This is a genomic window from Microbacterium sp. 01T413_2 (assembly GCF_056398985.1).
This window is the reverse complement of record NZ_JBFTQL010000002.1, coordinates 1-112,275: the sequence shown is the minus strand read 5'-3', so window position 1 is coordinate 112,275 and position 112,275 is coordinate 1. Positions and strand designations below refer to the sequence as shown.

Below are 112,275 nucleotides of genomic sequence, written 5' to 3'. Positions count from 1 at the left end.
TCCGCGGGCAGATCGGCGTGCAGTATCCGGGCGAGACCGCCTGATACCCGAGAACCTCCGAACCGAAGGAGCCCCATGGCCGAGCCGCAGGACACCCGTGTCGCCGTCTATCTCGACTTCGACAACATCGTCATCTCCTGGTACGACCGCGTGCACGGACGCAACGCGTACAGCAAGGACCGTCAGCGGATCCAGGACAATCCGGCCGACGCCGAGGTCGCGGAGCGGCTCAAGGCCGCGATGATCGACGTCGGCGCGATCATCGACTACGCCTCCTCGTTCGGCACGCTGGTGCTCACGCGGGCATATGCCGACTGGTCTTCACCGGTCAACGCCGAGTACCGGTCGCAGCTGGTGGCCCGGGCCGTCGATCTCGTGCAGCTCTTCCCAGCCGCGGCCTACGCGAAGAACGGCGCCGACATCCGCCTGGCGGTCGACGCCGTGGAGGACATGTTCCGCCTCCCCGATCTCACCCACGTGGTCATCGTCGCCGGCGACAGCGACTACGTGCCGCTCGCACAGCGGTGCAAGCGCCTGGGCCGGTACGTGATCGGCGTCGGCGTCGCCGGCTCCACCGCCAAGTCGCTCGCCGCGGCCTGCGACGAGTTCGAGGCCTACGACTCGCTTCCCGGCGTCGAGCGCGCGGTGACGCCGGCACCGCCGGCCGAAGAGGCGGCGCCGAAGAAGACAGCCGCCAAGCAGACCCAGAGCGCACGCAAGCAGTCCCGCGCGACCACCGAGAAGGACGTGCCCAGCACGTCCGATCAGGAGCAGGCCACGGCGACCCTCGTGCGCGCGCTGCGCCTCGGGCACGACAAGAGCGACGGCGACGAATGGCTGCACAGCTCGGCGGTGAAGACGCAGATGCGGCGCATGGACCCCTCGTTCAGCGAGAAGGCGCTCGGCTACCGCTCGTTCAACGCCTTCGTGAAGTCGCGGGCCGACATCGCCGAGCTCGAGGAGTCCGGCCACGAGCGCCTCGTGCGCCTCAAGGACGCCTGAGGTTCAGCGCCACCGATCCCCTCCGCTCGCCGCGCTCGCTTCGGCGTTCAGGTCGCAACGTCTGCTTGCCGCGACCCCGCTCGTCGCGACCTCTTCTCGTCGCGACCCCTGCTCGTCGCGACCTCTGCTCGTTTAGGCGCAATATCTGCTCGTTCCGAGCGTCTGGAAGAGCAGTTTTTGCGACCTGAAGGGCCAGAGTTGTCCTCCCGAAGGGCCAGAGTTCTGTTCCTGAAGCCCTGTTTGCATAATTGAACATGTTCGATAATCTGAACCCATGACCATCGGATCCCCGTACGCGATCGCTCTCGGCGACCGCATCACCACGCTGCATCCGCGTCTGCAGGCGTACGTCCAGCCGATCCCCGCGGGGTGGGTCGGCGTCGGCGACGGCGTCTTCGACCAGGTCGGCTGCCGGAACCCGCTCCTGCGGACGCTGCTCGGCCCGCTGCTGCGGGTGCTGCAGCGGGGCGGCGCGGTCTACGCCGGCTGGGCGCAGGCAGTCCCGTTCACGGTGCGCAACCGCGACGAAGTGGGCCGATCCGCAGAGCGCACGCTGCACCTTCGCACCGACCCCTGGACCATGCGCGATCAGGTGCACCCGCTGCCGCACGGCCGGGTCGTGGATCGCCTGGGGCGGGGTGGAGTGGTCGCCGCGGTCTTCGAGGTGACGGCATCCGACGGCGCCCTCGAACTGCGGAGCACTCGGGTGGGCCTGCGACTGGGACGAGTGCGGATCCGGTTCCCGCAGTGGCTCGCTCCGCGGATTCGACTGCGGGAGAGCGCAGACGACGCGGTCGGCGCGCAGCGGGTCGCTCTGACCGTGGACATGCCGCTGCTCGGCCGCATCCACGAGTACGCCGGCACGTTCCAGTACCGGATCGAGGAGGACGCATGAACGGAGCGGACACCCGCCGCGGACGGGTGGTGCTCGGCGGATCCACGGGATTCATCGGCCAGGATCTCGCCCGGCGCTGGCGCGCCGCGGGACGCGAGGTCATCACGATCTCCCGTCACGGCGCCGACCTGACCTGGGGAGACCAGGCCGGGATCGATGCCGCCGTCGACGGCGCGGATCTCGTGGTCGGGCTCGCCGGCAAGAGCGTGAACTGCCGCTACACAGCGGCGAACCGTGCCGAGATCTTCCGTTCGCGCGAGGAGACGACCGCCGCCCTGCGCACCGCGATCGGACGTGCGGCGACCCCGCCCCCGTTGTGGGTGAACTCCTCGACGGCGACGATCTACCGGCATGCGGAGGACCGGGCTCAGACCGAATCGACCGGAGAGCTCGGCACCGGGTTCTCCGTCGAGGTCGCGAGGGCGTGGGAGCGCGCACTGTTCACGGGCGAACTGCCGGGAACGCGCCGCGTGGCGCTGCGCACCGCGATCGTGCTCGGTGACGGCGGCGTGCTCGCCACCCTGCGCACCCTCACCCGGCGGGGCCTCGGCGGCACGCAGCACGACGGACACTGGCCGATCGGCCGCGCCCGTCGTGCGGCGGGCACCGCACACGAGTTCCGCACCCGCGGAGGGCGGCAGCGATTCAGCTGGGCGCACCTCGACGACGTGGCGGGGATCATCGCCTTCCTCGAGGCTCACCCCGAGCTGGAGGGCCCCGTCAACGTGGTGTCCCCGGGGGCCGGCGACAACCGGACGCTCATGGCGACGATCCGCCGCGCCCTGGACGTGCCGTTCGGGCTGCCGCAGCCGCGCTGGATGCTCGAGCTCGGCGCGATCGGGATCCGCACCGAGACCGAACTGATCCTGAAGAGCCGCTGGGTCGCGCCGGAGAAGCTCCTCGCCGCGGGCTACGCGTTCGCGCACCCCGACCTCGACGAGGCCGTGCGCGCTTCGTTCACGACCGCCGCCCGCGCCCGCGCCTGACGCCCCCTGGCGCCGCGCTCAGTGGTCGCAGATTGCCGTCATCCGAGGGCCGAAGCCGCAATATGCGACCAGCGAGCAGCCGGGCTCAGCGTCCTTCGACCTGGCGCCGCGAGCAGCCGGGCTCAGCGCCCCTGGATCTGACGCACAGCCCCGGCCAGCTCCGGGAACCGGAACACGTATCCGGCATCCTCGAGCACCTGCGGCAGCACCCACCGGCTCTTCAGGATGAGCTCGGATTCGGTGCGCAGCACGGCCATCCCGGGCTCCAGCACGAAGCGCGGCGCAGGCAGTCCGAACGGCGCGCGCACGGCCCGGCGCAGCGTGCGCATGAGCTCGATGTTGGTCACGGCGTTCGGCGACGCCATGTTCACGGGCCCCGTGATCTCGTCGTGGTCGCGGAGGAATCGCACCGCCTGCACGAAGTCCTGCTCGTGCATCCAGCTCAGCCGTTGCCGGCCCCGCGAGTGCTCATAGTCGGGCCGCGCGGGCTCGGAGGGATGCGGGCCGATCCCCCGGTAACGCCGATGCGGGAACCACCAGCCGTCGTACTGCGGTCCGCCGAGACCCAGCCGAGCCAGGCGCAGCAGCATCGTCATGACCGGAGCACCGCGGCCCAGCACGAGCGACGTCCGCAGGGCGATCCGGCGGGTTCCCGGAAGCTCGCCGGCGAACAGCGCGGCCTCCCACTCCCGGGTGACGTCGGGCGAGAAGCCCCGCTCCTCGAGCGGATCCGCCTCCGTCCGCGGCGTGGCGAGCGAGTAACGGTAGGCGGTGGCGGAGCTGCCGTTCATCCACACCGCCGGTGGATTGGCGGCGGACGAGATCGCGCGGTGCAGGGCCGCCGTGGTGCGTACGCGCGAGCGCAGGATCTCGTCACGGTTGCGGTCGGTGTAGCGGCAGTCGATGCGCCGGCCGGCCAGGCCGATCACGAGCGCGGAGCCGTCGACCAGACGGAGGATCCCGTCCTCGTCATCCCAGCGCGCATCGGCATCGGCACCCCGCCCGATCGTGCGCACGTCGTAGCCATCCACGCGCAGCGCGTCGCGCAGTGCGGTGCCGAGATAGCCGCTGCCGCCGCCGATCACGGCGCGGGGACGCTGCGGTGCGGTGCTCATTCCGTGCCCTTTTCGCCCTGCTGCTTCTTGCGCTTCTCGATCTCGGCGCGCAGTCGCCACTCCTCGATCTCGCGATCCAGGTCGGCGATCTGTTCCTCGGTGCTGCGTGTGTCGCGGGGCTGGGACGGCGCGGCGGGCGCCGGCGGGCCGGAGCGGCGCTCGCGCGGACGCGGCAGCCGGATCCCCTCCCCGTCGTATTCGCGACCGACCAGGAACCAGATCAGGGATCCGGCGAGCGGCACGATGATCACGAGGATGATCCAGAAGACCTTGGGCAGGTGCTTCACCTGGTCGTCGCGGCGCGTGATGATGTCGATGAGCGCGCCGATCAACAGCAACAGCACGAGGATCGAGAACACCAGGCCCATGCCGACAGCCTAAGAGATCGCGGACGCGCTCCGGCCCAGCCCCTACGGCAGGGTGTGTCCGGCGGCGCGGAACAGTTCGTACCACTCGGCGCGGCTGAGCTCGACGTCGGCGCCCTCCGCCGCCTCCTGCACGCGCGACGGCGTGGTGGTGCCGAGCACGACCTGCATGCCGGCGGGGTGCCGGGTGATCCACGAGGTGGCGATGCCCGTGGGCGTGACGCCGTGCGCGGCCGCGATCCGGTCGATCACCGCGTTGAGCTCCGGGTAGGCCGGGTTGTCCAGGAACACTCCGGTGAAGAAGCCCGCCTGGTAGGGCGACCACGCCTGGATGGTGATGCCCTCGATACGGCAGTACTCCACGATCCCGCCGCCGTCGCGGACGATGCTCTGATCCAGGCCGGCCATGTTCGCCGCGAGCGGCTGCGCGATGATCGGCGCGTGCGTGATGGACAGCTGCAGCTGGTTGGCGATGAGCGGCTGCGTCACCGCGGTCTTCAGCAGATCGATCTGCCGCGGCGTGTGGTTGGAGACGCCGAAGGAGCGTACCTTGCCGGAGGTGTGCAGCTCGTCGAAGGCGCGCGCGACCTCGTCCGGCTCCACGAGGGCGTCGGGACGGTGCAGCAGCAGCACGTCGATGCGGTCGGTGCGCAGCGCCTTCAGGGAGCCCTCGACCTGTCCCATGATGTGCTCGTAGGAGAAGTCGAACATCCCCTCCGAGGGCACGATGCCGCACTTGGTCTGCAGGGTGATCTCGTCGCGTTCCGCAGCGGACAGCCCGAGTGCGGCGCCGAAACGGTCCTCACAGACGTGCATCGCACCGCCGTAGATGTCGGCATGATCGAAGAAGTCGATCCCGTTCGCTCGCGCGGTGTCGTACAGCTCACGGATCTGAGTGTGGGTGCGCCCGTCGATGCGCATCATCCCGGCGACGACCGCCGGAGCGGATCCGGATCCGAATCGGACCTGCTTCATGATCTGCTCTCCTCCCGCGCAGCGTGCTGCGCTGTGTCCGATGCGGCGTGCGTCGCACCCTGCTCGGCCGCCCGTGCCACGAACGACCGGTAGTCATCATCCGCCAACTCGGCATAGGCGTTGGCCCAGCTCACCAGGATATCGGCGAGCTGGGCGCCCTTGCCCGCGTATCCGGCGATCTGTGCGGCCGCGGGCGCCTGCGCGTGCGCGCGGGCGAGCGTGATCGCGCAGGCCACCGCGTACTCGCGATACCCCTCGTCCTCGACCTCGTCTGTGTCGATCGAGCCCTTCATGTCGTGGAACTGACGCACGTAGTAGTCATCACGGGAACCCTTGATGTGCCCCAGGAAGGGATCCGAGAAGGCTTGCAGCACACGCTGCACGCCGACGACGCGTGCCCCTTCGCCGCTCTCGCGGATCCGTTCCTGAAGGTCGGCGGGCTGCTCGATCCCGCCGTACTCCTCGAGCACGCTGCGCCCCGCCTGCTTCACCTGTAGAAGCAGCGGCTCGGCGTCAGCGGTGCCGAGCACGGCGAGGAAGCAGCGCGTGCCGACGCTGCCCACGCCGACCACACGGCGCGCCACGTCGCGCACCCGGTACTGGCGCAGCAGCAGCTGGATGTCGATGTTCGCGGTGACGGCGTACCGCTCGAAGGCGGTGTCGCTGACCTCGCGGATCTCGGGATCGGCGTGCGTCATGACCGGGGGCTGCTCGACGAACCGCAGGTGGCCGTCGTCGCCGCGGACCGTCAGCTTGCGTGCGGCGCGGGCCCCGGTCCGCTTCTCGGCGGCGGCGATCGCCTTTTGCAGGGTCTGTTGCGAGTCGACGTCGAGTCCGTCCCTTGCCGCGGTGGCATCGAAATGGGCGAAGTACCGCTGCAGCGGATCCGCGTCGACGGCGGCGCGCAGCGCTCTCGCGTACGCGAGGACGCATCGCCGCGCTGCATCGTCCGCCAATGCCTGTCCGCGGCTTTCGCGTGCTCCGATCACGACGCTCGCGACGAGCCGCTTGAGGTCCCATTCCCAGGGCGCCCACGCGGCCTCGTCGAAGTCGTTCAGGTCGAACATCAGCGTGCGCTGGGGAGACGCGAAGAAGCCGAAGTTGCCGATGTGGGCGTCGCCGCAGGACGGCACCAGTATCCCCGTGTGCGGCTCGCGCGCGAAGTCCGCGGCCATGATCGCGGCTGTGCCCCGGTAGAACGCGAACGGATCGGAGGCCATCCGCTCCGTGCGCAGCGGCACGAGATCCTGCAACCGCGTGCTGTTCTGGCGATCGAGGATCCCGAGCGGGTCGCGTCCGGTCGTGGTGATCGTCGCCAGGGCGGTGCGGGGCATGCGGTCACGAGCGGCTCTGCCCGCGGCCAGCCCTTCCGCCCGGGAGAGCATCGTGTCGCCGGCGAGGCTGGTTTCGGTCATGGCCCATTGTCCCCCGCGCCGGTTCGTTCGTTGCCCTGCGCACCGGATCCGAGGCATGATCTCCGATGCACGATGATCGGCTGTCGTCCCGGGGCGGCCCAGAGGAAAGGCATCGCAGATGAGCGATCAGAACCCCGGCCACGCGGTCGATCCCGAGGACGCCCTCGAGAACGAGCGCGAGCTCACCGGCGATCGCCTCATGGCGGTCGAAGACTTCTCCAGCGAGGACGCGGGCTACCACAAGGCACTCAAGCCCCGTCAGATCCAGATGATCGCGATCGGCGGCGCCATCGGCACCGGACTGTTCATGGGAGCGGGCGGGCGCCTGGCCTCGAGCGGGCCGGCGCTGATCATCGTCTACGCGGTGTGCGGCTTCTTCGCGTTCCTCATCCTGCGCGCGCTCGGCGAGCTCGTGCTGCATCGTCCGTCCTCCGGATCCTTCGTTTCGTACGCCCGCGAGTTCTACGGCGAGAAGGTCGCTTTCGTGAGCGGCTGGCTCTACTTCCTCAACTGGGCCATGACGTCCATCGTCGACGTGACCGCGGCGGCGCTTTATGTGAAGTTCTGGGCGCACTACTGGCCCCCGCTGCAGGCCGTGCCGCAGTGGCTCATCGCACTCGTCGCGCTCGTCGTGGTGCTGTCGCTGAACCTCGTCAGCGTGAAGCTCTTCGGCGAGATGGAGTTCTGGTTCGCGATGATCAAGGTCGTCGCGCTCGTGGCGTTCCTGATCATCGGGACGGTCATCCTCATCATGCAGGCCCCGACCGATGTCGGGCCCACCGGCTTCTCGATCATCGCGGAGCACGGCGGAGTCTTCCCGATGGGCCTGTTCGCCCCACTCATCGCGATCTCCGGCGTGGTGTTCGCGTACGCCTCGATCGAGCTCGTCGGCACGGCTGCGGGCGAGACGGCCGAGCCTGCGAAGATCATGCCCCGTGCGATCAACACCGTCGTGATCCGGATCGCGATCTTCTACGTCGGCTCGATCCTGCTGCTCTCGCTCCTGCTTCCGTTCAACACCTACAAGGCCGGGGAGTCGCCGTTCGTGACCTTCTTCACCCACCTCGGCGGCGCCGAGACGGGCGCCGTGGCCGGATCGGTGATGAACTTCGTCGTGCTCACCGCCGCCCTCTCCAGCCTGAACGCCGGGCTGTACTCGACCGGCCGCATCCTGCGGTCCATGTCGGTGAACGGGTCGGCGCCGCGCTTCACGGCACGGATGAGCCGCAACGGCGTGCCGTACGGCGGCATCCTGCTCACCTCGGTCATCACGCTCGCGGGCGTCGTCCTGAACGCGGTGGTGCCGTCGCAGGCCTTCGAGATCGTGCTCGAGGTCTCTGCGCTCGGCATCATCGGCGGGTGGGCCACCATCATCCTCTGCCAGCTGCGCCTGCACGCGCTGACGAAGAAGGGCCTGCTCGAGCGATCGTCATTCCGGATGTTCGGCGCCCCCTACACCGGATACCTCACCCTCGCGTTCCTGCTGTTCGTGCTCGTGACCATGGGCTTCACCGAGACCGGCCGCTGGGTGCTGCTCTCCCTCATCGTCATCGTCCCGGCCCTCATCGTGGGGTGGTTCGCCGCCCGCAAGGGGATCCTCGCAGCCGCCCAGGAGCGCGAGGGCTACACCGGCATGCACTCCGTGCTCCCGCACCGCCAGGCGACCGAGGCCCTGCGCGACGACAGCTGACCGCGCCTTCACGGTGCCCGCCGTCAGGCTCGCGGCCGAGTCCGAATGTCGGACGCCCGGCGTAGCGTCGGAACGACGGCGGATCCCCCCGCTACGGTTTCCCTCTCAAAGGAGCGTGCAGCATGGACTGGAAGATCGAGCTCATCTTCGTACCGGTCACAGACGTCGATCGTTCGAAGGAGTTCTACGAGCGCATCGGCTTCCACGCCGATCATGACCAGACGCCGTTCGAGGGGCTGCGCTTCGTGCAGATGACGCCTCCCGGATCCGCCTGCTCGATCGCGTTCGGAACCAACCTCGGGGTCGATCTCGAGCCGGGCACGCAGAACACGATCCAGGTCGTCGTGCCGAACGCCGACGAGGCTCTGGCGCATCTGCGCAGTGTGGGCGCAGAAGCGACCGATGTCGATGAGCAGGCCTGGGGCCGCTTCGTCACGTTCGCCGATCCCGACGGCAACCGCTGGACGCTGCAGGAGCTGCCGGACCGCAGCGCTCAGGCCTGATCCCCGCCCCGGAGCGGGGCGCGGCGCGCGCCCCGCTCCGGGTCACGCGGGGGCGGCGCGACTTCGTCCGCACGGCGTGCCCCGGGCGCGCTAGCGTGGGCTCCATGAGCTCCCCGATCGACGCCACCACGACGCCCGCCTGGACCGCACTCACCGCGCTGCGGGAGTCGTTCTCTCCCGATCTGCGCGGCTGGTTCGCCGCAGACCCGGAGCGCGTGGAGAGTCTGACCTTCGACCTTGCGGACCTCCGCGTCGATCTGTCGAAGAACCTCATCACGCCCGAGATCCGTGCGGCCCTGGTGCAGCTCGCCGAGCAGACCGGCGTCGCCGAGCGCTTCGCCGCGATGCTGGCCGGTGAGCATATCAACACGACCGAGGACCGCGCCGTGCTGCACACGGCGCTCCGGCGTCCCGCGGACGCCTCCCCCGCGCTCGTCGTCGATGGCCAGGACGTTGACCACGACGTGCACGCGGTGCTCGACGCGCTGAGTGCTTTCGCCGACCGGGTGCGCTCCGGCGAGTGGCGGGGCGTGACCGGCAAGAAGGTCACGCACGTCGTCAACATCGGTATCGGCGGATCCGATCTCGGCCCGGTCATGGTCTACGAGGCGCTGAGGCCCTACGCCGATGCCGGGGTTCAGGCTCGCTTCGTCTCCAACATCGATCCGACCGACATCGCGCAGAAGACCGCGGATCTGGATCCCGAGACGACGCTGTTCGTGGTCGCCTCGAAGACCTTCACGACTCTCGAGACGCTCACCAATGCGCGCCTCGCCCGCGACTGGCTCTGGGAGCACCTCGCCGCCGCCGGCGTCGACGTCGCGACCGACGAGGCCCGCAGCGACGCGGTCGCGCACCACTTCGTCGCCGTCTCCACGGCACTGGACAAGGTCGCCGCATTCGGCATCGACCCCGCCAACGCGTTCGGCTTCTGGGACTGGGTCGGCGGACGCTACTCCGTGGACAGCGCGATCGGCCTGTCGCTCGCGATCTCGCTCGGCCCTGACGTGTTCCGTGAGCTGCTCGCCGGCTTCCATGCCGTCGACGAGCACGTGAGCACCACTCCCCTGGAGCGCAACGTGCCGGTCCTGATGGGCCTGCTCAACGTCTGGTACTCGAACTTCCTCGGCGCGCAGTCGCACGCGGTGCTCCCCTACGCGCAGCAGCTGAGCCGCTTCCCCGCCTATCTGCAGCAGCTCACCATGGAGTCCAATGGCAAGTCGGTGCGCTGGGACGGCACGCCGGTGACGACCGACACCGGTGAGGTGTTCTGGGGTGAACCGGGCACGAACGGGCAGCACGCCTTCTACCAGCTCATCCATCAGGGCACGCGTCTCATCCCGGCTGACTTCATCGCCGTCGCGAACCCCGCCTACCCGCTCGCCGATGACGGCCGCGACGTGCACGGCCTGTTCCTCGCGAACTTCCTCGCGCAGACCAAGGCGCTCGCGTTCGGCAAGACCGCGGAGGAGGTCGAGGCCGAGGGCACGACGGGCGCGCTCGTCGCCGCGAGGACCTTCCCCGGCAACCGCCCGACGACCTCGATCTTCGCCCCTGCGCTGACGCCGGCCGTGCTCGGCCAGCTGATCGCCCTCTACGAGCACATCACGTTCACGCAGGGCGCGATCTGGGGCATCAACTCGTTCGATCAGTGGGGCGTCGAGCTCGGCAAGCAGCTCGCCCTGCAGATCGCCCCAGCGATCGAGGGCGATCAGGAGGCGATCGCCGCGCAGGATCCCTCCACCCGCGCGCTGCTCGCCTACTACCGGGAGCACCGCGACTGACGCCTCAGCGGCTCAGAGCAGGTCTTCGTCGGTCGTCGGCGGCACCGTGCGGCGGCCGCGCCGCACGAGCAGCAGGATCAGGCTGAGGAGAAAGACGACCGCACCGGCGATCATCAGGATGTAGCCGACGAGGTGCAGGTCGATCCACGAGACCTGGACATTGAGTGCGAACTCGAGGATCGCGCCGATCACGAAGAGGACGATGCCGGTTCCGATGCCCATGAGGAGTGCCTCCATTCGGTAGCTGGATGCCGTACGGGGTGAGAATAGGCCGGATCCCGCCGAGATCCATGGGGCTTGACAACCGGTCGCCGAGCCGATCGCGCTGCCGAGAGAGATCGCCGGCCCTCCGCCTAGAGTGGGCCGGGACCACCCCTATGACGATGCCCGCGCAGGTGAAGGAGCCGGATCGATGACGACACCGTTGCAGGAGATCCTCGACAGGCACGTCGCGAGCGGAACCGCGCCCGGGATCGTGGTCGCCGACGGGGACGCCGCAGGCCGGCTGGACATCCTCTCCTCGGGCGATCTCCCGCTCGACGCCATCGTGCGCATCCAGTCGATGACGAAGCCCGTGCTGGCGATCGCGACGCTCCAGCTGGTGCAGGAGGGCCGGCTCGAGCTCGACGCCCCCGTGCAACGGTGGATCCCGGAGCTCGCCGATCGCCGTGTTCTGCGCACTCCGCAGTCAGCGCTCGACGAGGTCGTGCCCGCCGAATCGCCCATCACCGTCCGGCACCTGCTCACCAACACCTCCGGATACGGCATGACGACCGCTCCCGGACCGCTGCGGGACGCGATGGTGCAGGGTCGCACCCACGCGAGCCAGGACCCGGTCGCGCTCGGCGCCCAGGACTGGCTGCATGCCCTCGCCGAGCTCCCGTTGATGTTCCAGCCCGGAACGGGATGGCGGTACCACCACTCCTTCGGGATTCTGGGCATCCTCCTCGGCCGCATCGTGGAGCGCCCCGTGCAGGATCACCTCGCCGACGAGATCTTCGATCCGCTCGGCATGGTCGACACCGGATACTCCGTTCCGCCGCAGCAGGCGCACCGCCTTCCCGCCGCCCACCGTCACGACGGTTCGGGCGGGCTGCTCGAGATCGAGCCCGCCGGTTCGGGCTTCTACGTCGCGCCGGCACCGTTCGATCTGAGTCACGCCGAGCTCGTCTCGACCGCGTCGGACTATGCGTCGTTCGCCCGGATGCTGGCTTCCGGCGGCCGCGCCGGTGACCGGACGATCGTGCACCCGGGTCTACTCGACGAGATGCGGACCGATCGCGTTCCGGCGCGGCTCAAGACGCCGGACAGCTTCTTCCCCGGCTTCTGGGACGGGGCGGGCTGGGGCTACGGCGTCGCCGTGCAGACGGACGGGCCGCACCGAGGCCGCTACGGGTGGTCCGGAGGCCTGGGCACCGACTTCTACATCGATCCCGACGGATCGTTCCGGGTGATCCTGACCCAGATCGAGATGGGTGCGGAGACGATGGCGCTCTTCGCGGATCTCGCCTGAGCGGCGTTGCGCCGGAGATCGAGGCCGCGCGTCACCCGTGGCCTGGCCACGACCAAGGGGCGACGAACGCCCTCGATCAGGCGCGCCGGTACTGCCCGACCATGGGGCAGTCGAACGGGTCACGAGCGGCGAGCCCCACCCGGTTGAGGTAGTCGATGACGATCGCGTAGGAGCGTCCCAGCGACGTCTCGGTGTAGGGGATGTCGTGGGTGACGCAGAACTCGCGGACGATCTCGCTGGCCCGGGCCAGGTGCTTCCGGGACATGCTCGGGAACAGGTGGTGCTCGACCTGGTAATTCAGCCCGCCCATGAGCCAGGTGGCCCACCAGCCGCCGCGGATGTTGCGTGAGGTGTAGACCTGCTTCGAGAAGAAATCGAGACGCGCGTCAGGAGCGATCACGGCCATGCCCTTGTGGTTGGGCGCGAAGGACGCCCCCATGTACACGCCGAAGACGGCGAGCATGACGCCGACGAACGCGGCGGCTTTGCCGAGCGGCAGCAGCAGGAACAGGGGCGTCAGCACGAGCGCGAAGCGAGCGGCGATCAGGCCGAGTTCCACCCAGCGGCCCTTCACCGGCTCGCGGCCCATGAGGTGCTTGATGCCGAGGTAGTGCAGGTTGAGCCCCTCGAGCGTCAGCAGGGGGAAGAACAGCCAGCCCTGCTTGCGCGTGATCATCCGGATCAGGCCCCGTGCCTGTGCGGCGTCCTCCTCGAGGAACGAGATCGTGTCGACCTCGATGTCGGGATCCTTCCCGACGCGGTTCGGGTTCGCGTGATGACGGCTGTGCTTGGAGTCCCACCAGGAATAACTGATGCCCACGACGCCGGCGGCCAGGACACGCGCGAGCCGATCGTTCGCCGGTCCGGTGGTGAGGATCTGCCTGTGCGCGGCCTCATGTGCGAGGAACGCGACCTGGGTGAAGAGGATCCCGAAGACGGCGGCCATGAGCAACTGGAACCAGCTGTCCCCCAAGAGCACGGATCCCGCGATCGCCGCACCGAACGCGCACGCGAGCGCGGCAGCCACGAGCACGTAGAACCTCGGCGTACGCTGCATCAGCCCGGTCTCCCGCACCACCCGTGACACCTCGACGAATGCGCGTGCGACGTGCGGGAAATCCTCCTGGCGGGCGTAGGTCTGGCGGACGGGCCCCAGACGCGAGGGGATCTCTGTGCGTACAGACGTCATCGATGAGCGCTTTCCCTGGGTCCGGCCGAGGGCCGGAGCTGGAGCCAAAGGCGGGCGCCGATCGCTGGTCCCACGCTACGCGCAGGCATATGCGGGGATGGGCATGCGACGCCTGTGCATCCGCCTCGAATGCGCTCGCGACGAACTCCCTGGAAGCGGGAGAAACACCGCTCAGGCGATGGACATCAGGCGGCCGTCGCGATGCGCGGCGTCCAGGGCTTCCTCGGCGGCCCGGCGTCCCTCGGCGACGAGTCGGGGGACGTCCTTCATGACCCACTGCGCCATGCGCTCCATCTCCGGCTGGATGAGGAGGACAGACGGGTCTGCGGCGAGGTCCGCCGCGGCGGTGACGGTGCGCATCATGCGGACGTTCTCCCACTTGGCGTGCAGTCGCACCACGATCGTGCGCTCCGCACCGAGTGCACGGGTCACGGAGTCGGGGACGTTGTCGACCATCCCGCCATCGGCGAGCAGCGCGCCGTCGCGGCGGACCGGTGGCAGCACCCCGGGGACGGCGACGGTGGCGCGCAGGGCGGTGCTGAGCGGCCCCCGGTCGAGGATCACGCCGCGCCGTGCGCGCAGATCCGTCGCATAGGCACCGAATCGGCGAGGCAGGTCCTCGATCAGAGGGTCGCGACCGAGGATGCGGTGGATCGCGTCCGTCACGGCGTGGGTGTCGAGCAGGCCCCACCGCGGACGCAACGACCAGCGGGCGATCTCGCCCCAGCGGAAGCCGCGGACCGCGCGTTCGATCGCATCGGCGTCGAAGCCTGCCGCGTACGCCGCGCCGAGGAGGGCGCCGGCGCTCGTCCCCGCGACGATCCCGGGACGGATGCCGCGCTCCGCGAGCACCTGCAGCACCCCGGCCTGGGCGGCCCCGTAGGCCCCGCCGCCGCTGAGGGTCAGACCGAGGGTCGGGTCGTCGGTCACGGGTTCTCCTGTCTCACGCCGTTCGAGCGACGTTATCAGCAGGCACCTGCGCACCGGCTGCGATCAGGACGGGGGTCGGGCGGTTCGCGCGGGGGATCCGTTGCGTCCCGTGCAGGCGCTGAGCGCGCCGACCGGGCACGCTCAGCGCCTGCGCCGTGCCGGGCGGCGCTCAATCCGCCTTTCGCTGCCAGACCCCGAATCGGTTGCCCGCCGGGTCGCTCAGATGCGCGAAGAGGATCGTGCCGTTGTCGACGAGCGGCAGCACGACGCCCGCTCCTGCCGACTGCGCCGCCTCCAGGGTCGTGTGGATGTCGGCGACCTCGACGTAGAACACGGCCCAGTGCCCGCCGCCCGCCTCCGTCGTGTCCCACAACCCGCCTGCGTTTCCGTTCACGAAGCCGTATCCCGCGGGGCTCGGCGAGCCGAACTCCCACCCGAAGACGCCGCCGTAGAACGCGCGCGCCGTCTCCGGATCCGGGGTTCCGACCTCGAAGTAGTTCACCAGATCCGTCATGTCCCTGCCCTTTCGTGTTCGGCGTCCGATTCGTCCGCCACGATCGAGCCTCGGGCCTGCCACCGTGTGAGGGTCAATATCGTGTGAGGTCAAGGGTCGACGCGAGACGACGTCAGCCGAGCGGGACGTTGACCTCCGTGATCCAGGCGTCGGGATTCGGCTCGGTCCCGGGGCCGACGACGTAGACGTTGAACATCGGTCCCGTCCGCACGAGTCCTCGGTCCGCGACCCAGGCGCCGATGGCCTCCGTCGTGGCCGCAATGGTGTCGAACCCGCCGCGATGCGTCGCCCAGGCGACGCGCTGCGCAGGCAGGAGAGCGACTTCGAAGCCTGTGCCCTTCGGCGCTTGTCCGGTGAACTCCCGCCAGATCGCCATCTCCACGTCTTCGTCGCGGAACTCCTCATCGAAATAGGTGGCGCCGATGGTCTCGCCGAGCTCCGTGCCGTCCACGCCGCCAGGTTGCGCGAGGATCCGTCGGAGGTCGGCCCAGAGCTCGCCTTCCGCAGGGTAGTCGGCGACGGTGCGCCGGGTGAGCAGGACCCGGAGGGACGGGAAGTCCCGTTCCTGCACGGCGATCGGCGCACCACGACTGCCTGCCGCCGCCACGAGCGACTCCGCGAGGGCGCGCTGCCGTCTCAGCCGGAGGGCTTCCTCGTCGAGCCGCTGCAGGTGACGCTCGATGCGGACCGAGAGCGCTGCCGGGTCGTCGAAAAGCGGCAGCAGCTCGGAGATCTCGGCGATGCCGCACCCCGCGTCGCGCAGGCTCCGGATCCGTCCGGCCCTGCTCAGCTGCGACGGCGCGTAGCGGCGGTAGCCCGTGACCGGATCCACTTCGGCGGGCTCGAGCAGTCCGCGCTCGTCGTAATGGCGCAGCATCCTGATGCTCAGCCCGGCGTAACGCGAGAAGTCCCCGATCGACAGCAACCCGCTCATCGGTCAACCCTGACACATCCATCGTTCCCGACCCAGCACCCTGCACGCACATCTGGGGCATCAGCGGCCGCCGCGAAGCAGGCTGATCCTCCCCCTGACGACAAGAGGCCCGGATCCGCGGTGAACGCGGATCCGGGCCATACTCACAAGCTGCGACTCAGAAGTCCCAGTCCTCGTCCTCGGTGGCCTCGGCCTTGCCGATGACGTAGGAGGATCCGGATCCCGAGAAGAAGTCGTGGTTCTCGTCCGCGTTGGGCGAGAGCGCCGACAGGATCGCCGGGTTCACGTTGGTCACGGTCGCGGGGAACATCGCCTCGTAGCCGAGGTTCATGAGCGCCTTGTTCGCGTTGTAGTGCAGGAAGCGCTTGACGTCCTCGGTGAGGCCGACGCCGTCGTACAGATCCTGCGTGTACTGCACCTCGTTGTCGTAGAGCTCGTACAGCAGCGAGAACGTGTAGTCCTTCAGTTCATCCCGCTTGGCCTGGTCGAGAGTCTCGAGGCCGCGCTGGAACTTGTAGCCGATGTAGTACCCGTGCACGGCCTCGTCGCGGATGATGAGGCGGATGAGGTCTGCCGTGTTGGTGAGCTTCGCCCGCGACGACCAGTGCATCGGCAGGTAGAAGCCCGAGTAGAACAGGAAGCTCTCCAGCAGGGTCGAGGCGACCTTGCGCTTGAGCGGCTCGTCCCCGCGGTAGTAGTCCATGACGATCTGAGCCTTCTTCTGAAGGTTCGGGTTCTCCACCGACCAGCGGAACGCCTCGTCGATCTCCTTCGTCGAGCACAGCGTCGAGAAGATCGAGGAGTAGCTCTTCGCGTGCACCGACTCCATGAACGCGATGTTCGTGTAGACGGCCTCCTCGTGCGGGGTGATCGCATCGGGGATGAGCGAGACGGCGCCGACGGTGCCCTGGATCGTGTCCAGCAGCGTGAGGCCGGTGAACACCCGCATGGTGAGGGTCTGCTCCTCGGCGGTGAGCGTGTTCCACGACTGGATGTCGTTGGACAGCGGCACCTTCTCGGGCAGCCAGAAGTTGTTCACCAGACGGTTCCAGACCTCGAGGTCCTTGTCGTCCTGGATGCGGTTCCAGTTGATCGCCTGGACACGGTCGACCAGCTTGAGCGGTTCGGGGGTCATGTCTCTTCCTTCAGAAATCCCAGATCGAACGACGGATCACAGCGTGCAGCTGACGCATTCGGCCATGTCGGTGCCCTCGAGGGCCATCTGACGCAGGCGGATGTAGTAGATCGTCTTGATGCCCTTGCGCCACGCGTAGATCTGCGCCTTGTTGATGTCGCGCGTGGTGGCGGTGTCCTTGAAGAACAGCGTCAGCGACAGGCCCTGGTCGACGTGCTGGGTGGCAGCGGCGTAGGTGTCGATGACCTTCTCGTAGCCGATCTCGTAGGCGTCTTCGTAGTACTCCAGGTTGTCGTTCGTCATGAACGCCGCCGGGTAGTAGACGCGGCCGAGCTTGCCTTCCTTGCGGATCTCCACCTTCGCCGCGATCGGGTGGATCGAGCTCGTCGAGTTGTTGATGTAGGAGATGGATCCGGTCGGCGGGACGGCCTGCAGGTTCTGGTTGTAGATGCCGTGCTCCTGGATCGACGCCTTGAGCGCCTTCCAGTCGTCCTGCGTCGGGATGTGGTGACCGGCGAACATGTCCTTGACCTTGTCGGTCGCGGGCCCCCACTCCTGATCGATGTACTTGTCGAAGAACTCACCGGACGCGTAGGTCGAGTCGGCGAATCCGTCGAAGGTCTCGCCGCGCTCGATCGCGATCCGGTTCGATGCGGTCAGCGCGTGGAACAGCACGGAGTAGAAGTAGATGTTCGTGAAGTCGACACCCTCTTCGGAACCGTAGAAGACGTGCTCGCGAGCGAGGTAGCCGTGCAGGTTCATCTGGCCCAGGCCGATCGCGTGCGAGCGGTCGTTGCCGTCCTCGATCGAACGGACCGAAGCGATGTGGCTCTGCTGGCTGACCGCGGTCAGGGCGCGGATGCTCATCTCGACGGTCTTGGCCAGGTCGCCGCCGTCCATCGCCAGGGCGATGTTGAGCGAGCCCAGGTTGCAGGAGATGTCCTTGCCGATCTGGTCGTACGAGAGGTCCTCGTTGAACGTCGTCGGCGTGTTCACCTGCAGGATCTCGCTGCACAGGTTGGACATGTTGATCCGGCCCTTGATCGGGTTGGCCTTGTTCACCGTGTCCTCGAACATGATGTACGGATAGCCCGACTCGAACTGGATCTCGGCGAGCGTCTGGAAGAACTCGCGCGCGTTGATCTTGGTCTTCTTGATGCGCGGGTCGTCGACCATCTCGCGGTACTTCTCGGTGACCGAGATGTCGCCGAACGGCACGCCGTAGACGCGCTCTACGTCGTACGGGGAGAACAGGTACATGTCCTCGCCGTTCTTTGCGAGCTCGAACGTGATGTCCGGCACGACGACGCCCAGCGACAGCGTCTTGATGCGGATCTTCTCGTCGGCGTTCTCGCGCTTGGTGTCGAGGAACCGCATGATGTCGGGGTGGTGCGCGTTCAGGTACACCGCGCCGGCGCCCTGACGCGCGCCGAGCTGGTTCGCGTACGAGAAGGAGTCTTCGAGGAGCTTCATCACGGGGATGATGCCCGAGGACTGGTTCTCGATCTGCTTGATCGGGGCACCCGACTCGCGGATGTTCGAGAGCAGGAGCGCCACGCCGCCGCCGCGCTTGGACAGCTGCAGGGCGGAGTTGATGCCGCGGGCGATCGACTCCATGTTGTCCTCGATGCGCAGCAGGAAGCAGCTGACGAGCTCGCCGCGCTGCGCCTTGCCGGCGTTGAGGAAGGTCGGGGTCGCCGGCTGGAAGCGGCCGGAGATGATCTCCTCGACCAGGCCCGTCGCGAGCTTCTCGTCGCCGTCGGCGAGGGCGAGGGCGGTCATCACGACGCGGTCCTCGAAGCGCTCCAGGTAGCGCTTGCCGTCGAAGGTCTTCAGCGTGTAGCTCGTGTAGTACTTGAACGCGCCCAGGAACGTCTCGAAGCGGAACTTCTTCGAGTATGCGAGGTCGTTGAGCTTCTGGATGAACTCGAACGAGTACTTCTCCAGGACGGCGCCCTCGTAGTACTCCTTCTCCACGAGGTAGTCCAGGCGCTCCTTGAGCGAGTGGAAGAACACCGTGTTCTGGTTGACGTGCTGCAGGAAGTACTCCCGCGCCGCGCGCTTGTCCGCGTCGAACTGGATCTTGCCGTCCGCGTCGTACAGGTTCAGCATCGCGTTGAGGGCGTGATAGTCGAGCCCCTCGTACGCTGCGTTGGCCTTGAACGCGATCTCGCCCTTCACCGGCGCTGCGTCCTTCACTGCGTCACGCTCTGCGTGCTCAACTGCGATACCCACCATCGTTCCAATCCGTCGCTCACGCGATCGACATCGTCCTGTGTGCCGTAGATCTCGAGCCGGTACAAGTGGGGCACGTGGCACTTGCGGCTGATGATGTCACCGGCGGCGCAGAACGCGTCGCCGAAGTTGGTGTTGCCTGCGGAGATCACTCCGCGGATGTGTCGCCGGTTGCGCTCGTCGTTGAGGAACCGGATGACCTGCTTGGGTACAGCGCCCTTCTCGACGCCGCGACCCTGCCCGCCGCCGTAGGTCGGCGTGACCAGCACGAAGGGCTCATCGATGACGAGCGGCTCCTCCGTGCTGTGCAGCGGGATCCGCCGCGCCTCCAGGCCCAGCTTCTCGACGAACCGGGCAGTGTTGCCCGAGATGCTCGAGAAGTAGACCAGCAGCGGCGCGGCGGTCGCGGTGGCGGCGTTCATGAGATCGCCTCCTCCGCGATTACGCCAGGCGAGCGGCGAGCTCGTCGATCTTGTCGGGACGGAAGCCCGACCAGTGGTCCTCGTCGGTGACGACGACGGGAGCCTGCAGGTAGCCGAGCGACTTCACGTGCTCGAGCGCCGCAGCGTCCTCCGAGACGTCGTGGATCTCGTACTCGATGCCCTTCGCGTCAAGCGCGCGGTAGGTCGCGTTGCACTGCACGCAGGAGGGCTTGGTGTAGACCGTGATGGACATGTATTGCGCCTCTTCTTTCCCCTCAGAACCCGGCTATCGGGCAGGTGGCCCCGCCGGGAGTTCAATACTACATATAGGTACGGACATTCAGGTCGACCACAAGGGCTAGTAGTTACAACCCTGTAGTTTTCCACCGTATTCCACCGCTTCGCCACAGGTTCTCCACGCTTTTGTCCACAGCCCCGGGCGGCCGCGGAGCACCCCCGAACCGCGATTTCCTGCGGGTCGCCGACACCCCGACCGGATCCCTCCACAGATCCGACGCTAGGACGAGCCGCGGACATTCCTCAGCCTGTGGAAATCGCCCTCCGGCGTGTCGTCGGCGTGTCGCGCCGAGCCCTCCCTTAGCCGCGCTCGATCGGCCGGGAGGCCTGCTCTCCGCACCGCGAGACCTGTAGCGTTGGTCCGTGGCCGGATCGGGATACAAGGAGCTTCTGCGCGTACCGGGAGTCGGGCGCATCATCGCCGCACAGCTGACGGCGCGATTCCCGAACGGCATGGCGAGTCTCGCGATCCTGCTTCACGTGCAGCACGCGACCGGATCCTATGGAGCGGCCGGGCTGGTGCTCGCGGCGTCGTCGATCGGACAGGCCGTGTCCGGGCCTGTCACCAGCCGCTGGATGGGCCGGTGGGGCATGCGCCCCGTGCTCACGCTGACCCTGTCGATCTGCGTGCTCGCCTTCCTCGGGCTGGCGTTCTTCTCGTTCCTGCCGCTCGCCGGCTACGTGGTGCTCGGCCTGATCGCGGGGCTCTCGACCCCGCCGATCCAGTCCGCCGCGCGCACCATCTACCCGAAGCTCGTGAACTCCTCACAGCTCACGCCGCTGTTCTCACTGGACGCATCGCTGCAGGAGATCATCTGGATCGTGGCCCCGGTCGTGATCACGATCGTCTCCACGCAGATCGGCACCGTACAGGGCCTGCTGCTCGTCGCCGCCGTGCTCGTGGGCGGCGGCGCCTGGTTCATCCTCTCCCCCGAGGTCGGGCGCGTGCGCATCCCGCGCAGCCGCCGCGGCTTCGGCGCCGTCGTGCTGAAGCCGCCGGTGCTGCTGGCCACGGTCGTCGGCTTCCTCCTCATCGGCGCCTGCGCGGCCGTCGAGGTGGGCGTGGTGAAGACCTTCGACCACGGGGGACTTTCGGCAGGTCTGGTGCTCGCGGTCTTCTCGGTGGGAAGCCTCGTCGGCGGTCTCGCCTCGGGCCACGTGCCGATGGGCCCCTGGGCCATGGCCCGCCGGCTCACCATCGTGACCGTCGGGCTCGCGCTCACGATGGTGTCCCTCAACGTGTTCTGGCTCGGCGGCACTCTGCTCGCCGCCGGCATCGGGGTCGCGCCGGCGCTCGCGGTGCTGTTCGCGATCACGTCGGCGAGCGTGAAGTTCTCCGAGACCGCCGAGGCGTACGGCTGGGTCGGCACCGGCCAGCTGATCGGCGCGGCCGCCGGATCAGCGATTGCCGGCTTCCTCATCGACAGCATGCACAGCCCCACCGGGGCCTACCTCGCAGCGACGTGCTTCGCCGCCGTCGCGCTGATCGTCTCGGTCGTGCTCGTGCGCTTCTTCCCCGACCTGCGCGGCCGCGACGCCGCGCCGATGCCGGACACCGAGGCCGTCTCCCTGCCCTGAGCGGTCGTCCGACCCACCACACGAGCCCTGCCGTCGGAGCCTCGACCTCGGAATCCGCAGGATCCGGGGATCTCAACCTTCGATATCTGTTGTCATTTCCGATTTCGAGTGACAAGATCGGAGCATGAGCGCCGATCTGCAACAGAAAGCACACGATCACCTCTGGATGCACTTCACCCGGCAGTCCACGATGGACCGCAACGGGGTGCCGATCATCGTCCGGGGTGAGGGACACCACATCTGGGACGACACCGGCAAGCAGTACATCGACGGGCTCTCGGGCCTGTTCGTCGTCAACGCGGGCCACGGCCGCAAGCGCCTCGCCGAGGCCGCGGCGAAGCAGGCCGAGCAGCTGGCCTTCTTCCCGCTGTGGTCGTACGCGCACCCCGCCGCGATCGAGCTGGCCGACCGCCTGGCCGGCTACGCCCCGGGCGACCTGAACCGGGTCTTCTTCACCTCGGGCGGCGGCGAGGCCGTCGAGACCGCCTTCAAGCTCGCCAAGCACTACTGGAAGCTGCAGGGCAAGCACACCAAGCACAAGGTGCTCTCCCGCGCGATCGCCTACCACGGCACCACGCAGGGCGCGCTTGCGATCACCGGCATCCCCGCGATGAAGGCCATGTTCGAGCCGGTCACCCCGGGCGGCTTCCGCGTGCCCAACACGAACATCTACCGCGCGGCGGAGATGGGCGCGCCGACGGACCCCGAAGCGTTCGGCGTCTGGGCCGCCGACCGGATCGAGGAGATGATCCAGTTCGAGGGCCCCGACACGGTCGCCGCAGTCTTCCTCGAGCCGGTGCAGAACTCGGGCGGCTGCTTCCCGCCGCCCCCCGGATACTTCCAGCGCGTGCGCGAGATCTGCGACCGCTACGACGTGCTGCTCGTCTCGGACGAGGTGATCTGCGCGTTCGGCCGGATCGGACACATGTTCGCCTGCGACGCCTACGGCTACGTGCCCGACATCATCACCTGCGCCAAGGGCATCACGAGCGGATACTCCCCCCTGGGCGCCGCGATCGTGAGCGACAAGATCTACGAGCCGTTCGCGCACGGCGACATGTCGTTCCCGCACGGCTACACCTTCGGCGGACACCCCGTGTCGGCCGCGGTCGCCCTGGAGAATCTGGACATCTTCGAGGAGGAGAAGCTCAACGAGCGCGTGCGCGAGAACTCGCCGCTGTTCCGCGCAGAGCTGGAGACCCTGCTCGATCTGCCGCTCGTCGGCGACGTGCGCGGCGATGGCTACTTCTTCGGGATCGAGCTGGTCAAGGACAAGACCACGCGGGAGACGTTCGACGACGACGAGTCGGAGCGCCTGCTGCGCGGGTTCCTCTCCGGCGCGCTGTTCGATGCCGGCCTGTACTGCCGCGCCGACGACCGCGGCGACCCCGTGATCCAGCTCGCGCCGCCGCTCACCATCGGGCCTGCGGAGTTCCGCGAGATCGCCGGGATCCTGCGCGGCGTGCTGACCGAGGCCGAGTCGGTTCTGTAGTCGCTGGGGACGCGACAGGGGGGAGGCCGGATCCTGGATCCGCCCTCCCCCCTTCTTCTGCGCTCGCGCCGCGCTCGGTCTTCTGCGCTCGCGCCGCGCTCGGCAGTCCGCGCTCGTGCCGCGCTCGGCAGTCTGTGCTCGTGCCGCGCGAGGCTCAGCGCGACGGCGTCGCGATCACCAGGCTCGTCGGGCCGACCTGCTCGACGCTCACGAGGTCGAGGGCCGCGCCGCCGGGGAAAAGCCGCCGGCCCGCCCCGGTCGCCGTGGGGAACACACGCAGCCGGTACTCGTCGACCGCGCCTGCCGCGACGAAGCGCTCGACGAGCGACCCGCTGCCGATGACGATGACGGCGCGCTCCGTGGCGGTCTCCCGCGCCCAGCCGACCGGATCCGTCTCGACCCGCCGGGAGTTCTGCCACCGGGCGAGGTCTATGTCGCCGCCCGTGACGACCGCCTTGTCCGCGGCGTTCAGCGCGCGGGCGAACGGATCCGTCTCGTCGCGCGGCGGCCACAGGGCCGAGAAGGCCTCCCAGGTGCGACGTCCGAACAGGAAGATCCCGGTCTGCAGGATCGGGCCGTAGTGGAACTTGTCCCCCGAGATCGCCTCGGGACCGTGCCGGAAGCACCACCCGCCGAACGGCGTACCGTCGGATCCGTCCGGATCCTCCACGACGCCGTCGAGAGTGATGAACTGCGCCACGATGATGCGTGCCATGTCGTGCTCCTCGCCTCGTGCCCCGATGCGGATCCTCCGCGGAGGGCTTCATGAGGGTGTACGGGCGAGAGCAGCCGAACTCATCGGTGCGGGCGGAATCCGTACGGGCGGGATCCGTTCGGACTCGTCAGACTGCGACGATGCCCTCGCGCTCGAACAGGGCGAACAGCGCCTCGTCGCGGTACACCAGCACGTGCCCGATCCGGGTTCCCGTCACGTCGGCTTCGAACAGCTGCACCGTGTGCGGGTGCGGGCCGTCGTCGTCGACGCGCAGGAGCAGGAAGCCGTGCTGCCCGTTGGCCGAGATCGGACGGGTCTGCCAGCCCGTCCCCTGCCAGTCGAACAGGTGCGCCATGAACGCGGCGTACGTCTCGCGCCCGATCGACCAGAACGGCACGGGCGGCATCTCGAACAGCACGTCATCGGCGACGAGCTCCGCGAGCGCGGCGACGTCGGCCTGCTCGATGGCGCGCGCATACCGCTCGACCGTCTCGCGCCGCAGCGGGGCGGGGCGGGAGGATCGCTCTGCGACAGCCGCCTTCGCGCGCTGCAATGCCGAGTTCACCGACGGCACGCTCGTCTCCAGGATCCGGGCCGTCTCCGCCGCGGAGTGCCCGAGCACTTCGCGCAAGATGAAGACCCCGCGCTGCTTCGGCGGCAGCGCCTGCAGCACGAGCGTCACCGCGAGCCGCACCCTGGAGGCTTCGGCGACCGCCCGCTCCGGCTCGGAGTCGGCCCACCAGCGGGTCGGCGCCGGCACCAGCCAGGGCACGTCCAGTGCCGGCACCAGGGGCGCGCCGACGTCGATGCCCGGGTCCGTGAGGTCGCGTGGGAGCGGGCGTCGCGGTGTCTCGCGGAGCCGATCCACGCACACGTTGCGCGCGATGCGGTACACCCACGTGGACAGCGCCGCCTTGTCCGGATCGTACGACGCCCGGCTGCGCCAGGCCCGCTCGAGCGCATCCTGCACCGCGTCCTCCGCATCGAACGGCGAACCCAGCATCTGATAGCAGAAGGCGAGCAGGCCGCCGCGGAGAGCGGCGAGGTCGGGGGCGTCCACGCAGCCGAGGCTAGCCGCCCCGATCAGCCTCCCGCCATCGTCCGAGCGATGTCGGCGGCGGAATCGCCCGCCTTCTTCAGGACCAGCGCCACCAGCGCGAGCGCCCCGAGCGTCAGCACGAGCATGATCGTGGACACTGCGGCGATCTCCGGGCGCAGGCCGCTGCGCAGCGCGCTCAGCACGTACACGGGCCAGGGCGTGGTGCCGGAGACCTGCACGAAGGCGGAGACGATCGTGTTGTCGAGCCCCAGCGTGAACGAGAGCAGGAAGCCCGCGAGGACGGCCGGCATCGCGAGCGGCAGCGTGACCTTCGCGAAGGTGGTGAACGGCTTGGCGTAGAGATCCGCCGACGCCTCCTCGAGCTTGGCGTCGAGGCCCACCAGGCGTGCCCGCACGATGTAGGACACGATCGCGATGGAGAACAGCGACTGGCCGATCACCAGGCGCACGGTGCCGTCGTTGAAGATCGACAACCCCAGATCCTGACCGAGGAACACGACCCAGGGCAGCAGCGCCACCGCGTCCACGATCTCGGGCGTGACCGAGATCAGCAGCAGCAGGCCGAGGAACCACGGCACCCACTTGCCGGGTGTGCGCGCCATCGCGATGCCGGCGAGGGTGCCCAGCGCCGTCGCCAGCACGGCGGCGATGAGGCCGGTGCGCAGCGAGACCAGCACCGCGTCGCGGACGGCCGGCTTGGTGACGATCGCGGCGAACGAGTCGAAGCCGAAGTGGTCCCACGAGATCAGCAGCCGGCCGACATTGAACGAGTAGACGATCACGACGGCGATCGGCAGGAACAGGAAGACGAACACCAGCGTCGCCCACAGCGGCAGCAGCCAGCGGCTGACGTTGCGCGGCGCCTTCGCACGGCGACCGGATCCCGCCCGGGTCGTGGACGGTGACGGATCCGCCTGCTCGGCGGGGCGTTCTGCGACGACGGTCATCGTGCGTCCTCCAGCGTCAGTCGGTAGCTGCGGCGGATGGGGATCGTGACGAGCCAGCCGATCGCCGCTATGACCCCGATCGACAGGGCGATCGTGAGGATGAGCAGCACGGCCATCGCGGATCCGAGCGCCCAGTTCTGCGCGGTCTGGAACTGGCTGGCGACGATCTGACCGACCATGTTGCCCTTCGCGCCGCCCAGGACGGTCGCCGTGATGTAGTCGCCCATGAGCGGGATGTAGACCAGCAGCACCCCGGCGATGATGCCGGGCTGCGCGAGCGGGATCGTCACGCGGAAGAACGTCTGCCAACTGCCGGCCCCGAGGTCCTTGCTCGCCTCGCGCAGCGGTCCGCTGACCCGGTCGAATGCCACGAACAGGGGCAGGATCATGAGCGGCAGATAGTTGTAGACGACGCCGAGCAGCACCGCACCGCGGGTGTTCAGGATCCCCAGGGGCCCCGGGATCACGCCGAGGAACTGCAGCGCGTGCGAGAGCCAGCCCTCGGGCGCCAGGATGATCTGCCAGCCGATCGTGCGCACCAGGAAGTTGGTCCAGAACGGCACCATCACGAGCGCGAGGAACATCCCGCGCCGGCTCGGCGCACACTTGACGGCGATCCAGTACGCGACGGGAGCGCCGATGATCAGGCACAGGGCGGTTCCGGCGATGCCGACCCAGAGCGTGTTCTGAAAGGTCGCGAAGAAGGTGGGCGAGAGGGCCTCGACGTAGCGATCGAAGGACAGCTTGTCGTTCGCGTTGGTCGAGAAGATGCTCGGCTTGTAGCCGAAGCTGTACCAGACCACGACGCCGATCGGGACGACGAAGAAGACGAGCAGCCACACCCAGGCGGGCAGGGCCAGGCCGAAGCGGATCCTGAGCTTACGCACCGGCGGCCGCCTTCGTCGCGTTCCAGATCGCCACGATCCGCTCCTGGGCCTTCGTGAACTTCCCCTCGTGCATCGTGGCGATCTGCTCCTCCGTGAAGAAGACCATGTCGAGGTTCTCCAATCCCGCCTCCTCGGCCCGCTGCTGATTGCCCTCGACGCCGGTGTCGTAGCCGATGTAGTCCATCTGCTTCACCTGCACGTCCGGCGCGATGATGAAGTTGATGAAAGCGTGCGCCGCCTCGGGGTGCGGCGCCCCCTTGGCGATCGACCAGTTGTCCATCCAGATCTCGGTCGCCGGGGCACCCAGCACCCACTGCCAGCGCTCCGGATTCTTCGACGCCGCGATCCCGGTGCGCGCGTCGCCGTTGTACACCTGCACGAGCGCCGCGGTCGCCTGCGGGATGATCTGTCCGCCGGGTGCGGAGTCGAAGGAGATCACATGCGGGGCGATCTCCTTCGTCATGAACGCTTCGCAGTCCGCGAGGTGCTTCTCGTCCGTCGTGTTCCAGTCGATCCCGTGGGACCAGAAGTAGATGCCGCACATGGGCGCCGGGTCATCGAGGAGGGAGGTCTTCCCGGAGGCCTCGTTCTGCGCCGCATCGATGAAGTCGGCCCACCCGGTCAGTTCCCGCTTGATCACGGTCTTGTCGTAGGCGAAGCCCGTCGTGCCCCATGCCTTGCAGATCGAGTACTCGTTCTTCGGATCGAACGTGCGGTGGATGAAGTGGGGGTTCATCGTCTGGAAGTTCGGGATCAGGTCGAGGTTCAGCCGCTCCAGGAGACCGTTCTCGGCCATGGGGAGGATGAACGGACCCGTCGGGACGACGATGTCGTAGCCCGACGTGCCGCGTGCGGCGACCAGCTTCGCGACGAGCTCCTCGTTCGAGTTGAACGCGTCGACGACGATCTTCGGCCCCTTCTTCTTCGTGAAGGCGCTCAGCAGATCCGGATCGTCGTAGTCGCTCCAGGTGTAGATCGAGAGCTTGTCCTCGAGCGGACCGCCGTTCGCCTGGGATGCCGCCGACGCCTTCTGCGGGGCGCAGGCGGTGAACAGCACGGCGCCGGAAGCCGCAAGCGCGGTCGCGAGGAAGCCGCGCCGGGTCAGCTCGGCACCGATCTTGCGTGCGGAGGGAGCGTTCGCGAGCACCCGCACCGGGGGCTGGCCGTGAGCGCCGCCGTGCGCCATTAGGCCGCTTCCTTGGGCAGAGCGATCACGTGGGTGGCCGTCTCGGGGATCCCGTCGCCGGCGAAGATGCGCACGTCGGCGTCGCTCCAGGTGCAGCGCACAGCGTCGCCGACGGCCACCGCCGGCGCGCCGGGAGCGGGGATCCGCACCAGGAAGGTCTGCTCGCGGCCCACGTCCACGGCGACCTGCAGGGTCTCGCCCAGATGCGAGACGCCCAGCACGGTGCCGTCGAGGCCGGGTTCGTCCGCACGTCCCGCAGGAGCGAGCCGCACGAACTCCGGGCGGATCGCGGCGACAGCGGAGGATCCCGGCGCGCTCTGCTCCCCGCCCCAGCGTCCGTACACGGTTCCTGCGAAGGTGTCGACGGCGTCGCCGCCGAGTACCGTCCCGTGCAGGAAGTTCTGCTGGCCGATGAACGATGCCACGTAGGCCGAGGCCGGCTCGGCGTAGATGTCGGCGGGGGCGGCGAGCTGCTCGATCCGCCCCGCACGCATCACCGCGATCCGGTCGCTCATCGACAGCGCTTCCGCCTGATCGTGCGTGACGAACACGAAGGTCGTGCCGAGCCGCGACTGCAGCAGCTTCAGCTCGAGCTGCATCTCCTCGCGCAACTGGCGGTCGAGGGCCGCAAGCGGCTCATCCAGCAGCAGCACGCTGGGACGATTGATCAGGGCACGGGACAGTGCGATGCGCTGCTGCTGCCCGCCACTCAGCTGGGTGGGCTTGCGGTCCGCGAAGCGGCGCAGTTGCACCATGTCGAGGGCCTCGGCCACGCGTTCGCGCTGCTCGGCCTTAGGCACTCCGCGCTGCTGCAGTCCGTAAGCGACGTTCTCCGCCACCGTCATGTGCGGGAACAGCGCGTACGCCTGGAAGACCGTGTTCACCTCCCGCTTGTGCGGGGGAAGGCCGAGGACGCTCCGGCCGCTCAGGCGGATGTCGCCCTCGTCGGGGTGCTCGAAGCCCGCGATCATGCGCAGGGTCGTGGTCTTGCCGCATCCCGAGGGACCGAGAAGGGAGAGGAACTCCCCCGGCCGGATCGACAGCGACAGCCGGTCGACGGCCGTCGCCTCACCGTAGTACTTGGTGACGCCAGAGATCTCGACGCCGCCGGTGGGCGCATCGGTCGTGCTCTGAGCAGGTACGGACATGGGACCGCTCATGGAACCTCCACAGTGAGTTCTTCGCTGCGGAGAGTCTGGCACAGGATCTGCGCTCAGTACAGAGGAAAACGTAGGTTCACTGGATTCCGACGACGATATTCGTTGTCTATTGGATGCCTATCAACGAATATGCGTGTTTCGGTGTCGTTTCGCGCGAGCTACTTCGCCTGGAAGTCGAACGCCTTCAGGAGCTCCTCGATGGCCTGCTCGCGCTGCTCGCCGCCCTCGTCGAACATGTGCGCCACGTGCGTGCGCAGGTGGTTCTCCAGCAGCAGCTTGTTGAGGGATTCGAGAGAGCGCTGGATGGCGCGGGACTGCGTGATGATGTCCATGCAGTACTCCTCGCCCTCGATCATCTTCGCGACGCCGCGGAGCTGCCCCTCGAGGATGCTGGTGCGGTGCAGGGCGCGCTTCTTGATGTCTTCGATCACGAGGTAGAGAGTACCGCCCGCCTCGCGGGTGGGGCTCTGCAAGGATGGGCGCATGGCGCGCGCCCGTGAAGCACTGCTGTCCCCGGCGGATCTGGAGCGCCTGCGCGCCCTACGGCAGATGAAGGCCGTCGCCCTCGCCGCTCTCGGCGTGATGGCGGTCGCGTTCGTCGTGGCCTTCTCGCTGCAGCAGCGCTATCCGTGGCTGGAGTATGTACGCGCGGCAGCGGAGGGCGGCATGGTCGGCGCCCTGGCCGACTGGTTCGCCGTGACAGCCCTGTTCCGCCGCCCGCTCGGACTGCCGATCCCGCACACCGCGATCATCCCCAGCCGCAAGGACGAGATCGGCCGCACGCTCGGCGAGTTCGTCGAGACCAACTTCCTCTCCGCGGAGGTCGTGCGTACGAAACTGTCCGAGACCTCCATCGCCGCGCGACTCGGATCCTGGCTGCGCGTACCCGCACATGCGGAACGGGTTGCGACAGAGGGATCCACCATCGCCTCCGCTGTGCTGCGCGCCCTCAGCGACGACGACGTGCAGAGCGTGATTGCGGAACTCGCGCGCGAGCATCTGGTCGAACCGGAGTGGGGCACGCCGGCGGGGGCCTGGCTGCAGCGCATCGTCGAAGCCGACGCCCATCGCGACGCCGTGGACCTCGCCGTCGACAGCATCGCGACCTGGCTGGATGGCAACGCCGCAGCGTTCCAGGGTCTCCTCTCGCGCCGGCTGCCGGGATGGGTGCCACGGCTGGCCCACCGCTTCGTGGACGAGGCCGCCTACAACGAGGCCGTGCGGTTCGTGCGAGCGGTGCAGGCCGATCCGCGCCATCCCGCCCGACGCGCGCTGGACGGATACCTCGCCCGCCTGGCGAACAACCTGCAGCACGACTCCGCCACGCGGGCGCGCCTGGAGAACGCCAAGGCGGCCCTGTTCGACAGCCCGCGTGTGGGCGCCTTGGCCGCCGAGGCGTGGAACGCGGCGAAGACCGGGCTGCTGTCGGCGCTCGCGGATCCGGAGAGCGGGCTGCGCCGTCGCGCCGCCGTGGCGATCGGCGAGCTCGGCGATCGCCTGGCCACCGAGGACCCGCTGCAGCACCGTGTGGACGGCTGGGTCACGGACGCCGCGGTGTTCCTCGTCGACCGCTACCGGCACGACATCGCCTCGATCATCACCGACACCGTGGAGCGATGGGATCCGGCCGAGACCACGGAGAAGATCGAGCTCATGGTCGGCCGCGATCTGCAGTACATCCGCCTGAACGGCACCGTGGTCGGAGCGCTCGCCGGGCTCGCGATCTTCGCGGTGGCGCACGCCGTCATCCCCGTGTAGCCCCGCTCGCGACGTATAGACCACTCGCCCTGTCTCGGTTCTCAGACACTACGCAGCCCGGCACGGCAGTGCGGATCCCGACGAGTGGCACTCTGGACAGCGGATGCGACCGCGCGTCCGGGAAGGGACTCCTCATGGCACTGTCGCACGATCCCCTCTGGCCCCGTGGAGGCGACTGGCCCGCGTTCGGCACGCACGCCGACGCCGTCCTGCTGGGCGTTCCGACCTGGCGGACCTCGCTCTCGCCGACCGGCGCGCACGCGACGCCCGCCGCGATCCGCGACGCGCTGCGCCGCTACAGCCCGACCCTGATGGGTCCGCCCGTGGTCGATCTCAACGCCGTACTGCAGATCGCCGACGCCGGGGACGTGCACGAGCCGGACGGTGACGAGGGCGTGGCTCGGGCGATCGCGCGCGTGTCCGAGCTGTCCGCGGCATCGCGCCTCGTGATCGCGCTCGGCGGGGACAACTCCCTCACGTACCCTGTCGCGCTCGGATCCGGGTCCACAGGCCTCATCACGATCGATGCGCACTTCGACCTGCGCGACGGGGTGTCCAACGGCTCGCCCGTGCGTCGGCTCGTCGAGGACGCTCCGGACGGATCCGCGATCGATCCGCACCGGATCGTCCAGATCGGGATCGCGGACTTCGCGAACTCCGCCGCCTACGCCCAGCGTGCCGCGGACTGGGGCATCCGCGTGATCACCCTGGACGAGGTGCGCCGCCGCGGGATCGACGACGTCGTGGCCGAGGCGGTGGAGATCGCCGGCGCCGGAGACGCCTCACGCGTGCACCTCGATATCGACGTGGACGCCTGCGACCGCGCAGCGACCCCGGGATGCCCGGCGAGCGTGCCCGGCGGATTCGCGGCCTGGGAGCTGCGGGCCCTGGTGCGGGGCATCGCCTCCGACCCGCGCGTGGTCAGCGCCGACATCGCCGAGGTGGATGCCACCGCCGATGACGAGGATGCGCGCACCGTGCGCCTCGCCGCACTGTGCGTGCTGGAACTGCTGGCCGCGCTGGCCGGCCGAGGCTGATCCGCCGATGACCGACCGTCCCGCACGCGATCCGTTCCTCGATGGCGGTCCCGCCCTGCGCACCGCCCTGGGGTTGCGGTTCCTGCTCGAGCTCGCGCTGCTGGCCGGTGCCGCGGTCGCCGCAGTGCGACTCCTTCCCGGCTGGCCGGGGTGGGTGGGCGCCATCGTGACGATCGTCGTACTGGCGGTCGTCTGGGGCCTGCTGCTGTCTCCCAAGGCGCGCTTCGGCATCCGTCCCGCGGGCCGGGTGCTCCTGGAGACCGCGCTCTTCGGCGCCGTGGGAGCGGCGCTCTGGGCGAGCGGGCTCGGCATCGCCGGGGTCGCGCTCTTCGCCGCGTGGGCGCTGGACAGGATCGCCCTGGCCGTGCTCAACCGCGACTGAGCGCAGCGCGCGCTCAGAGTTCGCGCAGCGCCTCGTCGATCGGCCGGTCTCCCTCGTTGAAGCGGATCGTGCGGCGTATGGTCGCCGGCTCGAGCAGCGTCTGCGCGATGACGTGCGCGACATCGGCGCGGGATACGCTGCCCGAGGCCTCCGATGTGGCGTCGATCCGCCCCGTCGGCTCCTCCAGCGTGAGCCGGCTCGGCGCGAGCACGGTCCACTCCAGTCCGGACGCGCGCAGCGCCTCATCGGCCGCCGCCTTCGCCTCGGCATACGCGAAGAACGAGTCCGTCGCGGGTATGCCGTGCTCGGGCGAGGATCCGAAGTACGACACCATCACGTACCGTGCGACGCCCGCGTCGGCGGCCGCGTCCATGGACCGGACGGCGGCGTCGAGGTCGACGGCCCGGGTGCGCTCCGCCGAGCCGCCGCCGGCTCCGGCCGACCAGACGATGGCGTCGTGCCCGGCGATCAGCGTCGCCATCGCCTCCTTCGACGCCGACTCGACGTCGAAGACCACGGGATCCGCCCCTGTCGCACGCAGGTCGTCGATCTGCGCGGCGTCGCGGATCACCGCGGTCACCTGCTCGCCGCGCGCCGTGAGGAGGGGTTCGAGGAGAAGGGCGACCTTGCCGTGGCCGCCGAAGATCAGGATCCGTGCCATGCGTCCACGCTAAGCCCGAACCAGAGAGAACGGGTCGCTCGATCCGGATCCGCTCAGCGCACGACCAGACGCGGCTCGATCAGCGCGTGCGCCGTGCCCGCCAGAACGTCCCGCGGAGTGACCGTCTCGCCGGTCGGCCCCATGAGCAGTTCCAAGGTCGCGGCTGCGACGTCCTCGGGACGCTGCTCGACGCTCGAGAAGCCGAGCGCCTCCGCGGTCGGCGTGTTGTCGAACCCGATCACCGGCACCCGTGCGGACCTGCCGGTCTCCGCGAGGAGCGCGCCGATCGCGAGGGAGTCACTCGCACAGACCACGGCGTCCACGTCCGCGCTCGCGGCGGCCACGACGGCTCGCGCCAGAGCGACGTCCTCCTCGCTCGTCCAGCGCGGCCCCACGGCCCCGGCCGCGGCCATCGCCTCACGCCAGCCGCGCTCCCGATCGTCGCCGGTGCCCGACCCCGTCGGCCAGCCGAGGAACGCGACCCTCGGGCCGAAGCCGAGGGCGTGCTCGGTCGCCGCCCGCGTGCCCGCGGCGCCGTCGACGTCGACCCAGAGATGCTCGGGCGCGGCGAGGTCGTCCTCGCCCCAGGGGCGGCCGAACGCGACGAAGGGCAGCCGCGCTTCACCGAGCCAGCGCGTGCGCGGGTCGCCGTGGAAGGTGCCGGTGATGATGGCGGCGTCGATCTCGGAGCCCTCCCAGAGTTCGGCGAGGCGAGCGATCTCATCGTCCGCGGTCCGGGCGGCGTAGACGAGCATGCGCATGCCGCGCTCGCTGGCGCGCTCGGTGAGGGCGTGCACGAAACGGTCCAGGACTACGCCGGAGACGCCACCGACGTAGGGATCCAGGTGGATGCCGATCGTGGAGCTGCGGCGGGTGCGCAGCTGCCGGGCCGCCGCATGCCGGCGATAGCCCAGCTCGACGATCGCCTGCTGCACGCGCTCGCGCGTGGCGGGCTTCACGATCGCCGGGGTGTTCAGCACGTTCGACACCGTCTGCCGCGACACCCCGGCGCGCTCCGCCACATCCTCGACGGTCGGCGTCCTGGCCATGTCTCTCCCTCCCCGGATTCTTCACGGGATCCGGGACCACCTTCCCACCTTGACACCCTGCGCCCCTGCCGCCTAGCGTATTCGACACAGAGTTTGATCGTTCAAATTCTTGGGACGGCCTCCGTCGTCGCCGAGAAGCACACATCATCACGGATGCTCATCAAGGGAGAAGAGACATGACACGGCACAGCACGCGCGCCGCGATCGGGGCCGGAGCCCTCGTCCTCGCCGGCGCGATCGCACTCACCGGCTGCGGTTCGGGATTCTCCGGCGGCGACGCCGGCAGCAGCACCGGATCCTCGAAGCTCACATCGTCCGACAAGCCGCTGAACATCCTCATCGGATCCTCCGGCGACGCGGAGACCAAGGCCGTGAACGACGCCGTGTCCGCGTGGTCGAAGACCTCGGGCGTCAAGGCCACCGTGACCGCGGCGAGCGACCTGAACCAGCAGCTGTCACAGGGCTTCGCGTCCGGCTCCCCTGCCGACGTCTTCTACCAGTCCACCGACGCCCTGGCCGGATACGCCTCGAACGGATCCCTGCTCGCGTACGGCGATCTGCTCAAGAACAAGGACGACTTCTACCCGAGCCTGCTGAAGTCGTTCACCTACGACGGCCAGCTGTACTGCGCACCAAAGGACTTCTCGACGCTGCAGCTCGTGATCAACACCGACATGTGGACGAAGGCCGGCCTCACGGATGCCGACGTCCCCAAGACCTGGGATGAGCTCGCTGCCGTCTCGAAGAAGCTCACCGCCGACGGCCATGTCGGCCTGTCGATGAGCGGTGAGTACGCGCGCGTCGGCGCCTTCATGGTCGCCGCCGGCGGAGGGCTGATGAACGCCGACTCCACCAAGGCCACCGCCGACGCCGAGGGCAACGTGAAGGCGCTCGACTACCTCAAGGGCCTGCTCGGCGACGGCTCGATGAAGTTCGCCGCCGACCTCGGATCCGGCTGGGGCGGCGAGGCGTTCGGCACCCAGAAGGCCGCGATGGTCGTGGAGGGCAACTGGATCACCGGTGCGATGACGAACGATTACCCCACCGTGAAGTACAAGGCGGTCGAGCTGCCCGCAGGCCCCGACGGCAAGAAGGGCACGCTGCAGTTCACGAACTGCTGGGGCATCTCGGCCGACAGCAAGAACCAGAAGGCCGCCCTCGACCTCGTCGAGCACCTGACCAGCGCGGACAGCCAGCTCGCGTTCTCGAAGGCCTTCGGCCCGATGCCGTCGATCGCCTCCGCCGCAGATGCGTGGAAGAAGGACAATGCCGCTCTCGTGCCGTTCCTGAACGGGGCGGACTACGCCCAGGGCGTGCCGACCGCCAAGGGCGCCAGCGACGTCGTGACCGACTTCAACGGCAAGCTCGGATCGCTCGCGACGGGCGACCCGAAGGCGATCCTCGACGCCACGCAGAAGAACCTGGAAGCCCTGACCAAGTAATCATGGCCTCCTCCACCGTGCGGTCTCACCGTCCCGCGTCCCACCCTGGACTGCGGCGCGGTGAGACCGCATCGGGGTGGCTGTTCACCGCCCCGATGCTGATCCTGCTCGGCCTGTTCCTGGTCGTGCCCGTGCTCATGGCGCTCTGGGTGAGCGTGAGCGACTGGGGCGGGCGCGGCTCGCCCTTCTCCGGCGGCGTCTCGTTCGTGGGTCTGAAGAACTACGCCGCCCTGCTGCTCGGCGGCGGCCTCGCCGAGGCCGACTTCGGCATGAGCCTGAAGAACAACGCCTGGTACGTGATCCTCGTGGTGCCGTGCCAGACCGCGCTGAGCCTCTTCCTCGCCGTGCTCGTCAACCGGCAGATCCTCAAGGGCCGCGGGTTCTTCCGCACCGCGTTCTACTTCCCGTCGGTGACGAGTTCCGTCGCGATCACGGTCCTTTTCCTGTTCCTGTTCTCCACCACGGGGGCCGTGAACGCCGCGCTCGGCTGGCTCGGGATCAACGGACCGAACTGGCTCAACGACCCATCCGGGATCCTGCATTTCGGCGCCTCGTCCGGCCCTGCGGCCTTGACGGAGAACCACTTCCTCGGCGTCTCCTACTGGGACTGGATCGGCGGCCCCAGCGTCGCGATGTGCGTCTACATCATCATGGCGATCTTCACCACGAGCGGAACCTTCATGCTGCTGTTCCTCGCCGCACTGCAGAACATCTCCGGCGAGGTGCAGGAGGCGGCAATGATGGATGGCGCGAACGGATGGCAGCGGTTCTGGCGGGTCACGCTCCCGCAGCTGCGGCCCACGCTGTTCACCGTCCTCACGCTCGGACTCATCGGCTGCTGGCAGATCTTCGACCAGATCTACACCGGCACCCGCGGCCAGCCGGCGAAGACGACGATCACGCCCGCATACCAGTCGTACCAGTCGTCGTTCATCAACCAGGAATGGGGCCAGGGCGCCGCGATCGCGTTCATCCTGTTCGTGATCATCATCGTCTTCACGCTCGTGCAGCGCTGGGCGCTGCGCGAGCGAACCGTGTCCCGTCGCCGCAACCGGCCGTACGTGGAGGCCGCGCAACGCGCCGCCGCACGCGCCGCCGCCGACCGAGCACCCGCCACGAGTGAAGGAGCACCGCGATGACCGCCACCGCTCCCGCCCCGTTCGTCGCTCGGCGCAGGCGCTGGGGCACCGTGCGGATCGCCTCCACTTCGGTCCTGTACGCGCTGCTCATCGCCCTCGCGCTCGTCTACATCTACCCTTTCCTCATCCAGGTCGCGACGAGCTTCAAGACAGACCCGGACGCGGCGACGAACCCGCTCGCGATCGTGCCGCAGACGTTCACGACCGAGGCCTACACGCAGTTGTTCCTGCGCAGCGACTTCCCCACGTGGTTCAAGAACTCCGTGATCGTCACGATCGTGGTCACGGCGGGCCGGGTCTTCTTCAACTCGCTCGCGGGCTACGCGCTCGCCCGGCTCCGCTTCCGCGGGCGCAACGCCGTGTTCGCCGGACTCGTCGCCGTCATGAGCGTGCCGACCGTGGTGCTGCTGATCCCGAAGTTCCTCGTGATCAACACGCTCGGCATGTACGACTCCTACGCAGGCATGATCCTGCCGCTCCTCGTGGACGCTGCCGGGGTCTTCATCATGAAGAACTTCTTCGAGTCGATCCCGGCCTCGGTCGAGGAGCAGGCGCGGATCGACGGTGCGGGCACCTTCCGGGTGTTCTGGTCGGTCGTGCTGCCGATGGCACGACCCGCACTGATCACGATCGTGATCCTTTCGTTCCAGGGATCCTGGAACGAGCTGGCCCACTTCATCGTGTCGACGCAGTCCCCCGAGCTCACCACCCTCACCAAGGGCGTGGCGCAACTCGCCAACGGACAGCTCAGTCAGGGTCGGCAGTATCCGCTCAAGCTCGCGGCGGCGATCATCATGACGATCCCCGTGGCCGTGATGTTCTTCATGTTCCAGAAGCGCATCATGAACTCCAGTGACGGGGCGGTGAAGGAGTGACCGCCCGCTCCCCCACGATGCTCGCGTCGTGCGGAGGCCCGGCTCTGCCCTCTCCTCCCCTCCGCTGAACCCGCCCTCATCAACGTCCGGCCACCGCACACCCGCACACCCGCCCGCCCCTCACGAAGGAGCCACATGACCGACACCCCGCTGCAGCCCCTCCTGAACGACGCCGTCATCGCACTCCAGGCGCCGACTCAGGTGTGGTCGGACGAGACCGGGGACATGGGCTCCGCGCCCATCCACGGTGTCTATCACGGCGACGTCCGGCATGTGCGGTCGCTGACGGTCGCGGTCGACGGCACCGCGATCGAAGCGATCGCGTCGTCCTCTCCGTCCCCGCAGCGCGCCGTGTTCACGAGCGTGCTGCGCGGCCTCGACGACGACCAGCCCGACCCCAAGGTGCGCCTCGAACGCACCCGCACGGTGCGCCCCGGCGGCGTCTCGGAGGAGATCCGGATCTCCTCGCACCGCGAGATTCCGGTACCGGTCGACGTCACCGTGCGCCTCGTGCCCGACTTCGAGCCCCTGCAGCGCGTCAAGGCGGGCCTCGCCGACGCCGGTGCATGGCGCTGGGACGGCGAGCGCGCATCCTCGGGCACCGGGTCGTTCGCCCTGACCGCGCCGGACGCGACGATCACGGCCGAGGAAGCCCTCGTGATCCGTTGGACCGCCGTGCTGCCGCCGCGCGCGGCGGTGGGCTTCTCCTTCGACCTGGCGCTCGAGGATCCGACGCTTGTCGTCACCTCGCCAGGCACCCCCGCCTATCCTGCCGTGCCCGAGACCCGGGATCCGCGGCTGCGGCGCTGGCTGCACCGTGCTGCCGGCGACCTCTCCGCACTGCGCCTGGCCCTGCCCGCCCATCCGGACGACGCCTTCTACGCCGCCGGGGCGCCGTGGTTCTTCACCCTGTTCGGCCGCGACTCGATCTGGGCTGCGCGGCTCGCGCTCCGCCAGGATCCGGCGATCGCCGCCTCGACGCTGCGGGTGCTCGCCCGCCTGCAGGGCACGAAGAAGGATCCGGCCACGGCCGAGGCGCCAGGGAAGATCCCGCACGAGCTGCGCAGCGGTGCGCTGTCGCTGCCGAGCGAGGGCGTGCACCTCCCCCCGCTGTACTACGGCACAGTCGATGCCACCCCGCTCTGGGTGTGTCTGCTCGCCGACGCTCGCGATGCGGGCATGCCCGAGGCGGAGGTGCGCGAGCTGCTGCCGAATCTGCGAGCGGCGCTGGCCTGGATGATCGACCACGGCGACGCGAGCGGATCCGGGTTCATCGACTACGTCGACGAGACCGGGCACGGCCTCGCGAACCAGGGCTGGAAGGACTCCGGCGACTCGATCCAGTGGCGCGACGGGCGCCTCGCCGAGGGTCCCATCGCTCTCAGCGAGGTGCAGGCGTACGCCTACGAGGCGGCGGTGCGCGGCGCCGGCCTGCTCGATGCGCTCGGCGAGGACGGCGGGAACGCACTGCGCGCCTGGGCGGTGGATCTCCGCACCCGGTTCCGCACCGCGTTCTGGGTGACCACGCCCGAGGGCCGCTATCCCGCGATCGCTCTGGACGCCCACGGCGCCGCGGTCGATTCGCTCACGAGCAACATCGGGCACCTGATCGGCACCGGCCTGCTGGATCCCGACGAGGAGCGCGCCTGCGCGGCGCTGCTGCTCGGCGACTCGATGTCGAGCGGGTTCGGGATCCGCACGATGTCGTCGGGGGCGGCGGGATTCTGGCCGTTGAGCTACCACGGCGGCAGCGTCTGGGCGCACGACACCGCGATCGCCGTGCACGGATTGCTGCGAGCGGGTCTGCGGGCCGAGGCCGCCGACATCGCGCAGCAGCTCGTGGACGCCGCCGAGGGGTTCGGCTACCGGATGCCCGAATTGCATGCAGGAGACGCCCGTGTGCTCGGCGTCACCCCCGTGCCGTACCCGGCATCCTGCCGTCCGCAGGCATGGTCCGCCGCAGCGGCCGCCGTGTGCGCGGACGTGTTGGGCTGAGTCCTACGGGGAGGATCAGACCGCGCGCACGCCGTCCTTCCACACCGCGTCGACCAGCGGCACACCCGGGCGGTACGCGAGGTGCACCCGGCTCGGGCTCTTCAGCAGCACGAGGTCGGCGCAACCGCCGGGGGCGATGCGGCCGATGTCTGTGCGGCGCAGGGCCGCGGCTCCCCCGGCGGTCGCCGCGTGGATCGCCTCGGCGACGGTCATGCGCATGTCGCGCACGGCGACGGCGATGCAGAACGGCATGGACGAGGTGAAGCTCGACCCGGGATTGGTGTCGCAGGCGAGCGCCACGGTGACGCCGGCGTCGATGAGCCGGCGCGCATCCGGATAGGGCTGCCGGGTGGAGAACTCCACGCCGGGCAGCAGGGTGAGGACCGTGTCGGATCCCGCGAGCGCAGCCACGTCCGTGTCGGTCAGGTAGGTGCCATGGTCGATCGAGGCCGCACCGAGCTCGACCGCGAGCTGCACGCCCTCGCCCGGACCCAGCTGGCTCGCGTGCACGCGCGGCTGCAGGCCGCGGGCGATGCCGGCCTCCAGCACCCGGCGGGACTGCGGCACGGTGAACGCGCCGGTCTCACAGAACACGTCGATCCACTTGGCGTGCGGGGCGCAGGCGTCGAGCATCTCGCCGACCACGAGGTCGACGTAGTCGTCGCCGCGGTCGGCGTACTCGGCCGGCACGACGTGCGCGCCGAGGAAGGTGACCTCGCGGGTGACCTCCGCGGCGAGGCGCACGAGGCGCTGCTCGGTCGCGACGTCGAGGCCGTAGCCGCTCTTGATCTCGACGGTGGTGGTGCCCTGCGCGAGCATCTCGTCGAGGAAACCGCGCAGGCGGATCCGCAGTTCGTCGTCGGTCGCCGCGCGTGTGGCGGCCACGGTCGATCGGATGCCGCCGGCGGCATACTTCTGCCCCTGCATCCGCGCCTCGAACTCGGCAGCGCGGTCGCCGCCGAAGACGAGGTGGCTGTGGCTGTCCACGAAGCCGGGGATCACAGCGCGGCCCTCCGCGTCCACGATCTCGTCGGCCGCCGGCGCGTCGGCCGCCGAGCCGACCCAGGCGACCCGCTCGCCCTCGATGAGCACGGCGGCGTCGTGCAGGGTGCCGCAGAGGTCGTCGCCGTCCGCGACGTTCGTCGTGAGCTCGCCGATGTTGGTGATCAGGATCCGCATGTCCTCAGCCTTCCGCAGAGTGGTGCGTCCCGCCTTGTGCCGGGCCCTTCGACAAGCTCAGGGACCGGCACAAGGCGGGACGCGTGATGTGGGTCGGAACCGCTCAGAGCCCCATCGGGACCTTGAGGCCGCGCTCGCGCGCGATGTCCTTCGCGTGGTCGTAGCCGGCGTCGACGTGACGCATCACGCCGGTGCCCGGGTCGTTGGTGAGCACGCGCTCGAGCTTCTCGGCGGCCAGCGCGGATCCGTCGGCGACGGTCACCTGACCGGCGTGGATGGAGCGGCCGATGCCGACGCCGCCGCCGTGGTGCAGCGACACCCAGCTCGCGCCCGAGGACGTGTTCAGCAGCGCGTTGAGCAGCGGCCAGTCGGCGATCGCGTCGGATCCGTCCTTCATGGCCTCGGTCTCGCGGTACGGGCTGGCGACGGAGCCGGAGTCGAGGTGGTCGCGGCCGATGACGATCGGGGCGGACAGCTCGCCCGAGGCGACCATCTCGTTGAACTTCAGGCCCGCCAGGTGCCGCTCCTTGTAGCCCAGCCAGCAGATGCGCGCGGGGAGTCCTTCGAAGTGCACCTTCTCGCCGGCCTTCTCCAGCCAGCGGTGCAGGGCGGCGTCCTCCGGGAAAAGCTCGGCGATGGCGCGGTCGGTCTTGTAGATGTCCTCCGGGTCGCCCGAGAGCGCAGCCCAGCGGAACGGGCCGCGGCCCTCTTCGAACTGCGGACGGATGTACGCCGGCACGAAGCCGGGGAACTCGAATGCGCGGTCGAAGCCGCCGAGGACCGCTTCGGCACGGATCGAGTTGCCGTAGTCGAACACCGCGGCGCCCGCGTCCTGGAACGCGACCATCGCCCGGACGTGCGCGGCCATGGCCTCGCGCGAACGGCGGGTGAACTCCTCGGGGTCGCGCTCGGCCTCGGCCTTCCAGTCCTCCACCGAGATGCCGATGGGCAGGTAGGCGAGCGGGTCGTGCGCGCTGGTCTGGTCGGTCACGATGTCGATCGGCACGCCGCGGCGGAACAGCTCGGGGAAGACCTCGGCGGCGTTGCCGACGATGCCGACGGAGAGCGCCTCACCGGAGTCCTTGGCGGCGACGGCGCGGGCGATGGCCTCGTCGAGGTCGGTGTAGTACACGTCCAGGTAGCCGTGGTCGACGCGGCGCGCGAGACGCGACTCGTCCACGTCCACGATCAGGCACGCGCCGTCGTTCAGCGTGACGGCGAGCGGCTGCGCGCCGCCCATGCCGCCGGCGCCGCCGGTGAGCGACAGAGTGCCCTTGAGCGACTCCTTGCCGAGCGAGCGCGCGACCGCGGCGAACGTCTCGTAGGTGCCCTGCAGGATGCCCTGGGATCCGATGTAGATCCAGGATCCGGCCGTCATCTGGCCGTACATCATCAGGCCCTCGGCCTCGAGCTTGCGGAACTCGGGCCAGGTCGCCCAGTCGCCGACCAGGTTGGAGTTGGCGATGAGCACGCGCGGCGCCCACTCGTGCGTGCGGAACACGCCAACCGGCTTGCCGGACTGCACGAGCAGGGTCTCGTCGGGCTCAAGCTCGTCGAGGGTGCGCACGATCGCGTCGTAGGCCTCCCAGCTGCGCGCAGCGCGGCCGGTGCCGCCGTAGACCACGAGGTCCTCGGGGTGCTCGGCGACCTCGGGATCGAGGTTGTTCATGAGCATGCGCTTGGCAGCCTCGGCGCCCCAGCTCTTCGCGGTGCGCTGGTTGCCGCGGGGTGCGCGGATCGAACGAGTCGGGTCCGACAGGGTCAGGCCGGCAGTGGTGGTGGTGGTGTCAGTCATTCGCGTGCTCCTTCGCAATCGCAGCGATCTGGCCGGACTGCACGAGCGCAGTCACGGCCTCCATGTCAGGGCTGAGGAATCGGTCCGGACCGGGGCCGCCGGCCACGGTGCGGACGAGGTCGCGGACGGCGCCGGTGGCGGGTCCGGCCTCGAGCGGCGCGCGCAGGTCGAGCGCGCGGGCGCCGGTGAGGATCTCGATCGCGAGCACGCGGCCGAGGCCGTCGATCGCGCGACGGAGCTTGCGGGCCGCGGCCCAGCCCATCGAGACGTGGTCCTCCTGCATCGCGGAGGACGGGATCGAGTCGACCGAGGCCGGCACGGCGAGGCGCTTGAGCTCGGAGACGATGCCGGCGGCCGCGTACTGCGCGATCATCAGGCCGGAGTCGACGCCGACCTCGTCCGCGAGGAACGGCGGCAGGCCGTGGCTGCGCGCGGGGTCGAGCGCACGGTCGGTGCGGCGCTCGGCCACCGAGGCCACGTCGGCGACCGAGATCGCGAGGAAGTCAAGCACGGCCGCGACGGGGGCGCCGTGGAAGTTGCCGTTGGACTCGATCCGGCCGTCGCTGGTGACGACGGGGTTGTCGACGACGCTCGCGAGCTCGCGCTCGGCGATCATGGTGGCGTAGGACGCGGTGTCCCGGGCGGCACCGTGCACCTGCGGCGAGCAGCGCAGCGAGTAGGCGTCCTGTACGCGGCCGTCGTCCGGACCCTTGTGGCTGGCGACCATCGGGGAGGATCCGAGGAAGGCGCGCAGGTGCGCGGCGGAGACGGCCTGGCCGATCTGCGGGCGCAGCGCCATGAGATCGCTCGCGAAGACCGCGTCGGTGCCGAGTTGCGACTCGATCGACATCGCGGCCGAGATGTCAGCGGTGATGAAGAGGTTGTCGAGGTCGTGCAGCGCGAGCGACAGCATGCCGAGCATGCCGTCGGTGCCGTTGATGAGGGCGAGGCCCTCCTTCTCCTGCAGTTCGAGGGGCGCGATGCCGGCGGCGGCGAGCGCGTCGGCGGCCGGGACGAGATCGCCGGCGGCGTTGCGGACGTCGCCCTCGCCCATGCTGGCGAGCGCCACGTGGGCGAGCGGGGCCAGGTCGCCCGAGCAGCCCAGCGAGCCGTATTCGCGGACGATCGGGGTGATGCCGGCGTTGAGCATCGCGGCGTAGGTCTCGACGACGACGGGGCGCACGCCGGTGTGGCCGGACGCGAGCGTCTGCAGGCGCAGCAGCTGCAGGCCGCGGACCACCTCGGTCTCGACCTCGGGTCCGGTGCCGGCCGCGTGCGAGCGGATCAGGCTGAGCTGCAGCTGGCGGCGACGCTCGGGGGCGATGAAGGTCGTGGCGAGGGCGCCGAAGCCCGTCGAGACGCCGTAATGCGGCTTGGGGTCGGCGGCCATGCCTTCGATGACGCCGCGGGAGGCGGCGACGCGGTCGAGCGCACCGGCATCGATGACGACCGGTGCAAGGTAGCGGGCAACGGAGACGACATCCTCGGGGCGCAGGGGCGCCGCACCGATGGTGACGGGGGAAGTGTGGGGCATGAGACGATTTCACACCCTCGGCCGCCGCTCGGACAGTGCCCGGGACGACGTCCTGTCTGGAATCACAGACATGTAGACGAAGGCTGCGCACCGCCCTGATGGGCCCCGGGTGACCCGGGAGGGATCGGGATCGAGCGAGCCTGGATCCTCCCGCGACTCCCGACATCCGACGCACAAGATGTGCGAAATGTCGAACAGATGATGAGATCAGTGCGGATAGCACATGGTGGGTCGCGCAACGCGTCACTAGCGTGAGCGGCACCATCCTCTTCCGCCCGAAGGAAACCACCATGGCCCGTATCGCGCCGCACGACGACTTCGCCCTCTCCCGCGTGACTCCCGAAGCGCGAAAGCCCTGGTTCGGCATCGCCGTGCAGCGCTTCGGCCAGGTCTCCGCCCTGTCGCAGTTCCTCCTCGGCGCGACGCTGGGATACGGGATGACCTTCGGGGAGGCCGCGCTCGCGTTCCTGCTCGGATCCGTCATCCTCGAGGTCATCATGTGCATCGTCGGATTCATCGGGCAGCGCGAGGGCCTGAACACGGCCCTCCTCGCCCGCTGGACAGGCTTCGGCGAGATCGGCGCGGCGCTCGTGGGCCTCGCGATCGGCATCAGCCTCATCGGCTGGTTCGGCATCCAGTCCGCGATCTCCGCGCAGTCGCTCGACGCGCTCATGCCCGGCGTGCTGCCGACCTGGCTGTGGAGCCTGCTGTTCGGCCTCGCCGTCACCGCGATCGTGGCCTTCGGCTTCCTCGGCATGCAGTGGCTCGCGAACATCACCGTGCCCCTGTTCCTCGTGCTCGTGGGCTGGTCCGTGATCTCGGAGCTCAGCCGTCACGACCTCGGCGCACTGCTCACGAGCCCGGCACCGGGCCCGCACATCACCGTCTGGGCCGGCACCGGCATCGTCGCCGGCGGCCTCATCGTCGGCGCCATCATCACCGGCGACATGACGCGCTTCAACCGCTCCCGCGCCGACGTCGTCAAGCAGACCGTCGTGGGCGTCACGCTCGGCGAGTTCGTGATCGGCCTGGCCGGCGTGCTCCTCGCGCACGCCGCGAAGTCCGGCGACATCGTCGCGATCGTCACGAGCTCGGTCGGCCTGGTCGGCCTCATCATCGTCATCACCGGAACGCTCAAGATCAACGACTGGAACCTCTACTCGTCGGCCCTGGGCCTGGTGAACTTCGTCTCGACGACGTTCGGCAAGAACCTGCACCGCGTGACGACGACGATCGTCCTCGGCATCGTCGGATCCGTCCTCGCCGCCGCGGGGATCCTCGGGCAGTTCACCCAGTTCCTCATCGTGCTGAGCGTGGCGTTCCCGCCCATCGCGGGCATCATGGTCGCCGAGTACTTCATCGTCCGCCGCTGGCGCGGGGACCTCGACGCCAGCCGTGAGGAGGGCGTGCTGCCCGCCTCCGCCCCGCGCATCGTCCCCGCCACGATCGTGGTCTGGGTGGTCTCGTCGCTCGTCGGCTACTTCGTGACCTGGGGGATCCCGTCCCTCGTCAGCCTGTTCCTCTCGATGGTGCTGTACATCGTGGCGGGCAAGCTGGGCCTCGTCCGCGGGGTCGGCGCCGTCCCCACCCGTCAGGCCGATCCCGCCGAGGCCGCGGCCGCCTGATCCCCAGACTCCGTCGCGGGGTGCGGCGCCTTCCGACGCCCCGCGACGGGACCATTCGTCCCAGAACCACCGAGAAAGCGAGAACCATGCACATCGGCATCGACGTCGGCGGCACCAACACGGATGCCGTCCTCATGGACGGCGCCCGCACCCTCGCCGGGGTGAAGCACTCCACCACCCCCGACGTGACCGACGGGATCGTGCAGGCGATCGAGGATCTGCGGGCGCACCACCCGTTCGAGGGATCCGACATCGAGGCCGTCATGATCGGCACGACGCACTTCATCAACGCGCTCGTGCAGGCCAGCCGTCTCGCGCCCACCGCGGCCCTGCGGCTCGGCCTGCCCGCGACCCGCGCCCTCCCTCCGCTCGTGGACTGGCCCGGTGAACTGCTCGAGGCCGCTCAGGCGCGCAGCTATCTCGCGCACGGCGGCTACGAGTTCGACGGTCGCCCGATCTCGCCGCTCGATCCCGAGGAACTGCGCGGGATCGCCGCGGACATGAAGGCGCACGGGATCCGCTCTGTCGCGATCTCGGCCGTGTTCAGCCCGGTCAACCACGACCTCGAGGTGCGCGCCGCGGAGATCCTCGGCGAGGTCCTCGGCGACGACGTGGCGATCTCCCTCTCGCACGAGATCGGCCGGATCGGCATCCTCGAGCGCGAGAACGCGACGATCATCAACGCCGCCCTGCGCGAGCTCGCCTCCGAGATCGTCGACGGCCTCACCGCCGCCGTCCGGGCGCACGGCATCGAGGCGCCGATCTTCCTCAGCCAGAACGACGGCACGCTCATGGACGACGAGTACGTGCGCCGCTATCCCGTCGCGACCTTCGCCTCCGGCCCGACCAACTCGATGCGCGGAGCCGCGGCCACGAGCGGCCTGCAGGACTGCGCCGTGATCGATGTGGGCGGCACCACGGCGGACATCGGCCTGCTCGTGAACGGCTTCCCCCGCGAGACCGCGAACGAGGTGAAGGTCGCCGGCATCCGCACGAACTTCCGCATGCCCGACGTGCTCTCCCTCGGCATCGGCGGCGGGAGCATCGTGGACGAGGAGACCGCCGAGGTCGGCCCCGCCTCGGTCGGCTACCGCCTCGGCACAGAAGCGCTCGTCTTCGGCGGCTCGACCCTCACCGCGACCGACATCGCGGTCGCGGCGGGGCGCGCCGAGGTCGGCGACCCCGCGAAGGTCGCGCACCTCGATCCGGAGTTCGTGGCGCGCGTGCTCGCGCGCATCGCCGAGCGGGTCGCGGAGGCCGTGGACCGGATGCGCACCTCCCCCGACCCGATCGCAGTCGTCGCGGTCGGCGGCGGATCCATCCTGCTCCCCGACGTTCTGGAGCCGTTCGGCCCCGTGCACCGCCCGGAGAACTACGCGGTCGCGAACGCGATCGGCGCGTCGATCGCCCAGGTCGGCGGCGAGATCGACAAGGTCTACGCGATCGCCGCCGGCGCGCGCAACGAGACCATCGCGGCCGTCCGCGCCGAGGCCGTCGACAAGGCGATCGCCGCCGGCGCGAAGCCGTCCACGGTCGCGATCATCGACTTCGACGAGGTCCCGATCCCGTACCTGCCCGGCAACGCCACGCGCATCCGCGCCAAGGCCGTCGGCGACCTGGACATGGGGGCCTGAGATGGGCTGGCAGATCGACACCGCGCAGATCGAGGATCTCGCCCGCGGCGCCGCCGTGTTCGGCACCGGCGGCGGCGGCGATCCCTACATCGGATCCCTCCTCGCCCGGCAGGCGCTGTCGGACGGGCCCGTCCCCGTCCTCGACCTCGCCGAAGTCCCCGACGACGCGCACGTGCTGTTCGTCGCGATGATGGGCGCACCGACCGTCATGGTGGAGAAGCTCCCGAGCTTGGACGAGGTCGTCGAGCCCGTGCGCGCCCTCGGCTCGCATCTGGGACGGCCCGTCACCCACATCGCGTGCGCCGAGGTGGGCGGCGTGAACTCGACGATCCCCGTCGCGGCCGCCGCCGCGCTCGGACTGCCGCTCGTGGACGCCGACGGCATGGGCCGCGCGTTCCCCGAACTGCAGATGGTGCTGCCCACGCTCATCGGCGTCACCGCCTCGCCCCTCGCGCTCAGCGACGAGAAGGGCAACGTCGCGGTCCTGCAGACGATCGACAACACCTGGACGGAGCGGATCGCACGCGTCGCGACCGTCGAGATGGGCTGCTCCACGATGATCGCCGGGTTCTCCATGACGGGCGCACAGGCCCGCGCGGGCCTCGTCGGCGGCTCGCTCTCGCGGTGCATCACCGTGGGGCGGGCGATCGCGGAGGCCCGTGCAGCGAAGACCGATCCGGTCGAGGCCGCGGTCCGCGAGCTCTCCGGACGCGAGCTCTTCGACGGGAAGGTGATCGACGTGCAGCGCGCCACGACGACCGGCTTCGCCCGTGGTCGCGCCCGAATCGGGGGCGAGGGCGGTGCCGCGCTCACCCTGCAGTTCCAGAACGAGCACCTCGTCGCCGAGGCCGACGGGCGGATCCTCGCCACCACGCCCGACCTCATCATGGTCGTCGAGGGCGAGTCCGGGGAGCCGATCACGACAGAGGCCCTCCGCTACGGCCAGCGCGTGCGCGTGCTCGCGGCCCCGGCCGACGAGCGCTGGCACTCCGCCGAGGCGCTCGCGATGGTCGGTCCCGGCTACTTCGGCTACGACATGCCGGCCCATCGCTACGACGGCACGGTCTCGACCGGAGAACCCCTCGTGACGGCGGGCGCGGCATGAGCTGGCAGCTCACGGCCGCTGATCTCCCCGACCTCGCCCGCGGCGCCACACTGCTCGGCACGGGCGGCGGCGGCGATCCCTACATCGGCAGCAAGCTCGTCGAACGGGTGCTCGGCGACGGGGCGATCACGATCCTGGATCCGGAGGAGCTTCCCGACGATCTCTTCGTGATCCCGACCGCGCAGATGGGCGCGCCGACCGTGATGGTCGAGAAGATCCCGGCGGGCACCGAGCCCACGCTGGCGCTCAGGGCGCTCGAGGCGCACCTGGGGCGCACGGCCGACGCCACCATGCCGATCGAGTGCGGCGGGATCAACTCGATGATCCCGCTCGTCGTCGCCGCGGAGACCGGGCTTCCGGTGGTCGACGCGGACGGCATGGGTCGCGCCTTCCCCGAGCTGTCCATGGAGACGTTCGCCGTGTACGGCGTGCACGGCTCGCCCCTCGCCCTCGCCGGCGAGCGCTGGGAGACCGTCATCATCGACACCGGCGACGACGACCGCCAGATGGAGTGGCTCGCCCGCGCGATCACCATCCGCATCGGCGGCGTCGGGCACATCGCGGAGTATGCGATGTCCGGCGCGGACGTGCGCCGGACCGCCGTTCCGCGCACGATCTCGATGGCGCTCGCCCTCGGCCGCGCGATCCGCGAGGCCCGCGCAGAGCACCGCTCCCCCTTCGAGGCGATCGCCGACACGCTCTCCCGCACCCTCTACGCCCACGTACGCGAGCTCGCCGTGGGCAAGGTCGTCGACGTCGAGCGCCGCACCACCGAGGGATTCGCGAAGGGACGCGCCGTGATCGCGCCGCTCGAGGGCGACGGCTCTTTCGAGATCCTGTTCCAGAACGAGAACCTCATAGCCCGGCACGACGGCGAGGTCGTCGCCATCGTGCCGGATCTCATCTGCGTCGTGGATCACGAGACCGCCGAGCCCATCACGACCGAGGGGCTGCGCTACGGCCAGCGCGTGCGCGTTCTCGGCATCTCGACGCCGGACATGATGCGCACCGAGGGCGCCCTCGCGGCCTTCGGCCCCTCCGCCTTCGGTCTCGCCGAGCCGTTCCGCCCGGTCGAGCGGCTGGGCGTCTGAGCCTGATCCAGGAGCCGGACCCGAACCGGCCCCTGGATCCGATCCGGATCCGATGCGAGGCCTCTAGTCTGGGACGATGTCGTGGCGACTACGAGCCGGGGACGTGACCGCGCTCGCGCTGGGCTGCGCCCTGCTCGGCTCGGGCGGCGGCGGCACGACCACCATGCTCGAACTCATGCTCGCGGGTGACGATTCCGGCCCGCATCCGCTCGTCGACGTGGAGGAGCTGGATCCCGCCACTCCCTGCTTCGGCGCCGCGTTCGTCGGCTCCACGATCCTGCTCGGCGAGCGCATGCCGGGACTCGCACCGTTCGGACGCCTGGTGGCCGCGGCAGAACGCTGGCTCGGCACGCGGATCCCCGCCGTCTGCTCGATCGAGGGCGGCGGCATGAACAGCCTCGTTCCGTTCCTGTTCTCCGGCGAGCGCACGATCGTGGACGCCGACTGCACGGGCCGCGCCGTGCCGGAGCTCGACCAGATGTCGCTCTTCGTCGACCGGGTGCCGGGGCTCGTGTTCACGTGCGAGAGCGGTGCCGGCGGCGTCGCCCTCGTGGAGACGGACCGCGCCGTGGACGCGGAGCGCATCATCCGCTCGGCGATCATCCAGGCGGGAGGGAGCGGTGCGGCCGTGCTCGCGGGCTTCACGGTCGGCGATCTCCGTGAGCACGCCATGCCAGGACACCAGCGGCGCGCGCTCGCCCTGGGGCGCGCCTTCCTCGCGGCCCGGTTCTCGCCGACTGCCGAGCTCGCCGCGGGGCTCGGGGCGCGCCTGCTGACCGAGGGACGGATCGACCGGATCTCCCCGCACCACGCCGACCCCCACGTGCAGTCCGTCGAGATCGCCGGCCCCGGTGGGGCGATCGACCGTGTGGTGACCCGATCGGAGGCCCTCGCCGTGCTCAGCGACGGCGCGCTGCTCGCCTCCGCACCGGCGATCATCGTCATGCTCGACGCCGCGTCGCGCGAGATCCTCCAGGTCACCGATCTCGTTCCGGGACGGCGCGTCGTCGTCCTCTCGCTGCCCGCGCCGGACTGGTGGCTGGAGCGCCCCGAGCGCCTGCGCCGTGTGCTGCCGTCGACGTACGGTCTCGCCGAGCTGGACGCCGCATGACCGCCCGGCTTTCCCTCGCGGGCCTCCGGGCGCACCCCGAGACCGGGGGCCTGCGCCGGATCGCCGGCCCGGAGGACGCCGCGTGGGACGCGGTCGCCGTGGAGTCGGCGGAGGCGGACCTGCCGACGCTGCCCGACGGCGGCCTCGCCGCACTGCCTGACGGCGCCCTCGCGGTGCTGCTCGACGCCGCGCCCGAGACGCCCTGGCAACAGGACGCGATGCTGCGCCGGATCCGCGAGCGCGGCTTCCGCGGCGTCGCGCTGCCGGGCGCCGCCGGGTTCGACCCCGGCGCGCAGCGGCTCGCTGAGCGGCTGGGGATCTGCCTGCTCGACGTGGAGCGACCCATCGTGCTCGCCCAGGCGTGCTGGATGCTCGTGCAGGCGCAGGACGCGCTCACGCTCTCGCACGTGCGCAAGGTCGCGCGCTCCTTCGAGTATCCGGCCCGGGATCTGTCGGATCTGCTTCGCCAGATCTCCGCCACGCTCGGCCATCCGCTCGCCCTCGTGGACGGCACCGACGTGCTGCATTCCTCGGGCGGCGAACTCGATCCCGCCCTGCACGCCGCGATCGACTTTCGTCCCTGGATCGACATCGCCCGTGCGGGGAACCGCACCGCGGCCTCCGTCCGCGTGGACAGCCCGAGTCGGCCGGGCCTGCGCCTGGTCGTCTTCGGCGAGGGGCTGAGCGAGAGCCAGCTCGCCGCGCTCTCCGTCGCGGCCGAGGTCGCGATGCCGGCCGTCGCGGCGCGGATCCTCATCGACGAGGTCGCGGAGGTGAACGACGTCTCGGCCTCCTCCGCCCTGCTCCGCGACTTCGTCGACGCACGGGGCCTCGCCGATGACGACATCGAGCGCCGCATGGGCGAGCGCGGCTGGCGCACGACAGGACATCATCTCGGCTTCCGGATGGTCGGGCGCGGTCGGCTGGATCCGCTGCCGCTGCTCCGCGCCGTGCGCGCGGCGCTCGGCAGGATCCCCGCGGAGGCGCACGTCACCACCGCCGGGCGCGGGCTGAGCGGCTGGCTGGCGTTCTCCGAGGCACCGGATCCCGCGACCGTCGAACAGCTGGCGCGCGGGCTGCGCACTCTGCACCGCGAAGTGGGACGAGCCTTCGCGATCGCGACGGGCGTCGGTTCACTGCAGCGCGGGGCCGCGGGGCTCGCCGCGACCCTGGACGAGGCCGCGGATGCGGCCCGGATCGCGGCGTCGCGCTCGGCGACGGGCTGGTTCGTCCGTGTCGACAGCCTCGGGCTCGAGCAGCTGCTGCTGGCCTGGACCGGCAATGACACCTTCGTGCCCGCGGCGGAATCGCTCCTCGCGCCGCTGCAGGGCGCGACAGGGGACCTGCTGCGCACGCTCTCCGCCTACCTCGACCAGGAGTCGAGCCTGGTCGCGACCGCCGAGGCGCTGAACCTGCACCGCAACACGGTCGCGGTGCGGATCCGGCGGGTGCAGGAGCTCCTCGGCGTCGACCTGACGGATCCCGAGACCCGCCTCGCGATGCACCTCGCCTGTCGCGCCGTACTCGCGCCCGCGGCGGGCGACGGCGTCACGGCACGACGCGAGCATGGGATCCTGGGAGCGTGAACGCCGATCGCACGGACCACGGCGCCGGGACGGACTCGCCGACGAACGCCCGCGACGACAGGCCCCAGGTCCCCGCCGCCGACCACACCCTGCGGATCCTGCGTTTCCTGGCCCGCCGCGCCGGTCCGGTCGCCGCGTCCGCGCTGGCGCGCGAGCTCGACATCCCGCGCTCCACGGTCTACCACCTGCTCACCACGCTCGAGGCGCACGGGTTCGTCGTGCATCTGCCGCAGGAGCGCCGCTGGGGACTCGGCACCAGCGCCTTCGAGCTCGCCGGCGGCTACGCCCGGCAGGAGCCGCTGGCCCGGCTCGGGCGCCCGCTTCTGGCGGGTCTCGCCGACCGCCTCGGCGAGAGCGCGCACCTCGCCGTGATGACCGGCCGCGACGTGCTGTACATCGTCGAGGAGCGTGCTCTGCGCCGCCCCGCCCTCATCACCGACGTGGGAGTGCGCCTGCCCGCGCACCTCACCGCGACCGGCCGGGCGATGCTCGCCGCGCTGCCCCGCGAGCAGGTGCGCGCGCTGTATCCGGATGCGGCGGCGTTCGCGCAGCGCTCCGGCGGTGGCCCGTCTCGCCCCCGCGAGCTGAACGAGCTGCTGCGCGAGGTGCGTCGCGACGGCGTCGCCCGCGAGGACGGCGAGGTGACCCCGGGGTTCCGGTCGGTCGGCATCGCCGTGCGCGACCACGTCGACTGGCCGGTGGCGGCCGTCGCCGTCACCTGGTCGGAGGAGGGCTCCGTCGACGAGACGGCGATCGTCGATGCCGTGACCGAGACCGCCCGGCAGCTGCAGCGCCGGCTGGGCTACGGAGCGCGCGCCGGCTCCTGACGGACAGTCCGTTCGGCGGGCGCACAGCCCGGGCCGGGAGGATCGGCGAGTGCGGAGGATGACGGATCCAGCCCAGATTCGACGCGTCGCCGTGATCGCAGGGGTCGTCGGCCTGCTCGCGGGCGTGAGCGGATCCTGGATCCCGTCGTTCTGGGGCGACGAGGCCGCGAGCGTCATGTCGGCCTCGCGCACCTGGCCGGAGCTGGGGCGCATGCTGCAGACCGTCGACGGCGTGCACGGCGCCTACTACGCGTTCCTGCATGTGTGGATCGATCTGTTCGGTGCGAGCGAGTTCTCCGTGCGGCTGCCCAGCGCGATCGCCGCGGGGCTCCTGGCCGCCGGCACCTCCGTGCTCGCCGGACGCCTCGGCGGTCCGCGACTCGCCATGGCCGCCGGCCTCATCTCGGCCCTGCTGCCCCGCACCGCGGTGATGGCGGCGGAGGCGCGCTCGTACGCGATCGGATCCGCGGTCGCGGCGTGGCTGACGGTGCTGCTGCTCGCTCTGCTGGCGCGACGGCATGCCTGGTGGGGGTGGGCGGCTTATGCCGTCGGCGCCGCAGCCGCGATCTACGTCTTCCTCTACCTGGCCCTGCTGCTCGTGGTGCACGGCGTGTTCGTGTTGATCTTCCACCGCCGCTCGCTCGCGCGCTGGTCGGGCTGGGCTGCGTTCGCGACCCTGTTGGCGGTGCCGATCGTGCTGCTCGCCGCCGCGGAGCAGAACCAGATCGGCTTCCTCGCGCACCGCGACTACATCACGCCGCTGAACGTGTTCGCGCTGCAGTGGTTCGACCCGGTGACCGCCTGGCCGTGCGCAGCGCTGATCGCGATCGGCGTGGTGGCTGCGTTCCGTGACCGCCGACACGACGTCGAGCACGCCCGCCTCGCGCTGCTGGCGCTGATCTGGCTGGCGCTGCCGACCGCGGCGATCTTGCTCGCGAGTGTCACGATCGCCCCGATGTACACCGTGCGGTATCTGTCGTTCTGTGCCCCGGCCGCAGCGGTGCTCGTCGCGCTCGGTGCGCGCGCCGTCGCCCGGTGGTCGGCACGGGGAGCAGCGGCGCGCGCACCGCTGATCGCAGGGCTGGTGCTCGCCGCGCTGCTCGTGGCGTTCGTGCCGAATCTCGTGGTGCAACGCGGGCCCTACGCGAAGGACGGCAGCGACTGGCGCGAGGCGGCGGCGTATCTGCACGACCACGCCCGGCAGGGCGACGCCGTGGTCTACGACGACCGCCCCAAGGACTCCGAGGCCCCCCGGCTCATCGCCGCCGTCTATCCCTCGGACGTCGCCGCGCCGCGGGACCCCGCGCTGATCGCCCCCTTCCGCACGCAACCGGGCCTGTGGGACCGCACTCGCCCCAACGACGTGCTCACGGCCGCCGACCTCACACCCGACGTCTGGGCCGTCGAGCGCGGCCCCGATCCCGGGCGCTCCCCGGACGTGCGGCACCTGGAATCGAACCTTTGCGACGGGAGCAAGAACCGGACGGGGCCGCGTCAGATCGGCACGTACATCACCACGGTCAGCCCCGGTGCGTCCGCCGGTACGAGGCTGTGGTGCTCGAAGACCAGCCGCCCGTCGGAGCGATGCTGGAACACGCGCTGGCGGGAGGCGAAGCGCTCGACCGCATGCTCGGCCCATTGGATCCGGAAGTCGGCGCTCGCCTCGATCAGCCGCTCGATGAGCGCGCGGTGCCGATCCGAGCTCAGCCTCACACCCGACTCCGCACGGAACTCGGCGAGGAAGCGGCGGCTCTCCTGATCCCAGTCCGGGAGCATGCGGCGCAGCCGCGGATCCGTGTAGATCAGCCAGAGCAGATTGCGATCCTCGGGGTCGACCGTGGCGATCCGATCGTAGAGCCGGGCGTACGGCGCGTTCCAGCCGACGATCGCCCAGTCGCTCGCGACCACGAAGGCCGGGAAGGCGAGCGCGTCGACGAGCCGCTGCAGATGGTCCGGGATGCGCTCGGGCTCCTCGGCGGCGCCATCCTCGTCGGGGCCCGCGAGCCGCACCACGTAGTCGATCTCGGCCGGGCTCAGCTGCAGCACGCGGGCCACGGCGCCGAGCACCTGGCGGGAGACGCCGATGTCACGCCCCTGCTCGAGCCAGGTGAACCAGCTCGCGCTGACCCCGGCGAGGGCCGCCACCTCCTCGCGGCTGAGGCCGATGTCGCCGCGCCGAGCGGCCTGCGGCAAGCCCAGCGCGGAGCGGCTCGCGGCACGGCGGCGCGAGGCGAGGAACTCCCCCAGCTGCTCGCGGCGGGGCGTGCGCGGGCGGATCATGTGCGCCGCCCTGTCCGGCCCGTGCCGTCCTGCGCAGAAGACGCGTTTCCGCCGTGATCGCAGTCCATATCGAAACAGTACTCGGAGTACTAGTACAAACCCTCCTCGCTCACGGACTCGGCAGATGCTCACGGCAGGTCCACAATGGGTCCCATGGTCGCTTATCGCTCTCGCACGGTCACCCACGGACGCAACATGGCCGGCGCCCGCGCCCTCTTCCGCGCCGCCGGCGTCGACGGCAAGGATCTCGGCCGCAAGCCCATCATCGCCGTCGCGAACTCTTTCACCGAGTTCGTGCCGGGCCACACGCACCTCGCCCCGGTCGGGCGCATCGTGTCTGAGGCGATCAGCGAGGCGGGCGGCATCCCCCGCGAGTTCAACACGATCGCCGTCGATGACGGCATCGCGATGGGTCACGGCGGCATGCTCTACTCGCTGCCCTCGCGCGACCTCATCGCCGACTCGGTCGAGTACATGGTCAACGCGCACTGCGCAGACGCTCTGGTCTGCATCTCGAACTGCGACAAGATCACCCCGGGCATGCTGCTCGCGGCGCTCCGCCTGAACATCCCGACGGTTTTCGTCTCGGGCGGCCCGATGGAGGCCGGACGCGCGACCCTGGTCGATGGCACCGTGCGCTCGCTCGACCTCGTCGACGCGATCAGCGACGCGGTGAACGAGAAGATCTCCGACGCCGATATCCTGCGCATCGAGGAGTCGGCCTGCCCGACCTGCGGATCCTGCTCGGGCATGTTCACGGCGAACTCGATGAACTGCCTCACCGAGGCGATCGGCCTCTCCCTGCCCGGCAACGGCTCGGTGCTCGCGACGCACACCGCCCGCCGCGCACTGTACGAGAAGGCTGGATCCCTGGTCGTCGACATCGCCCAGCGCTACTACGAGGGCGACGACGAGAGCGTGCTGCCCAAGAGCATCGCGACCGAGGCCGCGTTCGGCAACGCGATGGCGCTCGACATCGCGATGGGCGGATCCACGAACACGATCCTGCACCTGCTCGCCGCCGCGCATGAGGCCGGGGTGGACTTCGGCCTCGCCGAGATCGACGCGATCTCACGCCGGGTGCCGTGTCTCGCGAAGGTCGCCCCGAACTCCGCCGGTGGCAAGACCTACTACATGGAGGACGTGCACCGCGCGGGCGGCATCCCCGCCCTGCTCGGAGAGCTGCGTCGCGGCGGCCTCCTCGACGACCAGGTGCACACGGTGCACGCGGCGACGCTGGGCGAGTGGCTGGACGAGTGGGACATCCGCGGCGGATCGGCCTCCGAGGTGTCGCAGGACCTGTGGCACGCGGCACCCGGCGGTCGCCGTTCGTCCACCGCGTTCTCGCAGTCGGAGCGCTGGGCCTCGCTCGACACCGACGCCGAGGGCGGCTGCATCCGCGACGTCGCGCACGCCTACTCGAAGGACGGCGGCCTCGGCGTGCTGCACGGCAACATCGCCGAGAACGGCGCCGTGGTGAAGACGGCGGGCGTGGACGAGTCGATCTGGACGTTCTCCGGCCCCGCCGTGGTCTGCGAGTCGCAGGACGAGGCGGTCGAGAAGATCCTGAACAAGCAGGTGAAGGAGGGCGACGTCGTCGTCATCCGCTACGAGGGCCCGAAGGGCGGCCCCGGCATGCAGGAGATGCTCTACCCGACCTCGTTCCTGAAGGGCCGCGGGCTCGGCAAGGCCTGCGCACTGATCACCGACGGGCGCTTCTCGGGCGGCACCTCGGGCCTGTCGATCGGGCACGTCTCCCCCGAGGCGGCCGCGGGCGGCATGATCGCGCTCGTCGAGGACGGCGACATCATCTCGATCGACATCCCGACCCGCAAGCTCGAGCTCGACGTGCCCTGGGAGGTGCTGGAGCGTCGCCGCGAGCACCTCGAGGCCAATGGCGGTTACCGCCCCAAGAACCGCGTCCGCGAGGTCAGCCCCGCGCTGCGCGCCTACGCGCACTTCGCCCAGTCCGCTGACAAGGGCGCGATTCGCATCGTCCCGGAGCTCTGAGCCGGGCCGCGCCCGGCGCGTCCGCAGGTCCGCAGGTCCGCAGGTCCGCAAACTACCGAACCCGGATCCGAGGCGCCGGGCCGCGGCGCTCACCGCAGGGCGTTCTTGAGCGAGGCCAGGTGCTCCCGGCTGAGTCCCGCGGCCAGCGCGGCGTCGCCGGCGCGGATCGCATCGGCGAGACACACGTGCGCGGCGTGGTCCTCGGCGCTGCCGAAGGCGGTGCGGATCCGCAGCATCGCGATCATCGTCTGCCGCAGCCGCGGCGTGAAGCCGTCGAACAGCTCGGTGAGGATCGGATTCGCCGCCGCGACGACGATCGCGCGGTGAAACGCGAGGTCGGCGTCGACGTGCTCCTCGAGCTCGGTGCGGTGCTGCTCCCGCACTTTCAGGGCGCGCCTGATAGCACGCAGGTCGTTCGCGCTGCGTCGCTCAGCCGCGAGCGCGGCTGCCTCGCTCTCGATCGCGGTCCGCGCCTCGATGACGCTGACGATATCCGCGCGCTGCAGCACGGCATCCCAGTCGTCGCGCACGTCGAGCGCTGAGACGAAGACACCGGCGCCCTGCCGCGCCGTGAGCACCCCCTGCCCGGCGAGCTGCCGGATCGCCTCACGCACCGTCGAGCGCCCCACCCCGAGCTGGGCGGCGAGCGTCGTCTCCCCCGGCAGGCGTGCGCCCAGCGCCCACTCCTCGGCCCGGATCCTGCCGAGGAGCACATCCGCCGTCTGATCCGCCATCGACGTGCGCCGCAGGGCATCGCTTCCCGACATCGCCACTCCTCAACTTGTCTGCAGAGTTAACGCTACACTGCCTGCATGCACCTGCGCGCTCTCCTTCTCCTTCGCCGCCACGACGGGGTCTGACCGGACCGTCTCCCCCGTCGTGGCTGATGCGCCGCGCCGGTCGCCGAAACCGCAGTCGAAGGAACAGAGGATCCATGAGCAGCACCACCTTCCCCGGCATCTCCACGCCGGCCGGCCCCGTCCCCGCGCACGCCCCCGCGTGGAATCGCCAACGGCACTCGCAGATGCCGTCCCACCGCTACGCCGACCCCTACGACCGGGTGTCGATCCCCGTCGCCGACGCCGAACGCACCTGGCCGACGCGACGACTCACGGCCGCGCCGTTGTGGGTCCCCGTCGATCTCCGCGACGGCAACCAGGCGCTCGCGGAGCCCATGGATCCCGCCCGCAAGCGGCGCTTCTTCGACCTCATGGTCGCGATGGGCTACAAGGAGATCGAGGTCGGCTACCCCTCCGCCTCGCAGACCGACTTCGACTTCGTCCGGTTGATCGTCGAGCAGGGCATCGCCCCCGAGGACGTGACGATCGTCGTGTTCACCGCAGCACGACGCGACCTCATCGCCCGGACGGTCGAGGCGGTCCGCGGCATCCGCAACCCCGTCGTGATCCACCTGTACACCGCGACCGCGCCGGTCTGGCGAGAGACGGTGCTCGGCCGCGATCGCGACGAGCTGCGGGAGCTGATCCTGGACGCGGGGCGCGATGTGCTCGCCCTCGCCGGAGATCTGCCGCGCGTGCGCTTCGAGTTCTCGCCCGAGGTGTTCATGCTCACCGAGCCCGACTACGCGCTCGAGGTCTGCAATGCGATGACGGCGCTCTGGGAGGCGACGCCGGAGCGCCCGGTGATCCTGAACCTGCCCGCCACGGTCGAGATCGCGACACCCAACGTCTACGCCGACCAGATCGAGTACATGCACCGCACCCTGGAGCGCCGCGAAGGCGTGATCCTCTCGGTGCATCCGCACAACGACCGCGGCACGGGGATCGCGTGCGCGGAACTGGCGCTGCTCGCCGGCGCCCAACGGATCGAGGGGTGCCTCTTCGGCAACGGCGAGCGCACCGGCAACGTGGACCTCGTCACTCTCGCCCTGAACCTGCACGCCCAGGGCATCGATCCGATGATCGACTTCTCCGACATCGACGAGATCCGGCGCACGGTCGAGCACAGCAACCGGATCGAGGTGCACCCGCGTCACCCCTACGTCGGCGACCTCGTGCACACCGCCTTCAGCGGCACCCATCAGGATGCGATCCGCAAGGGCTTCGCCGAGCACCGGGAGCGCGCCGCACGCGAGGCGCAGCCCGAAAGCGAGATCGCCTGGCGCGTTCCGTACCTCCCGGTCGATCCGGCCGATCTCGGCCGCTCCTACGACGCGGTGATCCGCGTGAACTCGCAGTCGGGCAAGGGCGGGATCGCCTACCTGCTCGAGACGGAGTTCGGGATCCGGCTTCCGCGTCGGCTGGAGATCGACCTGGCCGGGCACGTGCAGCGGCACGCCGACCAGAGCGGCCTCGAGCTCGACGCGCACGCGCTCTGGCGCATCTTCGACGAGGCGTATCTCGGAGATCGGGGGAACCCCCGCATCGCGCTCTCCGATGTCCGCATCGAGGAAACCGCCGCCGAGTCGCGCGTCGCGTTCCGACTCCGCATCGACGATGTCGAGACCAGGGCCGAAGCGGTCGGGCTCGGTCCGGTCGAGGCCGTCACGGCCGAGCTCGCCCGGCGCGGCGTGGCGATCGAGGTTCTGGACCTGCATCAGGCGAGCATCGGATCCGGCAACGCCGTCGAGGCACTGACCCTCGTCGAGACCCGCACCCCCCAGGGCAGGGCGTGGGTCGCCGGGCGGGATCGCTCGGTGCTCACCGCGACACTGAACGCGGTCCTCGCCGCCGCGGAGGCCGCCCTCCGCGCGCCCTGACGCGCAACGGGCGGAAGCACGCGGCCGGAGCGAGCCGCGCGGATCCGGCTCCGCGCCGCTGGTCGATCGCAACTCTGCAGGACGCATCCGCCGTGAACGTCCTGCAGAGTTGCAGACCTCCTCCGCCCGTGGCCCGGCCGCCCGATCCCCCCGTGCCTGACCGTTCAGGCTCTGGTCGAGGTCCGCACGACCAGGGTGCCGTGCGCGGGCGGGGGCACCTCGAGCGTGAGAGCCGGTTCGAGCTGCCGCAGCAGCGCCGCGGCCGCCTGACGACCCAGCGCCTGCGGCTGCAGATCGACGGCGGTGATCTCCGGGGCCGAGTTGCGCAGGCCGTCCGCATCGGATCCGCACACCACGCGCACGTCCTCCGGCACGCGCACCCCGCGCGCGACGAGCCGATCCACGAGCGCCCGAGCATGGTCGCTGGTCATGCAGTACACGCCGTCGGGCGGTTCGGGCAGGGCGAGCAGCTCATCGGCCGCCGCCGCACCCTCTTCCGGATCCGACCGCTCCGGCACGTACCGCACGTGCTGCACCGCGGGAGGAGTGCGTTCCCGATAGCGCCGCACGGTCGCCGCGTTCCACTCGATCGGATCGGTGCCCACGACGAGCGCGATGCGGGTCGCGCCGGCGGCGGTGAGGTGGTCGAGCACCCGATCCGTGATGAGCTCGGTCGCGATGTCGACGACGTGCGGGTCGTCGGGATCCGCCGGATCCGCGCCGACGAGCGTGTAGGGCATGCCGCCGGCGCGCATCGCGGCGATCAGCGGGTCGCGCTCGACGGGGTCGGTCACGATGATGCCGTCGCACGCCCAGGCCGTGCTCGGAGCATCCGGCACGGTGGGGTCGGCGACGAGCATGAGTGCGTACCCCTGACCGAGCGAGGTCAGGGCGGCCGCCCCGGCGAACCGGGGGAAGTAGTCGACGTCCTGGATCTGCTGCGGCGCGACGCCGACGGCTGGCCGCAGCACCAGACCGATCACCCCGAGCCTGCTGCGGCGCAGCCCGCTCGCGACGACATCCGGGTGGTACCCCAGGGCCGTCGCCGCCGCGCGCACGCGCGCCTGGGTCGCCGGATTCACGACGCCGTTGCCCGAGAAGGTGTGCGACACCGTGGTCACCGACACTCCTGCCCGACGGGCGACGTCGCGGATTGTGGATCGCTGTCTGCGCATTCCGTGATGATAATCGCGGGATCCGCTTGTCCAAATCGTTTTGGATCCTTAGCGTTGCGTGTCGAGCGCGAACAAGGACGTCGCGCACCCGACCTTTCGCCCTGGAGGATCCATGTCGCAGGCGACACCCCCCGTCACCGATTCCGCCCCCGCCCTCACCCATCCCGTGCCCACCGACAGTGCCGTCCGCGTCGAGACGCACGGCATCGACTACATCCCCGACGGCGAGCGGCACGGCCGCGCCCGCGACCTGTTCGCCGTATGGGCGGCGCCCAACGTGAACTTCCTCGCGGTCGTCATCGGCGCGACCCTCATGCTGCTGGGGCTGAACCTGTGGCAGGCGCTGCTCGTCATCGTGATCGGCAACCTGTTCTCGATCATCACCGGCATCGTGGCCGCCTCCGGTCCCGCCGCCGGCACGCCGAGCGAGGTGATCACCCGGGCGATGTACGGCGTCACCGGCAACCGCTTCAACGTCGCGATCGCGGGCTGGCTGATCAGCGTCTGCTACCTCGCGATCAACTGGGCCGCGGCCACCACGGTCGCGGTCGGACTGCTCGGCCGGCTCGGCGTGCCCTCGTCGCCCTGGACCATCGCGCTCAGCGCGATCGTGATCGCCGCCGCCACCATGGTGATCAGCGTCTACGGCCACGGACTGATCATGCGCCTGTACCAGCCGCTCGCGGTCGCGCTCGCCGTGATCTTCGCCGTGATGGCGGTCTTCGTCGTCGGCGGCGCGCACTGGGGCTACACCCCCGCCGAGGCGCTGCACGGCCTGGACCTGGTCGCGATGATGGCCGCCGGCATCGCGCTGGTCGCCTCGAGCCCGCTGTCGTACACGAACAGCGCCGACTTCGCGCGCTACCTGCCCGCGAGCACCCGGGTGCGCGACGTCGCCCTGTGGACCACGCTCGGCATGGTCATCCCCGGGGTGCTCGCCACGTTCGTGGGCGCGCTCGCGGCGAGCGCCGTGGACATGTCGGATCCCGAGGCGGGCCTGGAGAAGTTCCTGCCGGGCTGGTTCGCGCCGGTCTTCCTCATCTCGGTCATCGTCGGCACGATCGCGAACAACGCCATGACCGCCTACAGCTCCGGCCTGGCCCTGCAGGCCGTCGGGATCCGCCTCCCGCGGTCGCGCACCGTGCTGCTGGACGGCACGGTCGGCGTGCTGATGACCCTGTTCGCGCTCCTCGTGTGGAACTTCCTGGACAGCGTCTCGAGCGCCCTGCAGCTCGCGGTCGCGATCCTCGCCCCGGTCATGGGCGTCTACCTCGCCGACATGCTGTGGCGCCGCAACCGCTACGACGGCGCGGCACTCGCAGACGACAGCCACGGCAGCCGGTTCTGGTTCAGCGGCGGCGTGCACATCGCCGGCGCGGTGGCCGTGCTCGTCGGCATCGGCGCCGCACTGCTGTGCAGCGCGACCCTCGTCTACGTGGGCCCGGTCGCCGCGCTCATCGGCGGGATCGACCTGTCGGTGCCGGTCGGCCTGATCGTGCCGTTCGTCATCTACCTGGCGCTGGTGCGCCGCTCGCCCCGCTCGCAGGCCTCGCTGTGAGTCCCCGGATCCGGACAGAGAAGGACCAGAACGCATGAGAACCCCCGGCACCTGCACGACCCACTACCGCGGCGGCGCGATCTTCACCTCCGACACGCAGCCGTGGGCCCAGTCCCTCATCGTCGAGGCGGGACGCGTGCTCTTCGTCGGAGACACGGCCGTGGCCGACGCGTTCGCCGCCGACACCGTGGTGGAGCTGGACGGCGCCCTGGTGATCCCCGGAATCGTGGATGCGCACACGCACCTCGTCGGCCTGGGCGAGTCGCTCGAGCAGGTGGATCTGCATGACGCGACCGATCTCGCCGAGATCCAGTCCCGCATCGCCGCCGCAGCCGCCGCCGACCCTGCAGCCCCGCGGATCCAGGGTCGGAGCTGGCTGTTCTCCAGCCTCCGTGGACAGGCTCCGCACCGCGAGATGATCGATGCCGCAGTCGCCGAACGGCCCGTCTACCTGCACGCGAACGACAACCACTCCGCCTGGGTGAACTCCGCCGCCCTCGCCGAGCTCGGCATCGACGACGAGACGCCGGATCCCCTCGGCGGCACGATCCAGCGCGACGCCGCGGGGCACGCCACCGGCATGCTGCTGGAGAACGCGGTGTTCGCGTTCCTGCGGGAGAAGCTGGATGCGCTCACGAGCGATGCCGACCGCGAGGCGCAGTTCGAGGCCGCGCTGCGCACCTACCTCGACGCCGGCGTCACGGCTGCCGTCGACATGGCGCTGGGTGAGCACGACCTGCGCGCCATGCTCGCCGTCCAGGAGCGGCACGGCGGCACGCTGCCGATGCACGTCGCCGCGCACTGGGCCGTGTACCGCACGGGCACCGCGGAGGGCGACGCCGCCGCCGTGGATCGCGCGATCGCGCTGCACCGCGAGCACACCGGACCCGGCCTGCGGATCGCCGGCATCAAGCTCTTCGTCGACGGCGTGATCGACAGCTGCACGGCCGCCATGCGCGCTCCCTTCGCCGACGGCTCGCAGCCGGAGGCGCTGTGGGATCTGCCCTCACTGACCGCGGTCGTCACCCGCGCGGACGCAGCAGGGCTGCAGATCGCCATGCACGCGATCGGCGACGCCGCCTCCGCGCTCGCCCTGGACGCGCTCGAGGCCGCGGTGGCCGCCAACGGCCCGCGCGCCGAGCGCCGTCATCGCATCGAGCACCTGGAGACCGTGGACCACGCGACTCCCCTGCGCCTGGCACGCCTCGGAGTGATCGCATCGATGCAGCCCGTGCACTGCGATCCCGCGATCCAGGACAACTGGCGGGCGATGCTTGGCGACGACCGCGTCGAACGCGCCTACCCCTGGGGCGAGTTCGCCGAAGCCGGCGCCACGCTCGCGCTCGGCACGGACGCCCCGACCGCGCCGTTCGATCCGCTGCCGAACCTGTTCATCGCCACGACCCGGCGGTCTGCCTTCGACCCCGCGCTCGAGGCGAACGTCCCCGGCAACGCGATGGCGGTCGCCGACGCGGTGCGCCGGGCCACCCGTGACGCGGCCTACGCCTGCGGCTGGGAGGGCGAGCTCGGCGTACTGCGCGCGGGAGCCGCCGCCGACTTCGTGATCCTGGACGCGGATCCGTTCCGCGACGGTCCTGAGACGTTCCTCACCACGCGGGTGCGCACGACGGTCGTCGCCGGCCTCGACCGCGCCGCGGTGACGGCCGCGGCCCCGGATCAGCGCTCGTAGAGCAGGATCACGCTTCCCGCGCCGTCGACGCGGCGGGTCTCGTGGTAGCCCAGCGAGCGCAGCTGCCCGAGACCCCAGGTGTCCTCGACGCCGTCGAACTTCAGCTCGACCACCCAGACCCGCTCGACGCCGTCGAAGCGCCCCATCCCGGCCGCACGCGGTATGCCGTAGGTCTGGTCGTACCAGGTGTAGGACTTCTGGAACTGCGTCCTGAGCAGCAGGTCCGTGACGTTCCGGAAAGCCGTCGGATCCGTCGCCTTCGCGAGCCGGGTGCGCTGGGAAGGGCGGGCCCCGTCATCGAACACGATGCCGTCGCCGGGCGCGGCGTTCGTGCTGATGAAGGCGGCGATGTCGTTCCAGTCGGACTGGTTCTTCGAGTACGGTCCGCGCTGCAGGGCCGCCACGGGCACCGCCGCGATCACGACGACGGCGATCGAGACGGCCGCGAGCCGCGCCCCCAGTCGACGGCGCGGGAGACGGGCGAGCCGCCTCACCCCGAGCGCCATCACGATCGCGACCGCGGGCGCGGAGAACGAGCCGTACCGGGCGGTGTAGACCGCGACGAACGGGGTGACCGCCAGCAGCAGTCCCATCGGCACGGTCATCCAGCTCAGCGCCACCACCTCGAGGCGGATGCCGGGCGTACGCCACCGTCCCGCTCCGGCGCGCCGCATCTGGATGAGCTCTCGCGCGAACGCGATCACGGCGACCAGGATGAGGGCCCAGGCGATCGCGGTGAACCACCACTCCTGGAACCACATGTTCTTCAGCACGACCTCGGCCGTGACCGACTCCCGCACGGCGAGGAACGCGATCTGTCGTCGCTGCAGGAATCCGAACCACGCCAGCGGCGTGCAGAGCACGAGGGCGATGCCGGTGCTGAACATCCACGCGCGCCAGCGCCGCCGCAACGCCGGCGACAGCAGCACGATCACCAGGGCCGCGGGCACCATCAGCGCGACATACAGGAAGAGCCAGATGCCGACCGTGAGCACGGCCGCGTAGGCGATCCAACCGCCGACCGCGCGGGAATCACGGCGGCCGATCTCCACGAGGATCGCGATCAGCACTGCGGCGAGCGCGGCGGTCATCGCGTAGGAGCGGGCCTCCTCCCCCGCGAAGATCAGCCGCGGCAGGACCGCGGCGAACACGCCGGCGACCACGGCGAACCGCAGCGTGCCGAAACGTCCGCACAGCCAGACCACGGCGGCGGCGCACACGCCCACCGCGAGCGCCGACGGGAATCGGATGGAGAAGGCGCTCGGTCCGAACACATCGATCCACGCGTGCAGCCCGAGGTAGTACAGACCGTGCACCGCGTCGACGTAGCTCAGCATGTGGATCAGCGACGGCAGCGGCCGTGTCGCCGACATGAGGCTCGCCGCCTCGTCGCCCCAGAGCGACGGGATCCAGGATCCTGCAGCGCTCGCAGCGACGGCGAACAGCCCGACCAGCGCCGCCCACAGACCGAGCCGGCGGGGATCGGCGGTCGGTTCCTCCGCATCAGGGATCTCCGAGCCGACCGCACGGGGCAGGGCCTGACTGGTCACGTCGCCCGAGCGTAGCCTGCGCGGCTTGGCGTCCCCTCCGAGGCGACGCGCCGGATCCGCGTCACGCCGTGGGACATCCGCGATCCGCCGCCGATCCTTCACCCATCGTTCTCCAAGTGTTCGCCAGGCACGCGCCTAATATCCTTGATCCGTGTCACTCTCCTCCTCCGCACGGCGCCTCCGCTCCACCGCCCGACGCCTGAAGCGCGCTGTCGAAGCCGAGCGGATCGCCTTCTGGCGCTCCCGGCCCGTCCGCCCCGATCAGGTGCTGTACGAGTCCTTCGCGGGCAATGGCATGCTGTGCAACCCGGAGGCGATCTTCCGCCACCTGCTGGCCGACCCCGACTACGCGCACCTCACGCACGTCTGGGCGCTCGCCGACGATGACGCGATCGCCCGGTTCCAGAACGAGTTCTCCGCGGACCGCCGGGTCTCGTTCGTGCATCGCGGATCCGCGTCCTATCGTCAGGCTCTCGCGGTGAGCGGCTGGCTGATCAACAACGCCACCTTCCCCACCTGGTTCGGCAAGAGGGAGGGCCAGGTGTATCTGAACACCTGGCACGGCACGCCCCTGAAGCTCATGGGCTTCGACATGCCGTCGGGGGCGGTGCAGTCGGCGAACACGCTGCGCAACTTCCTGATGTCGGACTTCCTGCTCGCGGCGAACCCGTTCATGGCCGAGACCATGTACGAGGGCGCCTACCGGCTCACCAACGTCTACCCCGGCACCCTCATCGAGGAGGGCTATCCCCGCATCGACCGGCAGCGCCTCGACAGCGCGGCCGAGGCGACCGTGCGCGCCGAGCTCGAAGGCAGCGGGGTCCTGCTCGGCGACAAGCCGATCGTGCTGTTCGCACCCACCTGGCGCGGGAGCTCCTTCGACGATCCCGAGGACAACATCGACGAGCTCGCCGCCCAGCTCGCGGCCCTGCAGGCCGGCGTCGGCGACGACCACGTCGTGGTGCTGAAGACGCACCAGATCGTGCACGCGCACGCTTCGGCCCGACCGGAGCTGGCGCGCTCGCTCGCGCCGAACTCGATTCCGTCGAACGTGCTGCTGGGGGCTTCGGCGGGCCTCGTCACCGACTACTCGTCGATCTTCTTCGACTACCTGGCGACAGGCCGGCCCATCGCGTTCTTCACCCCGGACGCCGACCTGTACTCATCGGGTCGCGGCACCTACATGCCCCTGGACACCCTGCCCGGCCCTGTCGCCGACGACGCCGCCGAGACCGGCCGCGCGCTCAGGGCGCTGCTGGAGGGCGCCGATCCGCACCCGCAGTACGCCTCCTGGGCCGAACGCTTCGCCCCGTTCGAGGATGGCGGCGCGACCGCACGCGTCGTCGACATCGTGTTCGGCGGCGCCCGCGAGGGCTATCGCGCGCGTCCCACCGCGCACGACGGCCGCAAGCGCCTGCTCGTGTATCTCGGCGGCATGAAGCCGAACGGCATCACCACGAGTGCGCTCAACCTGCTGGGCGCGATCGACCACACCCGCTATGACGTGACGGCGCTGCTGCCGAAGCGACGGCTCAGCACCGACCCGCTGACGCAGGCCCGCATCCCCGCCGAGGTGCGGCAGGTGTTCCGCATCGGCGGGATGAACGGGTCCAAGGCCGTGCACCTGCGCCGCCGCATCGACGAATGGCGCGGATCCCCGCGCACCCCCGGCACCGAGCCGTGGCACGAGGAGCTGTGGAACGCGGAGTGGACGCGCGTGTTCGGCGACGCCCGCTTCGACTGGGTCGCCGACTTCAGCGGCTACGGCCCGCTGTGGACCAGCCTGCTGCTGCACGCCCCCGCGGTCACGGAAGGCGGGCCCGATCCGGTCCGGGCGATCTGGATGCACAACGAGATGGCCTCCGACCGCGAACGCACCGTGAACGGCAAGGCCACCATGAAGCGCGGCCTCAGCACGGTGTTCGCGATGTACTCCGAGTACGACCAGCTCGTCTCGGTGTCGCACCAGCTCACCGAGCTGAATCGCATCGAGCTCGCCGAATACGCCTCCGGGGAGCACTTCCGCACGGTGCGCAACTTCCCCGACGTCGAGCACGTCACACTCGGTGCCCGGCGTCCGCTCAGCGAGTTCTTCTCAGAATCGGACGCGCAGTACGAGGCCGCCGACCAGGAGATCCCGCCCCGCCCGGCATGGTACGAGACGCTCCAGGCCGACGAGGGCGAGCTGCGGTGGTTCGTCACGGTGGGCCGCCTGAGCCCCGAGAAGAACCATGCGCGCCTGATCCGCGCGTTCCACGACGTGCACCGGGCGCACCCCGAGGCCCGGCTGCTCATCGTGGGTGCGGGCCCGCTGCGCGCCGACCTGCAGCAGCAGATCGATGAGGCGGGGCTCTCCGATGCGGCGTTCCTCACCGGAGCGCAGCGCAATCCCTACGCCCTGCTCGCCGCCTCCGACTGCTTCGTTCTGTCCAGCCTCTACGAGGGGCAGCCGATGGTACTCATCGAGGCCGCCATCTGCGGTCTGCCGATCGTGTCGACCTCGTTCGGATCCGTGTACGGCGCCCTGCCCGAGGGCTCCATCAGGATCGTGGCGCAGGACGACGACGCGCTCGCGGCCGGGATGACCGCGTTCCTCGACGGCGAGGTCCCTGCGGCGACCCTCGACACGGACGCCTATCGCGCCGACGTCAAGGCCGAGTTCGAGGCTCTGCTGACCGACTGAGCGGCGCGCTCGATAGGATCCCGGCATGACCGCCGACGCACGACCGCCCGGTCCGCCGGTGCGCGGTGTGCCGCGCGGTCTCGTGATCGCACGCGCATGGGAACGGCTCTCCGGAGTGGATGCCCTCACCGGGCCCACCGGTGCCCCCCTGGCCCGCACGACGAAGCTGGTGCTCGATCCCCTGGTGATCCGCCCGTCCGCACGCCCGCACCTGGCGTACGCCGTGCTCTCGGACGACGCCGCCGAAGAGCTGGAGGCGCTGATCGACGAGGCGCGGTCGGATCTCGCCGCGACGGCCGCCTGGTTCGTCGCGCTGAAGCGCGCGCGTCGTCGCGCCGCAATCACTGGGGGCAACCCCCAGGACCTCTATTTCCAGCGTGCGTTCGAGCTGGCCCGGCACCGCGGCGCTCCGGCGCACGACGCCGATGCCGTCGCCGCGGCGACCCTGGCGGAGGTGCACGACGGAGTCCGCCCCGGACTCGCCGAGCTGCGGGCGCACCTGAGCGACCCCGCGGTCGCGACACAGGTGAGCCGGGAGATCGCGGAGGCCTGGGCTCGTGCAGCGGCGCCTGCGGGCCCGGTCGTGCGCGACGCGTTGCGACGGCTGCTGGACGCCTGCGCGACCGGCGCCGGAACAGGCGACTTCGCCGCCCTCGTGGCGTCCCGCAGCGGATCCGCCGGCGCACCGCCGGCAGACCTCGCCGGTGCCGCGCGAGAGCTGGGGCTGACCGCGAAAGACCTTCCCTCGCCGCCGGATCCCGGCTCCAGAGCGACCAAGACCGCGATGCCACCGCCGTTCGACAGGTCGCTGTTCGAGCGGCTGTTCGCGTCGTTCGCCGCCGTCGCGGACAGCGGCGGTGACATCGGCGACGTCGTGCACGCCGAGATCCAGCGCACTGCCGGCGCGTGGCAGCTCACCGAAGAGGAGAGCCGCGTCGTGCTGCTCGCCGCGACGGAGGCGTCCGCTGCGCTCGGGGATCCGGCAGGATCGACCGGATCCGGCGTCACCCCCGCCGCCGCGGAATCGACACCTCACGCGATGACCGACGCCGCCCGGCGTCTGGGCGGACGGTGGCGACGCGAGCCGTTCGTGCATCGGGCTCTGCGTCTCGGCGAGAACCCCGCCCCGGCACGGGGTGCGCGCGAGGCCTTCGTGCGCCGCCTCTGGGCACGGCTGCACGGACGCGAACTACGCGGCGACGCGATCCTGGCGGACGAAGTCTGGACCCTCCTCGACGGCGCGCTGCGCTCGGTGATCCTCGACCGACGCGGCCTCGTGAAAGCCTCGATCGGCCGCGATGCCCTCGAGGAGGCGGCATGATCGTTCGCGCGGCCCGCACCGCGGAGGGCCTGCGGATCGGGGCGACGCCCTCGAGTGCCGCCCACTCCGCGCTGCTCGAGACGGCCGGGGCGCTCCTGATCTGGGATGTCGCCGATCCTGACGTTCCGGCGGCGTCCGTCTGGGATCCCGCTCTCGCGATCGACGTCGCCTGGCAGGTGTACGGTCCCGAAGCGGTCCCCGCGCTCCTCGGCCAGACGGATGCGTTCGAGCCGTCCCCGGCTCCCGCGCTCGACCATGCTCGGCGTGCGGCGCTGGTGGCGTGGGCGGCGGCGTGGTGGCCGGCCTCGACGCTCGCCGGCGTCCCCCCGCTCGATCCGCGGATCCTCTCCGTGGAGCGGGCGGACGCACTGCTCGCGGTGGAGCACCTGCTCGACGGCGAGGAGCTCCTGCTCGCGGCGCTCGCCGACGGCCTGGTCGCCGGGCGGGCCCTCCGCCTCGCACCGGGGATCCACGCCGCGGTGCGCCCCGCACTGACGGCGCTCGAGGGCCGCCTCGAGGAGGCGGCCGCGGACCGCGGCATCACCGCCGGCAGCGCCGCAGCGACCGTGCCGGCACGAGCGGACCTCGCACTCGCCGCCTCCGCGACCGTGCGCTCCACCGCGGGCGTGCTCGCCGAGGGCACGCGGCCCCTGGACCTCTCCGCGTTCGCGCCCGGCACGGTCGATGCCGCCGGATCGGCACACTGGCAGGTGCGCTCCGGACAATCCGACGTCGTGCTGGAGGTCTCCGCACCGCGTGCGCCGTCGTCCTCCCCCACGGATCCGGGACCGCTCGACGCAGTGTTCGCGGGCATCGCGCTGACCCTGCGGCCCGAACCGGGTCGCTTCGCGGGCAGCATCTCCGTCCCCGTCACGATCCTGCTCACCCCGCCGGACGCGCGCACGCTCACACTCGCCTCGCCGGGATATCGCGGCCATGGAGATGTCGATGCGGAAGCGCTCCTCGCCATCGCCCACGCGCGACTCGACCGCGCACGGGAGACCGTGATCGACGACTCCGGGCTCCCTTCTCGAGCCGTGCTGCTCGCCGAGCAGGAGGCCGCGAGGCGATGACGGAGACCGAGGCGGCGAGCGGGACGGCGGGATCCTTCAACGCTCAGATCCTGAGCCTGCCCGGATCCGGCAGCCTGCCGGCCCGGTGGCAGCACATGGAGCCGCTCTTCGGCGAGCTGGCGTCCGCCTACGCATCCGGCGGCCCGATCGCGGCCGAGCCGGTCACTCGCCGCATCCTTGCGGCCACAGAGGTCGAGGACATCGACGGGGTCGGCCTCGACCTCCGCGGCCGAGCGCTGGCCAATCTGTCCGCGATCGCAGAAGCGCGCGGGGATCTTCCCGCGGCGATCGATCTCGTGTCGGAGGCGATCGCCGCCTGCACGGCCGCCGAGGCGATGATCGGATCCGCACGCCGCACCGCGGAGGTGCGTTTCGGAGCGGTGATCAATCGCGCGCAGACGCTCGCGCTGGTCGGTCGCTCGATCGAGGCCATCCACGACCTCGAGGTCCTCGGTGGACAGTTCGACGACGCCACACCGCCGCTGCTGGTCTTCGGACGCCACAACACGCTCGGCGGCATCCTGCTCGATCGGGAACGCTTCGGCGACGCCGAGGTCGCCTTCCGCGCAGCCCTGAACACGGCACTGTCGCACGAACCGCGCCTCGCCTCGTACGCGTACTCCGGCCTCGCCGCACTCGCCCACCGCACGGGCGATCCGCGTCTCGCCGCCGAGCAGCTGGAGATCTCGCGGCAGCTCCAGACGACCGGCCCGATCGCCGTGGCCCGCACCGAGGAGAACCTGGGACGGCTGCTGCTCGAGCGCGGCGAGGTCGATGCCGCCGAGGAGCGATTCGCCGCCGCGGAAGAAGGCTACCGGCGCGGCGGCGATCCTCGCTCGGCCTCGGTGTCCCGCCTCGGACGCGCCGCCGTGCTGCTCGCCCGCGGTCGGCTCGCCGCCGCACGGGGGATCGCGGAGCAGGTGTGCGCGGACGTGCTCGTCCAGGGCGACGTGTGGGCACAGGTCCAGGCCGAACTGCTGCGGGGCGACATCCTCGTCGCACAGTGGCGCTTCCCCACGGCGGACGCCGCATACCGACGGGCGCGCGCCGTGTCCGCGTCGACGGGTGCACTGCACGAGGCCGCACGGATCGACGTGCGCCGGGCGCTCGCCGCGCTCACCGCGGCCGACCGTTCGCTGTTCCGCGGCGAGAAGCAGCGCATGCGTCGCGTGGCGCTCGATCTGGCGCTGCCCGCCGCGCTCGCGACGGATGCGCTGCGCGAGCGATTCGCGGCCGGGCCGATGCGTGAGCGGTGGATCCGCACGGTCTCGACGGTCGCGTTCGAGGTCGCTCTGCAGAGCATCAGTGCTCTCGCCGAGACCCGCCTGGCGGTGGAGGTGATCGAGTTCCTGTGCTCCTCGCCCTCGCTCGGCCCCGCCGCACCTGCCGTCTCGCGAGCCGAGCCCGCGCCGGAGAACGACCGCGTCCACGTCGCCGTTCTCGAGGCGCCGTACGCCCTGGCCGCATCCGGGGACAGCGGTCTCGCTTCCCCTGTCTCCTCGGCCGGAGGGGCGCTGCCGTTGTTCGTGCGGGCGATGCCCGGCGACGACTCATTCCGGGTGTGGATCGCCGAATCGGAGCGCCGCTACGGGGTCGCCATCCGCTCCGCGGAGACCGTCGATGCCTGGTGAGCGAGTGACCGCAGGAGATGTCGCCGACGGGGCCCCGGAGCGCCCGTGTGTGCAGGTGAAGTTCGCCGATGTCGGCGATCTCTACGTGACGTGGCGCTGGGAGCACGCGCTCGAGCGCCCGCGAGCGTACGCGATCCCGCGCGCCGCTGTCCAGCCGGTGCTCGACCGGCTCGACGAGTCGCTGCCCTCGCCTCGGCACGGTGAGAGCGTCGTCGAGGCGCTCGACCGTGCCTTCCGCGGACCGCTCGCCGATCCGGACCGGGAACGGCGGCTGTCCGCGGAACTGGCGGGGGCGCTGCTGCCTGCCCCGCTCGCGGCCGAACTGAACGCCATGCTCCTGCGCGACCGACGCCCGCATCTGCGCATCCAGGGCTCCCCCTCGCTCGGCCGCGTGCCCTGGGAGGCGCTGTTCGTCGACACGGATCGGCGGATGGTGCACGAGGCCGAGGTGTCGCTGCTCGTGCCGGCCGGCGTGCGCAACGCGCCGTCGCGACGCGTCTCCCCCTGGGATCCGCACGGTCCGGTCGTCGCGGTCCTGGATCCTCCCGTGCCCGGGGGGATGCTCGCTCCGGTGCTCGGGCCGACGGGGACCGGCCAGGCACTCGCCGCGCTGCAGGAGCGACTCGGATCCCGGGCCCGCGGCGCCGAGCCTCTCCTGGGCGGCGCGATCGACCGGGTGCGACTGCGCGCGCTGCTCGCCGATGCCTCCCGCTTCCTGTACGTCGGGCATGTGTCATCGTCCGACCATGGTCTGGACGTGCGCATTCATCTGTCCGACGGCCCCGCCCTCGCCGGCCGTGCCGCTCTGCTCGGCGCCCATCGCCCGCTCACGGCCGCCGACATCGCCTACGGCGCGCCGGAGGACGCCGGCGACGGCGGCTGGCGCATTCCGGCCCGCGTCGCGCTGATGGCCTGCGAGTCCGGCGGAGACACAGGATTCGCAGAGCCCACGGCGCTCGTCGCGGCGCTGGTCCGGGGCGGCGCGGAGCACGTCGCCGCCGCACGATGGGCGCTGCCCACCGACGCGGGATTCGCGCGCGCCGCCGGCGCGGACGCCCCGGCCTTCAGCGCGGCGGTCGATGCGGTGGACGCGACCCAGGAGAGCGCGGACCCGGTAGCGGCGCTGAACGCCTGGCAGCGCGCCAGCGCCGAGACCTGGGCGCGCTCCGGCGCTGTCGAGCACTCGCCGCTGATGTGGGCGGCGATCTCCACGACCTGGTCACCGCCGCGCCAGGACAGATGATCCTCGAAAACCTGTGATCGGGAGCAATCGCCCGCCGGCAGTCTGAGTGCATCCACAGGGATACGCAGTTCCACCGGAACACACAGGAGGTACAGATCATGGGACTCTTCGATCGCGCCAAGAACGCACTCGCCGGCATCGACCCGCAGACGATGGCTGTGCAGGCGCAGGCCGCACAACAGCTCGCCGCACAGCAACTCGCCCAGGCGGGATACTCGGACGGCTCGCTGCCCATCGCCGCGGAGGGCGCAGACCTGCGGGCACGGATGCAGGCCGACCACGATGTGCTGAACGCCTACGGTCAGGAGCTCAACCGGGTGATCGCGATCGGCACGCCGGGGACCGGCATCATCACGGGTGCCGTCGACACGGGAGAGCGCACGGCGGGCAACGCCTGGTTTCGGATCGAGGTCGAGGTGACGATTCCGGGTGCCACGCCCTACACGGTCGCCAAGCGGGAGATGGTCGCCGCGCAGTTCATCGGCAACTACGCGATCGGATCCGCGCACGGCATTGCCGTCGACCCGGCGGATCCGCAGAACATCGCCCTGACGAGCTGAGCGCATCATGGGCGTGATCCGCGACCTGCTGCGCCTGCTGCGCGTGACGCGCGAGCTGCCGCCCCTTCCGTCCATGCGGGACACGATCCGCCAGTCGGCCGACATCGCGGAGCAATGGGGGCGCGTCGCGGAGGCCTTCGCGGATCCGCACGCCGCAGCGGCCCGGAGCGGACCCGGCGGACCGTACGGTGCGGCGACGGCCGATCCGTTCGCGAATCTGGCGTTCCACCAGCGCGGCCTGCCCGCGTCCGGCACGGTGCTCGCGTGCACACCCGAAGGCCCTTCTTCCGCCGACGGCCTGACGGTGTACGCCGTGCTCCTGGACGTGCGGATCGAGGGCCGCGAGCCGTACCGGGCGACCTACCGCACGGTCATCGCCGAGCCGGCCCTGCACAACTGGCGCCCGGGCGCCGTGCTGCCCTTCCGCGTCTCCCCCGACGACCCGCAGGCCCTGCTGCTCGGGTGACGCGAGCGCGGCCCACCCCCCACAAGACCCTGACCCGAGAGCGAGGAGCATGACATGAACAGCTGGGTGCGACGAGGGATCCTCGTCCTCTTCTGGATGGCGATCGGCACCGTCCTCGCCTCGATCCTCGGGTTCGTCCTCGGAAGCGCCGAGACGGCGACGATCGCGTTCGTCATCGCCCTCCTCGTCGCCACGACCGTCGTGCCGACGATTCTGATCCTCAGCACGGTGGCCGGGCTCGGCTCGGGCTCGCCGGGGCGCTCGAGCACCGGGCGCGGTGCCCTGATCGGCGCTCCCCCGGTTCTCTCCGCCTCCGCTCCTCGCGAGATCGCCCGCATCGAGTCCCTGCGCGAGCAGGGGGTCACCGTGCGCAACTTCCACCACCTGTATGAATTCACGGTCACGGTGTTCCCCCGTGCCGGCGCTCCGCGCCGCGAGGTGTTCTCGCAGCTCATCACGATGGGCGAACTGCCCGGCTTCTTCACCGGGCGCTACGTGGTGCTGGCGACGACGCCCGGTGCGCGCCCCGTGCTGGATCCCGCGCCCGATGCGCAGTGGAAGGCCGCGCTGCGCGACGCACCGGCGCGCTACGACGGTTTCACCGCGGCATCAGTCGCCGCGACGACGCCTCCGACGGCGCAGGCCGCCGGCCCGTCGCCCTCGGAGACCCCCTCGACCGCCGGCCGCGCCGGCCGGATCCTGGCGAACCTCGTGATCATCATGCTCTGCGTCGCCGGCGGGTTCGCACTCGGCACAGTCTGGGTGTTCTCCACGCCGCAGCGCGCCGTTGCGCTGATCGAGGAGATGCCTCAGCGCCTCAGCGGACACGTCCAGGGCGTCTGGGACTCCGCAGTCCTCGACCTCGATCTCACCGATCTGCGCCGTCAGCTGCGCGGCCGCAGCCTGGAGTCCGTGGTGATCTTCGACACCTACTGGTCGATCGATGCGAGGAGCGCGACGGATCCGGAGGGCGAGGACAGTTACGCCTACCGGAACGGATCCCTCAGCCTGTCCTGGACCAGTGAGCTCACCTCGTCCCAGGGCTGGTTCTCGATCGACGAGGTCGACCCGGACGTCGTGCGCCGCGCGGTCGCGACCGTGCGCGCGGACGCCCCCGGCATCGTGATCTCGAACGTGATGATCCGCCGACTGCAGGGACCGCTCGTCATCGACGTCGACAGTGACGGGGTGTACAAGACGACGACCCGGCGTTTCGACGCCCGGACCGGCGTGGAGATCGGCTGATCCTGTCGATGCGAACTCCGCGCCGGACTGGCAGACTCTAAGTCCGTTGGGGCGCGCATCGGCGCGTGCCCCGGATCGACCGATCGGGACCCCTATGTCGCAGCAGCCCACGCCGTCGCACCCCCTGGACTCGCTCACCGGAGCGGAGTTCTCCGCCACCGCCGCCGTTCTCGGCCGCGAGCACGGCATCGATGCCGGCTGGCGGTACGCCTCGATCATCCTCAAGGAACCGCCGAAGACCGAGGTGAAGGCCTGGCGCGACGGAGATCCGATCGTGCGGCGCTCGCTCTCGGTGCTCTGGCGCAAGCAGACCAACGAGGTCTATGAGGCCGTCGTGAACCTCACGGACGACACCGTGGAGTCGTGGACGCACGTGCCAGGGGTGACCCCGAACTTCACGATCGACGAGTACCACGACTGCGATCACGCGATGAAGGCGAACCCGGAGGTGCGCGCGGCGCTCGCGGCTCGCGGCATCGACGACGTCGACCTCGTGCTGTTCGACGTGTGGACGTACGGCGGTGCCGTGATCCCCGAGCAATGGCGGGATCGGCGCCTGGGCTGGGTGGATCTGTGGATGCGGGCGACGCCGGACGGCAACCCCTACGCCCACCCGGTGAGCGGCCTGAAGATCATCGTCGACATGAACACGCTCGAGGTGCTCGAGATCGAGGATCACCACGACTACGGCTTCCCCGAGGTGCACGGCGAATACGTGCCCGAGCTCGCCGGCATCACGCCGCGGGAGGATCTGAAGCCGCTGCAGATCGTGCAGCCCGAAGGCGTCTCGTTCGCCGTCGAGGGATCCCGGATCCGCTGGCAGAACTGGGACTTCCGGCTCGGGTTCAACTACCGCGAGGGGCCGGTGATCTACCAGGTCGGCTTCGACGATCAGGGCACCCGACGCGAGGTCGCCTACCGCATGTCCTTCGCCGAGATGATCGTGCCGTATCGCGACTCGAGCTTCGATCACTACCGGCGGACCGCATTCGACATCGGCGAGTGGGGCCTCGGGTACATGTGCACCTCGCTCGAACTCGGCTGCGACTGCCTCGGCGAGATCACCTACCTGGACGCCGTACTGCCCGACACCGCCGGCCAGCCCTGGACGATCACGAACGCGATCTGCCTGCACGAGGAGGACAACGCGGTGCTGTGGAAGCACGTCGACCCCGACTCCGGCACCGAGGTGCGCCGCCAGCGCCGGTTCGTGGTGTCGGTGCACGCCACGGTCGCCAACTACGAATACCTGGTCTACTGGCGCTTCTACCAGGACGGCAACATCGAGTGCGAGGTGCGCGCCACCGGCATCATGGTGACCACGCCCATGGCGGAAGGGCAGGACGGCAAGGCCACGGGGACGACGATCGACACCCGCGCCTACGCGCCGTTCCACCAGCACTTCCTCATCGCCCGCCTCGACCTGGACATCGACGGGGATGGCAATACCGTCGTGGAGTCCGACTCGATGCCCGCGCCGATCTCGGAGTCGAACCCGTTCGGCCTCGACCTGAACACGCAGGCCACGGTCATCCGCTCCGAGGCGGAGGCGGGTCGCAGCTTCAACTGGGAGCGCCAGCGCGGGTGGAAGGTGCAGAACCCGAACAAGCTGAACGCGTGGGGCGCCCCCGTCTCCTACAAGCTCGTGCCCTCGGCATCCTTCCCGGCGATGTTCGACGAGTCCTCGCCGATCCTGAAGCGCAACCCGGTCATCGGCAAGACGGTCTGGGTGACGCGGCACCACGACGACCAGTTCTGGCCCGCGGGCGACTACCCGACGCAGGCCGTCGACGACCTCGGCAACGGCATGACGGCATGGATCGCGGATGACGAGAACCTCGTCGACGAGGACGTGGTGCTCTGGTACAACTTCGGGATCCACCACATCACCCGTGCCGAGGACTGGCCGATCATGCCGGCCGACACGATCTCGTTCTGGCTCAAGCCGTTCGGGTTCTTCGACCGCAATCCCTCGCTGGACGCCCCTCGCTCGGTCAAGGGCGCTGCGTGCGCCTGCGGCGGCGGGGAGTGCCACTGCGACCACGGCGCCGGTCACGGGCACGGCGAAGCGCACACGCATGCGCACGGCGAAGCGCACACGCACGACGAGGGCCACGCGCACGATCACCACGGCTGAGCGTTCCGGTCCCCGAGCCTGTCGAAGAGCCCCGCGGATCCGGTCTCTGAAGCTCTCTTCAGGCCTGGATCCGCGGGACAGCGGTCGCTCCGGACGTCGCAGCGACGGGTTTCCCGGAACCGGCGCCGGAGGCCTCGGACGGGGCTACGATCGCGATAGGCGAGAGGCCGTGGCGACATCCCACTGAGCGTCTTGGAGCGATGATCCACGCCGCCCGGACTCCGCGAAGGAGGTCCGAAATGAACACGCAGGAGCAGCAGCGCGGCACCACGACGCACGCGGACTGGGGCGCAGGGCATCCTCACCTGCTGATCACTCGCGAAGACACCCACCTGGTGCACGAGATCACCGAGGACGAGACGCGGATCGGTTCCGGTGCGGACTGCCAGATCCGCCTCGAGGGCATCGCCGCGGTGCACGCGATCATCCGCCATGACGGCCACGACGACTACGACCTCGAGATGCTCGCTCCCGGTCAGACCAGCGCGAACATCGCGAAAGCCGCCGAGGAGGAGGGCCGCTCGGTCGAGACCCTGCACACCGGCGCGCGCTTCACCGCCGGCGACTGGCGTTTCGTGTTCGTGCGCGACGAGTTCGCCGACCATGGCCGCCCCTACGGCGGACGACTCGGCGGCGAGGGAGCGCACCAGCGGCGGCAGCCACCACGGCCGGACTACGAGAGCGAAGGGCACACCGGCGCGATCCCCGCTCCCCCGTCACCGCCGGTGCTCGAGCAGAATGGTGATCCCGGGGTCGCCGACTGATGCTCCACGCGTCCCCGTCGGTGAGCAGGATGAGAGCACCGCGAGGGGGACGATCCCGGGCCGCCGGGGCTGGTCAGACGAACTGGACGCGCGGTGCGGGCTCGTCGACATAGGCGCGCCCGTCGGGGCTGATCCATTCGATGACGCCCCCGGGCTGTTGGATGGCGTGCCATCGCCAGCGGTCGTCGACGTCGGGATGTTTCAGCGCATGATGTCCCCGGCACAGGCAGCACAGGTTGCCGAGATCGGTGCGGCCGCCTTTGGCGTGGTCGTGGTTGTGGTCGATGTCGCAGGAACGGGCGGGCATCCGGCACCCCGGGAACCGGCAGCGCTGGTCCCTGGCTCGTAGGAATCGTCGCATCCGCTCCGTGGGGGCGTACGTGTCGGCGCGGGTGAGCATCCCGCGAGCGTCGAGGAAGAGCCGGTCCCACACGTCAGCCGTCGCCGCGAGGCGCCGGGCGAGATCCACATCGATCGGACCGCGTCCGTCGAGCTCCGCCGGCCGATCGTCGGCGCCGGTCAGCGTGGATGCAGCGATCGTGACCTGCACCGTGGCGCGGATGCTCTCGATTCCGCTCTCGTCGATCAGATCGGTGTCGGAGGCGAGCAGCAGATCCGTGGCGATGTCTGCGCGAATCTCATCGAGAGACCGAGTATCACGGGCCGGCTCCTGAAGATCGTCGGCCATCGACGCGAACAGCTCCAGCCGTCGCCAATCGTCGTCGGTGAGTTCTCGTCCGGCCTGCGGGGCGTGCGGGCCGTGGAACGCACCGCCGACCTCGGCAGCCCCGGTCGTGCGGATCCGCCGGGCGATCGCCGTCAGCCGACCATGGGCAGCGTGCGCGAGCGGCGACGGCATCAGGATCTCCAACCAGGCCATCCCGTCGTCGACGTCGGTGACCCGCACCTGCCGATCAACGCGGGCACGGCGATGCCTCTCAGTCGTGCTCTCCGGGGCGACCGCTGCCGCCGCCGACTTCGCGAAGGCCTCCGTGCGCGGCGCCGTCTCCGCTGCTGCGTACGGCACCACCAGCTCCTCGTAGCGGGCCGCGGCCTCGTGGTCCGCGATGTCGATCGCCGACGCTCCGGCGACGATCACGACCGCGTGCCGCAGGGAGATCTCTCCCGCAGCGAGCGCGGCCCTCGTCGCGGGAAATCGGTCGTTCAAGGACCAACCCGTGCTGAGCGCTCTTGCGGCCGCCGCCCGGGAGATGTGCAGCCCCGCGGAGATCTCCGCGAACATCGACCGCTCGGCGCTCTCGTACCCGTCGGCGCCGGGTGGAACCTCGTCGAGCAGCAACTGCACCCGCGCTCCGAGCAGGTCTGTCTTCTCCGCCTCGAGGGCGGCGATCCGCCGGTCGATCTCACGGCACCGATCCACGATCCTGTCACTGCGGACGAGGTGCGGATCGATGATGGCCATGTCTCATTCTAGAACAAATATTCGAAAGAGGAAAGAGGCCGCTCGACATTCCTCAGGATTCGGACGGCTCCAGCGGCAGTTGCGGACCATGATTCCAGGCCAGGATCGCCGGCTGCTCGCGAGTGAAGCCGAGGACCGAGACGGATCCGGCATCCAGCGTGATCGCGGCGCCGAAGCGCGGCGCCTGGCGCAGGAACACCGCGGTCAGGATCCGCAGGTAGTGACCGTGCGCGATCAGTGCGACATCGCCGTCCACCATCGCCGGGAGCACCCGGGTGAGCACCCGCGAAGCCCGTGCGGCGACCTCCTCGACGGTCTCCCCGGGGGTCTCGCCACGGATCACGCCGTGCGTGAACGCGCTCCAGTTGTAGCCGAGTTCGGCACGGATGTCCTTCGTGGTGCGCCCCTCATAGCCGCCGTAGTCCCATTCCACGAGCAGCGGATCGACGTCGGCCTTCAGCCCCGCGAGCTCAGCCGTACGGCGGGCGCGCTGCAGCGGCGAGGACAGCACGAGCCGGAAGTCGTAGCCCGTCACGAGTGCGCCCGCGAGCCGGGCCAGCTCCTCGCCGCGCGGAGTGAGCGGGATGTCGGTGCGGCCCGTGTGGCGCCCGGTGCGCGACCACTCGGTCTCGCCATGGCGGAGCAGGACGAGCTTGCCCTGCGGATTGTCCGGCGCGGGGCGTTCGGGTAGCGGATCCAGGGCTGTAGCGAGTTTCTGCACCCTGCAAAGGTACGCTCCTCCGCTAGCGCTCCCCGTCGGCGAGCGGCCGCTTCCTCGCGTCACGCTGAGCCCGGCGCAGCCGCGTGCAGGCGAGCGAGATGATCCGCGCGCCGACGATCACGCTGCGCGCGCCCAGCACCACGGTGAGCGCACGGACTCCCCACGCCGGCAGGAACACGCAGAGCACAGCGAGCGCCAGGTCGAGCATGCCGAACAGGAGTTCGGTGCGTGGCGCCTCAGCCTCCGCACGCACGACGGCCATCACCTTCGACACACCGCTGGACAAGTAGACCAGCGCGGCGATCAGGACGATGACGTCGGCAGGCACCGCGCCTGCACACATCGCGAGGCCGCCTGCCACAGCCAGCAGACCGCTCACGATGCTCAGCGCGCGGCCTCGGTCGCGCGTGAGCGCTGCGCTGAGATCGTCGACACCCGAGATCAGGAAGCCGAGTCCGATCAGCAGCCGCAAGCGCAGCACGATGTCCCCCTCGGCGACCAGCAGCAGCACGCCCGAGGTCAGCGAGACCGCACCGGCAGCGACCACGAGCCACCACGGCAACCCGCGCAGTCTTGCAGCGAGGCGCTCTCGGAAGGTCCAGGCGCGGTCATGCAGGGCGGGCACGTGAACATCGTACGGGTGCGCGGCACGCCGGCCGGGTCAGCCCCTCCCCAGAACGAACAGCAGGCAGAGCACCCCGACGAGGAGCGTCGCGCCGGTCAGCGCGGCGACCGGCCAGCCGGAGCGCAGCACGACCGGTTCGGTCGAGGTGAGCGCCCGGTGCTGACGCCGGTAGCGACGGTGCGAGCCGACCAGCACCACGAGTGCGAGGGCGAGGCCCGCGAAGCCCAGCACGAGCGCCGCCGCGCCGATCACGGCGGGCAGGATCCGCATGATCACCACGGAACCGCCGGCGAGCGCCAGCGCCGTGCGCCGCCATGCCAGCGCGGTGCGCTCGGGCTGCAGGCCGGGGTCGAAGACCCGCTCGGGTTCGACGGTCACGCCAGCAGCACCCCGAGCAGCACGAGGATCCCGGTCGCCACGACAACGAGCACGAGAGGGATCGCGATCCACGGCGGGCCCAGCGGGGTCCCCTCCCGCAGCGAGCGCTCGGTGCGCATCCAGCCCAGCCACGCCTGCACGGGGGTCAGCAGCCCCGCCACGATGAGCAGGATCGAGGCCGCGTGCCGGAATCCCGGGTGCATGCCGAGGCCTAGGGCCTCGAGCGCGACACCGCCCGCGAGCAGCGCGAGCGAGGTACGGATCCAGGCCAGGAACGTGCGCTCGTTCGCGAGCGTGAACCGGGCGTCCGGTTCCTCGCCGCGGTCGTAGACGCGCCGGGGGAAGCGGCTGGTGCTCATGCGTTCTCCGTTCGGAGCGAGACGGTGCGGAATCCGGCGTTGCCCATCGACGAGTCCGGGGTGTTCGAGCTGCGCGCGGAGTTGCGGTAGCGGTTGCAGTAGGAGATGTGGCACAGGTAGCTACCGCCGCGCAGCACGCGCGCCGTGCCGAGCGATGGGCCACGCGGATCCGTCGCGGCCGAGCGCTCGTACGCGCGCGGATCGAACCAGTCCGCGCACCACTCCCACACGTTGCCGACCGGCTGGAAGAGTCCGTACCCGTTGGCGGCGAAGGCTCGCACCGGGGCTGTGGTCAGCCAGCCGTCCTCAAGGGTGTTCTCACGCGGGAACGAGCCCTGCCAGATGTTCGTGCGCCAGCCGCCGTCATCGGGCTCCTGGTCACCCCACGGGTACTTCGCTCCGTCGAGTCCGCCGCGCGCGGCGTACTCCCACTCGGCCTCGGTCGGCAGCCGGCGGCCGGCCCAGTCGCAATACGCGGCGGCGTCGTTCCAGCTCACGTGAACGACCGGGTGGTCGGCGAGCCCGTCGAGATCCGAGCGGGATCCGCCTGGATGCGCCCAGTCCGCGCCGCGCACGCCGTACCACCACGGGGCGCCGGCCGCGGGACCCATGACGTCGGCGTCGGGAGCGCTCACGGCCAGATGGAACACAGCGGAGAACCCGAAGGTCTCCGCCTCCGTGCGGTAGCCGGTGGCCTCGACGAAACGGGCGAAGTCGGCGTTGGTGACGGTGGTCGCGTCGATCTCGAAGCCCTCGAGCGCGACCCGATGCCGGGGCGTCTCGCCATCTCCCCGGTTCTCGTCGCCCGAGGAGTCACCCATGAGGAAGGATCCGGCGGGGATCCGCGCCTGCGCGACCGAATGACGGTCGACGTCTGCGCCTCCGCCCGCACCCCACGCACCGAACAACGGGAGCGTCGTGCGCCCGCCGGACAGCACGTCGCGAGGCGGCGCGCCGCAGGCGCAGTCGGGACCGCAAGCCGATTCACCCATGAGACCATCTTCCTCTGTCGCGTCATGCTCGCGCGCCATCACGCGCACCGCGAGACCTGAAGATCACAGCTCGATCCTGTCGCTTGGCCGATTCACCGACGACGAAGCGCGGGGGCTCCGCGCAACGCCGTCAGGGCAGCGCGAGCTCGTCGAGATGTCGGGAGAGCAGGCCCCTCATGGCCTTCGCCGACAGTGGCCGGTCGGGCCACAGCGCCTTCAGGGCGATGCCGTCGAGCAGCGCGTTGAGACGCAGCGCCTCGTACTCGGGGTCGCGGCCCGCGCCGAGTCCTCCTGCCCCCTGGAGGTGCAGGATCATCGACGTGCAGACACGGCCGACGGCCTCGTTGAGCCGGATCGCCGTAGGCCGCAGCTGCGCATCCGTCAGGGCGAGGGCACCGAGCTGCACCTGCGCGATGAGCTCGGTGCGCCGTTCGCTGTCCAGCGGCAGAAGCTGCGAGAGCACGTCTTCGACAAGGTGACGCCCGTTCAGATGCTGCGACGCCGCTGCGATCCGCCCGGAAGCTCGCTCCTCGATCAGGCGGAGGCAGTGTTCGCGCAGTGCGTGCTGGGTGGGGAAGGCGCGACGCAATGACGCGGTCGCGATCCCCGCCTCCTCCGCGACACCGCGCACCGAAAGCCCGGCGAGACCGTCCCGCTCGAGCACTCTCATCGACGCGGCCGCGATCTGGGCGGTGCGCTCGTCCGCATCGATGAGTCGGGGCATGATCGCCAGTCTAGGGACGGACCGGCTGCGGTCGCGGCGCGGGCTTCTTCGGCCAGATCGTGTAGCTCACGGCCCATAGGAGGTCGACGACCAGCACGATTCCGACGATGCGGAAGCCGGCGAGCAGACCCTCCGTTCGCTCTGCGTCACCGACCAGCAGGACGAGGATCCCGACGATCGCCGATGCGATCGCGGCCATCAGCAGGGTGCGCAGCAGATCCTTCCAGCACTTCTTCGCATACGCCGACCCAGCGAGCGCGACCGGGCGAGGCCCGCCCGCGAAGCGATGCGCGAAACGGATGTCGGCCCAGGCGATGAGCGGACGCCCGAACGCGATCGAGAAGCCGATGTAGACCGCCGCCAGGCCATGTTCCCAGGACGCGGTCCCGCCGCGGAGCAGGTCGGACGCGACCAGGATGAGGAGAACCACATCGATCATCGGCGCCGCGATCAGGAATCCCGCGCCGAGGCGGGGCCGGCGCAGCACGTACCGCGCGACGAGCCCGGCGACGATCGTCACCCAGAACGCGACCTCGCACACCACGACAAATGCCAGGATCATGTCGCACCACCCTTCCCCGCTCGAACTTTGTTAGCACGACTGTATCAACAAAAGGGGAAGGGCGCGACGAAGGAGCAGTCGCAAGGCGGCCGACGACGGCGGGCCGGAATGACTCGACATCGAGGAGACCCGGGGCCTCGGATGTCGCCCCAGGAATCATCAGCCGAGGACGACGAAAGCCCCGAGCGACTGCTCGGGGCTTTCTGTTCCGGTGGACCCAAGGGGATTTGAACCCCTGACCTCCTCGATGCGAACGAGGCGCGCTACCAACTGCGCCATGGGCCCGTGAACCAGATCAGCCTAGCACGGGCACGGGGAAGCGCTCGTCATCGGCGACGTCTGCAGCACCCGCCGGGCGTGTCGGCTCGCGCTCAGCCCGCGGCGCGCTGGGCGAGCAGCTGACGCACGTGCGCCTCGATCTCGGCGTCGTCGACGTAGCCCATCCGCGTGTACGGCGACTCCTGTGCAGCCGTCGGCGCGGGCAGCTCCACGGGGGCCTGCGGGGCGAGTTCATCGGCCTTGCGCTGCAGCTCGGCGGCGCGGGCGGCCTCACGAGCAAGGGTCTGGGCGTCGATCGTGGCGCGCGCCGCGTGCGCCCGGGATCCGGCGACGGAGGTGAGCGGCTCGGGCAGTGTGCGGGGCGTCCAGGTGCGCGGGCCCTGATCATGCAGCTCGCTCTCGCGCGCGGGCGACTCCTCCACCGCAGGTGCCGTCGCGACGCGCGCGGCACGGCGGGCCGCGCGACGGGCGACCGCCGCCATGCGCTGCAGCAGCAGCAGGGCGAGTACCGCGACAGCACCGCCGGTCCAGAGCAGGATCGATGATGCGCCGGTCACCAGCTGCCAGACGCCCAGGCCGGACGCGGCGAGCGCGAGGACGAACATCACCGTGGCGACGAGGCGAGTACGACGGCGAGCGCGGGCGCGCAGGAAGGCGGGATCGGCGCGCGTGGCAGCGAGCTGCTCGCGCAGCCGCTGCAGATCGGCCTGCTCCCGGTCTGTCTGCAGCTTCTTCGCCAGCTTCTGCTGCGCGAGAGCCGTGCGGGCGTTCAGCTCGAGCTGCACCTCGCGCGGCGCCTCGCTGGTCTCGGCGAGCACGCGCAGAGCGCGGTTCAGCCGCAGCGCGTTGCGCTCGGCGGCGTCGTACTGATGCTGTCCCCGCCACGACGGCAGGAAGTAGAGCAGCCACAGCAGCGCCGCGACCAGGACGATCACGCCCCCGCTCAGCACCGGCCCGTTCATGCCCTCCACGGTATGCGACGGCCTGCCCGTGACCGCGCCGACACGCGCACGCCGACCCCACGCCGAGCCGGCGCAGGCCCTCGACCGGCCCCGATGTCCGCACCGGCGAGTAGGGTCGGCCTCGTGGCCTCGTTCACCCCTCTGCAGCGACTCGTCATCGCCGTCGCCGTCCTCGCATCATTCGTCACGTTCCTCGACGGCACCGTCGTCACGGTCGCCCTCCCTGCGATCAGCCGCGAGCTGGGCGGCGGCATCACCACCCAGCAGTGGGCGGTGGACGCCTACCTGATCACGCTCAGCGCCCTGATCCTGCTCGCCGGATCCGTCTCCGACGCCTACGGTCGGGTGCTCGTGATGAGGATCGGACTGATCGCGTTCGGGGTCGCCTCGATCGCCGTCGCGGCCGCGCCCACTCCCCTGGTGCTCATCATCGCCCGTGCCGCACAGGGCGCCGCCGGCGCCCTGCTCGTACCGAGCTCGCTTGCGCTGATCACGGCCGTGATGCGCGGCGAGGTGCAGTCCAGGGCGATCGGGGTCTGGACCGCCTTCACGACCGCCGCGCAGCTGGTCGGACCGTTGCTCGGCGGGCTGTTCGTGGATCTGCTCTCCTGGCGCTTCGTGTTCCTCATCAACGTGCTTCCGATCGCCGTCACGCTCCTGCTGCTGCGCCGGCTCCATCTGCCGGAGCACGAGCGCACCGCGCAGGTGGACTGGCTCAGTGGGGCGCTCTGCGCCATCGGGCTCGGCGGCGTGGTCTACGCGCTCATCGAGCAGCCGCATCAGGGGTGGGGCTCCCCCGTGATCCTGATCACCGCCGTCGGCGGAGCGGCTCTGCTGGCGATCTTCCTGCTGCGCCAGCGCCGCCCGCACCCGCTGATGCCGCTGTCCCTGTTCCGGGTGCGCAACTTCGCGTGGGGCAACCTGTCCACCCTCTTCGTGTACGCGGCCCTGTCCCTGAACGGTTTCGTGATCGGCGTCTACCTGCAGCAGGGCGCCGGGCTCAAGGCCACCGAGGCGGGCCTTGCCAGCCTGCCGATCACGATCCTGATGATCCTGCTCAGCTCGCGCGTCGGTCGGCTCGCCGGGCGGCTCGGGCCGCGGCTGTTCATGGCGGGCGGTCCGCTGGTCATGGCCGCGGGTGCTCTGCTGCTTCTCCTCGTCTCCGAGGACTTCGACTACTGGTGGCAGGTGCTGCCGGCGATGATCGTGCTCGGCATCGGCCTGTCGCTGACCGTCGCCCCGCTCACCTCGGCGATCCTCGGATCGATCGAAGAGAGCCGCTCCGGCATCGCCTCGGCGGTGAACAACGCGGTCTCCCGCGTGGCGGGCCTGCTCGTGGTCGCGATGATCTCCACGATCGTGGGCGGAACGCTGAACCTGGCGGGCTTCCACAGCGCCACCTGGGTCACCGCCGCCCTGTTCGCGGTCGGCGGGGTCGTGTCGTGGATCGGGATCCGCCGCCCCGTCCCGGAGGCCGTCACCGATCCTGCCGAGGGCTGAGCCGCCTCACGGGCGGGCCGCGCTCAGCCCTGGACGCCCGCCTCCCCGTGCAGCCCGACATCGCCCTGCACGTCGGCTGTGCCCTGCACGCCGGTCGAGGGCAGATCCGACGCCGGTACGGCCGCCCATTCCGCGGGGACGCGCCCCGACGCCCAGCGGTTCAGCACGCCCTCCGGCACGTCCTCGCGCACGAGCGAGAACGCGAGGTGGTCGCGCCAGTCTCCGTCGATGTGGATGAATCGGCGGCGTATACCCTCATATCGGAAGCCGAGCTTCTGCACGACGCGCAGGCTCGGCCGGTTCTCCGGCCGCAGGCAGATCTCGATCCGGTGCAGCCCCAGATCGGTGAACGCCAGGTCGGTCGCCATCGCGACGGCGGCCGGGGTGATCCCGTGCCCCGCGAAGCGCTCACTGACCCAGTAGCCGATCGTCGCGGAGCACAGGGATCCGCGCATGACTCCCCAGATGTTGAGCTGACCGGCGATCTTCCCGTCGTACTCCATCACGAACGGATAGCCGCTGCCGTCCCGGTACTGCTGCAGCAGCCGCCGGATGCTCACCCTCATGTCGATGCCGGTCTGCAGGCCGGGCAGCGTCGCCTCCCACGGCTGCAGCCAGCGCCGGTTGGTGACCAGCTCATGCTGCAGCGGGCGCGCGTCCTTGGTCCGGATGAGCCGAAGCTCGACCGGTCCATGCCGCATCGGCGCCGAGACGTCCACGATCCGCTCAGATCCTCTCGGCGAACTCCTTGAGCCAGACCCGCAGGTCCGGCCCGAGGTCATCGCGATCGGCGGCGAGCTGCACGATCGCCTTGATGTACTCCAGGCGATCGCCCGTGTCATAGCGGCGCCCGCGGAAGATCACGCCGTGCACGCCGGGCCCGTCCGGATCCGCAGCGAGCTCCTGCAGCGCGTCCGTGAGCTGGATCTCCCCGCCCTTCCCGGGCGGCGTGCGCTCGAGGATCTCGAAGATCGAGGCAGGCAGCACGTAGCGGCCGATCACGGCGAGATTCGACGGCGCCTCATCACGGGCGGGCTTCTCGACCAATCCGGTCACGTGCCGGATCTCGTCGGCGGCGCCGTCCGGAGTTCCGTCCACCGCCGCCGTGCCGTACAGGTGGATCTGGTCGAGATCCACCTCCATGAGCGCGATCACGGCCGCGCCCGTGCGCTCGTGCTCGGCGATCATCGCCGTCAGCAGCGGATCGCGCTCGTCCATGAGGTCGTCGCCGAGCAGCACCGCGAACGAGCTGTCACCCACATGCGTGCGCGCGCGCAGCACCGCATGCCCGAGGCCCTTGGGCTCACCCTGGCGCAGATAGTGGATGTCCGCCATGTCGCTGGATGCGACGACGCGGGCGAGGCGGCTGTGGTCGCCCTTCTGCGTCAGCTTGCCCTCGAGCTCCGGCACGGAGTCGAAATGGTTCGAGATCGCGTTCTTGTTCCGGCCGATGATCACGAGGATGTCGTCGATGCCCGCGGCCACGGCCTCTTCGACCACGTACTGGATCGCGGGCTTGTCGACGACGGGCAGCATCTCCTTGGGCATCGCCTTCGTGGCAGGCAGGAAGCGCGTGCCCAGGCCGGCCGCGGGGATCACGGCCTTGATGCGTGCCTTCGTCATCTGCTCAGCTTACGGGCGCTTGCTCGGATCCGGCCCTCAGCCGACACGCGCGGACCCCCGGTAGAATCAGGGCCATGCCCGGCGAGATCGATCATGCGAAACGCGCGCTGCGCGCCGATCTGCGCGAGCGCCGCGGCCTGCTGTCGGATCAGCAGCGCGCCGCAGCCGAGACCGCACTCAGGGCACGCCTCGACGAGCTGATCGCCGCGACCGGCGCGCGCTCGATCTCCTGCTTCCTCTCGACCACCACCGAGCCCGGCACGCGCACCTTCATCCGCGAGGCGCTCGCCCGCGGCATCCGCGTGCTGCTGCCGATCACCCGCGAGGACGGCCTGCTCGACTGGGCGGTGGCGGGCTCCGAGGAGGAGATCACGACGGGCTTGCACGGACTGCCCGAGCCCACCGGCGAGATCCTCAACCCGATGGCGCTGGATGAGGTGGATCTGCTGCTCATCCCGGCGGCAGCCGTCGATCGCACGGGAATGCGCATGGGCTGGGGGCGCGGTTACTTCGACCGCACGCTCGGCTCGATGCAGAAGTGCCCGCCCGTCTACGCCGTCGTCTACGACTCCGAGATCCTCGACGAGGTGCCGCACGACGTGCACGACCAGCCGGTCACCGGCGCGGTCACGCCGCTGCGCACCGTCGTCTTCCCCCTGACCTGACCTTCCCGAACCGAGACCTGCGAGGCCCCATGCCCACTTACTCCTATGCCTGCACCGTCTGCGGGCACCGCTTCGACGCCGTCCAGTCCTTCTCCGACAGCGCCCTCACCGAGTGCCCCGAGTGTCAGGGGCGACTGCGCAAGGAGTACGGATCGATCGGCGTGACCTTCAACGGCTCGGGCTTCTATCGCACCGACTCCCGCGCGGGATCTGGGGTTTCCTCTTCGGCGGGGGCATCATCGAAGACGGAATCGACGGCGAGCGCCAAACCTGCGCCCGCCTCCGCACCGGCCTCGGGATCCTGAGGCCGAACTTCAGGGGAGAGAAAGAAGCATGATCAAGGGTTTCAGAGATTTCATCGCACAGGGAAACGTGATCGACCTGGCGGTCGCGGTCGTCATCGGCGCTGCCTTCTCGGCGATCGTCACCGCCATCGTCGACAACCTGATCAATCCGCTCATCGGTCTGCTGTTCAATGCAGATGACCTCAACGCGTTCAAGATCGGCGTCTTCGGCATCGGTGCTGTGATCGGCGCGGTCATCAAGTTCCTCGCGATCGCGCTGATCGTCTACCTCGTGTTTGTCCTGCCGATGAACAAGTACAAGGAGCGCCAGGCCGCGAAGGCGGGCGTCGTCGAGGCGCCCGAGGAGCTGCCCAGCGAGCAGGTTCTGCTCATCCAGATCCGCGACCTGCTCGAGAAGCAGAAGTCGGCCTGACCGGATCCAACCTCGATGCCCCCGCGCCCTCGTGGTGACCGGGGGCGTCGTCGTCTGCGGGCCGCCGATGTCAGTAGTGCGGCGGCACCTCGCGGCGCAGGGCGGCGTCGTTCGGCCCCGAAGCGCCCTGTGCCGTCGCTCCGGAATCGCGGTCGCGCTCATCCGGCTCGGCGTGCGTGCCAGGCGCCGGTGTCAGCTTCGCACGTCGTGAACCGCGCACGCGCACGATGCGCTGCCGTGATCCGGATCCGTCCGAACCCGCCTCCGACGACGCAGCAGGCTCCCCGTCAGGCATCGTCGACATCGAGCGGCTGGGTGTCGCCGTCCACGCGCGGCGCGTCGAGCGGCACCCCCAGCACCTCGCCGATGCGGCGTGCGACGCCGGCGGGATCGCTGTACAGGTCGAAGGCGTGCACGCGGATGTAGTGCCAGCCGAGGCGTCGCAGCACCTGCGGGCGCAGCCGCAGCGTCTCCCGGAGCGACTCGGGACGCGATTCCGGATCCGGTTCGATCACAACCGCCTTGCCGGCGTGCTGCGCCACCAGGGGCAGCAGTCCGCGGTAGTCCACGTCGACCGAGACCCCGATGCGCCGCAGTTCTCTGGCGAGCGCGAGCGTGAGCGGATCCGCCTGGTCCTCCGAGCGCTCCTCGCGGGCGTGGCCGGCGAGGTCGCCGAGGATCGCCATGAGCGTCGCGGCACCGTGATCGAGGCGGCCCTCGTCGAACGAGGATGGCCGGATCGATGAGACGATCACCATCGACCGGCGCGCCCTGGTCATGCCGATCGTGAGCAGGCGGTCGCCGTCGGGCGAGGACAGGTCGCCGAAGTCGCTGAGCACACGGCCGTGCTTGGTGACGCCGTAGCCGAGGGAGAAGATCACGCGGTCGCGGCTCTCCGCCGCCGCCTCCTCGAGCGTCAGCACGACGAAGGGCTCCTGGGTGTCCCTTCCGACGAACTCGGCCACGTCGCTGCGCCCCGCGAAGGCGACGGACACGGCCGCGAAGACCCGCTCGGCATGCCGGCGGCTCGCGGTGACGACCATGAGCGACTCGGTCGGGCGGTGCACCGCGTGCTCCACCACGAGCGTCACGACGCGCGCGACCTCGGCCTCGGGGCTCTCCATCGCGCCGGTCTCCGGGTGCGGGATGCCGACGCCACCCTCGACGTAGTCGACGGTCAGGGATCCGCGTCCGAGATAGGAGCCTGCCCACGGCAGTGACACGATCTCGCCGCCGTAGAACGCGTCGTTGATGAGCGAGGCGAGATCCTCACCGCCGGCGCGGTAGCTGCGGGTCAGGGTGACCACGGGCAGCAGTTCGGAGAGGCGCTCGAACACAGAGGTCTCGTCGAACGGTTCCTCCTCCTCGCGGTCCTCCGCGGGCATCGTGGCCACCTGGAACGCGGTCGGCTTCTGCAGCACAGGATCGCCGAACGCGACGATCTGGCGGGCGCGGCGGATGGCCGGCGTCGCCTCGGCCAGGTTGATCGCGGCGGCGTCGACCAGGATCACGGTGTCGAACTCGATCGAGTCGGGCAGATCCGGCACCTGATAGGGCGAGGCGATCCAGACGGGCGCGAGCACGCGCATGAGCGTGGGCGCCGCAGCCACCAGCTCGGCGACCGTGGTGCGGTGCTGGGTGAGCCCGTGACGCAGATTCTGCGCCTCTGCGGCTTCGTCCACGATCGAGATCCGCCACTGGCCGCTCAGTTGCCAGGCGAGCAGGGGACCTGCGGCGCCGGCATGCGCCTCGTCGACGAGGCGGAAGTCGCGCTCGAGCTGATCTACGACCGAGGTGTTCGCGCCCAGCAGCGAGCGGTTCTGGCGCAGCGCCTGCTCGAGCAGCGACTGCCACCAGGCGTACTCCAGCTCGGCGCCCACCCGATCCTCCGAGAGGTGCCTGGTGGACAGGTCGATCAGCAGCGGCTCGAGCCCGAGACGTGCCAGTTCGTCTCGGATCCGGGCGCGCTCGATGAGGTTCTCGAAGACGTCGGACTTCGCCGCGAGACCGGCGAGCGTGCGCAGCAGGCGCGCGACCGGCAGCGTCGCGAGCGGCTCGCGACGTCCCAGCGCCGCGTCGAGTTCGGCGAGCTGCGCGTCGACGTCGCGCCAGGCCACGGAGACGTCGGCGAGCCCGAGCGGCACCTCGGGGGCGACGCCGGCGTCGACATAGCGTTGCCATTCGGTGCGCTGGCTCTGGATACGCGTGAGCGCCTCGTGCATGTCGCCCACGTGCGCACCGGGTCGCACGTACTCCTTGGCGAGCTGGCGCAGCCGGCGACGGTTCGCACCGGTCAGCGCAGCGCTCTCCCGACGGTTGCCGTGAGCCTTGATGAGCTCCCCGAGCGGACGCTCGAACACGGCCGGGGTGAAACGGTCGAGCGAGTCGCGGATCCCCTGCAGCAGCCGCAGGTACTCGCCGAGCTCGGAGATCGTCGCGAACGGGCGCATGCGCGTCTGGGCGACCAGCTCGTAGCCCTGCTCGAGCAGATCCGGCACGGTGCGCGCATGCAGCCGCTCGGCGAGCGCGTGCACGCGGTGCGCCTCGTCGGAGGAGGCGAAGACGACGCCGTACCAGGGCGAGTCGTCGGGCCCGAACCGGAACTCGCCCAGCCGCGCGGCCTGCGCAAGGGCCTCGGCGGCATGCGTGCGGTCCTCCGCGAGGTTCTGCAGCGCCGGCCGACCGAGCCGCGCGGTGGTGGACGGCGGCGTCGGCAGCAGCGCGAGCCGGGTAAGCATGCGGGTGGCGTCGAGCACGCTGGCGCCCAGCGCCGGATCCTTCTCGGTCAGCGCGCGGCGGTAGTCGCGCAGCACCGTGCGCAGCCGGAGCAGGGCGTCGTCGATCTCGGCGAGCTTGGGCGGGGCCGCCTTCTCGTTGCGTCCGATCGCGCGCACCAGGTCCCGGCGCACGGAGGCGGGCGACACGGCGAATCCGTCCAGCCCGATCCCGCTCAAGCGGTGCCGCACGCCGTCGAGCGTCGAGCGTCGCGGCGAGACGACGAGCACGCGCTTGCCCGCGCGCACCAGCTCGCCGATCGCGTTGATCACGGTCTGCGTCCCGCCGGTCCCCGGCAGCGTCGACACCGTGAGCGAGTGCCCGGCCGCGATGCGCGCCAGCACCTGCTCCTGCTCGTTGTCCGCGTCGAGGAGCAGGTTGTCGGAGGCCGGTGCCCGGTCGTCCGGACCGGCGGCGGAGGGGGTCGGACCGGGTGCGGTGACCCGCTCGCGATCGGCCGCGTGCCCGGCCAGCGCATTGAGCACGGGGTGGTCGAGGTCGTGGGCGTCGCGGGCCATCGCGGTGCCGACATCGGCGAAGGTGGAGACGACCATGCGCGGCTGCACGGAGAACGTGTCGACGGACGAGGTCGCCGCACGGAGCATGTCGATGGCGGGCTGCGGTGCGAACACGCCGTTCTGATACGCCAGGGCGGCGAGCCGGGCGTCGTCGATCGTGATCCCGAAGTGGTCGCGGGCGATGCGCACCAGCTCCGGGTTGAGGAAGAACTGCCCGTGCAGCTTCAGCTCGTAGTCGGCGTAGTGCCGTCGGATCGCCAGCGGACGCAGCAGCATCGGGGCGGCGTAGTCGACGCCGCCGATCCGCCAGGTGCACAGCCCGACCGCGAGGTGCACGGCGTCGAGGCCTCGCACAGTGCGCAGCTCGGTGTTCTTCGCGGTGATGCGGTCGGCAGCCAGACGGGCGTTGCGCAGCCCCACCTCGTCGCGGAACAGGTTCGAGAGCAGCGTGGAGCGGCCGGTGATGAACTGGGGAAGGCTCCCGGGATGCGCCCGCGAGATGTCGATTCCGCCGCCGGCGACGTCGCGGTAGGCAGTGAGCGGCGACGGCCCGCCGAGCTCCGCGGCCTCCGCCCTGAGACGGGCGCGCTCGACCGTGGCGGCATGCACCACCTGTACGCCCGGCTCCGCCACGTCGACGTCGCTGGGCGTCACGGACTTGTCCTCCGCGTTCTTCCCGTCACGTCGCCACACACGACAAAGACTAGGCGTGCCGCATGGGCAGAACCGTCAGATCCGCTGGGTTTCGCCGGATTCAGGTGCTTTCTCCCTCCACAGCGGGCCTTTTCCCGATGTTCCCCACCGATTGCGCCTCTCGGCCTCCGTCGGCGCCGGCGGTGACCGAGGATGGGTGCATGACCTACCGCTACGACTTCGCCGACACCCCGTTCGGGGACGCGCTGCTCGTCTTCTCCGACGAGGGGCTGGTGGCCTTCGACCTGCCGGAGGGGATGCACCGCGGCTCGCCCTGGGCGCTGGAGGCGACCGCACGGATGCTGCATGCGCTGCCGGAACCGGATCCGGGCGCGGGCGCCGAGGTCGACGCACTGCTGCACGCGTACTTCGACGGAGAGCCGATCCGCTTCGATCAGGAGCTCGCCCTGGACTGGCGGCTCGTGAACGGCTTCACACGCGCCGCCCTGCAGGCCGTGTCCGAGATTCCCTGGGGCGAGTCCGCGAGCTACGGCGAGGTCGCGGCGATGGCCGGCAGTCCCGGTGCCGCTCGCGCGGTGGGCACCGCGTGCCGGAACACCCCCTTCTCGATCGTCGTGCCCGTGCACCGCGTGGTGCGTGCCGACGGCTCGCCCGGCCAGTACGGGGCGCATCCCGAGCGCAAGCGGTACCTGCTGGACCTGGAGGCGGATGCGGCCGCCCGAGGCCGCACCGCGGTCGACGTCCGCCCCGGCGTGTAGGCCGCCGGGGCGGACGCGCATCCGGGCGGGATGCGCGGCGGGCGCGCGGGTGCGCGCACCCCTTCGTCAGTGCGGGCGGCTCAGTGCTCCACCGCCTTCTCCGCGCCGTAGCCGGTGAGCGAGCGCACCTCCATCTCGGCGGCGAGCCGCCGATCCTCCGTGCCCCGGTCCAGTACGGATCCGAGCCAGCCCAGCAGGAATCCGAGCGGGATCGACAGGATCCCCGGGTTCTCCAGTGGCCAGACGGCGAAGTTCACGCCCGGCAGGAACGAGGTGGGTTTGCCGGAGAACACCGGCGACAGCACGATCAGGATGATCGCCGCCGCCAAGCCCCCGTACATGCTCCATACCGCGCCCTGCGTGGTGAAGCGCTTCCAGAACAGCGAGTACAGGATCGTCGGCAGGTTCGCCGAGGCGGCCACAGCGAACGCCAGCGCCACGAGGAAGGCGATGTTCTGCCCCTGTGCTCCGATGCCGCCGAGGATCGCGAGCACGCCGATCACGATCACGGTACGGCGCGCCACGCGAACCTCGCCGTTCGGATCCGCCTGGCCGTCGCCGTTCCTGCCGCGTTTCACCACGTTCGCGTAGATGTCGTGCGCGAACGACGCGGCCGCCGTGATCGTGAGCCCCGCCACCACCGCGAGGATGGTCGCGAACGCCACCGCCGAGATGAAGCCCATCAGCACGGGACCGCCGAGATGGAGCGCGAGCAGCGGCGCCGCGGAGTTCACGCCGCCCGGCGCCGCCATGATCGACTGAGGTCCGACCAGTGCGCCGGCGCCGTACCCGAGCACCAGGGTGAGCAGGTAGAAGATGCCGATCAGCCAGATGGCCCACACCACGGAGCGACGAGCCTCCTTCGCCGTGGGCACCGTGTAGAAGCGCATCAGCACATGTGGAAGCCCGGCGGTGCCCAGCACCAAGGCGAGCGCGAGGGAGATGAAGTCCCAGGGATTGGCACCGTACTTCAGTCCCGGGCCGAGGATCGCGTCCTTCGGGTCCGAGGCGGATGCCGCCACCGCGCTCTCCAGGAGGGTGTTCAGGGAGAAGCCGTTCAGTGCGAGCACCCAGACGGTCATCGCGACCGCGCCGGCGATCAGCAGACCCGCCTTGACGATCTGCACCCAGGTCGTCCCCTTCATCCCGCCGATCAGCACGTACACGATCATCAGCACGCCGACCACCGCGATGATGAGCGATTGCCCGAGCTTGTCGCTGATGCCGAGCAGCAGCGAGACCAGGCCGCCGGCGCCCGCCATCTGCGCGAGCAGGTAGAAGAAGCACACCGCGAGGGTCGTGAGCGCCGCCGCCATCCGCACCGGCCGCTGCCTGAGCCGGAACGAGAGCACGTCGGCCATCGTGAACTTCCCGGTGTTGCGCATCAGCTCGGCCACCAGCAGCAACGCCACGAGCCAGGCGACGAGGAACCCGATCGAGTAGAGGAACCCGTCGTACCCGTTCACGGCGATCGCGCCGCAGATGCCCAGGAAGGACGCCGCGGAGAGGTAGTCGCCGGCGATCGCGAAACCGTTCTGCGGGCCGGTGAAACTGCGACCGGCCGCGTAGTAGTCCGCTGCGGTCTTGTTGTTCCGGCTCGCCCTGATCACGATGAACAGCGTCACGGCGACGAACGCGAGGAAGACGGAGATGTTCAGCACCGGATTGCTCTGCTCGAGCGTGGAGCCGGCGGCGGAATGAATGACGATCATGCCCCCGCCTCCGTCTTCTCCAGCGTCTCGCGAATGCTCGCGGATTGCGGATCCAGCTTCCGGTTCGCGAATGCGACATAGCCCATCGTGATCGCGAATGTCGTCACGAACTGGCCGAGACCGAACAGCAGCCCGACGGTGATGTCTCCCCACACCGGCTGCGCCATGAAATGCGGAGCGAATGCCGCGAGCAGGACATACACGAAATACCAGACCAGGAACAGCACTGCGAGCGGGAACACGAAGGATCGATGCTCGCGGCGCAACCTGCGGAACGGTTCCGATTCCTGCACCTGCTGATAGTCGATGGCATCGGATGTGTGCGCATCAGTGGTTTCGGACATGGGGCCTCCTCGCCTCATATCGATTTCTCCGGCGAGCCCCGATGCGCGCCGGAGTGATAACGTCGACGCTACGAAACGACCAGACGGGGCGGGCACCCCCGGAAGTTGGTAGTCGGTGAACTCGTTCGAGACAGTCGGATCCGATGCGGATCTGGTCGCGCAGGCCGTGCGCGACCTGATCCGGCGCACCCGATTCCCGGTCGCCTTCGGCGGCCTGCTCGACAGCGGTGAGGTTCCGGTCACCGCGATCGTCGGCTCCCGCACCCGCAGCCTCGAGGGCCTCAGGGTGCAGCCGCAGCGCGGTCTCGGGGGACGGGCCATGACCGAACTTCGTCCTCGGATGACCCACGACTACGGCGCCTCGCGGCAGATCACCCACGACTACGACGGCTTCGTGCTGGGCGAAGGTCTGCGCACGCTGCTCGCGATCCCCGTGATCGTGTCCGGACGGCCGCGTGGCGTGCTGTACGCCGGGACCTGGGAGGAATCTCCGGCCGGCGGAATCACCACCGCCCCGGCGATGCAGATCGCGGACGCGCTCGCCGGCGAACTGCGCATCCGCGAAGAGGTGGAGCGGCGGCTGCGCTCCATGAGCACGCCGGCTCCCCCGCCCTCGTTGAGCCCCGCACAGCGCGAAGAACTGCGCGAGAGTTTCGCCGAGCTGCGCGCCGTCGCCGCCCTCGTGCCGGACCCGGCGGTGCGCGAACGCCTCGGTGATCTCGAGCACCGCCTGCTCGCACTCTCCGCGCCTGCGCCACGGTCGCGCGCCGCCGAGGTGCACCTGTCCCCGCGCGAGCTCGACGTGCTGAGCTGCGCAGCCCTCGGTCAGACCAACGCGCAGGTCGCAGGTGAGCTGGGACTGCGCGAGTCCACGGTGAAGGCGTACCTGGGCACCGCGATGGCCAAGCTCGACGCCCCGACCCGCCACGCCGCCGTCGCCCGGGCGCGGCGGGACGGACTGATCCCCTGACCCTCTGCGCTGCCCTGCTCCTGCCCAGGGTGTGCGGCTATGCTCGGAATCGCGCAATGCGCACCCGGACGAGGCGGGCCAGTACCCGGACAGCGAAAAGACTGGCTCTCAAGGAGGCCCGCCGTGGCGTGGTTCGTGCTCATCATCTCCGGAATGTTCGAGGCCGTATGGGCCACCGCGCTGGGGAAATCCGAGGGTTTCACGAAACTGTGGCCGAGTGTCATCTTCGTGATCGGCCTCGCCGCATCGATGTTCGGGCTGGGGTGGGCGATGCGGGAGATCCCGACGGCCACCGCCTATGCGGTATGGGTCGGCATCGGCGCCTCGCTCACCGTCGTCTGGGCGATGATCACCGGCGATTCCGAGGTGTCCTGGCTTCGTATCCTGCTGATCCTCGGGCTGGTCGGGTGCATTGTCGGATTGAAACTGATCGATCAGGGACACGCATGACATTCCGCATTCCAATCATTGCCGCCGGCAATTCCTGCAACTAGGTTTGTCGCCATGGCACGCAAAATCGTTCATCAGCTCGTCGACGATATCGACGGTTCCGTTCTCGAAGTGGGCGAAGGCGAGACCGTTCATTTCTCGCTCGACGGATCCGCCTATGAGATCGATCTGACCAGCGCCCACGCCGCAGACCTGCGTGCGGCACTCGCCCCCTACCTCTCCGCAGGCCGGCGCACGCAGCGCGCTGCGACGGGACGGCCGGCTGCAGCAGCCAAGCGCCCGAATCGCAACCCTGAGACCGCGTCGATCCGCGCCTGGGCCGGTGACAACGGCTACAAGCTCTCCGAGCGCGGCCGGATCCCGGCAGACGTGATCGAGGCCTATCGCGCCGCGAACTGACCGCAGGACCCGAAACGGAAAGGGACCGCCCGTCTGGGCGGTCCCTTTCTCACCTGTGCGGCGAGGTGGCGGGGGGTCGAGATCGGGTCGCGTGTGCCCCCGCATCTCCATCAGTTGTGCCCCCGCATCTCCATTCGCCCCTCCACGCGCCGACAAGAACCTGGGGCCGTCCAGCGTTTTCGAGACAGGTCGGCGCGCGGAGCCTCCTGGCGAACGGAGCCTCGCCTTTCGGGCGGTGTAGAGCGAGAGGGAGACCACCCTTCGGGCGGTCTCCCTCTCGCTCGTGCCCCCGACAGGATTCGAACCTGCGACCTGCCCTTTAGGAGAGGGCTGCTCTATCCGACTGAGCTACGAAGGCGCGCTCCCAGTCTAACGAGCGCCCACGGACCTAAGCGGCCATCGCCAGGTACCGCTCCCAGCTGGGTTCGCCGCGTTCGGATCCGCGCACGGTCCAGCCGGTCCCCCGCGGCGGGGCGGGCGTCAGTCGCAGCTCCCATCCCATCTCCTGCGGAGTGCGATCGCTTTTGACGTTGTTGCAGCGCAGGCAGCACGCCACCAGGTTCTCCCAGGAGTTCTTGCCGCCGCGCGAACGCGGCAGCACGTGATCGATCGTGGAGGCGGACTTGCCGCAATACCCGCAGCGGTTGCCGTCGCGGCGCAGCACCCCGCGTCTCGTGACGGGAGCGTACCGGCTCCTCGGCATCCGCACATAGCGGCTGAGCACGATCACGGCCGGGCGGTCGAAGCGGCCGCTCGCCGCCCAGACGGGATCGTCGTCGACGCATTCGACGACGGAGGCCTTCTTGTTCATGACCAGCACGAGCGCGCGTCGGAACGACACGATCGCGAGCGGTTCGTACCCTGCGTTGAGCACCAGTGTGCGCATCCTGCATCCCTTCGATCCGACCGGGACGGCTTCCCGGTCTCTCGACCGTGCGCAGACGGAGGGTCCGCAGGATACGAAAACGGCGCTGTCTACGAGAGACAGCGCCGAGAGCGCACGGGTGATCCGTGCCGATCCTGCGGGCAATGCCGAAGAACGAGTCGACCGAGTGCATCCGTGGTTCGGATGCTCGGTATTCGTCCCATCGTGTTCCTCCGCCCTTGCGACGACGGAATCAGGCTAACCCATGCCCCGGCGACGACGCGGAGAACTTCCGGTGAACGCGCTGTCGGATCAGCGGACGTTCACCTCGAGCCACGCCAGCGGGTCGATCTCGGTGTTGTTCACGAGCACCTCGAAGTGCAGGCAGGATCCGGAGACCCAGCCGGTGTTGCCGACCTCGCCGAGGTACTGTCCGGCGGTGACGCACTGACCCACGCTCACGGCTCGGCTGCCGTAGTTCATGTGCCCGTAGAGCGTTGCGATCGCGTTGGCCCCGCTCAGGGCGGGGTGCGAGAGCTCGATCGTCTCGCCGTAGCCTCCGTAGCCGTCCTGCGAGATCGTGACGCAGCCATCGGCGGCGGCGTAGATGGGCGTGCCGATCGGGGCGGCGAAGTCCTGTCCCATGTGGCTGCGACCGCTGCGAGCCGCGCCGAAGCCATCGCTCAGCGTGTAGGAGCCGGCCGCCATGGGGTAGATGACCTGTCCGGGGCTCGCGATCGGCGCCATGTTTGTGCGGACGGACGCGACCGAGGGCTTGGCAGCGGCCTCCGCCGCCGCCTTCGCCGCGGCGAGCGCGGCCTCGGCCGCCTTCTTCTGCTCGATCTCCTGCGGCGTCGTCGCGGTGAACGAACCCCGCGTGCCCGACACCGCCGTCGCCTCGGAGGCGACCACGATCGACTGCGCATGGCCGGCGGCGATCTGCTCTGCGGTCGCCGGCGAAGCGGTCGCGGGCGAAGCGGCGCCGGTCGCGAGTGCTGGAAGGGCGATCGCTGTCACCAGTGCACCGACAGCGGCGAGCACGGCGAAAGTGCGGATCGGGCGCACCACGGAACGGGAGACCGGGTTCTTCGCACGCTTCGTGGAACGCGTGTCGACGGATGTATCGGTCTTTTCGAGTTCTGCAGCCAAGGGCTTCCTCCAGGCCTCGGCGCCGTGCGCCGGCTCGTCCGTATTCGCGTGCAGGTCGGGATTTCGACAAGCATCAGGATGACCACGGCGGTGACGAACCGGGAGGCGGCCGCCGGGGTTATCGTCGACGGGCTTCTCGTCGGCGACCTCCCCGACGTTACCCGATCGTGATGAATCTGTCACCCCCTGATTCTGGATGACCGATCCGAGCAACCGGCAGGGGCGACTGATGCCGGTCAGCCCGCGTTCGCGGCGAGCCAGGGCTCAGGGTCGATGACCGAGCCGCCGATGCGCACCTCGAAGTGGAGGTGGGATCCGTACGAGTTACCGGTGTTGCCGACCAGCCCGATGAGCTGACCTGCGGAGACCTGGTCACCCGTCTCCACCATCCGGCTGCCGTAGACCATGTGACCGTAGCGGGTCTCCACCATGGTGCCGTTGAGGTTGCTCATGATCATGATCGAGACGCCGTATCCGCCGATGCTCTCGGCGGACGCGGTCACAGTCCCGGCAGCCGCAGCGTAGATCGGGGTGCCTTCCGGGGCGATCATGTCCCAGCCCTCGTGGCCGCGACCGGATCCGGGGCCTTCGCCCGGGGTGAAGCTGGTGACCGGGTAGCGCACCGCGCCCGAGCCCGGAGCGACCAGCGCCATCCCAGCGAGGGACGGGCGGGAGCTGCTGGCCGACGCCGCCGATGCGGCCGCCTCGGCGGCCCGAGCCGCTGCGGCATCCTCCGCCTTGCGCTTCTCGATCTCGTCCGGCGTGGTCGCGGTGAACTGCCCGCGCGCGCTCGGGGCCTGTGTGGCCTCGGAAGCGACGACGATCGACTGCGCGTTGTCTGCCGCCAGCTGCTCCGTGGTCACCGGGGCCGCATCGGCCGGACCGCTCGCCGAGGCGAACGCCGGAAGGCCGATCGCAGCGACCAGGGCGCCGACGGCGCCCAGGATCGCCACCGTGCGCACCGGACGCACGAAAGCGGATCGGTTCACGCCCTTCTTGGACGTCGTCGCTTCGGCGTTCGTCGGGCTCGCAGTCTCGATCGTGGTCTCAGGCAAAGTCTGTCCTCCGGCCTCTGCGCGAGATCGCGCCGGTCCGTCGTCGATCGGGTCGGTCCGCACAGGGCTCGGACACATGCCTCCCCACGGCGGCGACGGGCCGATGAGGCGAGCGCCGTGGAGTCCGTCGGCGGGCTTCTCGCCGGCGGCCCTTTCGACGCTACCGGAAAGTCACGAACGTGTCACACTGCGCCAAGGATCTGCTGAACGTTGATTTTCCGCGGATCCAGAGGGTCGCGTACAGGCGACGCCCAGGCGGCGGATCGTCCCCGATGCGTGCGGAGATCTCAGGCGACCAGGAAGATGTGCGAGGCGAGCTCGACCGGGAGCTCGAGCCCCTCGTCCTGCCCGTCGACCTCGATGAGCACGTACCCCTCGTTGAAGCGGAACCGCCCGCGCGCCCCCGGGACGACGCCCGCGTCACGCAGTTGCTCCAGCAGCTCCGGATCCACCTGCGCGGGCTCGGCGAGACGACGCACGGTGCCCTCGGTGGGGGTGCCCGCCGTGTTCATGTGTTCGACGAGGCCGATCACGCCCTCGTCGAAGGTGCGCGCCGGGGTGCCGCCGAGCTGGTCCAGGCCGGGGATCGGATTGCCGTACGGCGACTCCGTGGGGTGCCCGAGAAGCTCGACCAGACGGCGCTCCACCTGCTCGCTCATGACGTGCTCCCAGCGGCAGGCCTCCTCGTGCACGTAGGCCCAGTCCAGCCCGATCACGTCGGAGAGCAGCCGCTCGGCGAGGCGGTGCTTGCGCATCACGTCCACCGCCTTGCGGCGTCCGGCCTCGGTCAGTTCGAGCCGTCGATCCTCGGAGACGACCACGAGACCGTCGCGCTCCATGCGGCCGACCGTCTGCGACACCGTGGGGCCGGAGTGCCCGAGGCGCTCGGAGATCCGGGCGCGCAGGGGGACGATGTTCTCCTCCTCGAGTTCGAGGATGGTGCGGAGATACATCTCCGTGGTGTCGATCAGATCGGCCATCGATCCCCCTTGTCGTGCCGCGGACGCGGTTGCGTGGTGTTAGGCAAGCCTACCTTCTGCGGATATGCGTCGGCTCTGCCCTGCAGGGGCTGTCAGAGGCATCGCAGCGCGGGGTCGCCAGCCTCGTGCGGAGCCCGTCGCACGGCGTCACAGGGCCGGGGCGCTCCCCCGCCGACACCTAGAATCTGTGCATGGCGATCGAGATTCCCCGTGAACTTCTGCCCGTCGACGGCCGCTTCGGATGCGGCCCGTCCAAGATCCGTCCGGAGCAGGTGAGCGCGCTCGCCGCCGTCGGGTCGAGCCTGCTGGGCACCTCGCACCGGCAGGCGCCGGTGAAGAACCTCGTCCGCAGCGTCCGCGAGCAGCTGTCGTCGCTGTTCCGCCTTCCGGAGGGCTACGAGATCATCGTCGGCAACGGCGGATCCACGGCGTTCTGGGACGCCGCCGCGTTCGGCCTCATCGAGAACCGCGCGCAGAACCTCGTCTCGGGCGAGTTCGGCGGAAAGTTCGCCAAAGCGGCGGCCGCACCATGGCTGCAGGCGCCGGACGTGCGCAACGCCGAGCCCGGATCCCGCGCCGAGGCCGAGATCGTCGACGGCGTGGACGTGTACGCCTGGCCGCACAACGAGACCTCGACCGGCGTCGCCTCGCCGATCCGCCGCGTCGCCGCGGATGGCGCCCTCACCGTCATCGACGCGACGAGCGCCGCCGGTGGCATCGACTTCGACGTGACCGAGACGGACGTCTACTACTTCGCCCCGCAGAAGAACCTGGGCTCCGACGGTGGGCTGTGGTTCGCCGCGGTCTCACCTGCCGCGATCGAGCGGATCGAACGGATCGCCGCCTCCGGTCGCTACATCCCCGAGTTCCTCAGCCTGAAGAACGCCGTCGACAACTCCCGCCTCGAGCAGACGCTCAACACGCCCGCCCTGACGACGCTGCATCTGCTCGACTCGCAGCTGCAGTGGATCAACACCAGCGGCGGACTCGCCTGGGCGGCGGCCCGCACGAACGAGTCCTCGCAGGAGCTGTACCGCTGGGCCGAGGCGACTGCCGTGGCGACGCCGTTCGTCGCAAACCCCGCCGACCGCTCCCCCGTGGTGGCGACGATCGACTTCGACGACTCGGTGGACGCGGCCGCGGTCGCCAAGACGCTGCGTGCGAACGGCATCGTCGACACCGAGCCCTACCGCAAGCTCGGCCGCAACCAGCTGCGCATCGCGACGTTCGTCTCGATCGAGCCGGATGATGTGCGGCAGCTGATCCGCTCGATCGACTACGTCCTGGAGCATCAGGGCGCCTGAGTCGCGCCGCGATACGAGAGAAGGCGCCTCCGCTCGGGGGCGCCTTCTCTCGTATCCAAGCATTTCCGGGCCTTGCCCGGCGCGTCACTCCTCGTCGGAGTCGTCGTCCTCGTCGGAGTCGTCATCCTCGTCGGAATCGTCATCCTCTTCGGAATCGTCATCCTCTTCGGAATCGTCATCCTCGGAGTCCTCCGCGGACTCTGCCGAGTCATCGAGCTCATCGATGTCCACGCCGTCGAGGTCGCCGGCGTGGAAACGCGGTGCGGCATCGTCCTCGTCCCGCTCATCGGCGTCGAGATCGTCATCGTCGAGGTCGTCGTCGGATCCGCCGTCGAGCTGTTCGCCCGAAATCTCCTCGGATCCGTTCGCCTCTGCGTCGTGCTGCGCGGTCGCGGCGAGCTCCGCTTGATGTGCGCGGTACTCCGCGAGGCGCTCGGCCCACGGCACCCATTCGGGCGCGAGCAGAGCACCGTCGCCGGGCAGCAGCTCGGCCTCCAGCACGGTCGGCTCCTCGTCCCCGACCTGGGCGACCGAAACGGTCCAGTACCAGCCGGGGTAGCCGCCGAGCCGGTTCTCGAAACGCAGCGAGAGCACGCCGTCGACCTCGGGCAGGTAACCGGCAGCCGGTCCGACCGATGCGGCGGGGGTGATCTCGTGCAGGGCAGCGAGCGCCAGATCGCGCGCGCCCAGCAGGCGCTCGCTGACGAACGGCACGGCGAGGGGCTCATCGGTCGAGAAGCGCTCCTCGACCGCCGGGGCGACGGCTTCGGCGGACTCCGGCGCGACCGCGCCCTGCGCAGGCTCGACCGGCTCGATGCCCGAGGCCTCGTCCTCAGGCATCGAAGTCCTCGGCGACGTTGCGCAGCACGGCGGCGATCTTGCGGCCGTGGCTGGACGACGGATAGCGGCCGCGGCGCAGGTCGCCGCCGATGCCGTCGAGCAGCTTCACGAGATCCTCGACGATCACGGCCATGTCGTCCGCGGGCTTGCGCTTGGACTTGGCGAGGCTCACCGGAGCCTCGAGCACGCGCACGGAGAGCGCCTGCAGGCCGCGTTTTCCGTCGGCGACGCCGAACTCGACGCGAGCGCCGGCCTTGACCGCGGACCCGGCGGGGAGGGACGAGGCGTGCAGGAAGACGTCCTGGCCGTCATCGGTGGTGATGAAGCCGAACCCCTTCTCGTCGTCGTAGAACCTGACCTTGCCGGTGGGCATGGGAGAACCTCGCTGCAAATACTCGGGCGCCGGATCCGGGGGATCCGATCGGGTGGCGTGCGGAAGCCCCGCACCCCACCAGCCTACCGGTCGCGGAGCGGGTAGGCTGGGACGGATGAGCACTCGGCCGCCTGCCCCCGAGCCGGAGATCCGCGGGATCGATCGGTTCCTGACCTTCGGCGCGCTGACGCTGGCCGCCCTCTCGGTGATCTGCTTCTTCGTGATCATCATCGCGACCGCGGTGGGGATGAAGCAGGCTGACTTCACGCACGGCGCCTGGCCCGTCGTGGGCGTGTTCCCGTTCTGGGGCCTGCCGATCGCCTTCGGCATGATCGTCGTCCTGCTCATCATGAGCTTCGTCCGGAGAGGACGCGCGGCGCGGCGCTCCTGACGCCGCCGCGAGCTGTTCTCACCATGAGCACCCATGCGCGCCTTCTCGCCGAGGCGTTGTCCGCGCGCACCGATGACGAGCTCGCCGCGCTCTTCGGGCGCCGTGAGGTGCGACCCGATGCCGGCTGGCACGATTTCTTCGACGCCGCCGAGGCGCTGCTGGATCCGACGTCGGTGGCACGGGTTCTGCCCCGTCTGACCCGGGCCGAGGTCGCGGGACTCGTCGCCGCCGCATCCGGCGCGGATCCCGGTGCGGTCGCGGACGCGCTGCGCACCCTCGCCCTGCTCTCGCCCTCCGGCGCGACGCTGCCCCCGACAGTGGCGGCGGCCGTCGCCGCACGCGACACCGTCGCAGGCCCGATCATCCCGGGCGACGAATCGGTGTCCGCAGACCTCCCTAAGAGCGCAGATGAGCCCGAGTCAGCCCGGGCCGCCGAACGCGCCTTCACGACGGTCGCGACACTCGCCGACGCCCTTCTGCTCGCCGAGGAGGGGCCGCTGGCGCTGCTCGCAGGCGGCACCGTGGGACTCTCCGAGAAGCGCCGCCTGAGCGAACGCGGGCTCCCCGAAGACCCTGCTCTGCTCGACGATGTGCTCGCGCTCGGCACGGCCGCCGGTCTGCTGCGGCCGATCGAGCGCACCCTGCGCCTGTCCGACGCCGGTGCGGCGTGGCTCCGGCTGCCCGGCCCCGAGCGCTGGTCGCGGCTGGTCGCAGGTTTCCGCACCGCTCTGCCCGAGGTGCTGCGCACCCGGAACGGCGGCTGGATCCCCCTTGCGGACTGGCACGCCGAGCATCCCTGGGACCCGAGCTGGCCGGCACGCATCGACGGACTCATCCGGCAGGCCCGTCTGCTCGGCCTCATCACAGACGAGAGCTCGGACGGAACCGCAGCGGAGACCCCCTGGGCCGAGGCGCCGCGACGCGGAGCGGACCCGGATCCCTCCGCCCTCGCCGCCTACGTGCCCGCCGAGGTCGACCGGATCTTCCTGCAGAACGATCTCACTGCGATCGCCCCGGGGCCGCTGCTGCCCGCCCTGGACCTGCGGCTGCGCGGCATGGCCACCCGCGAGTCGGCGAGCCAGGCGTCCTCGTACCGCTTCACCGCCGACTCGCTCAGCACGGCGCTGTCGTCCGGGGAGACGGAGGAAGGGGTGCTGGACTTCCTCGAAGGTCTCTCCCTGACGGGAGTGCCGCAGCCGTTGCGCTACCTGCTGGCGCAGAGCGCGAGCAGGCACGGCCAGGTGCAGGTCGGTACCGACCCTGCGACCGGACGGACTCGCGTGCGCAGCCGCGACCTGCACCTGCTGCAGGCGATCGGCGTGGACCAGGCGCTGCGCCCCCTGGGCCTCGTCCCCGACGACACCGGCGAGGACGCCGCGGCGCTGACCACGCGGGTCAACCGCGACACCGTGTTCTGGGCGCTCACCGACGAGCACTACCCCGCCGCCCTCGTGGACGCGGCCGGTGCGGTGGAGCGACCGGTTCGCACCACAGCGGAGAGCGCTCCCCCGCCCCCCGCCGACGCCCAGCGCTACGCGGCGCTCATCGCCCGGCTGCGGGAGGCGCGTGAGGGCAACCCGGACGCCGCGTGGCTGGAACGGGAGCTCGAGCACGCCGCGAAGCAGCGCGCCGTGCTCGCCGTCGAGGTAGCCATGCCCGACGGCACGGCGCGCGAGCTGGTGCTCGAGGTGACCGGCTTCGGGGGCGGGCGCGTCCGCGGCCGCGACCGGGCGAGCGACGTCGAGCGCACCCTGCCGATCCGCTCGATCCTCTCCACCCGCGCCATCGAGGACGCCGGATCCTGAGTCCCGATCCTCTCAGCAGGACCGGGCCGCCCCGACCCCCGTGGCCGCGAGCATCGATCGGCGCCGAGCGCCGGCTCCCCGGTGTGACCGGTAGACTGGTCCGCTATGTCTGATGGCCCGCTGATCGTCCAGAGCGACCGCACCGTGCTACTCGAGGTCGCGCACCCCGACGCCGAGAGCGCGCGGCACGAGCTCGCGATCTTCGCCGAGCTGGAACGCGCCCCCGAGCACATCCACACGTACCGGGTCACCCGGCTGGGGCTGTGGAACGCCCGCGCGGCCGGCCACACGGCCGAGGACATGCTGGAGACCCTCGACCGCTGGTCGCGTTTCCCCGTGCCCCCGTCGGTCTCCGTCGACATCCGCGAGACCGTGAACCGCTACGGCCGGCTCGTGATCGAGCGCGACGACGAGGGCGTACTCATCCTGCGCTCCACGGATCCCGCCGTGCTCACCCAGGTCGCCGGGAACAAGCGGATCCAGCCGCTGCTCGTCGGCCACCCTGCCCCCGACACATACGTCGTGGACGCGTGGGCGCGGGGTCAGATCAAGCAGGAGCTGTTGAAGATCGGCTGGCCCGCCGAGGACCTGGCCGGCTACACGCCGGGCACACCGCACGAGATCACGCTGGCCGAGGACGGCTGGACGATGCGCCCCTACCAGCAGGACGCGGTCGACGCGTTCGCGAAGGACGGATCCGGCGTCGTCGTGCTCCCCTGCGGTGCCGGCAAGACCATCGTCGGCGCCGGTGCAATGGCGGCGACCAAGACGACCACGCTCATCCTCGTCACCAATGCCGTCTCGGCCCGCCAGTGGCGCGACGAGCTGATCAAACGCACCAGCCTGACCCCCGAGGAGATCGGCGAGTACTCCGGGCAGGTGAAGGAGGTCAAGCCGGTCACGATCGCGACCTACCAGATCCTCACCGCGAAGCGGAAGGGCCAGTACGCGCACCTCTCCCTCCTCGACGAGATGGACTGGGGGCTCGTGGTCTACGACGAGGTGCACCTGCTGCCCGCACCGGTCTTCAAGCTCACCGCCGATCTGCAGGCCCGCCGCCGGATCGGCCTCACCGCGACGCTCGTGCGCGAGGACGGTCGCGAGGGCGACGTGTTCAGCCTGATCGGCCCCAAGCGGTTCGACGCACCGTGGAAGCAGATCGAGGCGCAGGGCTTCATCTCGCCCGCCGCCTGCTACGAGGTTCGCGTCGACCTGCCACCGGACGACCGGCTGGAGTACGCCGCCGCGACGGATGACGAGCGCTACCGCCTCGCCGCGTCCGCGCCGGCCAAGATCACCACGGTGCGCGAGCTCATCGCGAAGCACCCCGGCGAGCGCATCCTCGTGATCGGGCAGTACCTCGACCAGCTCGAGGAGTTGTCCGAGGCCCTGAACGCGCCGTCGATCACCGGCGCGACGCCGGTGGACGAGCGCGAGGAGCTGTACCGGCAGTTCCGCGAGGGCGAGATCGAGCTGCTGGTGGTGTCGAAGGTCGCGAACTTCTCCATCGACCTGCCGGAGGCCTCGGTCGCGATCCAGGTGTCCGGATCCTTCGGCTCGCGCCAGGAGGAGGCGCAGCGCCTCGGACGCCTGCTGCGACCGAAGCAGTCCGGGCACACGGCAAGCTTCTACACGCTGATCGCGCGGGACACGGTCGACCAGGACTACGCGCAGAACCGCCAGCGCTTCCTCGCCGAGCAGGGCTACAGCTACACGATCCTGGACGCGCACGAGCTCGAGGCGGCCTGATCGCCCTTTGCGCCTCGTCTATCCCAGGAGAAGGCGGTCGGGAAGGCCGGAACGAGGCGCGGGGCGCGTCAGGTCTGCGGGATGACCGTCAGCACTCTCGCGGTGTACTCGGCGAACGCCGTCATGAACTGCCGCAGGAACTCCTCAGTCCCTGGCGTCGTCACCCGGCCGTCGTCGTCGATGAGTCCTGGCGAATAGTGGATGTACGCCTCGGGGGACGTCATCTGACGGGCGTTGAGGAAGCCCAGGGTGGCGCGCAGGGACTGCTGTCCGACGGCCGTGCCGATCGCCCCCATCGACGCCCCCACGACGCCGGTGGGCTTGTGCGCCCACACGTTCTGCCCCCAGGGTCTGCTGCCCCAGTCGATCGCGTTCTTCAGCGGTCCCGGCAGCGAACGGTTGTACTCCGGCGTCACGAAGAGCACCGCGTCGGCGCTCGTCACCGCCTCCTTGAAGTCGAGCGCGACCTGCGGATAGTCGGCATCGAAGTCGCGGTTGTACAACGGCAGGTCGGCATAGGAGATCTCGAAGAACTCGAAACCCTCGGGCGCAAGATGCGTCAGTGCGTTCGCCAGACGGCGATTGATGGACTCCCGGGAGAGGCTGCCGACGATGACGCCGACACGGTACGGCCCCTCGTGCTCGATGATGTCGATCTTCATGGACACACTCTGCACCCGAAAGGGGCGGATCGTCACGCTTCCTGAGGCGCCGCATAGCCGATCCCTAGGAAAGTTCCGCCCGCAATCAGCCCGAACACGGATCGGGTCACCATAATGGGGGCATGACTGAAGCGCGCATCCTGGTCGTCGACGACGAACCCAACATCCGCGATGTCCTCTCCACGGGCCTGAGCTTCGCCGGTTTCTCGGTGAAGACCGTCGCCAACGGCGCCGCCACGATCTCGGCCGTGCTGGAGGAGGAGCCCGATCTCATCATCCTCGACGTGATGCTCCCCGACATGAACGGATTCAGCGTCACCAAGCGACTGCGCGGCGCGGGTTTCACGGCGCCGATCCTGTTCCTCACGGCGAAGGACGACACCGAGGACAAGATCGAGGGACTGAATGCGGGCGGCGACGACTACGTCACCAAGCCGTTCGCCCTGGACGAGATCGTCGCGCGTGCGCAGGCGATCCTGCGCCGCACCATGCAGGCGGACGAGGAATCGGTGATCCGCGCCGGCGAGCTGTCGATGGATCAGGACACGCACGACGTGTTCGTCGGATCCACCCCCATCGAACTCAGCCCGACCGAGTTCAAGCTCCTCCGCTACCTCATGCTCAACCCGAACCGGGTGTTGTCGAAGGCGCAGATCCTCGACCACGTCTGGGAGTACGACTTCAACGGCGACGCCGGCATCGTGGAGAGCTACATCTCGTATCTCCGCCGCAAGATCGACCCGCACACCGAGGAGCCGGTCATCCAGACCAAGCGCGGCTTCGGCTACATGCTCAAGGTGGGGAAGACCGCGTAGCGGATGGCAGAGCCCGACGCGATCACGCGATGGTGGCGCCGGATCAGCCTTCGGGCGAAGGTGACCGGCGTCACCGTCGGCGTGCTCGCGCTCGGACTCGTCGTCACCGGCATCGGCACCATGCCGATCCTGCGCAACCTGCTCATCGACAACGTCGAATCCCAGCTGCCGACGCTCGTGACCAGCGACCTCGCCACGATCACGCCGGACGGCTACGGCACCTTCAGCGTCACACTTAAGGACGAGACGCTGGGCCTCGCGGACTACTTCGTCGCGGTCTACGACACGGCCGGCGCGCTCGTGTACTCCGGGGGCGGCGCGCCGAAGGCCGGCAAGCCCGAGTTCCCGACCACCTACCCTCTGGCCCGTGCGACGCTCGAAGCCGGACGGACGGATCCGATGGTGCTGCGAGGCGCGGACGGATCCGAGTTCCGCGCCGCTGTGGCGGTGCGGGAGGACCCCAGCACCAACATCACCTACACGCAGATCGTGGCGGTGTCGCTGGACGAGCCGGATCGCATCCTGGCGACGTTCTTCGGGGTGTTCACCACGGTGGCGCTCGTGACGATCATCATCGCGGCGCTCGCCACCCGGGGGCTGGTGACGCTCGCCTTCCGCCGGCTGGGCCGGGTGGAGTCCACCGCCATGGCGATCGCCGCGGGCGACTTCAGTCAGCGGCTCACGGACCTCGAGCCGACGACCGAGGTGGGGCGGCTGAACGGCGCCATCAACACCATGCTCGACCGGCTGGACGCGGCGATCGCCCAGCGCGACCGCTCTGTGCAGCAGATGCGGCGCTTCGTCGGCGACGCCAGCCATGAGTTGCGCACGCCGCTGGTGAGTGTGCGCGGCTACGCCGAGCTGTACCGGATGGGCGCCATCAAGCCCGGCGAGGACACTGCGCGCGCGATGGACCGGATCGAGAAGGAGGCGCTGCGGATGGGCGTGCTCGTCGAGGATCTGCTCGCCCTCGCCCGCCTGGACGAGCAGCGCGAACTCACCATCGAACCGCTCGATCTTCGCCCGCTCGCGCAGGACGCCGCGCTCGACCTGCGCGCGGCGGCGCCCGAGCGCCCGGTCACCGTCGTCGACATGACCGCCGAGGCGCACCCTACGGACCTGCCCGTGCCCTCACACATGGCGATCACACGGCCGACCCCGACAACACGCACGGCGCCTCCGCGCGGTCGCATACCCGCGATCCTGCGCCGGCGCCCGCGCGACGGCGGCCCGGTTCCCGAGATCGACTTCTCCGAGGCCGTCGTCGCTCCCGTCTCCACGCCGCCGATCGTGCTCGGCGAGGAGAACAAGGTGCGCCAGGTG

The 112,275-nt window shown here is 70.2% G+C and carries 103 protein-coding genes, 2 tRNA genes, 1 pseudogene and 1 riboswitch (1 of these 107 only partly in view); of the genes and pseudogenes, 53 read left to right on the top strand and 53 right to left on the bottom strand.

Annotation, left to right across the window (positions count from 1 at the left end):
- The 4 genes from AC1DMN_RS01805 to AC1DMN_RS01790 form a co-directional block, all read left to right on the top strand.
- Positions 1-44, top strand: partial view of a Gfo/Idh/MocA family protein gene (locus AC1DMN_RS01805; protein ID WP_477229476.1) — the end only. It extends 994 nt beyond the left edge of the window; the window shows 44 of its 1,038 coding nt (coding positions 995-1,038); its start codon lies beyond the left edge, outside the window; it ends in the stop codon at positions 42-44.
- Positions 45-75: 31 nt separating this feature from the next.
- Complete coding sequence (locus AC1DMN_RS01800; RefSeq protein WP_477229477.1) at positions 76-1,002, top strand: NYN domain-containing protein; 927 nt, start codon at positions 76-78, stop codon at positions 1,000-1,002.
- Between the two features lie 274 nt (positions 1,003-1,276).
- Positions 1,277-1,897, top strand: coding sequence for a DUF4166 domain-containing protein (locus tag AC1DMN_RS01795; RefSeq protein WP_441976340.1), 621 nt, complete (start codon positions 1,277-1,279; stop codon positions 1,895-1,897).
- Positions 1,894-2,883 carry an epimerase gene (locus AC1DMN_RS01790; RefSeq protein ID WP_477229478.1) on the top strand — a complete coding sequence of 330 codons (990 nt, stop codon included), beginning with the start codon at positions 1,894-1,896 and terminating at the stop codon, positions 2,881-2,883. Before AC1DMN_RS01795 ends, AC1DMN_RS01790 begins: the two co-directional genes overlap by 4 nt.
- Positions 2,884-3,005: 122 nt before the next feature.
- On the opposite strand, the gene AC1DMN_RS01785 is transcribed toward AC1DMN_RS01790, so the two are convergent.
- Genes AC1DMN_RS01785 through AC1DMN_RS01770 form a run of 4 tightly spaced genes read right to left on the bottom strand, consistent with a single transcriptional unit; the run spans position 3,006 to position 6,753 of the window.
- Positions 3,006-3,998 carry an epimerase gene (locus tag AC1DMN_RS01785; RefSeq protein WP_441976342.1) on the bottom strand — a complete coding sequence of 331 codons (993 nt, stop codon included), beginning with the start codon at positions 3,996-3,998 and terminating at the stop codon, positions 3,006-3,008.
- Positions 3,995-4,366, bottom strand: a complete 372-nt coding sequence (locus AC1DMN_RS01780; protein ID WP_440734667.1) for a PLD nuclease N-terminal domain-containing protein — start codon at positions 4,364-4,366, stop codon at positions 3,995-3,997. Before AC1DMN_RS01780 ends, AC1DMN_RS01785 begins: the two co-directional genes overlap by 4 nt.
- Positions 4,367-4,408: 42 nt before the next feature.
- Positions 4,409-5,338 carry an aldo/keto reductase gene (locus AC1DMN_RS01775; protein WP_440734668.1) on the bottom strand — a complete coding sequence of 310 codons (930 nt, stop codon included), beginning with the start codon at positions 5,336-5,338 and terminating at the stop codon, positions 4,409-4,411.
- Entirely contained in the window at positions 5,335-6,753 is a 1,419-nt protein-coding gene (locus AC1DMN_RS01770; RefSeq protein ID WP_441976343.1) for a DUF2252 domain-containing protein, read from the bottom strand. The genes AC1DMN_RS01775 and AC1DMN_RS01770 overlap by 4 nt, the downstream gene beginning before the upstream one ends.
- A gap of 199 nt (positions 6,754-6,952) precedes the next feature.
- On the opposite strand from AC1DMN_RS01770, the gene AC1DMN_RS01765 reads away from it, so the two are divergent.
- From AC1DMN_RS01765 to pgi, 3 genes are all read left to right on the top strand, one after another.
- The gene (locus AC1DMN_RS01765; RefSeq protein ID WP_441976452.1) at positions 6,953-8,443 is read left to right on the top strand and encodes an amino acid permease; all 1,491 of its coding nucleotides are present in this window, start codon (positions 6,953-6,955) and stop codon (positions 8,441-8,443) included.
- A gap of 122 nt (positions 8,444-8,565) precedes the next feature.
- A complete protein-coding gene (locus AC1DMN_RS01760) occupies positions 8,566-8,946 on the top strand; it encodes a VOC family protein (protein WP_477229479.1) in 381 nt (126 codons plus the stop codon).
- Between the two features lie 104 nt (positions 8,947-9,050).
- Positions 9,051-10,730: a glucose-6-phosphate isomerase gene (gene pgi, locus AC1DMN_RS01755; RefSeq protein ID WP_441976344.1), complete on the top strand. Its 1,680-nt coding sequence runs from the start codon at positions 9,051-9,053 to the stop codon at positions 10,728-10,730.
- Between the two features lie 12 nt (positions 10,731-10,742).
- Here pgi and AC1DMN_RS01750 read toward each other — a convergent pair whose 3' ends face one another.
- Positions 10,743-10,952: a DUF6458 family protein gene (locus tag AC1DMN_RS01750; protein ID WP_441976345.1), complete on the bottom strand. Its 210-nt coding sequence runs from the start codon at positions 10,950-10,952 to the stop codon at positions 10,743-10,745.
- A 190-nt stretch (positions 10,953-11,142) separates the two neighbouring features.
- On the opposite strand from AC1DMN_RS01750, the gene AC1DMN_RS01745 reads away from it, so the two are divergent.
- Positions 11,143-12,243: a serine hydrolase domain-containing protein gene (locus AC1DMN_RS01745; RefSeq protein WP_477229480.1), complete on the top strand. Its 1,101-nt coding sequence runs from the start codon at positions 11,143-11,145 to the stop codon at positions 12,241-12,243.
- 76 nt (positions 12,244-12,319) lie between these two features.
- Here the strand turns inward: AC1DMN_RS01745 and AC1DMN_RS01740 are convergent, their stop codons facing one another.
- From AC1DMN_RS01740 to nrdH, 8 genes are all read right to left on the bottom strand, one after another.
- Positions 12,320-13,432: a fatty acid desaturase family protein gene (locus AC1DMN_RS01740; RefSeq protein WP_441976347.1), complete on the bottom strand. Its 1,113-nt coding sequence runs from the start codon at positions 13,430-13,432 to the stop codon at positions 12,320-12,322.
- A gap of 171 nt (positions 13,433-13,603) precedes the next feature.
- Positions 13,604-14,362: a patatin-like phospholipase family protein gene (locus AC1DMN_RS01735; protein WP_477229481.1), complete on the bottom strand. Its 759-nt coding sequence runs from the start codon at positions 14,360-14,362 to the stop codon at positions 13,604-13,606.
- Between the two features lie 169 nt (positions 14,363-14,531).
- Complete coding sequence (locus tag AC1DMN_RS01730) at positions 14,532-14,876, bottom strand: VOC family protein (RefSeq protein ID WP_477383868.1); 345 nt, start codon at positions 14,874-14,876, stop codon at positions 14,532-14,534.
- Between the two features lie 112 nt (positions 14,877-14,988).
- A complete protein-coding gene (locus AC1DMN_RS01725; protein WP_477229483.1) occupies positions 14,989-15,810 on the bottom strand; it encodes a MerR family transcriptional regulator in 822 nt (273 codons plus the stop codon).
- A gap of 157 nt (positions 15,811-15,967) precedes the next feature.
- Entirely contained in the window at positions 15,968-16,945 is a 978-nt protein-coding gene (gene nrdF, locus AC1DMN_RS01720; RefSeq protein WP_441976367.1) for a class 1b ribonucleoside-diphosphate reductase subunit beta, read from the bottom strand.
- Positions 16,946-16,981: 36 nt separating this feature from the next.
- Positions 16,982-19,114 carry a class 1b ribonucleoside-diphosphate reductase subunit alpha gene (gene nrdE / locus AC1DMN_RS01715; RefSeq protein ID WP_477229707.1) on the bottom strand — a complete coding sequence of 711 codons (2,133 nt, stop codon included), beginning with the start codon at positions 19,112-19,114 and terminating at the stop codon, positions 16,982-16,984.
- 26 nt (positions 19,115-19,140) lie between these two features.
- A complete protein-coding gene (gene nrdI / locus AC1DMN_RS01710; RefSeq protein WP_477229484.1) occupies positions 19,141-19,602 on the bottom strand; it encodes a class Ib ribonucleoside-diphosphate reductase assembly flavoprotein NrdI in 462 nt (153 codons plus the stop codon).
- Positions 19,603-19,621: 19 nt separating this feature from the next.
- The gene (gene nrdH / locus AC1DMN_RS01705) at positions 19,622-19,855 is read right to left on the bottom strand and encodes a glutaredoxin-like protein NrdH (protein WP_045273567.1); all 234 of its coding nucleotides are present in this window, start codon (positions 19,853-19,855) and stop codon (positions 19,622-19,624) included.
- 458 nt (positions 19,856-20,313) lie between these two features.
- Here nrdH and AC1DMN_RS01700 point away from each other — a divergent pair, with 458 nt between their 5' ends.
- Together AC1DMN_RS01700 and AC1DMN_RS01695 are read left to right on the top strand one after the other, a co-directional pair.
- Positions 20,314-21,477, top strand: a complete 1,164-nt coding sequence (locus AC1DMN_RS01700) for an MFS transporter (protein ID WP_477383879.1) — start codon at positions 20,314-20,316, stop codon at positions 21,475-21,477.
- Positions 21,478-21,601: 124 nt separating this feature from the next.
- A complete protein-coding gene (locus AC1DMN_RS01695) occupies positions 21,602-22,969 on the top strand; it encodes an aspartate aminotransferase family protein (protein WP_477229485.1) in 1,368 nt (455 codons plus the stop codon).
- A gap of 154 nt (positions 22,970-23,123) precedes the next feature.
- Here the strand turns inward: AC1DMN_RS01695 and AC1DMN_RS01690 are convergent, their stop codons facing one another.
- From AC1DMN_RS01690 to AC1DMN_RS01660, 7 genes are all read right to left on the bottom strand, one after another.
- Positions 23,124-23,684, bottom strand: coding sequence for a dihydrofolate reductase family protein (locus AC1DMN_RS01690; protein WP_477229486.1), 561 nt, complete (start codon positions 23,682-23,684; stop codon positions 23,124-23,126).
- Positions 23,685-23,811: 127 nt separating this feature from the next.
- The gene (locus tag AC1DMN_RS01685) at positions 23,812-24,744 is read right to left on the bottom strand and encodes an RNA polymerase subunit sigma-70 (protein WP_477229487.1); all 933 of its coding nucleotides are present in this window, start codon (positions 24,742-24,744) and stop codon (positions 23,812-23,814) included.
- Between the two features lie 23 nt (positions 24,745-24,767).
- Complete coding sequence (locus AC1DMN_RS01680; RefSeq protein WP_233311385.1) at positions 24,768-25,691, bottom strand: ABC transporter permease; 924 nt, start codon at positions 25,689-25,691, stop codon at positions 24,768-24,770.
- A complete protein-coding gene (locus AC1DMN_RS01675) occupies positions 25,688-26,578 on the bottom strand; it encodes an ABC transporter permease (RefSeq protein WP_477229488.1) in 891 nt (296 codons plus the stop codon). Before AC1DMN_RS01675 ends, AC1DMN_RS01680 begins: the two co-directional genes overlap by 4 nt.
- Complete coding sequence (locus tag AC1DMN_RS01670) at positions 26,571-27,764, bottom strand: extracellular solute-binding protein (protein WP_477229489.1); 1,194 nt, start codon at positions 27,762-27,764, stop codon at positions 26,571-26,573. The genes AC1DMN_RS01675 and AC1DMN_RS01670 overlap by 8 nt, the downstream gene beginning before the upstream one ends.
- A complete protein-coding gene (locus tag AC1DMN_RS01665) occupies positions 27,764-28,924 on the bottom strand; it encodes an ABC transporter ATP-binding protein (RefSeq protein WP_477383866.1) in 1,161 nt (386 codons plus the stop codon). Before AC1DMN_RS01665 ends, AC1DMN_RS01670 begins: the two co-directional genes overlap by 1 nt.
- Before the next feature lie 158 nt (positions 28,925-29,082).
- Positions 29,083-29,355, bottom strand: a complete 273-nt coding sequence (locus tag AC1DMN_RS01660) for a metal-sensitive transcriptional regulator (RefSeq protein WP_440733666.1) — start codon at positions 29,353-29,355, stop codon at positions 29,083-29,085.
- A 52-nt stretch (positions 29,356-29,407) separates the two neighbouring features.
- Between AC1DMN_RS01660 and AC1DMN_RS01655 the strand changes: the two genes are divergently transcribed.
- The 3 genes from AC1DMN_RS01655 (at position 29,408) to AC1DMN_RS01645 (ending at position 32,101) form a co-directional block, all read left to right on the top strand.
- Positions 29,408-30,682 carry a DUF445 domain-containing protein gene (locus AC1DMN_RS01655; RefSeq protein ID WP_440733667.1) on the top strand — a complete coding sequence of 425 codons (1,275 nt, stop codon included), beginning with the start codon at positions 29,408-29,410 and terminating at the stop codon, positions 30,680-30,682.
- Between the two features lie 134 nt (positions 30,683-30,816).
- Positions 30,817-31,719, top strand: coding sequence for an agmatinase family protein (locus AC1DMN_RS01650; RefSeq protein ID WP_441976382.1), 903 nt, complete (start codon positions 30,817-30,819; stop codon positions 31,717-31,719).
- 7 nt (positions 31,720-31,726) lie between these two features.
- Complete coding sequence (locus AC1DMN_RS01645) at positions 31,727-32,101, top strand: YrdB family protein (protein ID WP_441976383.1); 375 nt, start codon at positions 31,727-31,729, stop codon at positions 32,099-32,101.
- A 13-nt stretch (positions 32,102-32,114) separates the two neighbouring features.
- Here AC1DMN_RS01645 and AC1DMN_RS01640 read toward each other — a convergent pair whose 3' ends face one another.
- Positions 32,115-32,762, bottom strand: a complete 648-nt coding sequence (locus AC1DMN_RS01640) for an SDR family oxidoreductase (protein WP_477229491.1) — start codon at positions 32,760-32,762, stop codon at positions 32,115-32,117.
- Positions 32,763-32,815: 53 nt separating this feature from the next.
- On the bottom strand, positions 32,816-33,811 hold the full coding sequence (locus AC1DMN_RS01635) for a LacI family DNA-binding transcriptional regulator (RefSeq protein WP_441976384.1): 996 nt from the start codon (positions 33,809-33,811) through the stop codon (positions 32,816-32,818).
- A gap of 176 nt (positions 33,812-33,987) precedes the next feature.
- Here AC1DMN_RS01635 and AC1DMN_RS01630 point away from each other — a divergent pair, with 176 nt between their 5' ends.
- From AC1DMN_RS01630 to AC1DMN_RS01615, 4 genes are all read left to right on the top strand, one after another.
- The gene (locus AC1DMN_RS01630; protein WP_440733673.1) at positions 33,988-35,253 is read left to right on the top strand and encodes a sugar ABC transporter substrate-binding protein; all 1,266 of its coding nucleotides are present in this window, start codon (positions 33,988-33,990) and stop codon (positions 35,251-35,253) included.
- A 2-nt stretch (positions 35,254-35,255) separates the two neighbouring features.
- Entirely contained in the window at positions 35,256-36,392 is a 1,137-nt protein-coding gene (locus AC1DMN_RS01625; protein ID WP_477229492.1) for a carbohydrate ABC transporter permease, read from the top strand.
- Positions 36,389-37,267, top strand: coding sequence for a carbohydrate ABC transporter permease (locus AC1DMN_RS01620; RefSeq protein ID WP_477229493.1), 879 nt, complete (start codon positions 36,389-36,391; stop codon positions 37,265-37,267). The genes AC1DMN_RS01625 and AC1DMN_RS01620 overlap by 4 nt, the downstream gene beginning before the upstream one ends.
- A gap of 135 nt (positions 37,268-37,402) precedes the next feature.
- Positions 37,403-39,262 carry a glycogen debranching N-terminal domain-containing protein gene (locus AC1DMN_RS01615; protein ID WP_477229494.1) on the top strand — a complete coding sequence of 620 codons (1,860 nt, stop codon included), beginning with the start codon at positions 37,403-37,405 and terminating at the stop codon, positions 39,260-39,262.
- Between the two features lie 15 nt (positions 39,263-39,277).
- Here the strand turns inward: AC1DMN_RS01615 and hutI are convergent, their stop codons facing one another.
- The 3 genes from hutI to hutH all read right to left on the bottom strand — a co-directional run bounded on the left by hutI (position 39,278) and on the right by hutH (position 43,770).
- Positions 39,278-40,441 carry an imidazolonepropionase gene (hutI, locus tag AC1DMN_RS01610; protein ID WP_477229495.1) on the bottom strand — a complete coding sequence of 388 codons (1,164 nt, stop codon included), beginning with the start codon at positions 40,439-40,441 and terminating at the stop codon, positions 39,278-39,280.
- Positions 40,442-40,544: 103 nt separating this feature from the next.
- On the bottom strand, positions 40,545-42,236 hold the full coding sequence (gene hutU / locus AC1DMN_RS01605) for a urocanate hydratase (protein WP_477229496.1): 1,692 nt from the start codon (positions 42,234-42,236) through the stop codon (positions 40,545-40,547).
- On the bottom strand, positions 42,229-43,770 hold the full coding sequence (gene hutH, locus AC1DMN_RS01600; RefSeq protein ID WP_440733678.1) for a histidine ammonia-lyase: 1,542 nt from the start codon (positions 43,768-43,770) through the stop codon (positions 42,229-42,231). Before hutH ends, hutU begins: the two co-directional genes overlap by 8 nt.
- A gap of 290 nt (positions 43,771-44,060) precedes the next feature.
- Between hutH and AC1DMN_RS01595 the strand changes: the two genes are divergently transcribed.
- The 8 genes and pseudogenes from AC1DMN_RS01595 to AC1DMN_RS01560 all read left to right on the top strand — a co-directional run.
- Complete coding sequence (locus AC1DMN_RS01595) at positions 44,061-45,395, top strand: purine-cytosine permease family protein (RefSeq protein ID WP_477229497.1); 1,335 nt, start codon at positions 44,061-44,063, stop codon at positions 45,393-45,395.
- Between the two features lie 86 nt (positions 45,396-45,481).
- On the top strand, positions 45,482-47,029 hold the full coding sequence (locus AC1DMN_RS01590; RefSeq protein WP_477229498.1) for a hydantoinase/oxoprolinase N-terminal domain-containing protein: 1,548 nt from the start codon (positions 45,482-45,484) through the stop codon (positions 47,027-47,029).
- Position 47,030: 1 nt separating this feature from the next.
- The gene (locus AC1DMN_RS01585; RefSeq protein WP_477229499.1) at positions 47,031-48,134 is read left to right on the top strand and encodes a DUF917 domain-containing protein; all 1,104 of its coding nucleotides are present in this window, start codon (positions 47,031-47,033) and stop codon (positions 48,132-48,134) included.
- Entirely contained in the window at positions 48,131-49,225 is a 1,095-nt protein-coding gene (locus AC1DMN_RS01580; protein ID WP_477229500.1) for a DUF917 domain-containing protein, read from the top strand. The genes AC1DMN_RS01585 and AC1DMN_RS01580 overlap by 4 nt, the downstream gene beginning before the upstream one ends.
- A 103-nt stretch (positions 49,226-49,328) precedes the next feature.
- On the top strand, positions 49,329-50,336 hold the full coding sequence (locus tag AC1DMN_RS01575; protein WP_477229501.1) for an S-methyl thiohydantoin desulfurase domain-containing protein: 1,008 nt from the start codon (positions 49,329-49,331) through the stop codon (positions 50,334-50,336).
- Complete coding sequence (locus tag AC1DMN_RS01570; RefSeq protein ID WP_477229502.1) at positions 50,333-51,922, top strand: PucR family transcriptional regulator; 1,590 nt, start codon at positions 50,333-50,335, stop codon at positions 51,920-51,922. The genes AC1DMN_RS01575 and AC1DMN_RS01570 overlap by 4 nt, the downstream gene beginning before the upstream one ends.
- Positions 51,923-52,011: 89 nt before the next feature.
- Entirely contained in the window at positions 52,012-52,749 is a 738-nt protein-coding gene (locus AC1DMN_RS01565; protein WP_440734088.1) for an IclR family transcriptional regulator, read from the top strand.
- Positions 52,750-52,807: 58 nt separating this feature from the next.
- Positions 52,808-53,425, top strand: a pseudogene (locus tag AC1DMN_RS01560) (glycosyltransferase family 39 protein); the annotation flags it as partial.
- A gap of 818 nt (positions 53,426-54,243) precedes the next feature.
- Here AC1DMN_RS01560 and AC1DMN_RS01555 read toward each other — a convergent pair.
- Positions 54,244-55,029, bottom strand: coding sequence for a helix-turn-helix transcriptional regulator (locus AC1DMN_RS01555; RefSeq protein WP_477229504.1), 786 nt, complete (start codon positions 55,027-55,029; stop codon positions 54,244-54,246).
- A 153-nt stretch (positions 55,030-55,182) separates the two neighbouring features.
- On the opposite strand from AC1DMN_RS01555, the gene ilvD reads away from it, so the two are divergent.
- The gene (gene ilvD, locus AC1DMN_RS01550; RefSeq protein ID WP_440733687.1) at positions 55,183-57,039 is read left to right on the top strand and encodes a dihydroxy-acid dehydratase; all 1,857 of its coding nucleotides are present in this window, start codon (positions 55,183-55,185) and stop codon (positions 57,037-57,039) included.
- Between the two features lie 89 nt (positions 57,040-57,128).
- Here ilvD and AC1DMN_RS01545 read toward each other — a convergent pair whose 3' ends face one another.
- Positions 57,129-57,806 carry a FadR/GntR family transcriptional regulator gene (locus AC1DMN_RS01545; protein ID WP_477229505.1) on the bottom strand — a complete coding sequence of 226 codons (678 nt, stop codon included), beginning with the start codon at positions 57,804-57,806 and terminating at the stop codon, positions 57,129-57,131.
- A gap of 167 nt (positions 57,807-57,973) precedes the next feature.
- Here AC1DMN_RS01545 and AC1DMN_RS01540 point away from each other — a divergent pair, with 167 nt between their 5' ends.
- Complete coding sequence (locus AC1DMN_RS01540; RefSeq protein ID WP_441976404.1) at positions 57,974-59,758, top strand: 2-isopropylmalate synthase; 1,785 nt, start codon at positions 57,974-57,976, stop codon at positions 59,756-59,758.
- 164 nt (positions 59,759-59,922) lie between these two features.
- On the opposite strand, the gene AC1DMN_RS01535 is transcribed toward AC1DMN_RS01540, so the two are convergent.
- Entirely contained in the window at positions 59,923-60,933 is a 1,011-nt protein-coding gene (locus AC1DMN_RS01535) for a LacI family DNA-binding transcriptional regulator (protein WP_441976405.1), read from the bottom strand.
- Between the two features lie 112 nt (positions 60,934-61,045).
- Between AC1DMN_RS01535 and AC1DMN_RS01530 the strand changes: the two genes are divergently transcribed.
- Both AC1DMN_RS01530 and AC1DMN_RS01525 read left to right on the top strand, forming a co-directional pair.
- Complete coding sequence (locus tag AC1DMN_RS01530; protein WP_477383864.1) at positions 61,046-62,491, top strand: purine-cytosine permease family protein; 1,446 nt, start codon at positions 61,046-61,048, stop codon at positions 62,489-62,491.
- A gap of 34 nt (positions 62,492-62,525) precedes the next feature.
- Positions 62,526-64,181: an amidohydrolase gene (locus AC1DMN_RS01525; RefSeq protein WP_477229506.1), complete on the top strand. Its 1,656-nt coding sequence runs from the start codon at positions 62,526-62,528 to the stop codon at positions 64,179-64,181.
- On the opposite strand, the gene AC1DMN_RS01520 is transcribed toward AC1DMN_RS01525, so the two are convergent.
- On the bottom strand, positions 64,169-65,731 hold the full coding sequence (locus AC1DMN_RS01520; protein ID WP_477229507.1) for a glycosyltransferase family 39 protein: 1,563 nt from the start codon (positions 65,729-65,731) through the stop codon (positions 64,169-64,171). The two genes, AC1DMN_RS01525 and AC1DMN_RS01520, sit on opposite strands and share 13 nt — an antisense overlap.
- Before the next feature lie 151 nt (positions 65,732-65,882).
- On the opposite strand from AC1DMN_RS01520, the gene AC1DMN_RS01515 reads away from it, so the two are divergent.
- The 10 genes from AC1DMN_RS01515 to AC1DMN_RS01470 all read left to right on the top strand — a co-directional run bounded on the left by AC1DMN_RS01515 (position 65,883) and on the right by AC1DMN_RS01470 (position 78,854).
- On the top strand, positions 65,883-68,414 hold the full coding sequence (locus tag AC1DMN_RS01515) for a CDP-glycerol glycerophosphotransferase family protein (protein WP_477229508.1): 2,532 nt from the start codon (positions 65,883-65,885) through the stop codon (positions 68,412-68,414).
- Positions 68,415-68,439: 25 nt separating this feature from the next.
- Positions 68,440-69,735: a hypothetical protein gene (locus AC1DMN_RS01510; RefSeq protein WP_441976410.1), complete on the top strand. Its 1,296-nt coding sequence runs from the start codon at positions 68,440-68,442 to the stop codon at positions 69,733-69,735.
- Complete coding sequence (locus AC1DMN_RS01505; protein WP_441976411.1) at positions 69,732-70,808, top strand: hypothetical protein; 1,077 nt, start codon at positions 69,732-69,734, stop codon at positions 70,806-70,808. Before AC1DMN_RS01510 ends, AC1DMN_RS01505 begins: the two co-directional genes overlap by 4 nt.
- Positions 70,805-72,439: a hypothetical protein gene (locus AC1DMN_RS01500; protein ID WP_477229509.1), complete on the top strand. Its 1,635-nt coding sequence runs from the start codon at positions 70,805-70,807 to the stop codon at positions 72,437-72,439. Before AC1DMN_RS01505 ends, AC1DMN_RS01500 begins: the two co-directional genes overlap by 4 nt.
- Positions 72,429-73,682 (top strand): CHAT domain-containing protein, encoded by a 1,254-nt coding sequence (locus tag AC1DMN_RS01495; protein ID WP_477229510.1) that lies wholly within the window; start codon positions 72,429-72,431, stop codon positions 73,680-73,682. The genes AC1DMN_RS01500 and AC1DMN_RS01495 overlap by 11 nt, the downstream gene beginning before the upstream one ends.
- Positions 73,683-73,780: 98 nt before the next feature.
- Complete coding sequence (locus AC1DMN_RS01490) at positions 73,781-74,242, top strand: hypothetical protein (protein WP_477229511.1); 462 nt, start codon at positions 73,781-73,783, stop codon at positions 74,240-74,242.
- Positions 74,243-74,249: 7 nt separating this feature from the next.
- Complete coding sequence (locus AC1DMN_RS01485; RefSeq protein ID WP_440733700.1) at positions 74,250-74,708, top strand: hypothetical protein; 459 nt, start codon at positions 74,250-74,252, stop codon at positions 74,706-74,708.
- Positions 74,709-74,762: 54 nt separating this feature from the next.
- Positions 74,763-75,953, top strand: coding sequence for a hypothetical protein (locus AC1DMN_RS01480; protein WP_477229512.1), 1,191 nt, complete (start codon positions 74,763-74,765; stop codon positions 75,951-75,953).
- 94 nt (positions 75,954-76,047) lie between these two features.
- The gene (locus AC1DMN_RS01475; RefSeq protein ID WP_477229513.1) at positions 76,048-78,090 is read left to right on the top strand and encodes a primary-amine oxidase; all 2,043 of its coding nucleotides are present in this window, start codon (positions 76,048-76,050) and stop codon (positions 78,088-78,090) included.
- A gap of 239 nt (positions 78,091-78,329) precedes the next feature.
- Entirely contained in the window at positions 78,330-78,854 is a 525-nt protein-coding gene (locus AC1DMN_RS01470) for an FHA domain-containing protein (protein WP_477229514.1), read from the top strand.
- Positions 78,855-78,927: 73 nt separating this feature from the next.
- On the opposite strand, the gene AC1DMN_RS01465 is transcribed toward AC1DMN_RS01470, so the two are convergent.
- The 10 genes from AC1DMN_RS01465 to AC1DMN_RS01420 all read right to left on the bottom strand — a co-directional run bounded on the left by AC1DMN_RS01465 (position 78,928) and on the right by AC1DMN_RS01420 (position 85,879).
- Positions 78,928-80,277 (bottom strand): HNH endonuclease signature motif containing protein, encoded by a 1,350-nt coding sequence (locus tag AC1DMN_RS01465; RefSeq protein WP_477229515.1) that lies wholly within the window; start codon positions 80,275-80,277, stop codon positions 78,928-78,930.
- 52 nt (positions 80,278-80,329) lie between these two features.
- Positions 80,330-80,998, bottom strand: coding sequence for a histidine phosphatase family protein (locus AC1DMN_RS01460; protein ID WP_477229516.1), 669 nt, complete (start codon positions 80,996-80,998; stop codon positions 80,330-80,332).
- A gap of 22 nt (positions 80,999-81,020) precedes the next feature.
- Positions 81,021-81,623: a DUF308 domain-containing protein gene (locus AC1DMN_RS01455; RefSeq protein WP_477229517.1), complete on the bottom strand. Its 603-nt coding sequence runs from the start codon at positions 81,621-81,623 to the stop codon at positions 81,021-81,023.
- A 36-nt stretch (positions 81,624-81,659) separates the two neighbouring features.
- On the bottom strand, positions 81,660-82,001 hold the full coding sequence (locus AC1DMN_RS01450; RefSeq protein WP_477229518.1) for a YidH family protein: 342 nt from the start codon (positions 81,999-82,001) through the stop codon (positions 81,660-81,662).
- On the bottom strand, positions 81,998-82,360 hold the full coding sequence (locus AC1DMN_RS01445; RefSeq protein WP_477229519.1) for a YidH family protein: 363 nt from the start codon (positions 82,358-82,360) through the stop codon (positions 81,998-82,000). Before AC1DMN_RS01445 ends, AC1DMN_RS01450 begins: the two co-directional genes overlap by 4 nt.
- On the bottom strand, positions 82,357-83,352 hold the full coding sequence (locus tag AC1DMN_RS01440) for a formylglycine-generating enzyme family protein (RefSeq protein ID WP_477229520.1): 996 nt from the start codon (positions 83,350-83,352) through the stop codon (positions 82,357-82,359). Before AC1DMN_RS01440 ends, AC1DMN_RS01445 begins: the two co-directional genes overlap by 4 nt.
- A gap of 130 nt (positions 83,353-83,482) precedes the next feature.
- Positions 83,483-84,076 (bottom strand): TetR/AcrR family transcriptional regulator, encoded by a 594-nt coding sequence (locus AC1DMN_RS01435; RefSeq protein ID WP_477229521.1) that lies wholly within the window; start codon positions 84,074-84,076, stop codon positions 83,483-83,485.
- Positions 84,077-84,086: 10 nt separating this feature from the next.
- Positions 84,087-84,638: a hypothetical protein gene (locus AC1DMN_RS01430; RefSeq protein ID WP_477229522.1), complete on the bottom strand. Its 552-nt coding sequence runs from the start codon at positions 84,636-84,638 to the stop codon at positions 84,087-84,089.
- Between the two features lie 212 nt (positions 84,639-84,850).
- Positions 84,851-84,923 (bottom strand) — tRNA-Ala (locus AC1DMN_RS01425).
- 86 nt (positions 84,924-85,009) lie between these two features.
- A complete protein-coding gene (locus tag AC1DMN_RS01420; RefSeq protein WP_477229523.1) occupies positions 85,010-85,879 on the bottom strand; it encodes a hypothetical protein in 870 nt (289 codons plus the stop codon).
- Between the two features lie 93 nt (positions 85,880-85,972).
- Here AC1DMN_RS01420 and AC1DMN_RS01415 point away from each other — a divergent pair, with 93 nt between their 5' ends.
- Complete coding sequence (locus AC1DMN_RS01415) at positions 85,973-87,379, top strand: MFS transporter (RefSeq protein WP_477229524.1); 1,407 nt, start codon at positions 85,973-85,975, stop codon at positions 87,377-87,379.
- 23 nt (positions 87,380-87,402) lie between these two features.
- Here the strand turns inward: AC1DMN_RS01415 and AC1DMN_RS01410 are convergent, their stop codons facing one another.
- A complete protein-coding gene (locus AC1DMN_RS01410; RefSeq protein ID WP_477229709.1) occupies positions 87,403-88,080 on the bottom strand; it encodes a GNAT family N-acetyltransferase in 678 nt (225 codons plus the stop codon).
- 25 nt (positions 88,081-88,105) lie between these two features.
- Positions 88,106-89,002: a UTP--glucose-1-phosphate uridylyltransferase GalU gene (galU, locus tag AC1DMN_RS01405; RefSeq protein WP_440733714.1), complete on the bottom strand. Its 897-nt coding sequence runs from the start codon at positions 89,000-89,002 to the stop codon at positions 88,106-88,108.
- Positions 89,003-89,076: 74 nt separating this feature from the next.
- Between galU and AC1DMN_RS01400 the strand changes: the two genes are divergently transcribed.
- From AC1DMN_RS01400 to mscL, 3 genes are read left to right on the top strand one after another with little or no spacing between them, the layout of a single operon-like run.
- Complete coding sequence (locus tag AC1DMN_RS01400; RefSeq protein WP_441976426.1) at positions 89,077-89,667, top strand: 5-formyltetrahydrofolate cyclo-ligase; 591 nt, start codon at positions 89,077-89,079, stop codon at positions 89,665-89,667.
- Positions 89,668-89,696: 29 nt separating this feature from the next.
- Positions 89,697-89,972 carry an FmdB family zinc ribbon protein gene (locus tag AC1DMN_RS01395; RefSeq protein WP_440733716.1) on the top strand — a complete coding sequence of 92 codons (276 nt, stop codon included), beginning with the start codon at positions 89,697-89,699 and terminating at the stop codon, positions 89,970-89,972.
- A 28-nt stretch (positions 89,973-90,000) separates the two neighbouring features.
- A complete protein-coding gene (gene mscL, locus AC1DMN_RS01390; protein WP_477229525.1) occupies positions 90,001-90,384 on the top strand; it encodes a large conductance mechanosensitive channel protein MscL in 384 nt (127 codons plus the stop codon).
- A 70-nt stretch (positions 90,385-90,454) separates the two neighbouring features.
- Here mscL and AC1DMN_RS01385 read toward each other — a convergent pair whose 3' ends face one another.
- Both AC1DMN_RS01385 and AC1DMN_RS01380 read right to left on the bottom strand, forming a co-directional pair.
- On the bottom strand, positions 90,455-90,679 hold the full coding sequence (locus AC1DMN_RS01385; protein ID WP_440733718.1) for a hypothetical protein: 225 nt from the start codon (positions 90,677-90,679) through the stop codon (positions 90,455-90,457).
- On the bottom strand, positions 90,672-94,331 hold the full coding sequence (locus AC1DMN_RS01380; RefSeq protein ID WP_477229526.1) for an AAA family ATPase: 3,660 nt from the start codon (positions 94,329-94,331) through the stop codon (positions 90,672-90,674). Before AC1DMN_RS01380 ends, AC1DMN_RS01385 begins: the two co-directional genes overlap by 8 nt.
- A 200-nt stretch (positions 94,332-94,531) precedes the next feature.
- Here AC1DMN_RS01380 and AC1DMN_RS01375 point away from each other — a divergent pair, with 200 nt between their 5' ends.
- A complete protein-coding gene (locus AC1DMN_RS01375; protein WP_477229527.1) occupies positions 94,532-95,089 on the top strand; it encodes a methylated-DNA--[protein]-cysteine S-methyltransferase in 558 nt (185 codons plus the stop codon).
- An 80-nt stretch (positions 95,090-95,169) separates the two neighbouring features.
- Here the strand turns inward: AC1DMN_RS01375 and AC1DMN_RS01370 are convergent, their stop codons facing one another.
- Together AC1DMN_RS01370 and AC1DMN_RS01365 are read right to left on the bottom strand one after the other, a co-directional pair.
- Entirely contained in the window at positions 95,170-96,801 is a 1,632-nt protein-coding gene (locus AC1DMN_RS01370; RefSeq protein ID WP_477229528.1) for a solute symporter family protein, read from the bottom strand.
- Positions 96,798-97,145, bottom strand: a complete 348-nt coding sequence (locus AC1DMN_RS01365; RefSeq protein WP_477229529.1) for a DUF485 domain-containing protein — start codon at positions 97,143-97,145, stop codon at positions 96,798-96,800. Before AC1DMN_RS01365 ends, AC1DMN_RS01370 begins: the two co-directional genes overlap by 4 nt.
- A 115-nt stretch (positions 97,146-97,260) precedes the next feature.
- Here AC1DMN_RS01365 and AC1DMN_RS01360 point away from each other — a divergent pair, with 115 nt between their 5' ends.
- The 3 genes from AC1DMN_RS01360 to AC1DMN_RS01350 all read left to right on the top strand — a co-directional run bounded on the left by AC1DMN_RS01360 (position 97,261) and on the right by AC1DMN_RS01350 (position 98,964).
- Positions 97,261-98,115, top strand: coding sequence for a LuxR C-terminal-related transcriptional regulator (locus AC1DMN_RS01360; protein WP_440733723.1), 855 nt, complete (start codon positions 97,261-97,263; stop codon positions 98,113-98,115).
- Positions 98,116-98,161: 46 nt separating this feature from the next.
- Positions 98,162-98,226: riboswitch (guanidine-III (ykkC-III) riboswitch) on the top strand.
- Between the two features lie 12 nt (positions 98,227-98,238).
- Entirely contained in the window at positions 98,239-98,565 is a 327-nt protein-coding gene (locus AC1DMN_RS01355) for a DMT family transporter (RefSeq protein ID WP_440733724.1), read from the top strand.
- 54 nt (positions 98,566-98,619) lie between these two features.
- The gene (locus tag AC1DMN_RS01350; RefSeq protein WP_441976434.1) at positions 98,620-98,964 is read left to right on the top strand and encodes a histone-like nucleoid-structuring protein Lsr2; all 345 of its coding nucleotides are present in this window, start codon (positions 98,620-98,622) and stop codon (positions 98,962-98,964) included.
- A gap of 284 nt (positions 98,965-99,248) precedes the next feature.
- Here the strand turns inward: AC1DMN_RS01350 and AC1DMN_RS01345 are convergent.
- The 5 genes from AC1DMN_RS01345 to AC1DMN_RS01325 all read right to left on the bottom strand — a co-directional run bounded on the left by AC1DMN_RS01345 (position 99,249) and on the right by AC1DMN_RS01325 (position 103,013).
- Positions 99,249-99,322 (bottom strand) — tRNA-Arg (locus tag AC1DMN_RS01345).
- 30 nt (positions 99,323-99,352) lie between these two features.
- Positions 99,353-99,850, bottom strand: a complete 498-nt coding sequence (locus AC1DMN_RS01340) for an HNH endonuclease (RefSeq protein WP_440733726.1) — start codon at positions 99,848-99,850, stop codon at positions 99,353-99,355.
- A 291-nt stretch (positions 99,851-100,141) separates the two neighbouring features.
- Positions 100,142-100,978 (bottom strand): M23 family metallopeptidase, encoded by an 837-nt coding sequence (locus AC1DMN_RS01335; RefSeq protein WP_441976435.1) that lies wholly within the window; start codon positions 100,976-100,978, stop codon positions 100,142-100,144.
- Positions 100,979-101,214: 236 nt separating this feature from the next.
- Positions 101,215-102,033 (bottom strand): M23 family metallopeptidase, encoded by an 819-nt coding sequence (locus AC1DMN_RS01330; RefSeq protein ID WP_441976436.1) that lies wholly within the window; start codon positions 102,031-102,033, stop codon positions 101,215-101,217.
- A gap of 287 nt (positions 102,034-102,320) precedes the next feature.
- Entirely contained in the window at positions 102,321-103,013 is a 693-nt protein-coding gene (locus AC1DMN_RS01325) for an iron-dependent transcriptional repressor DtxR (RefSeq protein WP_440733729.1), read from the bottom strand.
- A 191-nt stretch (positions 103,014-103,204) separates the two neighbouring features.
- Here AC1DMN_RS01325 and serC point away from each other — a divergent pair, with 191 nt between their 5' ends.
- A complete protein-coding gene (serC, locus tag AC1DMN_RS01320; protein WP_441976437.1) occupies positions 103,205-104,317 on the top strand; it encodes a phosphoserine transaminase in 1,113 nt (370 codons plus the stop codon).
- An 84-nt stretch (positions 104,318-104,401) separates the two neighbouring features.
- Here serC and AC1DMN_RS01315 read toward each other — a convergent pair whose 3' ends face one another.
- Positions 104,402-105,157 carry a DUF3027 domain-containing protein gene (locus tag AC1DMN_RS01315; protein ID WP_477229530.1) on the bottom strand — a complete coding sequence of 252 codons (756 nt, stop codon included), beginning with the start codon at positions 105,155-105,157 and terminating at the stop codon, positions 104,402-104,404.
- On the bottom strand, positions 105,150-105,530 hold the full coding sequence (locus AC1DMN_RS01310; protein WP_440733732.1) for a cold-shock protein: 381 nt from the start codon (positions 105,528-105,530) through the stop codon (positions 105,150-105,152). Before AC1DMN_RS01310 ends, AC1DMN_RS01315 begins: the two co-directional genes overlap by 8 nt.
- A 115-nt stretch (positions 105,531-105,645) precedes the next feature.
- On the opposite strand from AC1DMN_RS01310, the gene AC1DMN_RS01305 reads away from it, so the two are divergent.
- The 3 genes from AC1DMN_RS01305 to AC1DMN_RS01295 all read left to right on the top strand — a co-directional run bounded on the left by AC1DMN_RS01305 (position 105,646) and on the right by AC1DMN_RS01295 (position 109,475).
- Positions 105,646-105,921 (top strand): multidrug ABC transporter ATPase, encoded by a 276-nt coding sequence (locus AC1DMN_RS01305; RefSeq protein ID WP_441976439.1) that lies wholly within the window; start codon positions 105,646-105,648, stop codon positions 105,919-105,921.
- Positions 105,922-105,944: 23 nt separating this feature from the next.
- Positions 105,945-107,726, top strand: a complete 1,782-nt coding sequence (locus AC1DMN_RS01300; RefSeq protein WP_441976440.1) for a helicase-associated domain-containing protein — start codon at positions 105,945-105,947, stop codon at positions 107,724-107,726.
- 105 nt (positions 107,727-107,831) lie between these two features.
- The gene (locus AC1DMN_RS01295) at positions 107,832-109,475 is read left to right on the top strand and encodes a DNA repair helicase XPB (protein WP_440733735.1); all 1,644 of its coding nucleotides are present in this window, start codon (positions 107,832-107,834) and stop codon (positions 109,473-109,475) included.
- 68 nt (positions 109,476-109,543) lie between these two features.
- Here AC1DMN_RS01295 and AC1DMN_RS01290 read toward each other — a convergent pair whose 3' ends face one another.
- Positions 109,544-110,137 carry an NADPH-dependent FMN reductase gene (locus AC1DMN_RS01290; RefSeq protein WP_477229531.1) on the bottom strand — a complete coding sequence of 198 codons (594 nt, stop codon included), beginning with the start codon at positions 110,135-110,137 and terminating at the stop codon, positions 109,544-109,546.
- Between the two features lie 122 nt (positions 110,138-110,259).
- Between AC1DMN_RS01290 and AC1DMN_RS01285 the strand changes: the two genes are divergently transcribed.
- A complete protein-coding gene (locus AC1DMN_RS01285) occupies positions 110,260-110,952 on the top strand; it encodes a response regulator transcription factor (protein ID WP_159575299.1) in 693 nt (230 codons plus the stop codon).
- Positions 110,953-110,955: 3 nt separating this feature from the next.
- The coding region (locus AC1DMN_RS01280) for a histidine kinase dimerization/phospho-acceptor domain-containing protein (protein ID WP_477383862.1) at positions 110,956-112,275 on the top strand (1,320 nt) is incomplete at its 3' end.

What these genes read in the sequence shown, in the direction of transcription:
- AC1DMN_RS01800 (WP_477229477.1), top strand. Translation starts at nt 76, where the DNA reads ATGGCCGAGCCGCAGGACACCCGTGTCGCCGTCTATCTCGACTTCGAC.
- AC1DMN_RS01795 (WP_441976340.1), top strand. Translation starts at nt 1,277, where the DNA reads ATGACCATCGGATCCCCGTACGCGATCGCTCTCGGCGACCGCATCACC.
- AC1DMN_RS01790 (WP_477229478.1), top strand. Translation starts at nt 1,894, where the DNA reads ATGAACGGAGCGGACACCCGCCGCGGACGGGTGGTGCTCGGCGGATCC.
- AC1DMN_RS01785 (WP_441976342.1), bottom strand. Translation starts at nt 3,998, where the DNA reads ATGAGCACCGCACCGCAGCGTCCCCGCGCCGTGATCGGCGGCGGCAGC.
- AC1DMN_RS01780 (WP_440734667.1), bottom strand. Translation starts at nt 4,366, where the DNA reads ATGGGCCTGGTGTTCTCGATCCTCGTGCTGTTGCTGTTGATCGGCGCG.
- AC1DMN_RS01775 (WP_440734668.1), bottom strand. Translation starts at nt 5,338, where the DNA reads ATGAAGCAGGTCCGATTCGGATCCGGATCCGCTCCGGCGGTCGTCGCC.
- AC1DMN_RS01770 (WP_441976343.1), bottom strand. Translation starts at nt 6,753, where the DNA reads ATGACCGAAACCAGCCTCGCCGGCGACACGATGCTCTCCCGGGCGGAA.
- AC1DMN_RS01765 (WP_441976452.1), top strand. Translation starts at nt 6,953, where the DNA reads ATGGCGGTCGAAGACTTCTCCAGCGAGGACGCGGGCTACCACAAGGCA.
- AC1DMN_RS01760 (WP_477229479.1), top strand. Translation starts at nt 8,566, where the DNA reads ATGGACTGGAAGATCGAGCTCATCTTCGTACCGGTCACAGACGTCGAT.
- pgi (WP_441976344.1), top strand. Translation starts at nt 9,051, where the DNA reads ATGAGCTCCCCGATCGACGCCACCACGACGCCCGCCTGGACCGCACTC.
- AC1DMN_RS01750 (WP_441976345.1), bottom strand. Translation starts at nt 10,952, where the DNA reads ATGGGCATCGGAACCGGCATCGTCCTCTTCGTGATCGGCGCGATCCTC.
- AC1DMN_RS01745 (WP_477229480.1), top strand. Translation starts at nt 11,143, where the DNA reads ATGACGACACCGTTGCAGGAGATCCTCGACAGGCACGTCGCGAGCGGA.
- AC1DMN_RS01740 (WP_441976347.1), bottom strand. Translation starts at nt 13,432, where the DNA reads ATGACGTCTGTACGCACAGAGATCCCCTCGCGTCTGGGGCCCGTCCGC.
- AC1DMN_RS01730 (WP_477383868.1), bottom strand. Translation starts at nt 14,876, where the DNA reads ATGACGGATCTGGTGAACTACTTCGAGGTCGGAACCCCGGATCCGGAG.
- AC1DMN_RS01725 (WP_477229483.1), bottom strand. Translation starts at nt 15,810, where the DNA reads ATGAGCGGGTTGCTGTCGATCGGGGACTTCTCGCGTTACGCCGGGCTG.
- nrdF (WP_441976367.1), bottom strand. Translation starts at nt 16,945, where the DNA reads ATGACCCCCGAACCGCTCAAGCTGGTCGACCGTGTCCAGGCGATCAAC.
- nrdI (WP_477229484.1), bottom strand. Translation starts at nt 19,602, where the DNA reads ATGAACGCCGCCACCGCGACCGCCGCGCCGCTGCTGGTCTACTTCTCG.
- nrdH (WP_045273567.1), bottom strand. Translation starts at nt 19,855, where the DNA reads ATGTCCATCACGGTCTACACCAAGCCCTCCTGCGTGCAGTGCAACGCG.
- AC1DMN_RS01695 (WP_477229485.1), top strand. Translation starts at nt 21,602, where the DNA reads ATGAGCGCCGATCTGCAACAGAAAGCACACGATCACCTCTGGATGCAC.
- AC1DMN_RS01690 (WP_477229486.1), bottom strand. Translation starts at nt 23,684, where the DNA reads ATGGCACGCATCATCGTGGCGCAGTTCATCACTCTCGACGGCGTCGTG.
- AC1DMN_RS01680 (WP_233311385.1), bottom strand. Translation starts at nt 25,691, where the DNA reads ATGACCGTCGTCGCAGAACGCCCCGCCGAGCAGGCGGATCCGTCACCG.
- AC1DMN_RS01670 (WP_477229489.1), bottom strand. Translation starts at nt 27,764, where the DNA reads ATGGCGCACGGCGGCGCTCACGGCCAGCCCCCGGTGCGGGTGCTCGCG.
- AC1DMN_RS01665 (WP_477383866.1), bottom strand. Translation starts at nt 28,924, where the DNA reads ATGAGCGGTCCCATGTCCGTACCTGCTCAGAGCACGACCGATGCGCCC.
- AC1DMN_RS01655 (WP_440733667.1), top strand. Translation starts at nt 29,408, where the DNA reads ATGGCGCGCGCCCGTGAAGCACTGCTGTCCCCGGCGGATCTGGAGCGC.
- AC1DMN_RS01650 (WP_441976382.1), top strand. Translation starts at nt 30,817, where the DNA reads ATGGCACTGTCGCACGATCCCCTCTGGCCCCGTGGAGGCGACTGGCCC.
- AC1DMN_RS01645 (WP_441976383.1), top strand. Translation starts at nt 31,727, where the DNA reads ATGACCGACCGTCCCGCACGCGATCCGTTCCTCGATGGCGGTCCCGCC.
- AC1DMN_RS01640 (WP_477229491.1), bottom strand. Translation starts at nt 32,762, where the DNA reads ATGGCACGGATCCTGATCTTCGGCGGCCACGGCAAGGTCGCCCTTCTC.
- AC1DMN_RS01635 (WP_441976384.1), bottom strand. Translation starts at nt 33,811, where the DNA reads ATGGCCAGGACGCCGACCGTCGAGGATGTGGCGGAGCGCGCCGGGGTG.
- AC1DMN_RS01630 (WP_440733673.1), top strand. Translation starts at nt 33,988, where the DNA reads ATGACACGGCACAGCACGCGCGCCGCGATCGGGGCCGGAGCCCTCGTC.
- AC1DMN_RS01625 (WP_477229492.1), top strand. Translation starts at nt 35,256, where the DNA reads ATGGCCTCCTCCACCGTGCGGTCTCACCGTCCCGCGTCCCACCCTGGA.
- AC1DMN_RS01620 (WP_477229493.1), top strand. Translation starts at nt 36,389, where the DNA reads ATGACCGCCACCGCTCCCGCCCCGTTCGTCGCTCGGCGCAGGCGCTGG.
- AC1DMN_RS01615 (WP_477229494.1), top strand. Translation starts at nt 37,403, where the DNA reads ATGACCGACACCCCGCTGCAGCCCCTCCTGAACGACGCCGTCATCGCA.
- hutI (WP_477229495.1), bottom strand. Translation starts at nt 40,441, where the DNA reads ATGCGGATCCTGATCACCAACATCGGCGAGCTCACGACGAACGTCGCG.
- hutU (WP_477229496.1), bottom strand. Translation starts at nt 42,236, where the DNA reads ATGACTGACACCACCACCACCACTGCCGGCCTGACCCTGTCGGACCCG.
- hutH (WP_440733678.1), bottom strand. Translation starts at nt 43,770, where the DNA reads ATGCCCCACACTTCCCCCGTCACCATCGGTGCGGCGCCCCTGCGCCCC.
- AC1DMN_RS01595 (WP_477229497.1), top strand. Translation starts at nt 44,061, where the DNA reads ATGGCCCGTATCGCGCCGCACGACGACTTCGCCCTCTCCCGCGTGACT.
- AC1DMN_RS01590 (WP_477229498.1), top strand. Translation starts at nt 45,482, where the DNA reads ATGCACATCGGCATCGACGTCGGCGGCACCAACACGGATGCCGTCCTC.
- AC1DMN_RS01585 (WP_477229499.1), top strand. Translation starts at nt 47,031, where the DNA reads ATGGGCTGGCAGATCGACACCGCGCAGATCGAGGATCTCGCCCGCGGC.
- AC1DMN_RS01580 (WP_477229500.1), top strand. Translation starts at nt 48,131, where the DNA reads ATGAGCTGGCAGCTCACGGCCGCTGATCTCCCCGACCTCGCCCGCGGC.
- AC1DMN_RS01570 (WP_477229502.1), top strand. Translation starts at nt 50,333, where the DNA reads ATGACCGCCCGGCTTTCCCTCGCGGGCCTCCGGGCGCACCCCGAGACC.
- AC1DMN_RS01555 (WP_477229504.1), bottom strand. Translation starts at nt 55,029, where the DNA reads ATGATCCGCCCGCGCACGCCCCGCCGCGAGCAGCTGGGGGAGTTCCTC.
- ilvD (WP_440733687.1), top strand. Translation starts at nt 55,183, where the DNA reads ATGGTCGCTTATCGCTCTCGCACGGTCACCCACGGACGCAACATGGCC.
- AC1DMN_RS01545 (WP_477229505.1), bottom strand. Translation starts at nt 57,806, where the DNA reads ATGTCGGGAAGCGATGCCCTGCGGCGCACGTCGATGGCGGATCAGACG.
- AC1DMN_RS01540 (WP_441976404.1), top strand. Translation starts at nt 57,974, where the DNA reads ATGAGCAGCACCACCTTCCCCGGCATCTCCACGCCGGCCGGCCCCGTC.
- AC1DMN_RS01535 (WP_441976405.1), bottom strand. Translation starts at nt 60,933, where the DNA reads ATGCGCAGACAGCGATCCACAATCCGCGACGTCGCCCGTCGGGCAGGA.
- AC1DMN_RS01530 (WP_477383864.1), top strand. Translation starts at nt 61,046, where the DNA reads ATGTCGCAGGCGACACCCCCCGTCACCGATTCCGCCCCCGCCCTCACC.
- AC1DMN_RS01525 (WP_477229506.1), top strand. Translation starts at nt 62,526, where the DNA reads ATGAGAACCCCCGGCACCTGCACGACCCACTACCGCGGCGGCGCGATC.
- AC1DMN_RS01510 (WP_441976410.1), top strand. Translation starts at nt 68,440, where the DNA reads ATGACCGCCGACGCACGACCGCCCGGTCCGCCGGTGCGCGGTGTGCCG.
- AC1DMN_RS01505 (WP_441976411.1), top strand. Translation starts at nt 69,732, where the DNA reads ATGATCGTTCGCGCGGCCCGCACCGCGGAGGGCCTGCGGATCGGGGCG.
- AC1DMN_RS01500 (WP_477229509.1), top strand. Translation starts at nt 70,805, where the DNA reads ATGACGGAGACCGAGGCGGCGAGCGGGACGGCGGGATCCTTCAACGCT.
- AC1DMN_RS01495 (WP_477229510.1), top strand. Translation starts at nt 72,429, where the DNA reads ATGCCTGGTGAGCGAGTGACCGCAGGAGATGTCGCCGACGGGGCCCCG.
- AC1DMN_RS01490 (WP_477229511.1), top strand. Translation starts at nt 73,781, where the DNA reads ATGGGACTCTTCGATCGCGCCAAGAACGCACTCGCCGGCATCGACCCG.
- AC1DMN_RS01485 (WP_440733700.1), top strand. Translation starts at nt 74,250, where the DNA reads ATGGGCGTGATCCGCGACCTGCTGCGCCTGCTGCGCGTGACGCGCGAG.
- AC1DMN_RS01480 (WP_477229512.1), top strand. Translation starts at nt 74,763, where the DNA reads ATGAACAGCTGGGTGCGACGAGGGATCCTCGTCCTCTTCTGGATGGCG.
- AC1DMN_RS01475 (WP_477229513.1), top strand. Translation starts at nt 76,048, where the DNA reads ATGTCGCAGCAGCCCACGCCGTCGCACCCCCTGGACTCGCTCACCGGA.
- AC1DMN_RS01470 (WP_477229514.1), top strand. Translation starts at nt 78,330, where the DNA reads ATGAACACGCAGGAGCAGCAGCGCGGCACCACGACGCACGCGGACTGG.
- AC1DMN_RS01465 (WP_477229515.1), bottom strand. Translation starts at nt 80,277, where the DNA reads ATGGCCATCATCGATCCGCACCTCGTCCGCAGTGACAGGATCGTGGAT.
- AC1DMN_RS01445 (WP_477229519.1), bottom strand. Translation starts at nt 82,360, where the DNA reads ATGAGCACCAGCCGCTTCCCCCGGCGCGTCTACGACCGCGGCGAGGAA.
- AC1DMN_RS01440 (WP_477229520.1), bottom strand. Translation starts at nt 83,352, where the DNA reads ATGGGTGAATCGGCTTGCGGTCCCGACTGCGCCTGCGGCGCGCCGCCT.
- AC1DMN_RS01435 (WP_477229521.1), bottom strand. Translation starts at nt 84,076, where the DNA reads ATGCCCCGACTCATCGATGCGGACGAGCGCACCGCCCAGATCGCGGCC.
- AC1DMN_RS01430 (WP_477229522.1), bottom strand. Translation starts at nt 84,638, where the DNA reads ATGATCCTGGCATTTGTCGTGGTGTGCGAGGTCGCGTTCTGGGTGACG.
- AC1DMN_RS01420 (WP_477229523.1), bottom strand. Translation starts at nt 85,879, where the DNA reads ATGAACGGGCCGGTGCTGAGCGGGGGCGTGATCGTCCTGGTCGCGGCG.
- AC1DMN_RS01415 (WP_477229524.1), top strand. Translation starts at nt 85,973, where the DNA reads ATGTCCGCACCGGCGAGTAGGGTCGGCCTCGTGGCCTCGTTCACCCCT.
- AC1DMN_RS01410 (WP_477229709.1), bottom strand. Translation starts at nt 88,080, where the DNA reads ATGCGGCATGGACCGGTCGAGCTTCGGCTCATCCGGACCAAGGACGCG.
- galU (WP_440733714.1), bottom strand. Translation starts at nt 89,002, where the DNA reads ATGACGAAGGCACGCATCAAGGCCGTGATCCCCGCGGCCGGCCTGGGC.
- AC1DMN_RS01400 (WP_441976426.1), top strand. Translation starts at nt 89,077, where the DNA reads ATGCCCGGCGAGATCGATCATGCGAAACGCGCGCTGCGCGCCGATCTG.
- AC1DMN_RS01395 (WP_440733716.1), top strand. Translation starts at nt 89,697, where the DNA reads ATGCCCACTTACTCCTATGCCTGCACCGTCTGCGGGCACCGCTTCGAC.
- mscL (WP_477229525.1), top strand. Translation starts at nt 90,001, where the DNA reads ATGATCAAGGGTTTCAGAGATTTCATCGCACAGGGAAACGTGATCGAC.
- AC1DMN_RS01385 (WP_440733718.1), bottom strand. Translation starts at nt 90,679, where the DNA reads ATGCCTGACGGGGAGCCTGCTGCGTCGTCGGAGGCGGGTTCGGACGGA.
- AC1DMN_RS01375 (WP_477229527.1), top strand. Translation starts at nt 94,532, where the DNA reads ATGACCTACCGCTACGACTTCGCCGACACCCCGTTCGGGGACGCGCTG.
- AC1DMN_RS01370 (WP_477229528.1), bottom strand. Translation starts at nt 96,801, where the DNA reads ATGATCGTCATTCATTCCGCCGCCGGCTCCACGCTCGAGCAGAGCAAT.
- AC1DMN_RS01365 (WP_477229529.1), bottom strand. Translation starts at nt 97,145, where the DNA reads ATGTCCGAAACCACTGATGCGCACACATCCGATGCCATCGACTATCAG.
- AC1DMN_RS01350 (WP_441976434.1), top strand. Translation starts at nt 98,620, where the DNA reads ATGGCACGCAAAATCGTTCATCAGCTCGTCGACGATATCGACGGTTCC.
- AC1DMN_RS01340 (WP_440733726.1), bottom strand. Translation starts at nt 99,850, where the DNA reads ATGCGCACACTGGTGCTCAACGCAGGGTACGAACCGCTCGCGATCGTG.
- AC1DMN_RS01325 (WP_440733729.1), bottom strand. Translation starts at nt 103,013, where the DNA reads ATGGCCGATCTGATCGACACCACGGAGATGTATCTCCGCACCATCCTC.
- serC (WP_441976437.1), top strand. Translation starts at nt 103,205, where the DNA reads ATGGCGATCGAGATTCCCCGTGAACTTCTGCCCGTCGACGGCCGCTTC.
- AC1DMN_RS01315 (WP_477229530.1), bottom strand. Translation starts at nt 105,157, where the DNA reads ATGCCTGAGGACGAGGCCTCGGGCATCGAGCCGGTCGAGCCTGCGCAG.
- AC1DMN_RS01310 (WP_440733732.1), bottom strand. Translation starts at nt 105,530, where the DNA reads ATGCCCACCGGCAAGGTCAGGTTCTACGACGACGAGAAGGGGTTCGGC.
- AC1DMN_RS01305 (WP_441976439.1), top strand. Translation starts at nt 105,646, where the DNA reads ATGAGCACTCGGCCGCCTGCCCCCGAGCCGGAGATCCGCGGGATCGAT.
- AC1DMN_RS01300 (WP_441976440.1), top strand. Translation starts at nt 105,945, where the DNA reads ATGAGCACCCATGCGCGCCTTCTCGCCGAGGCGTTGTCCGCGCGCACC.
- AC1DMN_RS01295 (WP_440733735.1), top strand. Translation starts at nt 107,832, where the DNA reads ATGTCTGATGGCCCGCTGATCGTCCAGAGCGACCGCACCGTGCTACTC.
- AC1DMN_RS01290 (WP_477229531.1), bottom strand. Translation starts at nt 110,137, where the DNA reads ATGAAGATCGACATCATCGAGCACGAGGGGCCGTACCGTGTCGGCGTC.
- AC1DMN_RS01285 (WP_159575299.1), top strand. Translation starts at nt 110,260, where the DNA reads ATGACTGAAGCGCGCATCCTGGTCGTCGACGACGAACCCAACATCCGC.